General features: G+C 72.0%; 98 protein-coding genes, 1 tRNA gene and 7 pseudogenes (2 of these 106 running past the window's edge). 58 read left to right on the forward strand and 48 right to left on the reverse strand.

From position 1 onward, the window contains the following. On the reverse strand, positions 1-1,143 hold the 5' portion of the coding sequence (glmS, locus tag ACZ64A_RS25890; protein WP_469813506.1) for a glutamine--fructose-6-phosphate transaminase (isomerizing). Its footprint begins 675 nt before the window's first position; only the first 1,143 of its 1,818 coding nucleotides appear in the window; its start codon is at positions 1,141-1,143; its stop codon lies beyond the left edge, outside the window. 13 nt (positions 1,144-1,156) lie between these two features. Then, on the reverse strand, positions 1,157-1,414 hold the full coding sequence (locus ACZ64A_RS25895) for a hypothetical protein (protein ID WP_469813508.1): 258 nt from the start codon (positions 1,412-1,414) through the stop codon (positions 1,157-1,159). Between the two features lie 164 nt (positions 1,415-1,578). On the opposite strand from ACZ64A_RS25895, the gene ACZ64A_RS25900 reads away from it, so the two are divergent. Then, a complete protein-coding gene (locus ACZ64A_RS25900; RefSeq protein ID WP_469813760.1) occupies positions 1,579-3,144 on the forward strand; it encodes a purple acid phosphatase family protein in 1,566 nt (521 codons plus the stop codon). 41 nt (positions 3,145-3,185) lie between these two features. Here ACZ64A_RS25900 and ACZ64A_RS25905 read toward each other — a convergent pair whose 3' ends face one another. Continuing rightward, positions 3,186-4,067: a DUF4429 domain-containing protein gene (locus ACZ64A_RS25905; protein WP_469813511.1), complete on the reverse strand. Its 882-nt coding sequence runs from the start codon at positions 4,065-4,067 to the stop codon at positions 3,186-3,188. Between the two features lie 62 nt (positions 4,068-4,129). On the opposite strand from ACZ64A_RS25905, the gene ACZ64A_RS25910 reads away from it, so the two are divergent. Next, positions 4,130-5,764, forward strand: a complete 1,635-nt coding sequence (locus tag ACZ64A_RS25910; RefSeq protein ID WP_469813512.1) for a beta-N-acetylhexosaminidase — start codon at positions 4,130-4,132, stop codon at positions 5,762-5,764. Positions 5,765-5,828: 64 nt separating this feature from the next. On the opposite strand, the gene ACZ64A_RS25915 is transcribed toward ACZ64A_RS25910, so the two are convergent. The 10 genes from ACZ64A_RS25915 to ACZ64A_RS25960 all read right to left on the reverse strand — a co-directional run bounded on the left by ACZ64A_RS25915 (position 5,829) and on the right by ACZ64A_RS25960 (position 18,676). Next, positions 5,829-7,601: an IucA/IucC family protein gene (locus ACZ64A_RS25915; RefSeq protein WP_469813513.1), complete on the reverse strand. Its 1,773-nt coding sequence runs from the start codon at positions 7,599-7,601 to the stop codon at positions 5,829-5,831. After that, entirely contained in the window at positions 7,598-8,122 is a 525-nt protein-coding gene (locus tag ACZ64A_RS25920) for a GNAT family N-acetyltransferase (protein WP_469813515.1), read from the reverse strand. The genes ACZ64A_RS25915 and ACZ64A_RS25920 overlap by 4 nt, the downstream gene beginning before the upstream one ends. After that, complete coding sequence (locus tag ACZ64A_RS25925) at positions 8,119-9,399, reverse strand: lysine N(6)-hydroxylase/L-ornithine N(5)-oxygenase family protein (RefSeq protein WP_469813517.1); 1,281 nt, start codon at positions 9,397-9,399, stop codon at positions 8,119-8,121. Before ACZ64A_RS25925 ends, ACZ64A_RS25920 begins: the two co-directional genes overlap by 4 nt. Beyond that, complete coding sequence (gene desA, locus ACZ64A_RS25930; protein WP_469813519.1) at positions 9,383-10,825, reverse strand: lysine decarboxylase DesA; 1,443 nt, start codon at positions 10,823-10,825, stop codon at positions 9,383-9,385. The genes ACZ64A_RS25925 and desA overlap by 17 nt, the downstream gene beginning before the upstream one ends. 114 nt (positions 10,826-10,939) lie before the next feature. Then, complete coding sequence (locus ACZ64A_RS25935) at positions 10,940-11,794, reverse strand: siderophore-interacting protein (RefSeq protein WP_469813520.1); 855 nt, start codon at positions 11,792-11,794, stop codon at positions 10,940-10,942. A gap of 69 nt (positions 11,795-11,863) precedes the next feature. Next, positions 11,864-12,913 (reverse strand): ABC transporter substrate-binding protein, encoded by a 1,050-nt coding sequence (locus tag ACZ64A_RS25940; protein WP_469813522.1) that lies wholly within the window; start codon positions 12,911-12,913, stop codon positions 11,864-11,866. Between the two features lie 99 nt (positions 12,914-13,012). Next, on the reverse strand, positions 13,013-14,173 hold the full coding sequence (locus ACZ64A_RS25945) for an acyl-CoA dehydrogenase family protein (protein ID WP_469813523.1): 1,161 nt from the start codon (positions 14,171-14,173) through the stop codon (positions 13,013-13,015). A 5-nt stretch (positions 14,174-14,178) separates the two neighbouring features. Next, positions 14,179-15,120: a hydroxymethylglutaryl-CoA lyase gene (locus tag ACZ64A_RS25950; RefSeq protein ID WP_469813525.1), complete on the reverse strand. Its 942-nt coding sequence runs from the start codon at positions 15,118-15,120 to the stop codon at positions 14,179-14,181. Further along, a complete protein-coding gene (locus ACZ64A_RS25955) occupies positions 15,117-17,048 on the reverse strand; it encodes an acetyl/propionyl/methylcrotonyl-CoA carboxylase subunit alpha (protein WP_469813527.1) in 1,932 nt (643 codons plus the stop codon). The genes ACZ64A_RS25950 and ACZ64A_RS25955 overlap by 4 nt, the downstream gene beginning before the upstream one ends. An 11-nt stretch (positions 17,049-17,059) precedes the next feature. Then, positions 17,060-18,676 carry a carboxyl transferase domain-containing protein gene (locus ACZ64A_RS25960; RefSeq protein ID WP_469813528.1) on the reverse strand — a complete coding sequence of 539 codons (1,617 nt, stop codon included), beginning with the start codon at positions 18,674-18,676 and terminating at the stop codon, positions 17,060-17,062. 95 nt (positions 18,677-18,771) lie between these two features. Between ACZ64A_RS25960 and ACZ64A_RS25965 the strand changes: the two genes are divergently transcribed. Then, positions 18,772-19,368: an SACE_7040 family transcriptional regulator gene (locus ACZ64A_RS25965; RefSeq protein ID WP_469813530.1), complete on the forward strand. Its 597-nt coding sequence runs from the start codon at positions 18,772-18,774 to the stop codon at positions 19,366-19,368. Here ACZ64A_RS25965 and tgmC read toward each other — a convergent pair. Both tgmC and ACZ64A_RS25975 read right to left on the reverse strand, forming a co-directional pair. Then, positions 19,365-20,501 (reverse strand): ATP-grasp peptide maturase system methyltransferase, encoded by a 1,137-nt coding sequence (gene tgmC, locus ACZ64A_RS25970; RefSeq protein WP_469813532.1) that lies wholly within the window; start codon positions 20,499-20,501, stop codon positions 19,365-19,367. The two genes, ACZ64A_RS25965 and tgmC, sit on opposite strands and share 4 nt — an antisense overlap. Continuing rightward, a pseudogene (locus ACZ64A_RS25975) lies at positions 20,498-20,676 on the reverse strand (ATP-grasp ribosomal peptide maturase); the annotation flags it as partial. The gene tgmC and the pseudogene ACZ64A_RS25975, both read right to left, overlap by 4 nt. Positions 20,677-20,971: 295 nt before the next feature. Between ACZ64A_RS25975 and ACZ64A_RS25980 the strand changes: the two are divergent. Beyond that, positions 20,972-21,544: a hypothetical protein gene (locus ACZ64A_RS25980; RefSeq protein WP_469813534.1), complete on the forward strand. Its 573-nt coding sequence runs from the start codon at positions 20,972-20,974 to the stop codon at positions 21,542-21,544. Between the two features lie 15 nt (positions 21,545-21,559). On the opposite strand, the gene ACZ64A_RS25985 is transcribed toward ACZ64A_RS25980, so the two are convergent. Next, positions 21,560-21,985 (reverse strand): DUF3592 domain-containing protein, encoded by a 426-nt coding sequence (locus tag ACZ64A_RS25985; RefSeq protein ID WP_469813536.1) that lies wholly within the window; start codon positions 21,983-21,985, stop codon positions 21,560-21,562. A 153-nt stretch (positions 21,986-22,138) separates the two neighbouring features. Here ACZ64A_RS25985 and ACZ64A_RS25990 point away from each other — a divergent pair, with 153 nt between their 5' ends. From ACZ64A_RS25990 to ACZ64A_RS26000, 3 genes are read left to right on the forward strand one after another with little or no spacing between them, the layout of a single operon-like run. Continuing rightward, positions 22,139-23,296: an acyl-CoA dehydrogenase family protein gene (locus ACZ64A_RS25990; protein ID WP_469813537.1), complete on the forward strand. Its 1,158-nt coding sequence runs from the start codon at positions 22,139-22,141 to the stop codon at positions 23,294-23,296. A gap of 35 nt (positions 23,297-23,331) precedes the next feature. Then, positions 23,332-24,204: an acyl-CoA thioesterase II gene (gene tesB, locus ACZ64A_RS25995; RefSeq protein ID WP_469813539.1), complete on the forward strand. Its 873-nt coding sequence runs from the start codon at positions 23,332-23,334 to the stop codon at positions 24,202-24,204. Positions 24,205-24,230: 26 nt separating this feature from the next. Next, the gene (locus tag ACZ64A_RS26000) at positions 24,231-25,268 is read left to right on the forward strand and encodes a cation diffusion facilitator family transporter (RefSeq protein WP_469813540.1); all 1,038 of its coding nucleotides are present in this window, start codon (positions 24,231-24,233) and stop codon (positions 25,266-25,268) included. Here the strand turns inward: ACZ64A_RS26000 and ACZ64A_RS26005 are convergent. Beyond that, positions 25,207-25,995 (reverse strand): phosphatase, encoded by a 789-nt coding sequence (locus ACZ64A_RS26005; RefSeq protein ID WP_469813541.1) that lies wholly within the window; start codon positions 25,993-25,995, stop codon positions 25,207-25,209. The two genes, ACZ64A_RS26000 and ACZ64A_RS26005, sit on opposite strands and share 62 nt — an antisense overlap. 104 nt (positions 25,996-26,099) lie before the next feature. After that, positions 26,100-27,548: a PucR family transcriptional regulator gene (locus tag ACZ64A_RS26010; protein ID WP_469813543.1), complete on the reverse strand. Its 1,449-nt coding sequence runs from the start codon at positions 27,546-27,548 to the stop codon at positions 26,100-26,102. Between the two features lie 184 nt (positions 27,549-27,732). Between ACZ64A_RS26010 and ACZ64A_RS26015 the strand changes: the two genes are divergently transcribed. The 8 genes from ACZ64A_RS26015 to ACZ64A_RS26050 all read left to right on the forward strand — a co-directional run bounded on the left by ACZ64A_RS26015 (position 27,733) and on the right by ACZ64A_RS26050 (position 39,975). Continuing rightward, positions 27,733-29,193 carry a sodium:solute symporter family protein gene (locus tag ACZ64A_RS26015; RefSeq protein WP_469813545.1) on the forward strand — a complete coding sequence of 487 codons (1,461 nt, stop codon included), beginning with the start codon at positions 27,733-27,735 and terminating at the stop codon, positions 29,191-29,193. A 58-nt stretch (positions 29,194-29,251) separates the two neighbouring features. Then, positions 29,252-30,232 carry an agmatinase gene (speB, locus tag ACZ64A_RS26020; protein WP_363268861.1) on the forward strand — a complete coding sequence of 327 codons (981 nt, stop codon included), beginning with the start codon at positions 29,252-29,254 and terminating at the stop codon, positions 30,230-30,232. Continuing rightward, positions 30,229-31,914 (forward strand): thiamine pyrophosphate-binding protein, encoded by a 1,686-nt coding sequence (locus tag ACZ64A_RS26025; RefSeq protein WP_469813546.1) that lies wholly within the window; start codon positions 30,229-30,231, stop codon positions 31,912-31,914. The genes speB and ACZ64A_RS26025 overlap by 4 nt, the downstream gene beginning before the upstream one ends. A 122-nt stretch (positions 31,915-32,036) precedes the next feature. Beyond that, positions 32,037-32,954, forward strand: a complete 918-nt coding sequence (locus tag ACZ64A_RS26030; protein ID WP_469813548.1) for a serine hydrolase — start codon at positions 32,037-32,039, stop codon at positions 32,952-32,954. 53 nt (positions 32,955-33,007) lie between these two features. Then, on the forward strand, positions 33,008-34,006 hold the full coding sequence (locus ACZ64A_RS26035) for an esterase-like activity of phytase family protein (protein WP_469813550.1): 999 nt from the start codon (positions 33,008-33,010) through the stop codon (positions 34,004-34,006). Between the two features lie 148 nt (positions 34,007-34,154). After that, positions 34,155-37,874 carry an ABC transporter ATP-binding protein gene (locus ACZ64A_RS26040; protein WP_469813552.1) on the forward strand — a complete coding sequence of 1,240 codons (3,720 nt, stop codon included), beginning with the start codon at positions 34,155-34,157 and terminating at the stop codon, positions 37,872-37,874. Positions 37,875-38,079: 205 nt separating this feature from the next. Continuing rightward, complete coding sequence (locus ACZ64A_RS26045) at positions 38,080-38,475, forward strand: hypothetical protein (protein WP_469813554.1); 396 nt, start codon at positions 38,080-38,082, stop codon at positions 38,473-38,475. Positions 38,476-38,562: 87 nt separating this feature from the next. Next, a complete protein-coding gene (locus ACZ64A_RS26050; protein ID WP_469813555.1) occupies positions 38,563-39,975 on the forward strand; it encodes a S28 family serine protease in 1,413 nt (470 codons plus the stop codon). A 1-nt stretch (position 39,976) separates the two neighbouring features. On the opposite strand, the gene ACZ64A_RS26055 is transcribed toward ACZ64A_RS26050, so the two are convergent. The 3 genes from ACZ64A_RS26055 to ACZ64A_RS26065 all read right to left on the reverse strand — a co-directional run bounded on the left by ACZ64A_RS26055 (position 39,977) and on the right by ACZ64A_RS26065 (position 43,621). Then, a complete protein-coding gene (locus tag ACZ64A_RS26055; RefSeq protein ID WP_469813556.1) occupies positions 39,977-40,588 on the reverse strand; it encodes a hypothetical protein in 612 nt (203 codons plus the stop codon). Between the two features lie 115 nt (positions 40,589-40,703). Next, a complete protein-coding gene (locus ACZ64A_RS26060; RefSeq protein WP_469813557.1) occupies positions 40,704-42,542 on the reverse strand; it encodes a glycoside hydrolase family 3 protein in 1,839 nt (612 codons plus the stop codon). A gap of 161 nt (positions 42,543-42,703) precedes the next feature. Further along, the gene (locus ACZ64A_RS26065; protein ID WP_469813559.1) at positions 42,704-43,621 is read right to left on the reverse strand and encodes a LysR family transcriptional regulator; all 918 of its coding nucleotides are present in this window, start codon (positions 43,619-43,621) and stop codon (positions 42,704-42,706) included. Positions 43,622-43,711: 90 nt separating this feature from the next. Between ACZ64A_RS26065 and ACZ64A_RS26070 the strand changes: the two genes are divergently transcribed. Both ACZ64A_RS26070 and ACZ64A_RS26075 read left to right on the forward strand, forming a co-directional pair. Further along, positions 43,712-44,650, forward strand: coding sequence for an EamA family transporter (locus ACZ64A_RS26070; protein WP_469813561.1), 939 nt, complete (start codon positions 43,712-43,714; stop codon positions 44,648-44,650). A 13-nt stretch (positions 44,651-44,663) separates the two neighbouring features. Further along, a complete protein-coding gene (locus ACZ64A_RS26075; RefSeq protein ID WP_469813563.1) occupies positions 44,664-45,308 on the forward strand; it encodes a GNAT family N-acetyltransferase in 645 nt (214 codons plus the stop codon). A gap of 60 nt (positions 45,309-45,368) precedes the next feature. Here ACZ64A_RS26075 and ACZ64A_RS26080 read toward each other — a convergent pair whose 3' ends face one another. Both ACZ64A_RS26080 and ACZ64A_RS26085 read right to left on the reverse strand, forming a co-directional pair. Further along, positions 45,369-46,169, reverse strand: coding sequence for a sugar phosphate isomerase/epimerase family protein (locus tag ACZ64A_RS26080; protein WP_469813565.1), 801 nt, complete (start codon positions 46,167-46,169; stop codon positions 45,369-45,371). A 232-nt stretch (positions 46,170-46,401) separates the two neighbouring features. Next, the gene (locus tag ACZ64A_RS26085; protein ID WP_469813567.1) at positions 46,402-46,998 is read right to left on the reverse strand and encodes a dihydrofolate reductase family protein; all 597 of its coding nucleotides are present in this window, start codon (positions 46,996-46,998) and stop codon (positions 46,402-46,404) included. A gap of 156 nt (positions 46,999-47,154) precedes the next feature. Between ACZ64A_RS26085 and ACZ64A_RS26090 the strand changes: the two genes are divergently transcribed. Then, positions 47,155-47,547: a tautomerase family protein gene (locus ACZ64A_RS26090; protein WP_469813569.1), complete on the forward strand. Its 393-nt coding sequence runs from the start codon at positions 47,155-47,157 to the stop codon at positions 47,545-47,547. Positions 47,548-47,937: 390 nt separating this feature from the next. Here ACZ64A_RS26090 and ACZ64A_RS26095 read toward each other — a convergent pair whose 3' ends face one another. Continuing rightward, complete coding sequence (locus tag ACZ64A_RS26095) at positions 47,938-48,987, reverse strand: LacI family DNA-binding transcriptional regulator (protein WP_469813571.1); 1,050 nt, start codon at positions 48,985-48,987, stop codon at positions 47,938-47,940. Positions 48,988-49,225: 238 nt separating this feature from the next. Here ACZ64A_RS26095 and ACZ64A_RS26100 point away from each other — a divergent pair, with 238 nt between their 5' ends. From ACZ64A_RS26100 to ACZ64A_RS26110, 3 genes are read left to right on the forward strand one after another with little or no spacing between them, the layout of a single operon-like run. Next, positions 49,226-50,377: a Gfo/Idh/MocA family protein gene (locus ACZ64A_RS26100; protein ID WP_469813573.1), complete on the forward strand. Its 1,152-nt coding sequence runs from the start codon at positions 49,226-49,228 to the stop codon at positions 50,375-50,377. Beyond that, on the forward strand, positions 50,374-51,525 hold the full coding sequence (locus tag ACZ64A_RS26105; protein ID WP_469813575.1) for a dihydrodipicolinate synthase family protein: 1,152 nt from the start codon (positions 50,374-50,376) through the stop codon (positions 51,523-51,525). The genes ACZ64A_RS26100 and ACZ64A_RS26105 overlap by 4 nt, the downstream gene beginning before the upstream one ends. Before the next feature lie 32 nt (positions 51,526-51,557). Continuing rightward, positions 51,558-52,358, forward strand: a complete 801-nt coding sequence (locus ACZ64A_RS26110; protein ID WP_469813762.1) for a sugar phosphate isomerase/epimerase family protein — start codon at positions 51,558-51,560, stop codon at positions 52,356-52,358. A 299-nt stretch (positions 52,359-52,657) separates the two neighbouring features. On the opposite strand, the gene ACZ64A_RS26115 is transcribed toward ACZ64A_RS26110, so the two are convergent. Both ACZ64A_RS26115 and ACZ64A_RS26120 read right to left on the reverse strand, forming a co-directional pair. Continuing rightward, positions 52,658-53,560 (reverse strand): ribokinase, encoded by a 903-nt coding sequence (locus tag ACZ64A_RS26115; protein WP_469813764.1) that lies wholly within the window; start codon positions 53,558-53,560, stop codon positions 52,658-52,660. Positions 53,561-53,585: 25 nt separating this feature from the next. Beyond that, positions 53,586-53,813: pseudogene (locus tag ACZ64A_RS26120) on the reverse strand (substrate-binding domain-containing protein); the annotation flags it as partial. 4 nt (positions 53,814-53,817) lie between these two features. On the opposite strand from ACZ64A_RS26120, the gene ACZ64A_RS26125 reads away from it, so the two are divergent. The 4 genes from ACZ64A_RS26125 to ACZ64A_RS26140 all read left to right on the forward strand — a co-directional run bounded on the left by ACZ64A_RS26125 (position 53,818) and on the right by ACZ64A_RS26140 (position 55,519). Beyond that, a complete protein-coding gene (locus tag ACZ64A_RS26125) occupies positions 53,818-54,018 on the forward strand; it encodes a hypothetical protein (RefSeq protein WP_469813577.1) in 201 nt (66 codons plus the stop codon). Between the two features lie 97 nt (positions 54,019-54,115). Beyond that, on the forward strand, positions 54,116-54,568 hold the full coding sequence (locus ACZ64A_RS26130) for a DUF3995 domain-containing protein (protein ID WP_469813579.1): 453 nt from the start codon (positions 54,116-54,118) through the stop codon (positions 54,566-54,568). Beyond that, entirely contained in the window at positions 54,558-55,070 is a 513-nt protein-coding gene (locus ACZ64A_RS26135; protein WP_469813581.1) for an RNA polymerase sigma factor, read from the forward strand. The genes ACZ64A_RS26130 and ACZ64A_RS26135 overlap by 11 nt, the downstream gene beginning before the upstream one ends. Then, complete coding sequence (locus tag ACZ64A_RS26140; RefSeq protein WP_469813583.1) at positions 55,067-55,519, forward strand: hypothetical protein; 453 nt, start codon at positions 55,067-55,069, stop codon at positions 55,517-55,519. The genes ACZ64A_RS26135 and ACZ64A_RS26140 overlap by 4 nt, the downstream gene beginning before the upstream one ends. A 21-nt stretch (positions 55,520-55,540) precedes the next feature. Here the strand turns inward: ACZ64A_RS26140 and ACZ64A_RS26145 are convergent. Both ACZ64A_RS26145 and ACZ64A_RS26150 read right to left on the reverse strand, forming a co-directional pair. Beyond that, a pseudogene (locus ACZ64A_RS26145) lies at positions 55,541-55,840 on the reverse strand (hypothetical protein); the annotation flags it as partial. Between the two features lie 162 nt (positions 55,841-56,002). Then, positions 56,003-56,413, reverse strand: a complete 411-nt coding sequence (locus tag ACZ64A_RS26150; RefSeq protein ID WP_469813585.1) for an ATP-binding protein — start codon at positions 56,411-56,413, stop codon at positions 56,003-56,005. Positions 56,414-56,614: 201 nt separating this feature from the next. Between ACZ64A_RS26150 and ACZ64A_RS26155 the strand changes: the two genes are divergently transcribed. The 4 genes from ACZ64A_RS26155 (at position 56,615) to ACZ64A_RS26170 (ending at position 61,448) form a co-directional block, all read left to right on the forward strand. Beyond that, positions 56,615-57,451, forward strand: coding sequence for a helix-turn-helix domain-containing protein (locus tag ACZ64A_RS26155; protein ID WP_469813587.1), 837 nt, complete (start codon positions 56,615-56,617; stop codon positions 57,449-57,451). A gap of 8 nt (positions 57,452-57,459) precedes the next feature. Beyond that, a complete protein-coding gene (locus ACZ64A_RS26160; protein ID WP_469813589.1) occupies positions 57,460-57,648 on the forward strand; it encodes a DUF397 domain-containing protein in 189 nt (62 codons plus the stop codon). A 39-nt stretch (positions 57,649-57,687) separates the two neighbouring features. Next, positions 57,688-59,979, forward strand: a complete 2,292-nt coding sequence (recD2, locus tag ACZ64A_RS26165) for an SF1B family DNA helicase RecD2 (RefSeq protein ID WP_469813591.1) — start codon at positions 57,688-57,690, stop codon at positions 59,977-59,979. Positions 59,980-60,158: 179 nt separating this feature from the next. Next, complete coding sequence (locus ACZ64A_RS26170; protein ID WP_469813593.1) at positions 60,159-61,448, forward strand: citrate synthase; 1,290 nt, start codon at positions 60,159-60,161, stop codon at positions 61,446-61,448. Positions 61,449-62,084: 636 nt separating this feature from the next. Here the strand turns inward: ACZ64A_RS26170 and ACZ64A_RS26175 are convergent. Both ACZ64A_RS26175 and ACZ64A_RS26180 read right to left on the reverse strand, forming a co-directional pair. Further along, entirely contained in the window at positions 62,085-64,340 is a 2,256-nt protein-coding gene (locus ACZ64A_RS26175) for a heavy metal translocating P-type ATPase (protein WP_469813595.1), read from the reverse strand. Positions 64,341-64,455: 115 nt separating this feature from the next. Next, positions 64,456-64,695, reverse strand: coding sequence for a heavy-metal-associated domain-containing protein (locus tag ACZ64A_RS26180; RefSeq protein WP_469813597.1), 240 nt, complete (start codon positions 64,693-64,695; stop codon positions 64,456-64,458). Positions 64,696-64,861: 166 nt separating this feature from the next. On the opposite strand from ACZ64A_RS26180, the gene ACZ64A_RS26185 reads away from it, so the two are divergent. The 6 genes and pseudogenes from ACZ64A_RS26185 (at position 64,862) to mmsA (ending at position 70,529) form a co-directional block, all read left to right on the forward strand. Continuing rightward, positions 64,862-65,899 carry a zinc-binding dehydrogenase gene (locus ACZ64A_RS26185; protein ID WP_469813599.1) on the forward strand — a complete coding sequence of 346 codons (1,038 nt, stop codon included), beginning with the start codon at positions 64,862-64,864 and terminating at the stop codon, positions 65,897-65,899. A 326-nt stretch (positions 65,900-66,225) separates the two neighbouring features. Continuing rightward, positions 66,226-66,426: a helix-turn-helix transcriptional regulator gene (locus ACZ64A_RS26190; RefSeq protein ID WP_469813601.1), complete on the forward strand. Its 201-nt coding sequence runs from the start codon at positions 66,226-66,228 to the stop codon at positions 66,424-66,426. A gap of 186 nt (positions 66,427-66,612) precedes the next feature. Further along, the gene (gene iolC, locus ACZ64A_RS26195; protein WP_469813603.1) at positions 66,613-67,563 is read left to right on the forward strand and encodes a 5-dehydro-2-deoxygluconokinase; all 951 of its coding nucleotides are present in this window, start codon (positions 66,613-66,615) and stop codon (positions 67,561-67,563) included. A gap of 161 nt (positions 67,564-67,724) precedes the next feature. Next, positions 67,725-68,576, forward strand: coding sequence for a Cgl0159 family (beta/alpha)8-fold protein (locus tag ACZ64A_RS26200; RefSeq protein WP_469813765.1), 852 nt, complete (start codon positions 67,725-67,727; stop codon positions 68,574-68,576). Positions 68,577-68,709: 133 nt separating this feature from the next. Next, a pseudogene (locus ACZ64A_RS26205) lies at positions 68,710-68,799 on the forward strand (5-deoxy-glucuronate isomerase); the annotation flags it as partial. Positions 68,800-69,026: 227 nt separating this feature from the next. Beyond that, on the forward strand, positions 69,027-70,529 hold the full coding sequence (gene mmsA, locus ACZ64A_RS26210; RefSeq protein ID WP_469813605.1) for a CoA-acylating methylmalonate-semialdehyde dehydrogenase: 1,503 nt from the start codon (positions 69,027-69,029) through the stop codon (positions 70,527-70,529). Positions 70,530-70,592: 63 nt separating this feature from the next. Here mmsA and ACZ64A_RS26215 read toward each other — a convergent pair. Continuing rightward, positions 70,593-71,144, reverse strand: a pseudogene (locus tag ACZ64A_RS26215) (SCO4651 family lipoprotein); the annotation flags it as partial. Positions 71,145-71,608: 464 nt separating this feature from the next. On the opposite strand from ACZ64A_RS26215, the gene ACZ64A_RS26220 reads away from it, so the two are divergent. From ACZ64A_RS26220 to ACZ64A_RS26230, 3 genes are all read left to right on the forward strand, one after another. Further along, positions 71,609-73,039, forward strand: coding sequence for an APC family permease (locus ACZ64A_RS26220; protein WP_469813607.1), 1,431 nt, complete (start codon positions 71,609-71,611; stop codon positions 73,037-73,039). Between the two features lie 139 nt (positions 73,040-73,178). After that, positions 73,179-75,833 carry an alpha/beta fold hydrolase gene (locus ACZ64A_RS26225; RefSeq protein WP_469813609.1) on the forward strand — a complete coding sequence of 885 codons (2,655 nt, stop codon included), beginning with the start codon at positions 73,179-73,181 and terminating at the stop codon, positions 75,831-75,833. Beyond that, on the forward strand, positions 75,830-76,693 hold the full coding sequence (locus tag ACZ64A_RS26230; RefSeq protein ID WP_469813610.1) for an ABC transporter permease: 864 nt from the start codon (positions 75,830-75,832) through the stop codon (positions 76,691-76,693). Before ACZ64A_RS26225 ends, ACZ64A_RS26230 begins: the two co-directional genes overlap by 4 nt. A gap of 100 nt (positions 76,694-76,793) precedes the next feature. Here the strand turns inward: ACZ64A_RS26230 and ACZ64A_RS26235 are convergent, their stop codons facing one another. Next, positions 76,794-77,189, reverse strand: coding sequence for a rodlin (locus tag ACZ64A_RS26235; protein ID WP_469813612.1), 396 nt, complete (start codon positions 77,187-77,189; stop codon positions 76,794-76,796). A 259-nt stretch (positions 77,190-77,448) separates the two neighbouring features. After that, positions 77,449-77,847, reverse strand: a complete 399-nt coding sequence (locus ACZ64A_RS26240; RefSeq protein ID WP_469813614.1) for a rodlin — start codon at positions 77,845-77,847, stop codon at positions 77,449-77,451. Positions 77,848-78,102: 255 nt separating this feature from the next. Here ACZ64A_RS26240 and ACZ64A_RS26245 point away from each other — a divergent pair, with 255 nt between their 5' ends. From ACZ64A_RS26245 to ACZ64A_RS26260, 4 genes are all read left to right on the forward strand, one after another. Continuing rightward, the gene (locus ACZ64A_RS26245; RefSeq protein ID WP_469813616.1) at positions 78,103-78,504 is read left to right on the forward strand and encodes a rodlin; all 402 of its coding nucleotides are present in this window, start codon (positions 78,103-78,105) and stop codon (positions 78,502-78,504) included. Between the two features lie 363 nt (positions 78,505-78,867). Continuing rightward, positions 78,868-79,101, forward strand: a complete 234-nt coding sequence (locus tag ACZ64A_RS26250; protein WP_361623061.1) for a chaplin — start codon at positions 78,868-78,870, stop codon at positions 79,099-79,101. Positions 79,102-79,234: 133 nt separating this feature from the next. After that, on the forward strand, positions 79,235-80,209 hold the full coding sequence (locus ACZ64A_RS26255; RefSeq protein ID WP_469813618.1) for a chaplin: 975 nt from the start codon (positions 79,235-79,237) through the stop codon (positions 80,207-80,209). A gap of 201 nt (positions 80,210-80,410) precedes the next feature. After that, complete coding sequence (locus tag ACZ64A_RS26260; protein WP_469813620.1) at positions 80,411-81,790, forward strand: glycoside hydrolase family 26 protein; 1,380 nt, start codon at positions 80,411-80,413, stop codon at positions 81,788-81,790. 21 nt (positions 81,791-81,811) lie between these two features. On the opposite strand, the gene ACZ64A_RS26265 is transcribed toward ACZ64A_RS26260, so the two are convergent. From ACZ64A_RS26265 to ACZ64A_RS26300, 8 genes are read right to left on the reverse strand one after another with little or no spacing between them, the layout of a single operon-like run. Then, positions 81,812-82,912 carry a GNAT family N-acetyltransferase gene (locus ACZ64A_RS26265; RefSeq protein WP_469813621.1) on the reverse strand — a complete coding sequence of 367 codons (1,101 nt, stop codon included), beginning with the start codon at positions 82,910-82,912 and terminating at the stop codon, positions 81,812-81,814. Further along, positions 82,909-83,568: a YveK family protein gene (locus ACZ64A_RS26270; RefSeq protein WP_469813623.1), complete on the reverse strand. Its 660-nt coding sequence runs from the start codon at positions 83,566-83,568 to the stop codon at positions 82,909-82,911. The genes ACZ64A_RS26265 and ACZ64A_RS26270 overlap by 4 nt, the downstream gene beginning before the upstream one ends. Then, the gene (locus ACZ64A_RS26275; protein WP_469813625.1) at positions 83,565-84,788 is read right to left on the reverse strand and encodes a glycosyltransferase; all 1,224 of its coding nucleotides are present in this window, start codon (positions 84,786-84,788) and stop codon (positions 83,565-83,567) included. The genes ACZ64A_RS26270 and ACZ64A_RS26275 overlap by 4 nt, the downstream gene beginning before the upstream one ends. Continuing rightward, positions 84,785-85,618, reverse strand: coding sequence for a polysaccharide deacetylase family protein (locus ACZ64A_RS26280; protein WP_469813627.1), 834 nt, complete (start codon positions 85,616-85,618; stop codon positions 84,785-84,787). Before ACZ64A_RS26280 ends, ACZ64A_RS26275 begins: the two co-directional genes overlap by 4 nt. Next, a complete protein-coding gene (murJ, locus tag ACZ64A_RS26285; RefSeq protein ID WP_469813629.1) occupies positions 85,602-87,323 on the reverse strand; it encodes a murein biosynthesis integral membrane protein MurJ in 1,722 nt (573 codons plus the stop codon). Before murJ ends, ACZ64A_RS26280 begins: the two co-directional genes overlap by 17 nt. Then, positions 87,320-88,702, reverse strand: coding sequence for an O-antigen ligase family protein (locus tag ACZ64A_RS26290; protein WP_469813631.1), 1,383 nt, complete (start codon positions 88,700-88,702; stop codon positions 87,320-87,322). Before ACZ64A_RS26290 ends, murJ begins: the two co-directional genes overlap by 4 nt. 6 nt (positions 88,703-88,708) lie before the next feature. Then, positions 88,709-90,112, reverse strand: a complete 1,404-nt coding sequence (locus ACZ64A_RS26295; RefSeq protein WP_469813633.1) for an exopolysaccharide biosynthesis polyprenyl glycosylphosphotransferase — start codon at positions 90,110-90,112, stop codon at positions 88,709-88,711. Beyond that, entirely contained in the window at positions 90,109-91,284 is a 1,176-nt protein-coding gene (locus ACZ64A_RS26300) for a glycosyltransferase family 4 protein (protein ID WP_469813635.1), read from the reverse strand. The genes ACZ64A_RS26295 and ACZ64A_RS26300 overlap by 4 nt, the downstream gene beginning before the upstream one ends. A gap of 435 nt (positions 91,285-91,719) precedes the next feature. On the opposite strand from ACZ64A_RS26300, the gene ACZ64A_RS26305 reads away from it, so the two are divergent. From ACZ64A_RS26305 to ACZ64A_RS26335, 7 genes are all read left to right on the forward strand, one after another. Next, the gene (locus ACZ64A_RS26305; RefSeq protein ID WP_469813637.1) at positions 91,720-91,959 is read left to right on the forward strand and encodes a chaplin; all 240 of its coding nucleotides are present in this window, start codon (positions 91,720-91,722) and stop codon (positions 91,957-91,959) included. Positions 91,960-92,220: 261 nt separating this feature from the next. Continuing rightward, positions 92,221-92,907 carry a hypothetical protein gene (locus ACZ64A_RS26310; RefSeq protein ID WP_469813639.1) on the forward strand — a complete coding sequence of 229 codons (687 nt, stop codon included), beginning with the start codon at positions 92,221-92,223 and terminating at the stop codon, positions 92,905-92,907. 198 nt (positions 92,908-93,105) lie between these two features. Then, on the forward strand, positions 93,106-93,393 hold the full coding sequence (locus ACZ64A_RS26315) for a hypothetical protein (protein WP_469813641.1): 288 nt from the start codon (positions 93,106-93,108) through the stop codon (positions 93,391-93,393). A 197-nt stretch (positions 93,394-93,590) separates the two neighbouring features. Beyond that, a complete protein-coding gene (locus ACZ64A_RS26320) occupies positions 93,591-94,088 on the forward strand; it encodes a DUF5949 family protein (protein ID WP_469813642.1) in 498 nt (165 codons plus the stop codon). Positions 94,089-94,347: 259 nt separating this feature from the next. Then, complete coding sequence (locus ACZ64A_RS26325; protein ID WP_469813644.1) at positions 94,348-94,857, forward strand: hypothetical protein; 510 nt, start codon at positions 94,348-94,350, stop codon at positions 94,855-94,857. 245 nt (positions 94,858-95,102) lie between these two features. Beyond that, a complete protein-coding gene (locus tag ACZ64A_RS26330) occupies positions 95,103-95,618 on the forward strand; it encodes a tyrosinase cofactor (RefSeq protein ID WP_469813646.1) in 516 nt (171 codons plus the stop codon). Further along, positions 95,602-96,468, forward strand: a complete 867-nt coding sequence (locus tag ACZ64A_RS26335; RefSeq protein WP_469813648.1) for a tyrosinase family protein — start codon at positions 95,602-95,604, stop codon at positions 96,466-96,468. The genes ACZ64A_RS26330 and ACZ64A_RS26335 overlap by 17 nt, the downstream gene beginning before the upstream one ends. Before the next feature lie 92 nt (positions 96,469-96,560). On the opposite strand, the gene ACZ64A_RS26340 is transcribed toward ACZ64A_RS26335, so the two are convergent. From ACZ64A_RS26340 to ACZ64A_RS26350, 3 genes are all read right to left on the reverse strand, one after another. Then, on the reverse strand, positions 96,561-96,848 hold the full coding sequence (locus ACZ64A_RS26340) for a chaplin (RefSeq protein WP_469813649.1): 288 nt from the start codon (positions 96,846-96,848) through the stop codon (positions 96,561-96,563). A 184-nt stretch (positions 96,849-97,032) separates the two neighbouring features. Beyond that, positions 97,033-97,992, reverse strand: coding sequence for a D-2-hydroxyacid dehydrogenase family protein (locus ACZ64A_RS26345; protein WP_469813651.1), 960 nt, complete (start codon positions 97,990-97,992; stop codon positions 97,033-97,035). Positions 97,993-98,052: 60 nt separating this feature from the next. Continuing rightward, positions 98,053-99,075: an alpha/beta fold hydrolase gene (locus ACZ64A_RS26350; RefSeq protein WP_469813652.1), complete on the reverse strand. Its 1,023-nt coding sequence runs from the start codon at positions 99,073-99,075 to the stop codon at positions 98,053-98,055. Between the two features lie 306 nt (positions 99,076-99,381). Here ACZ64A_RS26350 and ACZ64A_RS26355 point away from each other — a divergent pair, with 306 nt between their 5' ends. The 5 genes and pseudogenes from ACZ64A_RS26355 to ACZ64A_RS26375 form a co-directional block, all read left to right on the forward strand. Further along, positions 99,382-100,341 carry a cucumopine synthase-related protein gene (locus ACZ64A_RS26355; RefSeq protein WP_469813654.1) on the forward strand — a complete coding sequence of 320 codons (960 nt, stop codon included), beginning with the start codon at positions 99,382-99,384 and terminating at the stop codon, positions 100,339-100,341. 73 nt (positions 100,342-100,414) lie between these two features. Beyond that, positions 100,415-101,461: an NAD(P)/FAD-dependent oxidoreductase gene (locus ACZ64A_RS26360; protein ID WP_469813656.1), complete on the forward strand. Its 1,047-nt coding sequence runs from the start codon at positions 100,415-100,417 to the stop codon at positions 101,459-101,461. Positions 101,462-101,516: 55 nt separating this feature from the next. Further along, entirely contained in the window at positions 101,517-103,283 is a 1,767-nt protein-coding gene (locus ACZ64A_RS26365; RefSeq protein ID WP_469813658.1) for a carbamoyltransferase family protein, read from the forward strand. Positions 103,284-103,443: 160 nt separating this feature from the next. Continuing rightward, positions 103,444-103,923, forward strand: coding sequence for an SRPBCC family protein (locus ACZ64A_RS26370; protein ID WP_469813660.1), 480 nt, complete (start codon positions 103,444-103,446; stop codon positions 103,921-103,923). Positions 103,924-103,934: 11 nt separating this feature from the next. After that, positions 103,935-104,546 (forward strand): annotated as a pseudogene (locus ACZ64A_RS26375) (histidine phosphatase family protein); the annotation flags it as partial. Between the two features lie 372 nt (positions 104,547-104,918). On the opposite strand, the gene ACZ64A_RS26380 reads toward ACZ64A_RS26375, so the two are convergent. Then, positions 104,919-105,167, reverse strand: coding sequence for a DUF7660 family protein (locus tag ACZ64A_RS26380; protein WP_469813661.1), 249 nt, complete (start codon positions 105,165-105,167; stop codon positions 104,919-104,921). A gap of 52 nt (positions 105,168-105,219) precedes the next feature. Next, positions 105,220-105,633 (reverse strand): annotated as a pseudogene (locus ACZ64A_RS26385) (UTRA domain-containing protein); the annotation flags it as partial. A gap of 471 nt (positions 105,634-106,104) precedes the next feature. Here ACZ64A_RS26385 and ACZ64A_RS26390 point away from each other — a divergent pair. Next, on the forward strand, positions 106,105-108,123 hold the full coding sequence (locus ACZ64A_RS26390) for a hypothetical protein (protein ID WP_469813663.1): 2,019 nt from the start codon (positions 106,105-106,107) through the stop codon (positions 108,121-108,123). A gap of 456 nt (positions 108,124-108,579) precedes the next feature. Beyond that, positions 108,580-109,713, forward strand: a complete 1,134-nt coding sequence (locus ACZ64A_RS26395; RefSeq protein WP_469813665.1) for a tyrosine-type recombinase/integrase — start codon at positions 108,580-108,582, stop codon at positions 109,711-109,713. A 178-nt stretch (positions 109,714-109,891) separates the two neighbouring features. Here ACZ64A_RS26395 and ACZ64A_RS26400 read toward each other — a convergent pair. Continuing rightward, positions 109,892-109,964, reverse strand: a tRNA-Arg gene (locus ACZ64A_RS26400). Positions 109,965-110,279: 315 nt separating this feature from the next. Here ACZ64A_RS26400 and ACZ64A_RS26405 point away from each other — a divergent pair. Then, positions 110,280-111,890: a dynamin family protein gene (locus tag ACZ64A_RS26405; protein WP_469813666.1), complete on the forward strand. Its 1,611-nt coding sequence runs from the start codon at positions 110,280-110,282 to the stop codon at positions 111,888-111,890. Here ACZ64A_RS26405 and ACZ64A_RS26410 read toward each other — a convergent pair. Then, on the reverse strand, positions 111,870-112,109 hold the full coding sequence (locus ACZ64A_RS26410; protein WP_469813668.1) for a hypothetical protein: 240 nt from the start codon (positions 112,107-112,109) through the stop codon (positions 111,870-111,872). The two genes, ACZ64A_RS26405 and ACZ64A_RS26410, sit on opposite strands and share 21 nt — an antisense overlap. Positions 112,110-112,124: 15 nt before the next feature. On the opposite strand from ACZ64A_RS26410, the gene ACZ64A_RS26415 reads away from it, so the two are divergent. After that, positions 112,125-113,893, forward strand: the 5' portion of a protein-coding gene (locus tag ACZ64A_RS26415) for a YfjP family GTPase (protein ID WP_469813670.1). 439 nt of this gene lie beyond the right edge of the window; the window shows 1,769 of its 2,208 coding nt (coding positions 1-1,769); the start codon lies at positions 112,125-112,127; the stop codon falls past the right edge of the window.

The raw sequence follows: 113,893 nt of genomic DNA on the forward strand, positions 1-113,893 counted from the left end.
CGCCGAGCCGACCACGTTCACCACGCCGAGGACGCGGGCGCCCTTTCGCTTGAGCTCCTGGACGGCGGCGAGGACGTCGTAGGTCTCACCGGACTGGGAGACCGCGATGTAGAGGGTGTCGGGGTCCACGACCGCGTTGCGGTAGCGGAACTCGGAGGCCGGCTCGGCGTCGGCGGGGATGCGCGCCAGCTCCTCGATCATCTGGGCGCCGATCATGCCCGCGTGGTACGAGGTGCCGCAGCCGAGGATCTTCACGCGCCGGATGCGGCGCGCCTCGCGGGCGTCCAGGTTGAGGCCGCCGAGGTGCACGGTGGAGAAGCGGTCGTCGATGCGGCCGCGCAGCACGCGGTCCACGGCGTCGGCCTGCTCGTGGATCTCCTTGTGCATGTAGGTGTCGTGGCCGCCCATGTCGTAGGAGGCGGCCTCCCACTCCACGGTGGTGGGCTCGGCCGTGGTGCGGGTGCCCTCGGTGGTGTAGGTGCGGAAGTCGTCGGCCTTGAGGGTGGCCATCTCGCCGTCGTCGAGGGTCACTATCTGCCGCGTGTGGGCGACCAGCGCGGCGATGTCGGAGGCGACGAACATCTCCTTCTCGCCGATGCCGAGGACCACCGGCGAGCCGTTGCGGGCGACGACGATGCGGTCGTTGAAGTCGGCGTGCATCACGGCGATGCCGTAGGTGCCCTCGACCAGGCGCAGCGCGTCGCGGACCTTGTCCTCGAGCTTGCCGGCCTGCGAGCGGGCGATGAGGTGTACGAGGACCTCGGTGTCCGTCTCGGAGAGGAACTCGACGCCGTCGGCCTCCAGCTTGCGGCGCAGGTCGGAGGCGTTGTCGATGATGCCGTTGTGGACGACGGCGACCTTGCCCTCGGCGTCCATGTGCGGGTGGGCGTTGACGTCGGAGGGGGCGCCGTGGGTGGCCCAGCGGGTGTGGGCGATGCCGGTGGTGCCCTTGAAGCGCGCCGGGACCTTGGCCTCAAGGTCGCGCACCCGGCCCTTGGCCTTGACCATCTTCAGGCCGGCCGTCTTCGGCGAGGTGACGACGATGCCCGCGGAGTCGTAGCCGCGGTACTCCAGCCGCTGCAGGCCCTCCAGCAGGAGGGGAGCGACGTCACGCTTGCCGATGTATCCGACGATTCCGCACATGTAAAGGTATTCCTCAGCCGTAGACGATGCGCCGCAGCTGCCGGAGTGACAGCTCCGGGGGCGCCACTGCGCGATACTTCAGGTCCGCCGCGATCCGCTCGAAGATCGCCGTGTTCACCAGGCCCTGGGCCTGGAGCTCCCGGTGGCGGCGACGCACGTAGTCCTCGGTCGTCTCGTCGAAAAACGCGAGCACGTCCTGGATCACCCGCAGCGCCTCGCCCCTGCTCAGGGGCGTGGAGCGCGTCAGGTGATCTACGAGTTCGTCGTGCACCCGATGATCCTGGGGTACCGGCCGCTCTTTCGCAAGAAACCTGCCCGATTTCGGGCAAGCGCCTGTTGGAACTCTCGTGAGCGGCTGTTCGGCGGCTGTCCATCCGGCGTCCCGATTCCCGTTGCCTGAGCAGACGAGTTTCAGACGTCATGGACATACCTCGTATGGGAGTACCGGACCAGCTCGCCGACCGCATGAGCATGGCCGAACAGCACGAGTACCTGCGGTCGAGGTTCTCCCGCCGCACCATGTTCCGCGGCGGCGCCGTCACCCTGGGCGCCGTGGTCGGTGGCGCGTTCGTGACGGGCGCCACCGCCCAGGCCGCGGTACCGGTCCAGCGGACCGCCCCGGCCGCCGAGACCGTCGACGGTGCTCTCGTCGCCCCCTTCGGCCGCCACCTCGCCTACGGCAACGACCCGCGCACCGAGATGACCATCTCCTGGCAGGTCCCGGTCGCCGTGAAGAAGCCGTTCGTACGGATCGGCGCGCACCCCTGGGACCTCTCCCGCAAGATCGAGGCCGAGGTCCGCACCCTGTACACCCCGGCCGGCGTCGGCGCGAGCGGCGACCACACCCAGTACTACCTGCACGCCCAGCTGGCCCACCTGCGCCCGGGCCGCACCTACTACTACGGTGTCGGCCACGAAGGCTTCGACCCGGCGGAGTCCCACCTGCTGGGCACCCTGGGCACCTTCACCACCGCCCCCGCCCACAAGGCGCCGTTCACCTTCACCGCCTTCGGCGACCAGGGCGTCAGCTACCACGCGCTGGCCAACGACGCGCTGATCCTCGGCCAGAACCCGGCCTTCCATCTGCACGCCGGCGACATCGCCTACGGCGACCCGTCCGGCGCGGGCAAGACCACCGACACCGGCTTCGACGCGCGCACCTGGGACCAGTTCCTCTACCAGACCGAGTCGGTCGCCAAGCAGGTCCCGTGGATGGTGTCGTACGGCAACCACGACATGGAGGCCTGGTACTCGCCCAACGGCTACGGCGGCGAAGAGGCCCGCTTCACGCTGCCCGACAACGGGCCGGACACGAAGAACCTGCCGGGCGTGTACTCCTTCGTGTACGGCAACACCGCGATCATCTCGCTCGACCCCAACGACGTCTCCTACGAGATCCCGGCCAACCTCGGCATCTCCGGCGGCACGCAGACCACGTGGTTCGAGGGGCAGCTGAGGAAGTTCCGGGCGGCGAAGGACATCGACTTCGTCATCGTCTTCTTCCACCACTGCGCCTACTGCACCTCCACCGCGCACGCCTCGGAGGGGGGCGTGCGCCAGGAGTGGGTGCCGCTGTTCGAGAAGTACCAGGTCGACCTGGTCATCAACGGCCACAACCACCAGTACGAGCGCACCGACGTGATCAAGGGCGACCAGGTCGCCAAGAAGCTCCCGATCGGCGGCACCGCCTACCCCGAGACCGAGGGCGTCGTGTACGTCACCGCGGGCGCGGCGGGCCGCAGCCTGTACGCGTTCACCGCGCCGGACTCCTACGAGGGCCACGAGCACGAGGTCGACTCGGTCGCCTCCTTCGTCAACCTCAAGGGCGGCAAGCAGAACGAGACCGTCGCCTGGTCCCGGGTGCGCTACCTGAACTACTCCTTCCTGCGGGTGGACGTCGAGCCCGCGCCGAAGGGCCGCTGGACCACGCTGAAGGTCCAGGGCATCGCCGAGACCGGCGACCGGATCGACCACTTCACGGTGGCCCGCCGGGCGAAGTAGCCCCCGGGAGAAGCGCTCGCGCGGGGGCGGCCGGCCCGGCGTCACAGACGCTTCAGGACCGCCTGCTTGGCCAGGGTGAACTCCTCCTGGGTCAGCACCCCCGCGTGGTGCAGCTCGCCCAGCTCCCGCAGCCGCCGCAGCAGGGCGTCGGTGTCGTCCTCGGCGGCTGCGGGCGGCCCGGCCGGCGGCGCCGGCACCGCCCGCGGCCCCTCGTCCCGGGGCGCGGACGGATGCGGCAGCCGCGCCTGCACCGCCGCCGCGACCAGCGCCATCAGCGGGTCCCTCTTGAACCCCCACAGCTCCACCGCGTGCGGGTCGAACTTCGGCGGTGCCTCGGTGGGCGCGCCTCGCACCGTGAAGCGCAGACAGCCGTTCTCCAGGCCCACCGCCGGCTGCCACTCCACGGCCGCGATGTCCGTCAAAGCGAGCGTGCGGGGGCCGGCGGCGGCCTTCACGTCCTCCGTCTTCCAGTTCCACTCCAGACGGACCTGCTCCCCGTCGAAGCTCGCCGTGCCGTCCCCGGCGGACATGGACAGCGGCACCTGCGGGCCCGGCAGCAGATACCCGGTGACGGGAGAGGAGGGGACCTCGTCCAGCAGCAGGGCGCCCCGCACCTCCTCGGTGAAGTACTCGGCGACGCCGTACCGGTCGGACTCCACCACCAGCTGGTAGGGGTCGTGCGGCTCGGTGAGCCGGCCCCCGGTCGCCTGCAGCAGCGGGTCGGCGCCGTCGCGCAGCCGCAGCCTCAGCCGCCCCGCCTTCCTGCCCTGCTCGAACGACACCCCGGCCAACGCCCCCAGAGGTACGACGAGTTCGCCCAGGGTCCTGCGCAGCAGACCGACGGACTTGTCCCGACCCGGCGTCAGCCGCAGGGCGTCGCCGTCGAACGCCCAGGTGCCGTCCTTCTGGATGATTTCCGCCATGCGGGGATTGTTTCACCGGATCCGCGGGACAGTGGTCTCAACCACTTCTGAAGGGAGCGCAGGTGAGACGGCACCACAGCACGACTCCCCGACAGCGGACCACGGCCGGTCGTCCGGCCCGGGTCCTCGGCGCGCTGCTGCTGACGGCGGCGGGCGTCCTCACCCTCGGTGCGACCGCCCCCGGGGCCGTACCGCAGACCCCCGCCGCCCGGGCCACGCCGCTCGGCCAGGTGGTCCCGGCGCCCGCCTCGGTCACCGCGTCCGGCCGGCCGTACCGCATCACGAGCGGCACCGTCCTGCGCGTCGACCGCGATCCCGCGGCCGAGCGGGTCGCCGCCTACCTCGCCGGTGTGCTGCGGCCCTCCACCGGCTACCGCCTGCCCCTCGTCCACGAGGGCACGCACGGCATCGCCCTGCACCTGACCCCCGGCCGGTACGGCGCCGAGGGCTACCGGCTGCGCAGCGGCCCCGGCGGCGTCACCCTCACGGCGGGCACACCCGCCGGCCTCTTCCACGGCGTGCAGACGCTCCGTCAGCTGCTGCCCGCGGCCGTCGAGAAGGGCACCGCGCAGCGCGGGCCGTGGCTGATCGCCGGCGGCACCATCACCGACACCCCGCGCTACGCCTACCGCGGCGCGATGCTCGACGTCTCCCGGCACTTCTTCACCGTCGGCCAGGTCAAGCGGTACATCGACGAACTCGCCCTCTACAAGATCAACAAGCTGCATCTGCACCTCAGCGACGACCAGGGCTGGCGCATCGCCGTCGACTCCTGGCCGCGACTGGCCACCCACGGCGGCTCCACCCAGGTCGGCGGCGGCCCCGGCGGCTTCTACACCAAGGACGACTACCGGGAGATCGTCCGCTACGCCGCCTCCCGCCATCTCGAGGTCGTCCCCGAGATCGACATGCCCGGCCACACCAACGCGGCCCTCGCCTCGTACGCAGAGCTGAACTGCAATGGCACCGCACCCCCGCTGTACACCGGCACCCGAGTCGGCTTCAGCTCCCTGTGCGTGCCCAAGGCCGTCACCTACACCTTCGTCGAGGACGTCGTCCGGGAGCTGGCCGCCCTCACCCCGGGCCGCTACCTCCACATCGGCGGTGACGAGGCGCACTCCACCAGCCACGAGGACTACGTGGCGTTCATGAACCGGATCCAGCCGATCGTGGCCAAGTACGGCAAGACGGTCGTCGGCTGGCACCAGCTCACCGGCGCCACCCCCGCCCCCGGCGCCCTCGCCCAGTACTGGGGCCTGGACTCCACCGCCGCCGCCGAGAAGGCCCAGGTCGTCCAGGCCGCCAGGAACGGCACCGGGCTGATCCTGTCGCCCGCCGACCGCTTCTACCTCGACATGAAGTACGACAGCACGACCAAGCAGGGCGCCACCTGGGCCGGCTACGTCGAGGTGAGGAAGTCCTACGACTGGGACCCCGGCTCCTATCTGCCCGGCGCCCCCGCCGGCGCCGTCAAGGGCGTCGAGGCACCGCTGTGGACGGAGCGCGTCCTCACCTCCGCCGACATCGACTACATGGCCTTCCCGCGCATCGCGGGCGTCGCCGAACTGGGCTGGTCCCCGGCGGCCGCCCACGACTGGGACGCCTACAAGGCCCGCCTGGCCGCCCAGGGCCCCCGCTGGGACGCCCGCGGCATCGGCTACTACAGGTCGCCCCAGGTCCCCTGGCCGGCGAGCTGAACCCCGGCACATCGACGGGCGCCCCGGTGGACCGTGCACCGGGGCGCCCGCCCGTCTCGTGGGATCAGAACCCGGCGATCGGGTTCTCCAGCGTGCCGACCAGCTGCAGCGCCCCGGAGGGATCCGCGAGGTCGACCATCTGCCGGTTGTCGCGCAGCTGGAGCCGGTTCAGACAGGACAGCGCGAACCGCGGCGCGAACATGTCGTACTGCCGGAACCGGCCCTCGAGTTCCGGATGCGCCCGCTGGTACTCGCGAGTGACCTCCGCGACCGTCCGCCAGAAGGCGTCCTCGCCGAGCACCCCCTCGGCGGCGAGCAGCGCGGCCAGGAACCGGAAGAAGCAGTCGAAGACGTCCGTGAAGATGGACAGCAGCTTCTTGTCCTCCGGCACCTCCACGCGGATGCGCGCCACCTCGGGCGGCAGCACCGCGTCCGGGTCCATCACCGCGATCTCCTCGGCGATGTCCTTGTAGACCGCCCGCTGCACCACGCCGTCCCGCAGCACCAGGATCGTGTTCTCGCCGTGCGGCATGAACACCAGGTCGTAGGCGTAGAAGCTGTGCAGCAGCGGCGTGTAGTACGCCCGCAGATAGCGCCGCAGCCACTCGGCGGGCGCCAGGCCCGACCGCTCCACGAGGGCGCCCGCGAAGCTGCGGCCCTCGTGGTCGACGTGCAGCAGCGACGCCATGGTCGCCGGCTGCTCACCCTCCTCCAGGGACGGCACCGGCGACTCCCGCCACAGCGCGGCGAGCATCTTGCGGTACGGCGAGTACCGGTCCGTCGCCCGCTCGTACTCCAGGTGCCGGTAGCCGACGGCCGCCCGCTCCCGGATGATCGACAGGCCCGCCGACTTCAGTACCGGGTCACCCTCGATCAGCTGCGTCAGCCAGTCGTTGATGGCCGGGGTCGCCTCCATGTACGCGGCCGACAGCCCCCGCATGAAACCCATGTTGAGGACCGACAGAGCCGTCTTGACGTAGTGCTTCGCCGGATGCGAGGCGTTGAAGAAGGTCCGTATGGACTGCTGCGCCAGGTACTCGTCGTCGCCCTCGCCCAGGCACACCAGGTGCCGGCGGGCGACCTCGGCGGCGAAGGTGACGCTGAGCTTGTTCCACCACTGCCACGGGTGGACCGGTATCAGCAGATAGTCCGCCGGGTCCAGGCCCTGCCCGCGCAGCACCCCGTGGAACCGCTCGACGGTCTCCTCGCCCAGCTCCCCGCGCACGAAGCTCTCGTACTCGATGCCGGCACCCGCCGTGAACGCCGCCCGGGACCGGTGCGCCGCCAGCCACACCAGCCGGACGGGGCTCGCGGTCTCCGGCGCGTACGACAGGTACTCGTGGACACCGAAGCCGAGTCGCCCGTTGTTGGCGACGAAGCAGGGGTGGCCCTCGGTCATCCCGGTCTCGATGGCCTGGAAGTCGCTCCGGGCCAGCTCGGCGGCGCTCACCCGCGGCTTGGTCAGCTTGAAGCAGGTACCGGACAGGGTGGAGGAGATCTCCTCCAGGTACACCGGCAGGATCTCCTCGCTCAGCCCGAGGGACTCCTTCAGCTCGATGAAGAAGTCCAGCGCCGCGAGCGGCAGTCCGGCCCCGTCGCGGTGCCGGCTGATCGAGGCGGCGTCCACCTCCCAGTGGTCCAGGGCGCGGCGCACCGCGGTGAAGCGGTACCGGGTCTGCCCGTCGTCGCTGCGGACCACGTACTGCCCGGGCGCGGTCTCCTGCGGGGTGATCAGCCGCTCATGCGCGAACTCGGCGAGCGCCTTGCGCAGCAGCAGCCGGTTGGCCTCCTCCCAGCGCTCGGGCGACAGGTGGGCCACGGCGTCGGCGAGGGTCATGCGCGCACCGCCTTCTCGAACTGCTCGCGGGTGCAGAAGCTGAGCAGCGCCCGTTTCTCCGGCTTGTCGATCTCCCGCTCCGGGACGAAGCCCACGGCCGCGTTCAGCGCGTGCACGGCCGTGTTGCGCACGTCCGGCTCCACGACGACGCGCCGCACGTGCGGGTCCTCGAACAGACGGGCCATGATCGCGGTGATCACCGCCCGCGTGAACCCGTGCACGGGCGTGTCGGTCGCCGGCGTCAGGAAGTGCATACCGACGTCACCGGGCCGCGCCTCGTACAGCCCGGCCAGCTCTCGGCGGGCCGGGTCGTACCGCTCCATGAGGAAGACGGGCTCACCGTCCCGCAGCCCGAAGTACGCCTCATGGTGCGCGTCCGCCGCGATCTCCCGGTACGCCCGCTCGACGTCCTGCACTGTCGCGTCCTGCATCATCCAGAAGGCGGCCTTGGGATGCGTGACCCAGGAGTGCACCAGCTCGGCGTCCTTGAGCGGGTCGAGGGGGCGGAAGGCGAAGGTCATACGGCGAACTCCTGGAAGGCGATGGACTTCTCGACCGGGTAGTACTCGCGGCCGAGCAGTTCCCGGATGATGTAGCTGTTGCGGTAGGCGCCCATGCCCAGGTCGGGGCTGGTGACGCTGTGGGTGTGGACGCCGGCGTTCTGCAGGAAGACGCCTCTTCCGGTGACGTCGACGGCGTAGTTGCGGGCCACGTCCAGGCTGCCCTGCGCGTCGTACACCAGCCGGTGGCGGACCGGCTTCAGGAACTCCGGTTCGACGTACCGGTATCCGGTGGCCAGGATCAGTCCGTCGGTGACGATCTCGAAGTCCTTGCCCTGCTCCTCCTGGCGGAAGGTGAGGGTGTACGAGCCGTCCGCGTACGCGGCGTGCGTCAGAGCGGAGTTGGTGAGGAGCCGGGTGGGGACCGGGCCGGCGAGGTTCTTCTGGTACAGCAGGTCGAAGATCTCGTTGATCAGGTCGCCGTCGATGCCCTTGAACAGGCCCTTCTGCTGGGCCACGAGCCGGTAGCGGGTCGCCTCCGGCAGGGCGTGGTAGTAGTCGATGTACTCCGGGCTCGTCATCTCCAGCGTGAGCTTGGTGTACTCCAGCGGGAAGAAGCGCGGGGAACGGGTGACCCAGTTCAGCCGGTAGCCGTGGACGTCGATCTCGCCGAGCAGGTCGTGATAGATCTCGGCGGCGGACTGCCCGCTGCCGACCAGAGTGATCGACTCCTTCTGCTGCAGCGCCGCCTTGTGCTGCACATAGCGCGAGTTGTGCAGGAGGTCGCCGCCCAGGCCCTGGCACGCCTCGGGGAGGTGGGGCGGGGTGCCGGTGCCGAGGACCAGGTGGCGGGCGCGGAACGTCTCCCCGGCGGCGGTCCGCACGGCGTACAGCTCGTCGCTCTCGTCGTACGTCACCTCGGTGACCGTCGTGCCGAAGCGGACGCTGCTCAGCCGGCTCGCGGCCCAGCGGCAGTAGGCGTCGTACTCCACGCGCAGCGGGTAGAAGTTCTCCCGGATGTAGAAGGAGTACAGCCGGCCCTGCTCCTTGAGGTAGTTCAGGAAGGAGTACGGCGAGGTCGGATCGGCCAGGGTGACCAGGTCCGACATGAACGGCGTCTGGAGGTGCGCGCCTTCGAGGAACATCCCGGCGTGCCACTCGAAGTCGGGCTTGGACTCCAGGAAGAGCGCGTCGAGCTCGGCGATCGGTTCGGTCAGGCAGGCCAGGCCGAGGTTGAAGGGCCCGAGCCCGATGCCGACGACGTCGTACGTGCGGCGGGATTCAGCAAGCGCGGTCAAGGGACTCTCCCAGGTACTGCTCGGCGTGGCCGGCGATCAGATCGAGAACGGCGGCGATGTCCCCGGCCGTCGTCTCGGGATTGAGCAGGGTGAACTTCAGGTAGTGGCGGCCCGCGACCTTGGTGCCGGCGACGACGGCGTCACCGGAGGCGAACAGGGCCTTGCGGGCGTGGAGGTTGGCGCGGTCGATCTCGGCCGGGTCGGTGACGGCGGCCGGGACGTAGCGGAAGACCAGGGTGGACAGGGCCGGTTCGACGACCACGTCGTAGCGCGGGTCTGCGGCCAGCAGCCGGAAGCCCTCCTGCGCCAGGTCGCACACCTCGTCGAAGAGCTTCCCCACTCCCTCGGCGCCCATCACACGCAGCGTCAGCCACAGCTTCAGCGCGTCGAAGCGGCGGGTGGTCTGCAGGGACTTGTCCACCTGGTTGGGGATGCGCTCGGCGACCGTGCGGCGCGGGTTGAGGTAGTCGGCGTGGTAGGTGGCGTGCCGCAGGGTGGAGGCGTCGCGCACCAGCACGGCGGAGGAACTCACCGGCTGGAAGAAGGACTTGTGGTAGTCGACGGTGACCGAGTCGGCGCGCTCGATGCCGTTCAGCAGGGCGCGGCGGGTGGGGGAGACCAGCAGGCCGCAGCCGTAGGCGGCGTCGACGTGCATCCAGCTGCCGTACTGGGCGCACAGTTCGGCGATCTCGGGCAGCGGGTCGATGGAGCCGAAGTCGGTGGTGCCGGCGGTGGCGACGACGGCCATCGGCACCAGGCCCTCCTCGCGGCAGCGCTGGAGCTCGCGGGCGAGGGCGACGGTCTGCATCCGCTGGTCGTGGTCGACGGGGAGGGTGACGACCGCGTCGGGCCCGAGGCCGAGGAGCGTGGCGGACTTCTTCACGCTGAAGTGGCCGGCCTCGGAGGCGAAGACACGCAACCGGTCCGGGGAGTCCGTCTTGGCCTCCTCGCGGGCCAGCAGCAGCGCCTGGAGGTTGGACTGGCTGCCGCCGGAGGTGAAGACACCGTCGGCGGCCTGGCCGAGGCCGATGCGGTCGGAGGTCCAGTCGACGATCCGGCGTTCGATGAGGGTGCCGCCGGCCGACTGGTCCCAGGTGTCGAGGGAGGAGTTGACGGCGGACAGGACGGCCTCGCCGAGCACGGCCGGGATGACCACGGGGCAGTTCAGGTGGGCGAGGTAGCGGGGGTGGTGGAAGTAGACGGCGTCACGGAGGTAGACCTCCTCCAGCTCGTCCAGGGCGGCCGTGGTGTCGAGGAGCGGCCGGTCCAGGTCGATGCCCTCGATGCGGGGGGCGAGGTCGTCGGCGGTGACGCCGGTGAACGGACGGTCGGTGGTGGCGAGTTTCGCGGCCACCCGCTCGACTCCTTCGGTCACGGAGCGGCGGTAGTGCTCCGCGGTGAGGTCATTGAGCAGGTGCGAACGCATGTGGGGGTCCTCCGGTGGGGACAGTCCGTGCGGGTGTGAAGCTTAGGTTAGCCTAACCTAAGTTGATCAGGCGGAGGCATGGCTGTGCCGTGACCGCGGTCACCTCAGGGGGAGTTACTCCGCCGCGCGGAGCTGCTCCTCGGTCATCCCCTGCCGCCAGTACCCGACGAACGTCACCCGCCGCCGGTCGACACCCCGCTCGCCGACGAAGTGCCGGCGCAGCGCCTTCACCCGGCCGGACTCACCGGCGAGCCACACGTACGGCCGCGCCGACGCGGGCAGGGCAGCCGAACGTACGGCGTCGACGGTCGTGGGGGACCCGTCGTGCCGTACGAGCCAGGTGATCTCGGCGTCCGCGTCGGTCGCCACGTCCTGGATGTCACCGGGGTGCGGCACCTCCAGCCAGGCGCGCACCGGCGTACCGGCCGGCAGCGACTCCAGGACGGCGGTCGCGGCGGGCACGGCGGTCTCGTCGCCCCACAGCACCACGAGATCGGTGTCCGCGGGCGCACGGAAGCGGATGGCCCGGTTGTCGGCGATCGCCGGCCCGAGCAGCAGCACCCGGTCACCGGCCGCCGCCCGGGCCGCCCAGCGCGAGGCGGGCCCGGCGGGGATGGCCGCGCCGGGCTCGACGCCGTGCAGCACGAAGTCGATGTCGATCTCCGTGGTGCGCCCCCAGGCGTCCTGCCGCAGAGCACGCAGCGTGTACGACCGCATCACGGCCCGCACGTCGTCCGGGAGTTCCCGCCACCCCTGCCACCAGCCGTCCCCCAGCTCCACCGGCACGACCGGCTCCGCCTGCCCCGGATGCGGCAGGAAGAGGGACAGCGACTGGTCACGCCCGAGGGAGTGAAAGGCGTCGAGATCGGGCCCGGCGAAGGACACCCGGACGAGAGACGGCCCGAGCCGCCTCGTCCGCACGACCTGAAGGGAGAAGAAACGGAACGGGGCGGCTACGGCCGTGGTCATGAGGTCTCCTGAATCGACGTCAGGTTGCGGGACGGGGGAGGTGTCCGACGGTCAGGGGCGCGACAGCTGTCAGCCGACCTTCTTGGCCTTCTCCAAGGCCTCCGCCAGCTGCTCCAGCAACGGCGCACACTTGTCGTAGGAGAGAATCGGCTCCGGATTACGGGAGATGACCTGCCCTGCCTTCACCGCGGGCAGCTTCTTCCATGTGGCCTCGGAGATGTCCGCGGGCTGGATCGCCGACGTCCGGTTGTCCATCATGATGATGTCCGCCGGATACTTGTCGACGTTCTCCCAGCTCAGCGACTCGAACCAGCCGCCGCCCTGCTTCTTCGCGCTCTCCGGCGGCTCGACGAAGTTCACGCCGAGGGCCTTGAAGTACTCCAGGTCGATGGAGAGGTTGGTGCCGGAGACGTAGAACAGGTCCTGGCTGGCGGAACCGGCCATCACCTTGATGCCGGGCTTGGCCTTGGCCGCCGCGCGCAGCCGGGCGGCCGCGTCCTCGAACCGCTTCTTCGCCTGCGTGACCTTCGCGGCGTTCACGTCCCCGCCGAGCGACTTCGCCAGCTCCAGCATGCGGGCGAGCGGTTCGGTCAGCTGCCGGTCGTAGACGGAGACGGCGACGCTGGGCGCGCCGACGGCCTCGATCTTCTTCTTCGACTCCTCCGGGACGTACCAGAGGGTGCCGGCGTCGTCGAACATGGTGGAGACGAGCAGGTCCGGCTGGAGCGCGGCGTACTTCTCGATGTTGAACTGGCCCCACTCGTTGCCGAGGACCGTCACCTTGTTCACGTCCAGGCCGCCCGCCTGGACGTCGGGCTTGCCGTCCTTGGTCTTCGTCGGGCCGAAGACGCCCTTCACCTCGACGCCGTAGTCGTGCAGCGCGGCCGCGGCACCGGTGAACGCGACGATGTGCGAGGGCACCCTGTCGGCCTTGGCCGTCTGCCCGCGGTCGTCCTTGAAGCTCCAGGGGCCCGACTTGGCGGCGGCGGTGTCCTGGCCCGCACCCCCGGATGTCGCGTCGCCGTCACCGCAGGCGGCGAGCGCGGCCCCGAGGCCGATGACGCCGCCCGCGGCCAGGATCCCGCGGCGGGTGAGATGGGTGGCACGGGCGTTGGGCATGGGTATGACTGCTTTCGAACGGGGCGGAGCGCCCGCCGGACAGGTTCGAAGGTAGGTTAGCCTAACCTCAGTTTCTGTCCAGGGGGCGCCCCCTCACGCTCAGCCGACCAGCCCCAACTCCCGTGCGATCAGCATCCGCTGGACCTCGCTCGTGCCCTCGCCGATCTCCAGGATCTTCGAGTCGCGCCACATCCGGGCCACCGGATACTCGTTCATGAAGCCGTAGCCGCCGTGCACCTGCGTGGCGTCGCGGGCGTTGTCCACGGCGACGGTGGAGGAGTACAGCTTGGCCATGGCCGCCTCCTTCTTGAACGGCTCACCGGCCACCAGCCGGTAGGCGGCGTCCCGCCACGCCAGACGCGCCGTGTGGGCCTTCATCTCCATGTCGGCGATCTTGAACTGGATGGCCTGGTTGGCGCCGATCGGCTTGCCGAAGGCGTGCCGCTCCTTGGCGTACTTCACCGACTCGTCCACGCAGCCCTGCGCGAGCCCCGTCGCGAGCGCCGCGATGGCGATGCGGCCCTCGTCCAGGATGCGCAGGAACTGCGCGTACCCACGGCCCTCCTCGCCCAGCAGGTTGGCGGCCGGGACCCGGACGTCCTGGAAGGACAGCTCACGGGTGTCGGAGGCGTTCCAGCCGACCTTGGAGTACGGCGTCGCGACGGTGAAGCCCGGGGTGCCGGACGGCACGATGATCGCGGAGATCAGCGGCCGGCCGTCGGGCTTGCGGCCGGTGACGGCGGTGACCGTGACCAGCCCGGTGATGTCCGTGCCGGAGTTGGTGATGAAGCACTTGGTGCCGTTGATCACCCATTCGTTCGTGTCCGCGTCGAGCCGGGCCGTGGTGCGCGTGGCCCCGGCGTCCGAGCCGCCGTCCGGCTCGGTCAGACCGAACGCGCCCAGGATCTCGCCCGAGCACAGCCGGGGCAGCCACTCGCGCTTCTGCTCCTCGGTGCCGAACAGGTGGACCGGCATCGCACCGAGCGACACCCCCGCCTCCAGCGTGATCGCCACGGACGAGTCCACCCGGGCCAGCTCCTCCAGCGCGACGCCGAGCGCGAGATAGTCGCCGCCCATACCGCCGTACTCCTCCGGGAACGGCAGCCCGAACAGACCCATACGACCCATCTCCCGCACGATCTCGTACGGGAACTCGTGCCGCTCGTAGAAGTCGCCGATCTTCGGGGCCACCACGTCGTGCGCGAACTCCTCGACCGTGCGCCGGAGTTCTTCCAGTTCGGGGGAGAGTCGGTAGTCCATGCTGATCACTGGTCCTTGTGGGAGAGGGCGCGGACGGTACGGGAGGGGCTGGGGCGGCCCAGCCGTTCGGCCATCCAGACGCTTGTGGCGACGAGACGGCCGAGGTCGACCCCGGTGTCGATGCCGAGGCCGTGCAGCATCCACACCAGGTCCTCGGTGGCGAGGTTGCCGGTGGCGGACTTGGCGTAGGGGCAGCCGCCCAGGCCGCCCGCGGAGGCGTCGACGGTGGTGACGCCGTGCTGCAGCGCGGCCAGGGTGTTGGCGAGGGCCTGGCCGTAGGTGTCGTGGAAGTGCACGCCCAGCGCCTCGCTGCCGATCCCGGCCCGGCCGAGCGCGGTCAGCAGCGCGGTGACGTGCCCCGGGGTCGCCACCCCGATGGTGTCGCCGAGGCTCAGCTCGTCGCAGCCCAGGTCCAGCAGCGCCCGGCAGACCCGGACGACCTGGTCGACGGGGACCGGGCCCTCCCAGGGGTCGCCGAAGCACATGGACAGATAGCCGCGGACATGGACGCCCTCGGCCTTCGCCCGCGACACCACCGGCGCGAACATCGCGAGGGCCTCGTCCACCGTGCGGTTGAGGTTGGCCTTGGCGAAGGACTCGGTGGCGCTGGCGAAGACGGCGACCCGGCGGGCGCCGAGCGCGAGCGCCCGGTCCAGGCCGCGTTCGTTCGGCACCAGGACCGGCAGGTCCACGGGCAGATCGCGCACGCCCGGGAACAACTGCTCGGCGTCGGCGAGCTGGGGCACCCACTTGGGGTGCACGAAGCTGGTCGCCTCGATCGTGCTCAGGCCCGCCTCGGCGAGGCGGCGGACGAACTCCGCCTTCACCTCGGTCGGCACGGCCGTCTGCTCGTTCTGCAGCCCGTCACGCGCGCCGACCTCGTGGATGCGCACCCGGGCGGGCAGCCCTGCGGCCGGGACGGTCATGGGGAGCCCGTCGGCGGTCATGCGGTCGCCTCCTCGTGCGGCGTGATCACGGCCAGCACCTGGTCCATGGCGACCGTCGTGCCGGGGGTGACGTCCAGTTCGGCGACCGTGCCGGCGTGCGGGGCGGAGATGACGTGCTCCATCTTCATCGCCTCCACCACCAGCAGGCTCTGGCCCGCGGCCACCTCGTCACCGACGGCCACCTTCACCACGGTCACCGTGCCCGGCATCGGCGCGGTCAGCGAGTCGGCGCCCGCGTGCCCGGCGCGGGTCAGGGACGCGGCGACCGGGTCGTGGTCGCGCACGTGCCAGGCGTCGCCGTCGCGGCCCAGCCAGTCGGCGGCGCGGTGGAAGGTGTGCCGGACGCCGTCGAGGGTCACGGTCACCGTGTCGTCGGTGACCGTGTGGGCGCCGCGCGGGGTGTGGTCCACGGGCTCGGTGACCCGCAGCGGGAAGGAGACGGGCCGGGGGGTGCCGCCCATCCGCCAGCCGCTGGGCACGGAGAAGGGATCGACCCAGCCGGTCGGGGCGGGCCGCAGCGCGTCGAGGCGTACGGCCGCCGCCGCCTCGTACACCTCCTCCGGTACGGCGGTGGGGACCAGGTCGTCCACCACCCGCTCCACCAGCCCGGTGTCCAGGTCCCCGGCGACGACCGCCGGGTGGGCCAGCAGCCGGCGCAGGAAGCCCGCGTTGGTCTGCACGCCGAGCGTCACCGTGTCCACGAGGGCGGAGCGCAGCTTCCGGATCGCCGTGGCCCGGTCGGGGCCGTAGGCGATGACCTTGGACAGCATCGGGTCGTACAGGCTGCCGACCTCGGTGCCCTCGCTCAGGCCGGAGTCGGTGCGCAGTCCGTCGCCCTCGGGCTCGCGGAGCTTCAGGACCGTCCCGCCCGAGGGGAGGAAGCCGCGCGCCGGGTCCTCGGCGCAGATGCGGGCCTCGATCGCATGCCCGGTGAGGCGGACGTCGTCCTGCCCGAAACCGAGCTTCTCGCCCGCCGCGACCCGCAGCTGCCACTCGACCAGGTCCAGGCCCGTGATGAGTTCGGTGACCGGGTGCTCGACCTGGAGACGGGTGTTCATCTCCATGAAGTAGTACTGGGAGGGGTCGCCGCCGGGGACGATGAACTCCACCGTGCCCGCGCCGCGGTAGCCGCAGGAGCGGGCCGCCTGCGCGGCCGCCTCGCCCATCGACGCGCGCGTGGCCTCGTCGAGGAGCACGCTCGGCGCCTCCTCGATGATCTTCTGGTGGCGGCGCTGCAGCGAGCACTCGCGCTCGCCGAGGTGCACGACGTTGCCGTGGCCGTCGGCCAGCACCTGGATCTCGATGTGCCGGGGCCGGTCGATCCACCGCTCCACCAGCAGGGTGTCGTCACCGAAGGAGGCGCGGGCCTCACGGCGGGCGGCGGCGATCTCCTCGGCGAGCTTCTCGATGTCCCTGACCAGGCGCATGCCCTTGCCGCCGCCGCCCGCCGACGGCTTGAGCAGCACCGGCATGCCGATCTCGCGGGCCGCGTCGGCCAGCTGCTCGTCACTGAGGCCGCTGCCGCTGGAGCCCGGCACGACCGGCACCCCGGCCGCCTGCACGGTCTCCTTGGCGCGGATCTTGTCGCCCATCAGCGCGATGGCGTCGGCCGGCGGGCCGATGAACACGATCCCGGCCTCCTCGCAGGCACGGGCGAAGGCGGCGTTCTCGGCGAGGAAGCCGTAGCCGGGGTGGACGGCCTGGGCGCCGGTGCGCCGGGCGGCGTCCAGCAGGCTCTCGATGGACAGATAGCTCTCGGTCGCGGGCGGCGGACCGATCCGGACCGCCGTGTCGGCCTCCCGGACGTGGCGGGCGTCCGCGTCGGCGTCGGAGAAGACGGCCACCGAGCGCACCCCCATCGACCGCAGGGTGCGGATGACGCGGACGGCGATCTCGCCCCGGTTGGCCACGAGTACGGTGTCGAACACGAGTCCCCTCCTCACATCCGGAAGACGCCGAACTGGGGGTCACCCAGGGGCGCGTTGGCGCAGGCCGTCAGGGCGAGGCCCAGCACCTGACGGGTGTCCAGCGGGTCGATCACGCCGTCGTCCCACAGGCGGGCGGTGGCGTAGTAGGCGTTGCCCTGGCGCTCGTACTGCGCGCGGATGGGGGCCTTGAAGCCCTCTTCCTCCTCGGGCGCCCAGTCCTCGCCCCGCGCTTCCATCTGGTCCCGCTTGACGGTGGCGAGGACGGAGGCGGCCTGCTCGCCGCCCATCACGGAGATCTTGGCGTTGGGCCACATCCACAGGAAGCGCGGCGAGTAGGCCCGGCCGCACATGGAGTAGTTGCCCGCGCCGTACGACCCGCCGACGACGACGGTCAGCTTCGGCACGCGCGTGCACGCGACGGCGGTGACCATCTTCGCGCCGTGCTTGGCGATGCCGCCGGCCTCGTAGTCCTTGCCGACCATGAAGCCGGAGATGTTCTGCAGGAACACCAGCGGGATGCCGCGCTGGTCGCACAGTTCGATGAAGTGCGCGCCCTTCTGGGCGGACTCGGCGAACAGGATGCCGTTGTTGGCGACGATCCCGACCGGGTGGCCCATGATCCGGGCGAACCCGGTGACCAGGGTCTGCCCGAACTCGGCCTTGAACTCCGCGAACCGCGACCCGTCGACGACACGGGCGATGACCTCGCGGACGTCGTAGGGGGTGCGGGAGTCGACCGGCACGGCGCCGTAGAGGCCGTAGGGGTCGACCTTGGGCTCGGCGGCCGGCTGGACCTCCCAGGGCAGGGAGGTGCGGGCCGGGAGGGTGGCGACGATGTTCCGCACGATCCGCAGGGCGTGCGCGTCGTCCTCCGCGAGGTGGTCGGTGACGCCGGACACGCGGGAGTGGACCTCGCCGCCGCCCAGCTCCTCCGCCGTGACGACCTCGCCGGTCGCGGCCTTCACCAGCGGCGGGCCGCCGAGGAAGATCGTCCCCTGATTGCGCACGATGACGGCCTCGTCGCTCATGGCGGGCACGTAGGCGCCACCCGCCGTGCACGACCCGAGCACGGCCGCGATCTGCGGGATCCCGGCGCCGGACATCCGCGCCTGGTTGTAGAAGATCCGCCCGAAGTGGTCGCGGTCGGGGAAGACCTCGTCCTGCATCGGCAGGAAGGCCCCGCCGGAGTCGACCAGATAGACACAGGGCAGCCGGTTGTCGAGCGCCACCTCCTGCGCCCTGAGGTGCTTCTTCACGGTCATCGGGTAGTACGTGCCGCCCTTGACGGTGGCGTCGTTGGCGACGATCACGCACTCCCGGCCGCTGACCCGGCCGATCCCGGCGATCACGCCGGCCGCCGGGGCCTGCCCGTCGTAGAGCCCGTCGGCGGCCAGCGGCGCCAGCTCCAGGAACGGGGAGCCCGGGTCGAGCAGGGTGTCCACCCGGTCCCGCGGCAGCAGCTTGCCGCGCGCGGTGTGCCGTGCCCGCGCCTTCTCACCCCCGCCCAGGCGGGCGGCGGCCAGCTTGCCGCGCAGCTCCTCGACGAGGGCGCGGTGCGCCTCCTCGTTGGCCTGCCAGGCCTCCGACGCGGGGTCGGCCGCGCTCGTCAGCTCCGGTGCCTCTTGCATCCTTGCGGTCCCCTCACCCAGTGATCACTGTTAATGAGCGTTAACCTTTTCCTTCAGGTTAACGACCGCTAACCAGCCTGTCTAGAATTACTGGCATGGCCACCAGAACCGACGCCCCGACCCGCCGCGACCAGATCCTCAAGGCGGCTGCCCGGCTGTTCGCCGAACGCGGTTTCCACGGCGTCGGCGTGGACGAGATAGGCGCCGCCGTGGGCATCAGCGGCCCCGGCCTCTACCGGCACTTCCCCGGCAAGGACGCGATGCTCGCCGAGCTGCTCGTCGGCATCAGCGGCCGCCTCCTGACCGGCGCGAAGCGCCGCCTGGCGGAGGCGGACGGCGTGGCGCCGAGCGCGGTCCTGGACTCCCTGATCGAGGGCCACATCGACTTCGCCCTGGACGACCGCCCCCTGATCACCCTCCACGACCGCGAACTGGACCGTCTGCGCGACAGCGACCGCAAGCTGGTACGCCAGCTCCAGCGCCAGTACGTCGAGCTGTGGGTGGAGGTCGTACGGAAGGTCTACCCGGCCCTGGCCGAACCGGCGGCCCGCTCGGCGGTCCACTCGGTCTTCGGCCTGCTGAACTCCACCCCCCACCTGGGCCGCGCCGGCACGCTCCCCGGCCGGGGAGTGACGGCGGACCTCCTGCACCGGATGGCCCGGGGGGCGTTCTCGGCGGCGGAGACGTCCTAGCGGACGTCGATCCACCAGCGGTAGCTCTCTCCGTCGGGCGTGCTGTGGAGGGTGAAGCGCTCGAGGCCGGGCGCGCCGGCGTCCCGCCAGCGGTGCAGGTGCTCTTCGGCGGTGTCCCAGAGGGCCTGTGGTCCGCCTTGTCGCACGGTTCGGCGTCGGCCGTCGTCGTGAAGGGCGGCCCACGAGCCGGACGCGACGTCGAGGAGGACGTCCTCGCGACGGCCGTCACGCTCCAGGGCCAGATGCCGCGCGTCCGGTACGGCGGCCTGCACGACGAACCGGGAGGTCCAGTCGTCGAGGACGTCGGCGCCGAGGGAGGTCTCGCGTTCCTTCCCGGCGCTCAGGTCCGGCAGAAGGCCGAGCGGCGGCGGAAGGTGCGGCCGGGCGAGCATGAAGCCGACCTGGCCGCCGAGCAGGGGCCCGGAGGCGGTGCCGTCGCCGTGCACGGTCAGCCGGGCCAGCTCCGAGGCGCCGAGCCAGCCGCCGACAGCGGCGAGGACCAGCCCGCCCGGGCGGGTCTGCTCGATCCAGGCGGACGGGACGGTGCGCACGCCGCACGTGGCGATGATCCGGTCGTAGGGCGCGCCGTCGGCGTAGCCGTCCAGTCCGTCCCCGGTGACGAGCGTCGGGTGGATGCCGAGCCGGGCGAGCGCGATGCGTGCTCTGGCGGCAACGTCCGCGTCGTACTCGATGGAGACGACGTTCTCCTCGCCGAGCCGCTGGGCAAGCAGCGCGGTGGAGTACCCGGTGCCGGTGCCGATCTCCAGTACACGCATGCCGGGTTCGACGTGGAGGTCCTCCAGCATGCGCAGGACGAGGGAGGGCAGGGTGCTGGAGCTGGTCGGCTCGCGCATGATGCGGCCGCGGAGGTCGGCCGGTACGACGGTGCCGGCGATCTGGGTCACGAGCGACTCGTCGGTGTAACAGGCTTCGAGCCAGCCGGGGTCGCCTTCCAGGACGGGCTCCCAGGCGGAGGGCACGGCACCCTGGACTTGCCGGAAGAAGCCGTCGCGGAGGAACTCGTGGCGGGAGACCGCTTCGGCGGCCTTCTGCCACGCCGGCGAACGCAGACTGCCGTCTGAGACCAGCGTGTCGACGAGTTCCTTGAGGAGCAGCCGGGCTCGGTCGGTCATGTCGTCCTCTCCAACAGGTCTGCCAGGCGGTCAGCATGGGCAGGCCGGTCTCCGTCTGGAGCCAGTACCACTGGCCGCTGGGGTTGCATTCCAGGAACCACCATCGGCCGTCCTGGTCCACGCAGAAGTCGAATGCGCCGAAGACCAGCCCGAAGGGGTGCAGGTAGCGGTGCAGAACGGTGAGCCGCCCTCGGGCAAGGGCGGCGGCACAGCGGACACCGTCATGGAAGCCAGGGAGATCGGGTTGCCGGTGGACGTCGTCTGGCCGGACGGAGCGGTTCGGGCCGGCTGACGTCACGGACAGGGTCGGCTTCGCAGGGCGTACCCCGGTGACGCGGCCGTGGGGCGCGCTGGCGTCTCGCAGGGGCGCCGACGCGGTCGGCGGGTGCGGGCAGGGGGCTTCGGAGGCTTTCGCGCAGGTCGGTCCCGTGGTCTCATTCCTCCGTAATGATCAACAGGGGGGAGTGGCGATGGTCGCCATCCGTGGGGGAGTGGTGAGAGCGGGTGTGCGGCGCGGTGTCGTCGTGCTCGCCGTTCTGGGGGCGCTGGCGGTCGCCGCCGGTGGCGACGGGCCCCGGGCCTGGGCGCAGGGGCGGGGGCTCTACGCGGCCGGGAGCGACGAGATCGGCTCCGAGCATGTCCGGGTGGGTGGTGAGTACTGGGTGAGCATGTTCCTGCCGGACAACGTCGGCGCGGAACCGCTCACCGTGCTGCGGGTCCGGTGGCTGCACGTGCCGCAAGGGCTGCGGGTCCTGCGCTACGGCGTGACGACCGGCGACGAGGACGGCATCTGCATGCTCGGCGTCGGCGACGACGCGTCGTTCGAACTGGGGGCGGGCGGTGCCCGGACCCTGAGCGAGCGGCCGGTCCGCGTGCCCGCTCACGGCCGTGCCGACGTCTGCCTGCTGGCCCGGGTGAAGGTGACCGGGGCGCCGCAGGACGGTCTCGACGGCATGCGGGTCTGGTACCGGCAGGGTTCCGTCGTCTATCGGCAGGACTTCGACCAGAAAGCCGTCCTGCGGCTCAGGCCCGAGGACGAATGACCCCCCGCGCTGCCCTCAGAGGGTGACGGCCAGTACGAGCACCACCACGACCGTGCCCGCGGTGAGCGCCGCTCCCAGTGCCGTGAACAGCTTGTCGACCGCCGGCGTGTCCCAGCCCTGGATGATGAACCGGCTGGGCTTCGCCGGGTCGTAGCGGATCACGACCGCGGCGCCCACGCCGAAGCTGGGTCCGACCGCGCCGCGGCCGAAGCGGGAGACGTGGGTGTGCTCGCGGCCGTCCAGGGCCGTCCAGGCCGCCACCGGGTGGTGGTACCGCGCGCCCTCGTCGCTGCGCCGGACGTCGTGGCGGACGATCCGGCCCTGTGCCGTGACGCCCGTGCGGCGCAGGGTTTCCGCGCGGCGCAGGCCGGACACGCCGAAGGCGAGGAAACCCGCGCCGACGGTCAGCGGGATGAGCGAGAAGAGCCATGCGAGGTGCATGCCCTGTGCGACGCCGGGACGGGCGGGGCGGTTGCCGCTGGGCCGGGGCGTGACCAGCGTTACCCCCCACCCTCTCTGGACGCAGTCCCTACTCGCCGGTACCGTTGGTCTGAGCAAGCGCTTAGACAGTCGACGTACGTGGAGGTGGCGGCCGTGCGCCGTACGGTGTTCAACGAGGATCACGAGGCGTTCCGGGAGACCCTCCGCGCCTTCATCGAGGCCGAGGTCGTCCCCGTCTACGACGAGTGGTTCGCCGCCGGCCAGGCCCCGCGCGACTTCTACTACAAGCTCGGTGAGCTGGGCATCTTCGGCATCAGCGTGCCGGAGGAGTTCGGCGGCGCCGGCCTGGACACCCACAAGTTCGAAGCCGTCATGTACGAGGAGACCGCCCGCGCGGGCGTGCAGTTCGGCGGCTCCGGCGTGCACGTCCTGCTCGCCCTGCCGTACATCAAGATGCTCGCCACCGACGAGCAGAAGAAGCGGTTCCTGCCGAAGTTCGTCACCGGCGAGGAGATGTGGGCCATCGCCATGACCGAGCCGGGCACCGGTTCGGACCTGGCCGGCATGAAGTCCACCGCCAAGCTCTCCGAGGACGGCACGCACTACGTCCTCAACGGCGCCAAGACCTTCATCACCGGTGGTGTGCACGCCGACCGTGTGATCGTGTGCGCCCGTACCGCCGCGCCGACCGCCGAGGACCGCCGTCACGGCATCTCCCTGTTCGCCGTCGACACCAAGTCCGAGGGCTACTCCGTCGGCCGCAAGCTGGACAAGCTGGGCCTGAAGACCTCCGACACCGCCGAGCTGGCGTTCGTCGACGTCAAGGTGCCCGTCGAGGACCTGCTCGGCGAGGAGAACAAGGGCTTCTACTACCTCGGCCACAACCTCGCCTCCGAGCGCTGGGGCATCGCCTTCGGCGCCTACGCGCAGGCCAAGGCCGCCGTCCGGTTCGCCAAGCAGTACGTGCAGGAGCGCACCGTCTTCGGCAAGCCCGTCGCGCACTTCCAGAACACCAAGTTCGAGCTGGCCGCCTGCCAGGCCGAGGTGGACGCCGCCGAGGCCGTCGCCGACCGCGCCACCGAGGCGCTGGACGCCGGCGAGCTGACCCCCGCCGAGGCCGCCTCCGCCAAGCTGTTCTGCACCGAGGTCGCCCACCGGGTCATCGACCGCTGCCTCCAGCTGCACGGCGGCTACGGCTACATGAACGAGTACCCGATCGCCCGCCTGTACGCGGACAACCGCGTCAACCGCATCTACGGCGGCACCAGCGAGATCATGAAGACGATCATCGCCAAGGACATGGGTCTGTAGGACACCGGGAATCGCTGGCCGGTACAACTACTGCCATGAGCCAGGCACTCCAGGATCTCCTCGATCTGCTCGACCTCGAGCCGATCGAGGAGAACATCTACCGCGGCCGCTCCCGCTCCGCCGTCGTCCCCCGGGTCTTCGGCGGGCAGGTCGCGGCGCAGGCGCTGGTCGCCGCCGGGCGGACGGTCCCCGCGGACCGGCTCCCCCACTCGCTGCACGCGTACTTCCTGCGCATGGGCGACCCGGGCGCGCCCATCGTCTACGACGTCGAGCGCATCCGCGACGGCCGCTCCTTCACCACCCGGCGCGTGGTCGCGATCCAGCACGGCCGGCCGATCTTCTCCCTGTCCGCCTCCTTCCAGGCGTACGAGGAGGGCCTCGACCACCAGGCGCCGATGCCGCCCGCGCCGGACCCGGCCGCGCTGCCCACCTCGCAGGAGCGGCTGCGCGGCTACGACCACCTCGCACCCGAGGTCGTCGAGCGGTTCCTGGAAGCGCGCGAGGCGATCGACCTCAGGTATGTGGACGAGCCGCCGTACGGCCGCTTCGGCGCGCCGCGCGAGCCGCACTCGCAGGTGTGGTTCCGCACCAACGGCAAGCTCGACGACGACCCCCTGCTGCACGTCGTCCTCGCCACCTACGTCTCCGACATGACCCTGCTCGACTCGGTGCTGCTCGCGCACGGGCGCGGCGGGTGGGCGGTCGGCGACGTGGTCGGCGCCTCGCTGGACCACGCCATGTGGTTCCACCGGCCCTTCCGGGCGGACGAATGGCTGCTGTACGACCAGGAGTCCCCGTCGGCCTCCGGCGGCCGCGGCCTGGGCCAGGCGCGGATCTACACGCAGGACGGGCGGCTGGCCATCTCGGTGATCCAGGAGGGCGTGGTCCGCGTTCCCCGGGAGGACTGACGGCTCCTGCGGGAACACTGAGGGGCATGGCCTCAGCACAGCAGCAGTCGGAAGACGGGCGTCCCGGCGGCGAGTCCACGGTCACCGTGATCGTCGCCGCCCTCGCCAATCTCGGGATCGCCCTGGCGAAGGCGGTCGCCGGGGTGATCAGCGGCTCCAGCGCGATGCTGTCCGAGGCCGCGCACTCGGTCGCCGACACGGTCACCGAGGTACTGCTGCTCACCGCCCTCAAACGCAGTGAGAAACCCGCCGACGAGGACCACCCCCTCGGCTACGGGCCCGAGCGGTACATCTGGGCGCTGCTCGCCGCCGTCGCCACCTTCGTCGGCGGCGCCGTCTTCTCCCTCTACGACGGCGTCCACACCCTCCTCGCGGGCGAGGAACTCGGCGACCCGCTCGTGTCGTACGTCGTCCTCGCCGTGGCCTTCCTGCTGGAGGGCTTCTCGCTGCGCACCGGCGTGCGGCAGGCGCGCGGGGAGGCGGCCCGGCTCGACGTGCCGTTCCGGCACTACCTGCGGCGCACCCCCGACACGGCGGTGAAGGCCGTCGTGCTGGAGGACTCCGCCGCGCTGGTCGGCCTGGTGCTCGCCGCGCTCGGGCTGCTCGGCGGTCAGCTCACCGGCTCGGGCGTGTGGGACGCGCTGGCGTCGCTGTGCATCGGCGTGCTGCTCCTGTACGTCGCCTGGGTGCTGGGCCGCTCCAACGCCGAGCTGCTGATCGGGCGGCCGCTGCCGAGGCCGGTGCGGGAGCGGATCCGGGCGGAGCTGCTGGCGGTGGACGAGATCGAGGCCGTACTCGAACTGACCACCCTGGTGCAGGGGCCGCAGGAGGCCCTGGTGGCGGCGAAGGTCGACTTCCGGGACGTGTCCACGGCCGCGCAGGTCGAGCGGGCCTGCGAGCAGGCCGAACGGCGGCTGCGGGAGCTGTTCCCCGCGATCGGCCGGGTCTACCTGGATCCCACTCCGGGCAGGCCGGCGCCGTCTTCCGAGCCCGGAGCGGGGGTCACGCCAGACCGGCCTGGTCCAGCAGATACGCCGTCATCGGGTCGTAGTGGCGCGGGCTGACCACGTGGTCGTCGAGCGGCACCGTCACCTGCACGGTGCCCTCGGCCTCGGCGAGGAAGAGCGCGGGGTCGTTGCAGTCGGCGTAGCCGACGGAGTCCACGCCGTGCTGTCCGGCGTACCCGGCCCAGCCGTGGTCGGCGACGACCAGGTCCGGCAGCGGGCGGCCCTCGCGCTCCAGGCCGGTGAGGACGGCCCGCATCGGCTCACCCGAGTGGGTGTGCCACAGCGACGCCCCGTGTTCCAGCACCGCCACGTCCGCGAACTGCATGACGTATCCCTCCTCGGTGCTGAGCCCCTCGGGGATGACCACGATCTCGCAGCCCGCCGCACGCAGCGCCGCGGCCGTGGCCCGGTGCACGTCGAGCAGGCCGCCGGGGTGCCCGGTGGCGAACAGCACCCGCTGCCCGCCGTCGGCCGCCTTGCGCAGCCGTCCCGCCAGGCGGTCCAGGGCGTCGACGGTCAGCTCCGGGTCGATGGTGTCCTGGCCGTAGCGGTACTCGGGGTCGTCGTTGACGCCGGCCCGTTCCGCCATCACCGCGAGGACGTCCTGCTCGTCGCTCCAGCGGTCGCCGAGCTCCAGGCCGAGCCAGTAGTGACGGTTGCCGTTCGCCAGCTGCCGGTAGTGGGAGAGGTTGTTCTCGCGGGGGGTGGCGACCTCGCCCGCGATGCGGGTGCGGACGAGGTGGGCGACGAGTTCGGCGCGGCTGGGCGTCCCGGGTATCGGCATGGTCCCCATTGTGAGGCAGATCGCTGTGCGAGCCGATGGCGTACCGGCCGCTGGGACGCGCGTCACGTGCCGGCCGACGGACCGTATGGGTCACCCGGCCGTCCTCACACCTGCTTCAGCGCCAGCCACAGCTCCATGCGGACGTCCGTGTCGTCCAGGTCGGCGTCCAGCAGGGCCGCGCAGCGGGCGATGCGCTGGCGGACGGTGTTGCGGTGCACGGACAGGGCGAGCGCCGTGCGGTCCCAGCTGCCGTGCAGGGACAGCCAGGTGCGCAGCGTCCCGGTGAGCGCGGGAGTGAGCGGGGCGAGCAGCGCTCGGGCGTGCGCGGCGGCCTCCTCGGCGGGCAGCAGGTCGGCCAGCGCCGGCCGGGTGTCGTGCCGGACCAGCGGGGTGCGGCCGGCGCGGGCACGGGCCAGCGCGCGGGCCGCCTGACGGTCGGCGGCCGCCCAGTCGGCGGGGGAGGCGGGCGCGCTCACGCCGATCGTCCAGCCGGGTTGTTCCGGCACCTCGTGTGCGGAGGGCACCAGCAGGCGTACGACGTCGTCGGCCAGGTCGACCAGCGGGGTGCCGAGGGCCGCGCCGAGCGCGGACGCGGCCACCGGGTCCGGGGCCTGGCCGTCGGGCAGGGCGTGCACGACGACGCGGCTGTCCGCGCCGAGCAGGGCGGCCACCTCCTCGGGCGCCGCGCCCAGCAGCAGCCGGACCAGGGCGGAGGAGCGGGCGGCGCCGGTGCCGCTCTGGTGCTCGCCGGTGAGCAGGGTGAGCAGGACGGCGGCGACCGAGGCGATGGTGTGGTCGGCCGGGTCGCGCTGCGGCGCTGCGACGCCGAGCGCGAAGCCCTGGCCGGCGCCGAGGGCGTAGGCGGCGAGATGGACGCCCGCGGCGGTGTCGGTGGCGGTGGTGGTGGAGCGGCGGGTGACCACGCCGGCCAGCTCGGTCAGCGCGCCCATGGCCTCCTCGGGCTGCTCCCGGCCCGCCTCGGCGATCCGGGCACCCTCCGGGCCGTACAGCACGGCGCGCCCGCCCACCCGCTGGGCGAGCTGGCGCAGCACCGACGGCACCGGGTCGGGGCGGGCCGCGGCGGCGGCGAGGGACTGCTGGGCCTCGGTCACCCGGCGCAGCTCGGCGAGGCGGGCCTGTGCCATCAGCTGCCACACCGCCCGGGCGACCCCGGAGAACGTGGTCTGTGGCGGGACCTCCAGCAGCGGCAGCCCCCGCGCCTCGCACGCCTCCACCAGGGCGCGCGGCACGGTGTCGTGCACGGGCGCCACGCCGAAGCCGAGGGCGGCGCCGCCCGCGGCGACGATCCGGGAGACGTAGTCGTCGAAGTAGCCGCCGCTCCCGGCCGCTTCCGGGATGTGCACGCCCGCGGTCAGCAGCAGCTCGCCGCCGAGCAGGTACGGGAAGGGGTCGGCCATCTCGGAGGTATGCGCCCAGCGGATGGCGATACCCGGATCGCGGGGCCCGGCGATCTGCCGCAGGGCCAGGTCCTCACGGGCCAGGAGTGACGTGAGGGGCACCGGTGGTGTGGGGGGTACGGCCTGCTCCGGCATGGTGTGCACTCCCTCCACTCTCCGGTCGTACGAATGGAGGAAACGTACACTTCGCAGTCGCTTTTCGGCCACCTAGTGTCAGTCGGGAACCGGCAGCCGCGGGTACGGGCGGATGTCCCCGCGAACCGCTGCCGACTCTCCCCGCATTTCACGACACGCCACCGAGAACGGTGGAAGGAGACCCATGGCCGTCGACTACACAGTCATCGTCCTGTACTTGGCCGGCATGCTGGCCATGGGCTGGTGGGGCATGCGCCGCGCCAAGTCGAAGAGCGACTTCCTGGTGGCGGGCCGCCGCCTCGGGCCCGCGATGTACTCCGGCACCATGGCGGCCATCGTCCTCGGCGGCGCCTCCACCATCGGCGGTGTGGGCCTCGGCTACCAGTACGGCCTCTCCGGCGCCTGGATGGTCTTCACCATCGGCCTCGGCCTGCTCGCCCTGTCGGTCTTCTTCTCGGCGCGCATCGCCCGGCTGAAGGTCTACACCGTCTCCGAGATGCTCGACCTGCGCTACGGCGGCCGGGCCGGCGTCATCTCCGGCGTGGTCATGTGGGCGTACACCCTGATGCTCGCGGTGACCTCCACCATCGCCTACGCCACGATCTTCGACGTCCTGTTCGACATGAACCGGACCGTCGCGATCATCCTCGGCGGCGCGATCGTCGTCGCCTACTCCACGCTCGGCGGCATGTGGTCGATCACCCTGACGGACATGGTCCAGTTCGTCGTGAAGACCATCGGCGTGCTGCTCCTGCTGCTGCCCATCGCGGTGGTCAAGGCCGGCGGCTTCTCCGAGATGAAGGCCAAGCTGCCGACCTCGTACTTCGACCCGCTGGGCATCGGCGGCGAGACGATCTTCACCTATGTGCTGATCTACACCTTCGGCATGCTGATCGGCCAGGACATCTGGCAGCGCGTGTTCACCGCCCGCAGCGACAAGACCGCCCGCTACGGCGGCACCGTCGCCGGCACCTACTGCCTGGTCTACGCCCTCGCCGGCGCCGTCATCGGCACCGCCGCCAAGGTCATGTACCCCAAGCTGGGCAGCCCCGACGACGCCTTCGCGACCATCGTCAAGGACGAACTCCCGATCGGCGTGCGCGGACTGGTGCTCGCCGCCGCCCTCGCCGCGGTGATGTCCACCTCCTCCGGCGCGCTGATCGCCTGCGCCACCGTCGCCAACAACGACATCTGGTCCCGGCTGCGCGGTGTCGTCAAGCGCGGCGGCGAGGAGCACGACGAGGTCAAGGGCAACCGCGCCTTCATCCTCATCATGGGCGTCGCAGTGATCTGCACGGCCATCGCGCTGAACAACGTCGTCGAGGCGCTGACCGTGGCGTACAACCTGCTCGTCGGCGGTCTGCTGGTGCCGATCCTCGGCGGTCTGCTGTGGAAGCGCGGCACCGTGCAGGGCGCGCTCGCCGCCGTGATCGTCGGCGGTCTCGCCGTCATCGGCCTGATGGCCGGCTACGGCATCCTCGCCAACGAACCCGTCTACTACGGCCTGCTGGCCTCCCTCGCCGCCTACGTCGTCGTCTCCCTGGCGACGAAGCCCACCGACGAGGCGGTCCTGGCCGCCTGGCGCGACCGCCTGGCCGGCCGGGCCCCCGAACCCGTGTCCGAACCGGTCCCGGCTCACCAGTAGAGTCGTCAGGACCAAGCAGTACATACGCGAAGAAGCGTAGGAAAGAAGGCAGTTCACCATGAGCAGCAACGAGACGCCCCGCGGCCCCGTCGACTCGTCCCGCATCCCGCGGTACGCCGGTCCCGCGACCTTCGCCCGGCTGCCCCGCCTCGACGAGGTCGGCCGCGCCGACGTCGCCGTCGTGGGCGTGCCGTTCGACTCCGGCGTCTCGTACCGGCCGGGCGCCCGCTTCGGCGGCAACGCCATCCGCGAGGCGTCCCGGCTGCTGCGCCCCTACAACCCGGCGCAGGACGCCTCCCCGTTCGCCCTCGCGCAGGTGGCCGACGGCGGCGACATCGCGGTGAACCCCTTCAACATCAACGAGGCCGTCGACACCATCGAGGCCGCCGCCGACGACCTCCTCGGCACCGGCGCCCGCCTGATGACCCTCGGCGGCGACCACACCATCGCGCTGCCCCTCCTGAGGAGCGTCGCGAAGAAGCACGGCCCCGTCGCCCTGCTCCACTTCGACGCCCACCTGGACACCTGGGACACCTACTTCGGCGCCGAGTACACCCACGGCACCCCGTTCCGCCGTGCCGTCGAGGAGGGCATCCTCGACACCGAGGCGCTCTCCCACGTCGGCACCCGCGGCCCGCTGTACGGCAAGCAGGACCTCACCGACGACGAGAAGATGGGCTTCGGCATCGTCACCTCCGCCGACGTCTACCGCCGCGGCGCCGACGAGATCGCCGACCAGCTCCGCCAGCGCATCGGCGACCGCCCGCTGTACATCTCCATCGACATCGACTGCCTCGACCCGGCCCACGCCCCCGGCACCGGCACCCCCGAGGCGGGCGGCATGACCTCCCGCGAGCTGCTGGAGATCCTGCGCGGCCTGGCCTCGTGCAACCTGGTCTCCGCGGACGTCGTCGAGGTGGCCCCGGCCTACGACCACGCCGAGATCACCTCGGTCGCGGCCTCCCACACCGCGTACGAACTGACCACCATCATGAGCCGCCAGATCGCGGCCGCCCGCAAGGAGAACGAGGGCAAGTGACCCACGACCACGACCTGGAGCTCCGTCCGACCGCCGCCCAGACGGAGGCCGCACTGAATCCGCCCGCCGGGCGCAACGGCGGAGACCTGGTCGTGGAGACCCTGGCCGGGCTCGGCGCGACGACCGTCTTCGGCCTGCCCGGCCAGCACGCCCTCGGCATGTTCGACGCCCTGCGCCGCTCGGACCTCAGGTACGTCGGCCTGCGCGTGGAGAACAACGCGGGCTTCGCCGCCGACGCCTACGGCCGGATCACCGGCGAGGCGGCCCCGCTGCTGCTGTCGACCGGCCCGGGAGCCCTCACCTCCCTGGCCGCGCTCCAGGAGGCGGCGGCCGCCTCGGCCCCCGTCCTCGCCATCAGCAGCCAGATCCCGACGGCCGGCCTCGGCGGCGGCCGCCACGGCTATCTGCACGAACTGCCCGACCAGGCCGCCTCCTTCCGCGGTGTCGTCAAGTCCGTGCACACCGTCCGCACCCCGTCGCAGATCCCGTCCGCGATCGCCGCGGCCTGGAAGTCGGCGCTGAGCGCCCCGCACGGCCCGGTGTGGGTGGAGATCCCGCAGGACGTGCTGCTCGCCGAGACGCACCTGCCCGTGGTGACGGCGCTGGACGCCACCCCGGACGAACTCCTCCCGCGCCCCGAACTGACCGCCGTGGCCGCCGACCTGCTCTCCCGTGCCGAGCGCCCGGCGATCATCGCGGGCGGCGGAGTGGTCCGCGCGGACGCCTCGGGCAAGCTGCGCGCGCTCGCCGAGACGCTGCGGGCGCCGGTCGTGACGACCTTCGGCGGCAAGGGCGCCTTCCCGTGGGAGCACCCGCTGTCCCTCCAGTCCTGGCTGGAGGACCGGCACACCACCGACCTCCTCGAGGACGCCGACGTCCTGCTGGTCGTCGGCTCGGGGCTCGGCGAACTCTCCTCGAACTACCACACGTTCAAACCCCGCGGCCGGGTGATCCAGATCGAGGCCGACCTCGGCAAGCTGGAGTCCAACCACCCGGCGCTCGGCATCCACGCCGACGCCCGGCTCGCCCTCCAGGCCCTGCTGGAGACGGTCACCGAGCGCCCCGACACCAGCGCGCCCGAGCGCGTACGGGACCTGCTCGCCAAGGTCCGCGAGCGCATCGACGCCCAGGACCTCACCCTGGAACAGCAGGTGCTCGCGTCCGTGCGCCGCGCCCTGCCGGCCGACGCGCCCTCCTTCTGGGACATGACGATCCTCGCCTACTGGGCGTGGTCCGCCTTCGACGCCAAGGCCCCCAACGCCATGCACTCCGCGCAGGGCGCCGGCGGTCTCGGCTACGGCTTCCCGGCCGCCCTCGGCGCGGCGGCGGCCGACCCGACCCGCCCGGTCCTGGCGGTCTCCGGCGACGGCGGCGCGCTGTACTCCATCGCCGAGCTGGCCACGGCCCGCCAGTACGACCTCAACGTCACCTGGCTCATCGTCGACGACGGCGGCTACGGCATCCTGCGCGAGTACATGACCGACGCCTTCGGCCAGGCCACCGCGACCGAGCTGACCCGCCCGGACTACGTGGCGCTGGCGGAGTCCTTCGGGGTGCCCGGCGTGCGCACCTCGCCGGAGAGCCTGGAGGCGGACCTGGCGAAGGCGCTCGCCGCGCCGGGCCCGGCCGTGGTCGTACTGCCCGCCGTCCTGCGCATGTTCGCGCCGACCCACCTGGACTGACGCTCCTCGCCCACCGCTGACGTCCTGTCACCTGCCGCAACCTGACCCCCTGAGTCGCCCCGTTTTCGTCACATCCGTCGATCCGTACAACCATTCGGTCGAACTCGTGCGTCAACAGGGGCATGACTCAGGGGATATCCAGGCGCGCCCGTCTGCTGGCGGCCGCCGTCGGCGCGGGCCTTCTCGTTCCGGGTGTGGTCGCGGCCACACCAGCCGCTGCCGCCGCACCGACCGTCAGCTGTACGTCGGCCAAGGCCGGCCTCGCCGCCAAACTCCAGAAGGACATCACGGGCGCGCTCGCCGGCCGCAAGGGCACCGTCGCGCTCGGCGTCTACGACCGCACGACCAACACGACCTGCACGCTGCGCGCCACCAGCAGCTTCGACTCGGCGAGCACCGTCAAGGTCACCGTCCTCGCCACGCTGCTGTGGGACGCGAAGAAGCACAACCGGTATCTGACCGACCGTGAGAGCTCCCTGGCCAAGGCCATGATCACTCAGTCGGACAACAACGCCACCAGCGCGCTGTGGAAGCAGCTCGGCCTGACGAAGATCAAGGGCTTCCTCGCCGCCGCAGGGATGACGAAGACCACGCCCGGCAGCGGCGGTTACTGGGGTCTGACCCAGATCAACGTCACCGACGAGCAGAAGCTCCTCAAGCTCGTCACCGCGAAGAACAGCGTCCTCAGCGACAACGCCCGCGCCTACATCCTGAAGCTGATGGGGCAGGTCGTCTCCTCGCAGCGCTGGGGCACGCCCGCCGGGGCGCCCTCCTCGGTCGCCGTGCACGTCAAGAACGGCTGGCTGCAGCGGGCCACGCACGGCTGGCGGGTGCACAGCCTCGGCACCTTCAACGGCGCCGGCCACGACTACACCATCACGGTGCTGACGCAGGACAACAGCACCATGAGCTACGGCGTCACCACCATCCAGAACGTCGCCAAGGCCATCCACAAGGACCTGGTGCCGGCCGCCACCGCCCGCTACGCGCCGACCAGCAGGCCGAGCGAGGCGTTCGTCGCGGTCCCGCCGCAGGGCTGACGTCTCATCACGCGGTCTCGCGCCGGTCACCGCACCCGCCTACGGTGACCGGCATGCGCTTCGGCCCCGTACTCGCCGGCCTGGCGGTGGTCGCCTCCCTGACCGCCGCCGGGCCCGCCAACGCCCAGGAAAACCACGCCTGTTCGCCCGCCGTGACCCTGCGGGGCTTCTCCGACGCCCTCGACAAGACGACGTACGACGGCACCTTCACCGGCAACCTCTCCGCGCTCGCCGTCGACCGGGACGGCTCCCTCGCGGCCCTCTCCGACCGCTCCGCCCTCTTCCGCCTGGACGGGCAAACGCTCGCCCCGACGTCCGTCGTGCCGCTCGCCGACGAGAGCGGGGCGCCGCTCGACTCCGAGGGCCTGGCGATCGACCGGGACGGCAGCCGGCTGATCACCTCCGAGACCGAGCCGTCGGTGCGCCGCTACGGCCCCGACGGCCGGATCCTGGAGCGCCTGCCGGTGCCGGACGCGCTGCGGGTCGCCCCGGCCGGCCGCGCGCGGGCCAACGGCACCTTCGAGGGGCTGACCCTGCTGCCGGGCGGCCGCACCCTGCTGGCGTCGATGGAGTATCCGCTCACCGGCGACCCGGCGGACACCGTCCGCTTCCAGACCTGGGAGCGCCGCGCGGGCCGCTTCCGTCTCGCCGCCCAGTACGCCTACCGCACCGATCCGGGCCTCGGCGTCCCCGAGGTGCAGGCGACCGGTGACGGCCGGCTGCTGGTCCTGGAGCGCGGCTTCACCGCCGGTGCCGGCAACACCGTCCGCCTGTACCTGGCCGACCCGCGCCACGCGGCCGACATCAGCGGGTCGGAGCGGCCGGCCGGCGTCCGCCCGATGCGGAAGTCCCTCCTCGCGGACATCGCGGCCTGCCCGTCGCTGGGCGCCACCGCGAAGCAGCCCCAGCCGAACCCGCTGCTCGACAACATCGAGGGGATGGCCGTCACGGACCGTGACCACGGCGCCCTGAGGGTGACGCTGGTGAGTGACGACAACCAGAGCCCCGCCCAGACGACCCGCTTCTACTTCCTGCGGGTACGGATCAGGTGAGCTGCCGGGCCACGGATCAGGTGAGCTGCCGGGCCTGGGCGGCGGGCCCGGACCCCGGGGCCGGCCGCCCGATTGTTGCGCGGGGATGAAATCGCCGTCCGCCGGCGTTGCAGCCTTGCGGTAGAGCAGGACCACTGGGAGGCATGGAGTGACACCGCAACGGGGATGGGCTCGGCGACTGTGGGGATACGCCTGGCGGTATCCCAAGGACGTCCTCCTCGCCCTCGGCTCCTCCCTCGGCGGCATGGCCGTCATGGCCGTCGTCCCGCTGGTCACCAAGGTGATCATCGACGATGTGATCGGCGACCACAGCCGCCGTATGGCCCCGTGGGCCGGCGTGCTGATCGGCGCCGCCCTGCTCGTGTACGTCCTCACCTACATCCGCCGCTATTACGGCGGCCGGCTCGCCCTCGACGTGCAGCACGACCTGCGCACGGAGATGTTCGGCACGATCACCCGGCTGGACGGCCGGCGGCAGGACGAGCTGTCCACCGGGCAGGTCGTCGGCCGGGCCACCAGCGACCTCCAGCTGATCCAGGGCCTGCTGTTCATGCTGCCGATGACCATCGGCAACGTCCTGCTGTTCGTGATCTCCCTGGTCGTCATGGCCTGGCTGTCCCTGCCGCTGACCCTGGTCGCGCTGGCCGTGGCGCCCGCGCTCGGCTACATCGCCCGGCGCAGCCGCACCAAGCTGCACCCCGCCACCTGGTACGCCCAGGCCCAGGCCGCGGCCGTGGCCGGCGTGGTCGACGGCGCGGTCAGCGGCGTCCGCGTGGTCAAGGGCTTCGGGCAGGAGGAGCAGGAGACGAACAAGCTGCGCGAGGTCGGCCGCCGCCTCTTCGCGGGTCGCCTGCGCACGATCCGCCTCAACAGCCGGTACACCCCCGCGCTCCAGGCCGTCCCGGCGCTCGGCCAGGTCGCGATGCTGGCCCTCGGCGGCTGGCTCGCCGTGCGCGGGCACATCACGCTCGGCACCTTCGTCGCGTTCTCCACCTACCTGGCCCAGCTGGTCGGCCCGGTCCGCATGCTCGCCATGGTCCTCACCGTCGGCCAGCAGGCCCGCGCCGGCACCGAGCGCGTCCTGGAGCTCATCGACACCGAGCCGACCCTGAAGGACGGCACCAAGGAGCTGCCCGCCGACGCACCGGCGACCGTCGAGTTCGACGACGTGACCTTCGGGTACGACCACGAGCGCCCGGTCCTCCAAGGGCTCGGCTTCGAGATCGGGCCGGGCGAGACGCTCGCCGTCGTCGGTTCCTCCGGCTCCGGCAAGTCCACCCTCTCCCTGCTCCTGCCGCGCTTCTACGACGTCTCCCACGGCGCCGTCCTGGTCGGCGGCCACGATGTGCGCGAGCTGACGACCGAGTCGCTGCGGGCCGCGATCGGCCTGGTCCCCGAGGACTCCTTCCTCTTCTCCGACACCGTCCGCAACAACATCGCCTACGGCCGCCCCGCCGCGAGCGACGAGGAAATCGAGGCCGCCGCGCGCGCCGCACAGGCGGACCGTTTCATCAAGGAGCTGCCCGACGGTTACGCCACCACGGTCGGCGAGCACGGGCTCACCCTCTCCGGCGGCCAGCGCCAGCGCATCGCGCTCGCCCGCGCCCTGCTCACCGACCCCCGCCTGCTCGTCCTGGACGACGCGACCTCCGCCGTCGACGCCCGTGTGGAGCACGAGATCCACGAGGCGCTGAAGGAGGTCATGCGGGGCCGCACCACCCTGCTGATCGCGCACCGCCGCTCCACCCTGAACCTCGCCGACCGCATCGCCGTCCTCGACGACGGCCGGCTCGCCGACGTCGGCACCCACGACGAGCTCCAGGAACGCTGTGCCCTCTACCGGCGCCTGCTCACCGACCCCGACGAGCTGGGTGGTGTCTCCCCGGGCCATGCGCAGCCCTCCGCGCCCGCCGAGGACACCTCGCTGCGCGAGGAGCTGGACGCCGAGTTCGACGCCGAGCGGGGCATCACGCCCCGGCTGTGGGCGGGCGAGCGTGAACCCCGGGACGCGGCGCTGCACGGTACCCCGGCCACACCGGAGCTGCTGGCCCAGGTCGAGGCGCTGCCCCCGGCCACGGACACCCCCGCCGTGGACGAGGGGGCCGCGGTCCGGCCGGAGGACTCCTACGGCCTGCGCCGCCTGCTGCGCGGTTTCGGGCTGCCGCTGCTGGTCAGCCTCGCCCTGGTCGCCGTGGACGCCGGGGTGGGCCTGCTGCTGCCGGTGCTGATCCGGCACGGCATCGACAGCGGTGTGACGAAGATGGCGCTGGGCGCCGTCTGGTCGGCGTCGCTGCTGGCGCTGCTCGCGGTGGTCGTGCAGTGGGCGGCCCAGGTGGGCGAGACCCGGATGACCGGCCGTACCGGCGAGCGCGTCCTGTACTCCCTGCGCCTGAAGATCTTCTCCCAGCTCCAGCGGCTCGGCCTCGACTACTACGAGCGGGAGCTGACCGGCCGGATCATGACGAGGATGACGACGGACGTCGACGCCCTCTCCACCTTCCTGCAGACGGGGCTGGTCACCGCCTTCGTCTCGGTCGTCACCTTCTTCGGCATCATGGCCGCGCTGCTCGTGATCGACCTCCAGCTCGCGCTGGTCGTCTTCGCCACGCTGCCGCCGCTGATCGTCGGCACGTACTTCTTCCGCAAGGCCAGCGTGAAGGCGTACGAGCTGGCCCGTGAGCGGGTGTCGGTGGTCAACGCCGACCTCCAGGAGTCCGTGTCGGGGCTGCGGATCGTGCAGGCGTTCCGGCGCGAGCGGGACGGCGGGCGGCGGTTCGCCGAGCGCAGCGACAGCTACCGCCAGGCGCGCATCCGCGGCCAGTGGCTGATCTCGGTCTACTTCCCGTTCGTGCAGTTCCTGTCGTCGGTGGCCGCGGCCGCGGTGCTGATCGTCGGCGCGGGCCGGGTGGACGCGGCGACGCTCACCACGGGCGGGCTGGTGGCGTACCTGCTCTACATCGACCTGTTCTTCGCGCCGGTCCAGCAGCTGTCCCAGGTCTTCGACGGCTACCAACAGGCCACGGTGTCGCTGGGCCGCATCCAGGAGCTGCTGCGCGAGCCGACATCCACCAAGGCCGCGCGCGAGCCGCTGGAGGTGCTGTCGCTGCGCGGCGAGATCGCCTTCGAGAACGTCCACTTCGCCTACGGCGACGACGAGGAGGCGCTCGGCGGGGTCGACCTGCGCATCCCCGCCGGGCAGACGGTGGCGTTCGTCGGGGAGACGGGCGCCGGCAAGTCGACCCTGGTGAAGCTGGTGGCGCGGTTCTACGACCCGACCGGGGGCCGGGTGACGGCCGACGGCACGGATCTGCGCGATCTGGACCTCACGTCGTACCGCCACCGGCTGGGCGTGGTGCCGCAGGAGGCGTATCTCTTCCCCGGCACGATCCGTGACGCCATCGCCTACGGCCGTCCCGACGCCACCGACGCGGAGGTGGAGGCGGCGGCCCGCGCGGTCGGCGCACACGACATGATCGCCACGCTGGAGGGCGGCTATCTGCACGAGGTCGCCGAGCGCGGCCGCAATCTGTCCGCCGGGCAGCGGCAGTTGATCGCGCTGGCCCGCGCCGAGCTGGTCGACCCGGACATCCTGCTGCTGGACGAGGCGACGGCCGCGCTGGACCTCGCGACCGAGGCACAGGTCAACCAGGCCACGGACCGCCTCGCGGGCCGCCGCACCACGCTGGTCGTCGCCCACCGCCTGACCACCGCCGCCCGCGCGGACCGGGTGGTCGTCATGGACCACGGCCGCGTCGCGGAGGACGGCACCCACGAGGAACTCCTCACCCGCGACGGCCACTACGCCCGCCTGTGGCGCACCTTCATCGGCGAGTCCGAACCGGAGGAACCGGTCGGCGCCACCCGCTGACCACCATGCAGCGAAAGGTGCGCAGTTCCCCGCGCCCCGAAAGGGGGGCGGGGAACCGCGCGCCCAGCCACGGCGAACCCGCGGACGAACGCGGACAACCCGGCCCGCGCGTCGTCTCTCTGACGGTCGTGCAACCATCCGACATACGTGCTGCGTCCGTACACTCGTACGCTTCGTGTCGCGCGGGACGTAGGGAGGGACGACTGTGGACTGGGCTGGGATACGGCGGCGGACGGCGGTCGGGCTGGGTGTGCTGACCGCGGCCGGGCTCTTCGCGGTGGCCACGCCCGGCGCTGCCGAGGCCGCGGCGGGGCCCACGCAGTGCGGCGGGCACAGGGTGGCGACACTGCCCTTCGCCACCGGCAGCGTGCAGGTCTACCGCAACGACGGCTACGTCTGCGCCATCACCCTGCCCCGGCGCCCCGGCCCCCGCCAGGTCATGTCGGTCGGCGTCCAGGCCCGCGGCGGGCGGCCCGTCGTGGACCAGGGCCGGTTCGTCCAGCGGGCCGGACCGGTCACCGTGCACGCCGGTCACCGCTGCGTCCGCGTCACCGGCTCGGTGGGCAGCGGAACGGTCAACTCCGGTTGGATTCTGTGCTGAACGGTTTTCTCTTTCTTTAACTCCCCCTGGTGGAAACGATGTTGCTCCGATAGCTTCCGGCGCACATCTGTCTCACAGGGAGGGTGCATGCGCAAGGCACTCAGATGGCTGCTGGCGTTCACCGTGCTCATAGGCACGCTGAGCGCGGCGGGCGCGGCCACCGCCGCCGACGCCACCGGCAGCCAGGACATCAAGGACCGGCTGCTCTCCATACCGGGCATGAGCCTGATCCAGGAGAAGCCGTACGCCGGCTACCGCTACTTCGTCCTGAATTACACCCAGCCGGTCGACCACCGCCACCCCTCGGCCGGCACGTTCCAGCAGCGCATCACCGTGCTGCACAAGGACGTCAGCCGCCCGACCGTCTTCTACACCAGCGGCTACAACGTCTCCACGACCCCGTCGCGCCGCGAGCCCACCCAGATCGTGGACGGCAACCAGGTCTCCCTGGAGTACCGCTTCTTCACCCCGTCCCGCCCCGCCCCCGCCGACTGGTCCAAGCTCGACATCTGGCAGGCGGCCAGCGACCAGCACCGCGTCTTCGAGGCCCTGAAGCCGGTCTACTCCAAGAACTGGCTCGCCACGGGCGGCTCCAAGGGCGGCATGACCGCCACCTACTACGAGCGCTTCTACCCGCGGGACATGGACGGCGTGGTCGCCTACGTCGCCCCCAACGACGTGGTGAACAACGAGGACTCGGCCTACGACCGCTTCTTCGCCTCCGTCGGCACGAAGGAGTGCCGCGACAAGCTGAACGCGGTGCAGCGCGAGGCGCTGGTGCGCCGCGAGCCGCTGGAGCGCAAGTACACCGCGTACGCCGCCGACAACGGCTACACCTTCACCACCATCGGCTCCCTGGACCGCGCCTACGAGGCCGTCGTCCTCGACTACGTGTGGGGCTTCTGGCAGTACAGCCTGCTCGCCGACTGCGACAAGATCCCGGCGAACGCCGCCACGGCGAGCGACGACGAGATCTGGAACTCCGTCGACGAGATCTCCGGCTTCTCCGCCTACACCGACCAGGGCCTTCAGACGTACACGCCGTACTACTACCAGGCGGGCACCCAGCTCGGCGCGCCCACCATCCACTTCCCGCACATCGAGAAGCAGTACATCCGCTACGGCTACCAGCCGCCGCGCAACTTCGTCCCGCGCGAGATCCCGATGCGCTTCGAGCCCTGGGCCATGCGCGACGTCGACACCTGGGTGCGGCACAACGCCCGCCACATGCTCTTCGTGTACGGCCAGAACGACCCCTGGGGCAGTGAGCGCTTCCGCGTCGACAAGGGCGCCAAGGACTCCTACGTCTTCACCGCGCCCGGCCTGAACCACGGTGCCAACGTGGCCGGTCTGGTGCCCGCGCAGAAGGAACTGGCCACCGCCCGCATCCTCCAGTGGGCCGGCGTCCAGCAGAACACCGCGCAGGCCAGGCCGCTGGCGAAGTTCGACAGCCGCCTCGACGTGCGTGACCCCGAGCGCGAGCCGGCGCTGCGCCCGTAGCTCACATCCGGCGGGCGCAGCCGATCGGCTGCCGGCCGCCGAGGCGCACGTACAGGGCCGTGGCCGCCGGGCACAGCGACCGGGCGGCCACGGCCCGCACCACCCGGTACTGCGGTGCGCGGCGGCCGCTGCCGTCGCAGGCCGTCTCACGCACCTGGCCGTCCCCCGAGCCGTAGACGCAGTCGCCGACGATGGTGCGCGGCCCGCCCCCGCCGCCCGGGTCGCCCGGATGCGGCGGCTGGAGGTTGCGCATGCAGGCGTACCCCTGCGGGATCATCCCGTCGCCGTCCTCGTCGGACACGGGCCGCTGTTCGCTGATGTGCAGCACGAAGTCGGTGGTCGGCGGGCAGGGCGGACCGCCGTCCGCCGCCCCGTCGTAGCGCGCCACGACCCGCGCGGCGGCCCGTTCCCCCGTGCAGGGCACCTCGGTGGCGTGCGTCGTGGAGAACGAGCTGCACTCGCCGGCGGCCAGGAACCGGGCCCCGTAGCCGACGGCCGACCCGGCGGGCACCGGCGGCCGCCCGTCCCCTCCGCTGCCTCCGGACGGCTGCCGGCACCCGGCCAGCACCGCCGCCAGCAGCGCGCACACCGCCACGGACCGGCTCCCGCGCATCCCGCCCCCCCTGGCACTCCCCGCGTCCAGCGTGACCCGTGGCCGGGGCGCACGCCAGACGCGCGGGGAGGTCCGGGCCGATCGCACGGGGGTGCGCCGGGGGCGGACCGCAGCGTCAGTACGCCAGGCCGTGCCCGATGGGATACAGCACCTGCGCCGGATCGTCCGCCCGCATCACCGGCACCGGCAGCTTCCCGCGCGGAGCGATGCGCCCGGCGATCACCCGGGCCGCGGCCCGCAGTTCGACGTCGGTCCACGAGTAGGACGCCAAGTAGGCCCGCACCTCGGGCAGCTGGGCCACGTCGTAGGGGTTGCGCACCGCGACGGCCACCACCGGCCTGCCCGTGGCGAGGAGCCGCCGCACCAGTGTGCGCTGGCTGCTGCCCGCGGTGACGTTGTACGTCCCGACGACGACCGCGTCCGCGTCGGCCGCCGCGGCGACGGCCCGGTCGATCGTCGCCGTGGACGGTGCCGTACCGGTGGACAGGGCGGTCGCGGTGAAGCCCAGCTCGGTCAGGGCGGCGGCGAGGACCCCGGTGGGCGGCCCGGTGGTTCCCGACGGCGAGGCCGGGTCGGCGCCGACGACGAGCAGCTTCTTGTGCTCACGCCGGTCCAGCGGCAGCAGCGCGCCCTCGTTGACCAGCAGCGTCGTCGTCCGCTCCGCGATCCGGTCGGCCGCCGCCAGGTGCGCGGGCGTGCCCACCGTCCGCTCCACACCGGCGTGGCTGACGTACGGCGCCTCGAACAGCCCGAGGCGCGCTTTGAGCCGCAGGATGCGCAGGATCGACTGATCGAGCCGTTCCTCGGTCAGTTCCCCGGTGCGGACGGCGGTGAGCACCGCGTTCCACGCCACGTCCAGGTCGGGCGGGTTGAGCAGCTGGTCGACGCCCGCCTTCAGGGCGAGCACCGGCACCCGGTCGTCGCCGTACTTGCTGCGCACGCCCTCCATGCCGAGCGAGTCGGTGACCACGACCCCGTCGTAACCCAGCTCCTCGCGCAGGATGCCGGTGAGGATCGGGCGGGACAGGGTCGCGGGGTCGCCGGAGGGGTCCAGCGCCGGGAACTGGATGTGCGCGGTCATGATCGAGTCGATGCCGGCCCTGATCGCCGCCCGGAACGGCACCGCGTCCAGCGTCTCCCACTGCTCGCGGCTGTGGGTGATGACCGGGAAGCCGTAGTGGCTGTCGACGGCGGTGTCGCCGTGCCCGGGGAAGTGCTTGGCGGTCGCCGCGACCCCCGCGTGCCGGTACCCGGTGACCTCGGCGGCGACCAGTCCCGCGACCGCGTCCGCGTCGGCGCCGAAGGAGCGCACGCCGATGACCGGGTTGGCCGGGTTGACGTTCACGTCGGCGACGGGGGAGTAGTCCTGCCGGATGCCGATCGCGCGCAGTTCGGCGCCGGAGATCCGGCCGAGGGCGCGCGCGTCGGAGCGGGAGCCTCCGGCGCCGATCGCCATGGCGCCGGGAAAGAGCGTGGCGGGCTTGCCGACGCGGCAGACGATGCCGTGCTCCTGGTCGGTCGAGATGAGCAGCGGCAGCCCGCGCGGCAGCGTCAGGGACGCCTGCTGGATGCCGTTGGACAGGTCGGCGATCTGCTGCGGGTCGCGGGTGTTGTGCGCCCACACGAAGTAGATGATGCCGCCGACCCGGTACTTCTCGATCAGCTCGGCGGCCGTGCGGACCCCGATCTCCTTGAGGTTGGCGTCGATGTCCGCCTGGTCGGGTGCGGTGGCCGAGTGGCCGTAGACCCGCATGACGAAGAGCTGGCCGACCTTCTCCTCCAGGGACATCCGGGAGATCAGGGCGCGCAGCTTCCGGTCGTTCTGCGGGGCGGCGGTGGCCGTCGCGGCGGGGCCTACGGCGAGGGCGGCGGTCAGCGCGGCCGTCGCGGCGAGGACCGTGCGTCTGGCGGGTCGTGCGGTGTTTCCCGTGCTGTCCGTGCTGGCGTGGTGCACGTGCGCTCCTTCCGGAGGGGGAACCGCTGAAGGAAACTTCCGAGAGGCCACCAATATCCGGGAAGTTTCTGCCAGTCAAGACAGTGCGCACGGGCCGCACTTGCGCGGGCGGGGGCCGCCGTCCGCGCCCTGGCGTCCCTGGCCGCAGCCGCCCGCGCCGCTCAACTCGCCGGACGGACCGACACCGTCGGCCAGTGCTCCTGCAGCGTGCGCACGGTCTCCGCGATCGACGGCCGCCCGGTGGCCCCGGCGCGCCACAGGGCGTACAGCCGCCGCACCGGCAGTGGATCGAGCGGCACCTCCACCACGCCCTCGGGCAGCGGGCCGCGCCCCAGCCGCGGGATCAGCGCGATGCCCAGCCCGGCGGCGACGAGCGCGACCAGCGTGGGGTTCTCCTCGGCCTGGTGGACGATCTCCGGCTCGTGACCGGCGCCCCGCAGGGTGCGCACCAGCCAGTCGTGGCAGACCCGGCCCGGCGGCTGGCAGATCCACCGCTGCCCGCCCAGCTCCGCGCGCCGCACCCCCGCCCGCCCGGCGAACGGATGGTCCGCCGGCACGAGCAGATCGCACAGGTCGTCCCCGATCACCGCCTGCTCCACGCCCGCCGGTGCGGGCAGCGGAGCGATGTCCCAGTCGTGCGCCACGGCGAGGTCGACCGCGCCCCGGGCGACCAGGTCCACCGACAGATGCGGATCGACCTCGCTGAGCCGGGCGTCCAGCCCCGGGTGCCGGGCCGCCAGGTCGGCCAGGACACCGGGCAGCAGCCCCCGCGCGGCCGACGCGAACGCGGCGATCGTCAGCCGCCCCGCCGGCACGCCGCGCCGCTCCTCCAGTTCGGTCTCGGCGCGCTCCACGATCGTCAGCAACTCCCGTGCCGCCCCGGCCAGATGCAGCGCCTCGGCGGTGAGCCGCACCCCCCGCCCGTCCCGCTCCAGCAGCGCCGCCCCGGTCTCCCGCTCCAGCTTGCCGATCTGCTGCGACACGGCCGACGGCGTGTACCCGAGCGCGGAGGCGGCCGCGGCGACACTGCCGTGGACATGGACGGCGTACAGAGCGCGCAACCGGTGCAGGTCCAGCACGGCCCCTCCTTCGGTCGTAAGTGCTGCTTCATCCAACCGTGCAGGAAACATCGCTGGTGCTAAAGGGTTCTGGACGGTGATCCTCGACGCATGCGACCTGCACATGTGACCCTCGCCGTCCTCGTCGCGGCCGTCTGGGGCGTGAACTTCACCGTCATCGAGATCGGCCTCGGCCACTTCCCTCCGCTGCTCTTCTCCGCCCTGCGTTTCCTGGTGGCGGCGCTGCCCGCCGTCTTCCTCGTCGGCCGCCCGAAGGTGGCGTGGCGATGGATCCTCGCGATCGGTCTGGTCCTCGGCGTGGCGAAGTTCGGGCTGCTGTTCGTCGGCATGGACGCGGGCATGCCGGCCGGCCTGTCCTCCCTCGTCCTGCAGATCCAGGCGGTGTTCACGGCCCTGATCGCCACCGCCGTGCTCGGCGAACGGCTCACCGGCGTACGGCTGCTGGGCATGCTGGTGGCGCTCTTGGGTATCGCGGTGGCGGCCGTCGACGAGGGCGCCTCGGGACCCCTCGGCGCGTTCGCCCTGGTCGTCGCGGCGGCCGCCTGCTGGGGCCTGTCCAACGTCCTCACCCGCAAGGCCGCCCCGCCCGACGCCCTGAACTTCATGGTCTGGGTGAGCACGGTCCCCGTCCTGCCCCTCCTCGCGCTCTCCCTCCTCCTGGAGGGCCCCACCCGCGACTACGACGCCCTGCGCGCCCTCGACTGGCAGGGCGCCGGCACGCTCGTCTACGTCGCCTGGGTCACCACCGTCTTCGGCTTCGGCGCCTGGGGCTGGCTGCTGCGCCGCCACCCGGCGTCCACGGTCGCCCCGTTCTCCCTGCTGGTCCCGGTCTTCGGCATGACGTCCGCGGCCCTGTTCCTGGGCGAACCGGTGAGCCCCCTGCGCTGGTGCGCCGCGGCGCTGCTGGTGGGCGGGGTCGCGCTCACGTCCCTGGCGCCGGCGCGGCGGCTCACCCCCGGCTATTTCGGTCGACGGCCGCAGCCGACTGCGGAAGACTCTGCGCTCGTCGGCAGCGCAGCACGCGAGTGAGAGGTGGCACGGGGTGGGCTTCACGCTGAAGGGCCCGGTTCTTCAGGGCGCGCTGGTGCGCCTGGAGCCGCTGGAGCACCGGCACGCCGCCGGTCTCGCGGCGGCGGCGGAGGAGAACCGGGACACGTACTCCTTCACCTGGGTGCCGCGCTCCGACGAGGTGCAGGCGTACGTCGACGCCCAGTTGGCCCGTGCGGCGGCCGGAACGCTGGCCCCCTACGCCCAGGTTTCCCGGGCGACCGGACGCGTCGTCGGGACCACGTCGTACTGGGACCCGCGCAGCTGGCGGTCCGAGGACCGGCTCGACGCGATCGAGATCGGCTTCACCTGGCTCGCGGCCTCCGCCCAGGGCACGGGCGTCAACGCCGAGGCCAAGCTGCTGCTGCTCCGCCACGCCTTCGAGGAGTGGGACGTCTCCCGCGTCGACCTCAAGACCGACGCCCGCAACGCCCGCTCCCGCGCCGCCATCGAAGCGATCGGCGCCCGCTTCGAGGGCGTCCTGCGCAACTGGTCCCGCTCCTGGGCCCCGGGCGAGGAGAACGAACTGCGCGACTCGGCGATCTTCTCGATCACGGCAGCGGAGTGGCCGGCCTCCCGCACCCGGCTGGAACAGCGCGTCGCCCGCCGCACGCAGGGCCGTACGGCGCCCGCGAGCTGAGCCGGAGCCCGCTCCCGGCCCGAGCCGAGGGCACGGCGTCCCGCCGGTCGGGCTCGTCGCTCAGGCCGACTCGTTCAGCAGCCGGCTCAGATGCTCGCGGCCCGCGTCCAGCAGCTCCGGCAGCGGCGCCGCCGACTCGTACCAGCGCTTCTCGTACTCCCAGCACAGCCAGCCGTCCCAGCCGTGCCGGGAGAGCTCCTCCACCACCTCGGCCAGCGGCAGCACCCCCGCGCCCAGCGCCAGCGGGGTCGTGTCGTCGGCGGAGGCGATGTCCTTGACCTGGACGTAGCCGAGGTGCGGGGCGAGCGCGGCGTACGTCTGCGCCGGCTGCTCGCCGCCCAGCCAGGTGTGCATCACGTCCCACAGCGCGCCGACGCTGCCGTGCCCGACGGGCCCGAGGAGTCTGATCACGTCCGCCCCGGTGCGATGCGAGTCGTGGGTCTCCACCAGCAGCCGCACACCGAGCGCGGAGGCGTCCTCGGCGGCCGTGCCGAGCCGCCGCGCGGCCGTCGCGTCGGCCTCCTCGCGCGACGGTGCGTCGCCGCCGCCGGGGAAGACGCGCACGAAGGGCGCGCCGAGGTCACGGGCCAGCTCCAGCAGGCCGCGGATCTCCTCGAGTACGGGCCCGTCGTCGCCCGGCGCGGCCACGCGCGCGTACCCCGCGACGCCGAGCAGCTCGACACCGGCCGCCTTGAACGCGGCGGCCACGTCGGCCCGCTCGGCCGGGGAGAGCCCCGGATGCACCGGCTCCTCGGGATGCGCGCGCAGCTCCACGCCGTGATAGCCGTGCGCGCCGGCCAGGCTCAGCACGTCGGGCAGGGGCAGACCGGGAACGCCGAGGGTGGAGAACGCCAGCTTCATGCTCAGGACCCTACTCGCAGCCCGCCGCTTCAAACGTTTCCCGCGGCTAGGGCCTGTCGTTTGGATCATCCCGGCGTCGCGTGGTCTGGCACGCACATCTGCCGCGTTGTCGTCGGTTGCCAACGCTCCGCGTTGGCGCCCTCCTCCGCCTTGCAGCTGCACGCACCAGACCCCGCTCGGGTCGGCCGAGATGCACCGCAGCTCACGGCCGGCCTGATCCAAACGACAGGCCCTAGTCCTGTGCCACGGCCCGGTAGACGCACACCTCGGCCCCGGTCTTCGCGGTCACCGTCGAGACCAGCTGGAACGGCCGCCGCACGCCGTCCGCCGGGAAGATCGACATGCCGCCGCCGAGCAGCACCGGCATCCGCATGAGCATCAGCTCGTCGAGCATCCCCTCGGCCAGCAGCGAGCGCACCAGGCGCGGGCTGCCCGCGATCAGCAGATCGCCCCCCGGGGTGGCCCGCAGGTCCTCGATCCGGTCCATGGCCTCACCGGCCCGGATCAGCCGCATGTTGTCCCAGGGCAGGTCGGACGCCTCGAGGGTGCCGGAGACCAGATAGGTGCGGACCGAGTTCATCCGGTCGGCGAAGATCTCCCCGGCCCGCTCCGGCCACAGGGTGGCCATGGCCTGCCAGGTCCGCTCCCCGCACAGCAGCGCGTCCGCCTTGGCGAGCGCCCCCTCGAACGCGCCGCCGACGACCTCCGGATCGACGTACGGCAGCGACCAGCCGGAGTGCGCGAAGTCGAGGTCGGTCTCGTCCTCCGGCTCGCCGGGCGCCTGCACGACACCGTCGAGACTGATGAACTCGCTGGCCACGGTACGCATAGAACTCATTCCTGCCGGTGCGGTGCCCGCCGCCCAGTATCGGGGCGTCATGCCCCTAGGTGGCCCATTCCCGCCCGCCGAAACGCGGAAGCCGTCACCCACCCGACTGTACCTACTAGTATGTACGAACCTGTCAGCCCGATCCCGGGAGCCCGCATGCCACTGGTCCGCATCGACACCCTGGGTCCGGACACGGCCCGCCTGCACGCGCTCGGCGACGCGGTGCACCAGGCGCTCATGGACGCCCTGGGCATCCCGCCCGAGGACCGCTTCCAGATCCTGACCGCCCACGACGGCACGACCAGCACCCTGCGTCACGGCGCCCACCTCGGCATCCCGCACGACGACGGCGTCGTCCTCATCGCCGTGACCCTGCGCGCCGGCCGCCCGACCGCGCAGAAACAGAACCTCTACCGCCGCATCGCCGAACTGGCCGAGGCCCACGCGGGCGTCGACCCGCGCAACGTGGTGGTCACCCTGTACGAGAACACCTCCCCGGACTGGTCCTTCGGCCACGGAGAGGCCCAGTACGTCACCCCCACGCCGTAACCGTCACCCCCGGTCCCGGCCCCCACGCCCACCCCCCGACGCCCCGGCGCAACAGGCGCCCAGGGGCGCGGGGAACGGCGCGCCCAACCACGACGAAACCCGCACGGGCCGCCGCAGGCGAATAGGGGCGCGGGGAACGGCGCGCCCAGCCACGACGACACCCGCACCCGGCACACGACCCGGCGCCACAGGCGCCCAGGGGCGCGGGGAACTGCGCGACCAGCCACGACCCACCCGCACCCGAACGACACCCCAAGCGCCGCAGGCCCCCGCACCCGAACGAGACTCCAAGCGCCGCAGGCCCCCGCACCCGAACGACACCCCAAGCGCCGCAGGCCAAGCACCCGAACGACACCCCAAGCGCCGCAGGCCCCCGCCCCCCCCACAACCTCAGCCCGCCGCAGGCACCCCGCAAGACCCCCGCACCATCAGCTCTCCCCGCACCGTCGCGATCCCCCCGGGCGGCGCCTCCTCCCGCCCCATCGCGATGCGCCCCGCCCGTGCCCCCGCCTCCGCCAGCGGCAACCGCACCGTCGTCAGCGACGGCACCGCGTCGACGCTGAACGGCAGGTCGTCGAACCCGGCGACGGACACATCCTCCGGGATGCGCAGCCCCGACTCCCGCAGCGCGGCACACGCCCCGAGCGCGACGGAGTCGTTCGCGGCGACGACAGCCGTCAGCGACGGATCCCGCCGCAGCAGCTCCAGCGTGGCCTCGTAGCCGGACTGCCGGTCGTAGCGCCCGTACACGGTCCAGCCGGGCCGCTCCTCGACGCCGGCCGCGGCCAGCGCCTCGCGGTGCCCCTCCAGCCGGTGCCGGGTGGTGGTGCGCTCCTCGGGCCCGGCGATGTACCCGAGCCGCCGGTGGCCGAGCCCGATGAGGTGCTCGGTGAGCCGCCGCGCGCCGCCCCGGTTGTCGAAGGTCAGCGCGACGGCGCCCGCGTCCGGCGCCGGCGGCCGCCCGCACAGCACGACCTTCGTCCCGGCCTCGGCCAGCCTGCGCAGCTTCGCCGTCATGGCCGCCTGGTGCGCCGCGTCCTCGATGGCCCCGCCGGTCAGCACCACGGCCGCGGCCCGCTGCCGCTGGAGCAGTGTGAGGTAGGTCAGCTCGCGCTCCGGTGAGCCGCCGGTGTTGCACACGACCGCGAGTCTCTCGCCGCCCGCGCGCCCGCCCGGCCCGCCGATCTCGCCCTGGATGGCGCTCGCCATGATCCCGAAGAAGGGGTCGGCGATGTCGTTCACCAGGATGCCGACCAGGTCGGACGTGGCCGCGGCCAGCGAGCTCGCGGGACCGTTCAGGACGTAGTCCAGCTCGTCCACGGCCTTGAGCACCCGCTCCCGGGTGGAGGCCGCCACCGGGTAGTTGCCGTTCAGTACGCGCGACACCGTCGCGGGGGAGACCTGCGCGCGGGCCGCCACGTCCGCCAGGGTCACCGTCATCTCGTCCTCCGGTCGCGCATCTCGTCGTACGCCCTCGTACACACCCGGGCACACGGCCACGGTTCCGAGCAGACCTTAAGGCCACCCGGCGCGGGTGTTCGCCCCCTCGAACAACTCGCCCGGTCCGCAGCCTTGTACAGACCCCCGCCCAGCGGCTAGCTTTTCACGATAGAAAGCGCTTGCTACACGGCTTGCAGGGCCGATCTACCGGGCGCCCCGCGCCCACGAAGGGACTGACGTGACACGCAAGACGGTGCGCATCGCCATGAACGGCGTGACCGGGCGCATGGGGTACCGCCAGCACCTGGTCCGCTCGATCCTGGCCATCCGCGACCAGGGCGGGCTCGACCTCGGCGACGGCACCGTGCTGTGGCCCGAGCCGGTCCTGCTCGGCCGCCGCGAACACGCCCTGAAGGCCCTTGCCGAAAGGCACGGCCTGGACCACTGGTCGACGGACCTGGACGCCGTACTGGCGGACGACACGATCGACGTCTATTTCGACGCCCAGGTCACCTCCGCCCGCGAGGAGGCCCTCAGGAAGGCCATCGCGGCCGGCAAGCACGTCTACACCGAGAAGCCCACCGCGACCGGCCTCGCGGGCGCCCTGGAACTCGCCCGCCTCGCCCGCGAGAAGGGGATCAGGCACGGCGTCGTGCAGGACAAGATCTTCCTGCCGGGCCTGCTGAAGCTGAAGCGGCTGATCGACGGCGGCTTCTTCGGCCGCATCCTGTCCGTGCGCGGAGAGTTCGGCTACTGGGTCTTCGAGGGCGACTGGCAGGAGGCCCAGCGCCCGTCGTGGAACTACCGCGCCGAGGACGGCGGCGGCATCGTCGTCGACATGTTCCCGCACTGGGAGTACGTCCTGCACGAGCTGTTCGGCCGCGTGACCTCCGTCCAGGCCCTCACCGCCACCCACGTCCCGCAGCGCTGGGACGAGAACGGCAAGCCCTACGACGCCACCGCCGACGACGCCGCCTACGGCATCTTCGAACTCGACGGCGGCGCGATCGCCCAGATCAACTCCTCCTGGGCGGTCCGCGTCCACCGCGACGAACTGGTGGAGTTCCAGGTCGACGGCACCGAGGGCTCCGCCGTCGCGGGCCTGCGCAACTGCCGCGTCCAGCACCGCTCCGCCACCCCGAAGCCGGTGTGGAACCCGGACATCCCCGCGACCGAGGTCTTCCGCGACCAGTGGCAGGAGGTCCCGGACAACCAGGAGTTCGACAACGGCTTCAAGGCCCAGTGGGAGCTGTTCCTCAAGCACGTCCACGCCGGTGCCGACTACCACTGGGACCTGCTCGCCGGCGCCCGCGGCGTGCAGCTCGCCGAGCTGGGCCTGAAGTCCTCGGCCGAGGGCCGCCGTATCGAGGTTCCGGAGATCGCGCTGTGACCGTCCGACTGCCCGACGCACAAGGGGCCCTGCGCACGTACGAGCCGCGCACCGAACCCCTCCGCGTCACCCCCGGCACCCCCCTCGCCTCCCGCACGGTCTTCTCGGCGGCGCACGTCGTCGCCGACCCGTTCGCCGACGTCACCCCCGACTCCCCGGCCGCCGTCGACTGGGACGCCACCCTCGCCTTCCGCCGCCACCTGTGGTCCCACGGGCTCGGTGTCGCCGAGGCCATGGACACCGCCCAGCGCGGCATGGGCCTGGACTGGGCGGGCGCGGCCGAACTGATCCGCCGCTCCGCCGCCGAGGCGAAGGCGGTCGGCGGCCGGATCGCCTGCGGAGTCGGCACCGACCAGATCACCGGCGGCTCGCTCGCCGCGATCCGGGCCGCCTACGAGGAGCAGCTCGCCGTCGTCGAGGAGGCGGGCGCGCAGGCGATCCTGATGGCCTCCCGGGCGCTGGCGGCGACCGCGCGGGGCCCCGAGGACTACCTCGAGGTGTACGGCCACCTGCTGCGCCAGTGTGCCGAGCCGGTGATCCTGCACTGGCTGGGCCCGATGTTCGACCCGGCGCTCCAGGGTTACTGGGGTGCGGCGGACCTGGACGCGGCCACCGGCGTGTTCCTGGAGGTCATCGCCGCCCACCCGGACAAGGTCGACGGCATCAAGGTGTCGTTGCTCGACGCCCGGCGCGAGGTGGACCTGCGCCGCCGCCTGCCGCAGGGCGTGCGCTGCTACACCGGGGACGACTTCCACTACCCGGAGCTGATCGCCGGCGACGCCCAGGGCTTCAGCCACGCGCTGCTCGGCGTCTTCGACCCGCTGGGCCCGCTCGCGGCCGAGGCGGTCCGTGTCCTGGACACCGGCGACACGGCAGGCTTCCGCGCCCTGCTCGATCCGACGGTCGAGCTGTCCCGCCACCTGTTCCAGGCCCCGACGCGCTACTACAAGACCGGCGTGGTCTTCCTCGCCTGGCTGGCCGGCCACCAGGAGCACTTCGCCATGGTCGGCGGCCTGCAGTCGGCACGCTCCCTGCCGCACTTCGCCCGCGCCTACGAACTCGCCGACAGTCTCGGCCTGTTCCCCGACCCCAAGCTGGCCGAGGAGCGGATGAAGACTCTGCTGAGTGTGTACGGAGTGGACCAGTGACCGGCGACCTGACCCGTTTCTCCGTCAACCAGATGACGGTCAAGCAGCTGTCGCTGCCCGAACTCGCCGCGGCCTGCGGTGAGCTGGGCGTCGACAAGGTCGGCCTGTGGCGCGAGCCGGTCCGGGCGTACGGCCTGGAGGCGACCGCGAAGCTGGTCCGGGACGCGGGACTGAGCGTCACGACCCTGTGCCGCGGCGGCTTCCTGACGGCCACGGACCCGGCCGGACGCGCCCACGCCCTGGAGGACAACCGGCGCGCGGTCGAGGAGGCGGCCACCCTCGGCACGGACGTCCTGGTCCTGGTCTCCGGCGGCCTCCCGGCCGGTTCGAAGGACCTGCGCGGCGCCCGCGAGCGCATCGCCGACGCGCTCGCCGAACTGGGCCCGTACGCCGAGAAGCACGGCGTGAAGCTGGCGATCGAGCCGCTGCACCCGATGTTCGCCTCCGACCGCTGTGTGGTCTCCACCCTCGCGCAGGCGCTGGACCTCGCGGAGCGCTTCCCCGCCCACCAGGTGGGGGTGGCCGTGGACACGTACCACATCTGGTGGGACGACCGGGCGCCCGCGCAGATCGCCCGGGCCGGGGCGGGCGGCCGCATCCACACCTTCCAGCTCGCCGACTGGATCACCCCGCTGCCCGAGGGTGTCCTCAACGGCCGCGGTCAGATCGGTGACGGCGCGGTCGACATGCGCGAGTGGACGGCGTACGTGGAGGCGGCCGGGTACACCGGACCCATCGAAGTCGAGCTGTTCAACGAGGAGTTGTGGACGCGGGACGGGCGGGAGGTGCTGGCGGAGACCGCGGCACGGTTCCTCGCGCACGTGACCGGCTGACGGCCCGGAAAAAATATTCGCGGAAGCGGTACAACCGTTTCCGCACCTCGCCGGTCGTACTGGGCGTCGGAGCTTCTGGGGGAGGGAACCCGGGGGGGATTCAAGGGGCTCCGACGGGGGGAAAGCCGAGGGGCCCGGTCGACGGACCGGGCCCCTCGAAGACGTTCCGGGTCCCGAAGCCGACCCCGGACCACCCGCTTACGGGCCCGGCCCGCGCTCGAGGAACACCCCGCACCGCGGCAGCACATGTGCCTACGGCCGTGCCCCGGCCGGATGGCGGTCGAGGATGCCCGACTGCCTCACAGCGCGGCCACCTCGTCCGCCGTCGGATACGACTCCTGAGCGCCCCGCCGGGTCACGGCCGCCGCCCCGACCCGTGCCGCGTACGCCGCCGCGTCGGCCAGGGACGCGCCCGTGCCCAGCTTCCACGCCAGCGCCGCCGTGAACGCGTCCCCGGCGCCGGTGGTGTCCACGGCGTCCACCTGCACCGACGGCACCCGGGTCAGGCCCCGCGCCGAGGCGACCAGCGCCCCCTCGCCGCCCAGCGTGATCACCACCGAGCGCGGCCCCTTCGCGAGCAGGACCCGCGCCCAGTCCTCCGGCGCGTCGCCGATCGCGGCCTCGCCGAGGATCACCTTCGCCTCGTGCTCGTTGACGATCAGCGGGTCGCAGGCGTCCAGCACCTCCCGCGGCAACGGCCGCGGCGGCGACGGGTTCAGCACGAACCGGCTGTCCTCCGCCAGCGACCGCACCGCCGCCACGACCGACTCCAGCGGGATCTCCAGCTGCGCCGACACCACCCGGGACGCCTGGAAAAGGCTGCTCGCGGCCCGCACGTCCGCCGCGGTGAGCCGGCCGTTGGCGCCCGGCGACACCACGATGCTGTTGTCCCCGGACGGATCGACCGTGATCAGCGCGACCCCGGTCGGCGCCCCGCCGACGAGCACACCCACCGTGTCCACCCCGGCCGCCCGCTGCGAGTCCAGCAGCAGCCGGCCGTACGCGTCGTCACCGACCCGTGCCAGCAGCGCCGTACGGGCCCCGAGCCGGGCCGCCGCGACCGCCTGATTGGCGCCCTTGCCGCCCGGGTGGACGACCAGGTCCGAACCGAGGACGGTCTCCCCGGCCGCCGGCCGCCGCTCCACGCCGACCACCAGATCCGCGTTGGCCGAGCCCACGACCAGCAGGTCGTAGTCGTACATCATGTGACCCCAATTCCCGCTGCCGGCCGCTGAAGCCGGCCACGTCGTCCTTCGTGACCATCTTCACCGGCACCTTCACCGTCCGGGAGGCGCCCTTGCCGCGCAGCGCCTGCACCGCGTTGTCCACGGCGATTGTGCCGAGCCGGGCCGGCTGCCGCGCCATGGACGCGTACAGCGTGCCCGCCCCGACCGCGGTGAGCCCGTCCGGCGTGCCGTCGAACCCGACGGCCCGCACCGGCTTCCCGGCCCTGGAGACCGTGCTGATCCGCGACCGCACGAGCACCGGCGGCACGGCCCTCGGCCGGCTCACCAAGGACGAGATCGCGTCGTCCCCGTGCCAGATGTACTACGGAGGCCCCTGCACGGCCTGCGGCGTCACCAGCACCCGCTGGGTCAAGGTCACCAAGAACGGCATCACGGGCTACGTCGTCGGCACCTGCGTGCTCCAGCCCGCGTAGGGCACAGCGCGGAACAATGTCCGGGGCCGGTGGAACCTTTCGCGTGGACGGCTCCTCTGGAGGGCGACGGATCACCGAAGTCGCCCCAGGAGGAACCATGCCCCACCGGCCCGGCACCCCCGCCCCGGCCCGCGCCGCCGTGCTCGTCAGCTCGGTGCTCGCCGCGGACGCCCTGCTCCACCTGTACTGGACGACCGGCGCCACCTGGCCCGCGGCCGACGACAGCAGCCTGTCCCAGGCGGTACTCGGCACGGACGTCCCCTTCACACCGCCGGTCCTCCTGCCTCTCGTAGCGGTCCTCCTGACCGGCGCCACCTGCGTGTTCGCCCACGTGCGCAGCCCCCGCCACCCGGTCCTGCGGCTCGCCGCCCTGGCCGTGGCGGCGGGTCTGTCACTGCGCGCCTTCGCCGGGATCTACTGGCTGTTCGCCAAGGAGACCGGCACCGCGTTCTACTGGCTCAACCTCGCGCTCTACACCCCGCTGTGCGCCGTGCTCGCCGTCGCCGCGCTGCGGGTGGCGCGATGGAAGGACGAGGCCCGTGCCCGTTGAGCAACCCGGCGACCGCACGGCCCGCCTGGTGCGCGCGGCGCAACGCGGCGACACCCTCGCCATGGCGGAACTCCTGGACCTGCTGGCCCCGTACGTGGGCCGGATCTGCGCTCCCATCGCGCTGGACCAGCGGGCGGACGCGGCCCAGGAGGCTCTGACGGCCGTCTTCAAGTCACTGCGCACCCTGAAGGACCCGGCCGCCCTGCACGGCTGGGTCCGTGCCATCGCGGTGCGCGAGGCGGTCCGCACCGCGCGACGGGCGGCCCGCACCGTGCCGGTCGACCTGAGCACGCTCCCGGCCCGCGGCGACCCGCAGCTCTCCGCCGACATCAGGGACGTCCTCGACCGGCTCTCGCCCGAACACCGCGCGGTGCTGATGCTGCGTGACGTCGAGGGCCTCGACGAGCGCACCGCCGCCGCTCTGCTCGGCGTGCGCACGGGCACCGTCAAATCGCGGCTCCACCGGGCGCGCGACACCTTCCGGAAGGCGTGGACGTCATGAACGAGTTCTGGCCCACCACCGATGTCGACCCCGTGCGCCGCCTGAACGCCCTGGCCGCCGGCGTGCGCGGCGCGCATGTCACCGAGGCGTACGTCGACGCGCCCTTCGAGCGGGTCTGGTCCCTGCTCGGCGATCTGGAGGGCGGGTTCGGGCAGGTGGTGACCGACATGGAGCGGCTGCGGGTGGTCCACCGGCAGGGCGAGCGCGTCGAGGCGCTGGCCCGCAGCAGGTTCGGCCTGCGGGCCCGGCTGCGGGGGGTGCACCGCCCGGGCTGGTGCTGGCTGCAGAGCCGCTTCCTGCTGATCGGCGTGGCGGCGGCACCACAGGGCGCGGGCACGAGGGTCGCCTTCACCGGCGGCGTCCGCGTACCGACCCGCGCGGCCCTGATCCCCCTGGGGGTACACCGGGAGGGGGCGCGCAACGTGACCCGCCTGACGACGCTGCTGTGAACGAGCCCGGCGCCCGCCTGCTCACTCCCCCCGGAACAACTCCGCGGCATCCGTGGCATGCACGGCACGCTGGGCCCAGACCTCCAACTGGTCGAGATCGGTGCAGGCGCTCACACGCTCCCGGACGGAGTCGGGCACCTCGATGCCCCGCCATTCAAGGATGCGGAGGGTCATCTCCTGCCGGTCCTGAATCCGCCCCTCCTCACGCACCTGCTCCGCCAGCGGGTGTCGCCAGAAGTACTGGATCGCCGTCATCAGGTCCCTCCACATCTGCTTCGCCTGGGGATCGGCCAGGCATGAGTCGACGAACTGCACGAAGACACACGTTCAGCGCGGCGATCTCCCGGGGTTCGGGGAACGGCGGTGTAGCACCCGCTGTAAGGCCCGGGTCAGCAGGGCCGGGTCCTTCTGGAAGATCCGGTGCAGCGCCTCATGCGACGAGCCGACCATCAGCTCTCCTTTCGGTACGACGTGGTCAACGAGCTAGGCGGCTGCCAGTTCGCACCAGACGTACTTGCCGCGGTCCCCGAAGCGGGCCGACGGCTGCCAGCCCCACACGTCGGCGCAGGCCGTGATCAGTCCCAGGCCCCGGCCCTCCTCCCGCTCCAGCGCCTGGTCCCACGGCCGTGGCGGCTCGGGCGGCGCCGGGTCCGCGTCCCACGCCCCGATCCACACCGCCCCCTCCGGCGTGCGGCGCACCCTGAGCGCGGCCGGCCCCTTGGTGTGCCGTACGGCGTTGGACACCAGCTCCGTGGCGAGCAGCTCCGCGGTGTCGACCAGGCCGATCAGCCCGTGCAGGGTCAGGATCAGACGCAGGGTCCGGCGGCATACGGTCACGGCTCTGACGTCGTTGGGGATGTAGAGCGTGTAGTCCCAGGTCTCGTTCTCGGGCATGCGGAAGCAACTCCGTTCACTGGCGGGGGATTTCACGCACGGTGGCATCGCCGCGGGCGTCCTGGCCGGACGGCGCGGTGCACTTCCGCTGCGTGTGCGGTACGTCACCGACGGTAGGGCTAACGATTTAAACAATGCAAGCCGATCGCGTAACCTGACACCCGAACGAGTCGCGCCCATGGGTGCGTTGGGAGGCCAGAGATGCCGCTGAGGAACGAGCCGACGGCACGTCAGCTGCGGCTTGCCGTAGAGCTGCGCAAGCTTCGCGATGCGGCCGGTCTCACTTCACGTGAAGCGGCTGGCCTGCTTGGGGTGACTCCTCCGGTCATCAGCCAGATCGAATCGGGTATCGCGGGCGTGAGTGAGAAGAGGTTGCGCCGCCTCGCAACTCACTATGCCTGCACGGACGAGGATTTCGTCGACGCCCTGGTGGCCATGGCGACCGACCGGACGCGCGGTTGGTGGGAGGAGTACCGGCGCCGACTTCCCACGTCGTTCCTGGACCTCGCGGAGCTGGAGCATCACGCCAGGTTCCTGCGAGAAGTGGCGATCCTCTACGTGCCGGGCCTGTTGCAGACCGAGGACTACGCTCGGGCGGTCTTCGCCTCAAGGGTGCCGGAGCTCACCCAGGAAGAACTGGAGCTCCGCGTGCGTCACCGGATGCAGCGCCAACAGGTCACCGTCCCGTACGAGTTGTTGATCCATGAGGCGGCCCTGCGCATCCGGGTCAGCGACCGCGCCGCCTCCAGAGCGCAACTCGCCAAGATCCTTGAGCTCTCCGGGACGGGCCACATCAGCGTGCGCGTCATCCCGTTCGACCTCGACGGCTTCGCCCGCGCGGGCAGCACCATGACGTACGTGGGTGGCCCCGTGCAGAAGCTGGACACCGTCGTCCGAGACGTTCCTCATGGCTCCGCCTTCATCGATTCAGAAGCACAGCTCGGCGCATTTCGAACGCGCTTCCGTAAGGTGGAGGCCGCGTCGCTCGATCCTGAGCGGTCGCGCGACTTCATCAACCGGCTGGCGAAGGAGCTGTGAGGAAACCCATGGACAACTGGCGGAAGTCGTCCTATTCGGGCCCGGACGATGGCAACGCCTGCGTCGAGATAGCCACCACCCCCACCCACACCGCCGTCCGTGACTCCAAGGACCCCACCCGCGCCGTCCTCACCTTCCCCGCCCCCGCCTTCGACGCCTTCCTCGGGGCGTTGAAGGAGTCGAACCCCCGCGTCTGAGCCGGGCCCGGTGTCATACCCCACCGGTACCGTCGGATCATGGCTCAGCAGGAGGGGACCGGCGACCGCGGCGCGCAGGCGCGGCGGCTCGCCACCGTCGAAGGCGTGCTGGAGCGCATCACGTACGCCAACGAGGACAACGGCTACACCGTCGCCCGGGTGGACACCGGCAGAGGCGCCGGCGATCTGCTCACCGTCGTCGGCGCGCTGCTCGGTGCCGAGGTGGGGGAGTCCCTGCGGATGGAGGGCCGCTGGGGGGCGCATCCGCAGTACGGCAAGCAGTTCCACGTCGAGAACTACACGACGGTCCTGCCCGCCACCGTCCAGGGCATCCGGCGTTATCTGGGGTCCGGGCTGGTCAAGGGCATCGGACCGGTCTTCGCCGACCGCATCACGCAGCACTTCGGGACGGACACGCTGCGGGTCATCGAGGAGGAGCCCAAGCGGCTGATCGAGGTGCCGGGGCTCGGACCGAAGCGGACCAGGAAGATCGCCGACGCCTGGGAGGAGCAGAAGGCGATCAAGGAGGTCATGCTGTTCCTCCAGACCGTGGAGGTGTCCACCTCCATCGCCGTGCGGATCTACAAGAAGTACGGCGACGCGTCGATCCAGGTGGTCAAGGAGCAGCCCTACCGGCTCGCCGCCGACGTCTGGGGCATCGGTTTTCTCACCGCCGACAAGATCGCCCAGTCCGTGGGCATCCCGCACGACAGCCCGGAGCGGGTGAAGGCGGGCCTGCAGTACGCCCTGTCGCAGTCCGCCGACCAGGGGCACTGCTATCTGCCGGAGGAGAAGCTCATCTCCGACGCGGTGAAGCTGCTCGGCGTCGACACCGGGCTCGTCATCGAGTGCCTGGCCGAGCTGGCCCGGCCGGCCGAGGACGGCGAGGAACCCGGCGTCGTACGGGAGAAGGTGCCGGGCGTGGACGGCGACGAGCCCGTCACCGCCGTCTACCTCGTCCCCTTCCACCGCGCCGAACTCTCCCTGTCCGCCCAGCTGCTGAGGCTCCTGCGCACCGACGAGGACCGGATGCCCGGCTTCCGCACGGTCGAGTGGGACAAGGCCCTGCGCTGGCTGAAAACCCGTACCGGGGTCGATCTCGCACCCGAGCAGGAGGCCGCCGTCCGGCTGGCGCTGACCGAGAAGGTCGCGGTCCTCACGGGTGGCCCCGGCTGCGGCAAGTCCTTCACGGTCCGCTCGATCGTGGAGCTGGCCCGCGCCAAGCGGGCCAAGGTGGTGCTCGCCGCGCCCACCGGGCGTGCCGCCAAGCGCCTGGCCGAGCTGACCGGCGCCGAGGCGTCCACCGTGCACCGGCTGCTGGAGCTGAAGCCCGGCGGGGACGCCGCCTACGACCGGGACCGGCCCCTGGACGCCGACCTCGTGGTCGTCGACGAGGCGTCCATGCTGGACCTGCTGCTCGCCAACAAGCTGGTCAAGGCCGTCCCGCCGGGCGCCCACCTCCTGTTCGTCGGGGACGTCGACCAGTTGCCGAGCGTCGGCGCGGGCGAGGTGCTGCGGGACCTGCTCGCCGACGGCAGCCCGGTTCCCGCCGTCCGTCTGACCCGGGTCTTCCGCCAGGCCCAGCAGTCCGGCGTCGTCACCAACGCGCACCGCATCAATGCCGGGCAGCACCCGCTCACCGACGGGCTGAAGGACTTCTTCCTCTTCGTCGAGGAGGACACCGAGGAGGCCGGGCGGCTCACCGTCGACGTCGCGGCCCGTCGGATTCCGGCCAAGTTCGGGCTCGACCCGCGGCGGGACGTGCAGGTGCTGGCGCCGATGCACCGGGGGCCCGCGGGGGCCGGCGCGCTCAACGGGCTGCTCCAGCAGGCCGTCACCCCCGGCCGGCCCGATCTGCCGGAGAAGCGGTTCGGCGGCCGCGTCTTCCGTGTCGGCGACAAGGTCACCCAGATCCGCAACAATTACGAGAAGGGGGAGAACGGTGTCTTCAACGGCACCGTGGGCGTGGTCACCTCGCTCGATCCGGTCGACCAGCGCCTGACGGTGCTGACCGACGAGGACGAGGAGGTGCCGTACGACTTCGACGAACTGGACGAGCTGGCGCACGCCTACGCCGTGACCATCCACCGCTCGCAGGGCAGCGAGTATCCGGCCGTGGTGATCCCGGTCACCACCGGCGCCTGGATGATGCTGCAGCGGAATTTGCTGTACACGGCCGTGACCCGGGCCAAGCAGCTGGTGGTGCTCGTCGGTTCACGCAAGGCGATCGGTCAGGCGGTCCGGACGGTGTCCGCGGGACGGCGGTGCACGGCCCTGGACTTCCGCCTCAGGGGCGCCCTCGCAAAAAATGATCGATCAAACGAGTCGTGAAGGTCACAGAGCACTTCCAGATGGGCAGGGAAGGGGGCAGGATGTGCAAGTTGGCGGCACTGAGTGCCGTCGATAAGCCCAATGGTCGACCCCGAGTGCACTCTCCTGAGCCAAATGGGGGATGGTAGAGACAGTCAGGGCAACCTCGAAGATGAGGCACAACGTCGGTGAGGGAAGACGTGAGCGACAACTCTGTAGTACTGCGGTACGACGGCAACGAGTACACCTACCCGGTGGTCGACAGCACCGTCGGCGACAAGGGCTTCGACATCGGGAAGCTGCGCGCCCAGACCGGTCTGGTGACCCTGGACAGCGGGTACGGCAACACCGCCGCCTATAAATCGGCCATCACCTATCTCGACGGTGAGGCCGGCATCCTCCGGTACCGCGGTTACCCCATCGAGCAGCTGGCTGAGCGCTCCACCTTCCTGGAGGTCGCCTACCTGCTGATCAACGGCGAGCTGCCGACCGTCGACCAGCTCACCGCGTTCCAGGACGAGATCACGCGGCACACCCTGCTGCACGAGGACGTCAAGAACTTCTACAAGGGCTTCCCCCGCGACGCCCACCCGATGGCCATGCTGTCGTCGGTCGTCTCCGCGCTGTCCACCTTCTACCAGGACAGCCACAACCCGTTCGACGAGAAGCAGCGCGACCTCTCCACCATCCGCCTGCTCGCGAAGCTGCCGACGATCGCGGCCTACGCGTACAAGAAGTCGATCGGTCACCCCTTCGTCTACCCGCGCAACGACCTCGGGTACGTCGAGAACTTCCTGCGCATGACCTTCTCGGTCCCGGCCCAGGAGTACGAGCTCGACCCGGTCGTCGTCTCCGCGCTGGACAAGCTGCTGATCCTGCACGCGGACCACGAGCAGAACTGTTCGACCTCCACGGTCCGCCTGGTGGGCTCCTCGCAGGCGAACATGTTCGCCTCGATCTCCGCCGGCATCAACGCCCTGTGGGGCCCGCTGCACGGCGGTGCCAACCAGTCCGTCCTGGAGATGCTCGAGGGCATCCGTGACTCCGGCGGCGACGTCGACACCTTCATCCGCAAGGTGAAGAACAAGGAGGACGGCGTCCGCCTGATGGGCTTCGGCCACCGGGTCTACAAGAACTTCGACCCGCGCGCGAAGATCATCAAGGCCGCCGCGCACGACGTGCTGTCCGCCCTCGGCAAGTCCGACGAGCTGCTGGACATCGCGCTCAAGCTCGAGGAGCACGCGCTCTCCGACGACTACTTCGTCTCGCGCAGCCTCTACCCGAACGTCGACTTCTACACCGGCCTGATCTACCGGGCCATGGGCTTCCCGACCGAGATGTTCACGGTCCTCTTCGCCCTCGGCCGCCTCCCGGGCTGGATCGCCCAGTGGCACGAGATGATCAAGGAGCCCGGCTCCCGCATCGGCCGCCCCCGCCAGATCTACACGGGCATCGTGGAGCGGGACTTCGTCCCCGTCGAGGAGCGCTGAGCCGTACCTCACGGTCCGCACAGATCCGTGACGCACGCCGGTGCTGTGCCCCGTATCCGCTGACGCGGGTGCGGGGCACACCCGTGTGCGGGCAAGCAGAAGGCGCCCCGGTGCGTCAGTCCCCCCACGGGCCGACGACCAGGGCGCCTTCCCGTGTCCCGGAGCGGATTCCCCCCACGGGATCCGGCCGGGCGCTTGTGAGAACAGCGCCTGAATCGCTGTGATGAGCACGGCGAGCGAACCCGCCGTACTCCAGTGATGTGTGCCGGGACGGCACACGCTGGGAGGGCCGCTCAAAGCTTCCCGGTGTACGCGTCCCGGCAACGCAGCTCTGGAGAAGTCCCCCAAGACGACTCCAGATGTCGTTCGGCGCCCCCCAAGACGCTTCCCGACATCGCCAACTTAGACCTTCGAACCCCTTCGATGGTTACCTTCACATCACTGTGATCTGTGTCTCTTGCATATGTCCTTTAAATGCGCAAGAGCCCCGATATGACGATCGGAGCCCCCGCGTAAGGAAGATGCGCGAGGCTTGTGAAGAGCTTATGTGAGGTGCGCGCCGGACTCCAGAGGGGTTCGGTCCCTGAGCCGTGACGAACACATCACGGACGGTTCATGGGGCAGCTCACGGACCGGTCAGCGAAACGCCCGCAGGCGCAGGCTGTTCGTCACCACGAACACGGACGAGAACGCCATCGCCGCCCCCGCGATCATCGGGTTGAGCAGCCCCGCGGCGGCCAGTGGCAGCGCGGCCACGTTGTAGCCGAAGGCCCACACCAGATTGCCCTTGATCGTGGACAGTGTCCGCCGGGACAGCCGGATCGCGTCCGCGGCCACCCGCAGATCCCCGCGTACCAGCGTCAGGTCGCTCGCCTCGATCGCCGCGTCCGTGCCCGTCCCCATGGCCAGTCCCAGATCGGCCGTGGCGAGCGCCGCCGCGTCGTTGACGCCGTCGCCGACCATGGCGACCGTCCGCCCCTCGCCCTGCAGCCGCCGTACGACGTCCACCTTCTCCTCGGGCAGCACCTCGGCGTACACCTGCGCGGGGTCGATGCCGACGCTCTTCGCCACCGCCTCGGCGACCGTCCGGTTGTCCCCGGTCAGCAGCACCGGCGTCAGCCCGAGCCCGCGCAGCCGGGCCACGGCCTCCGCGCTGGTCTCCTTCACCGCGTCCGCCACCGCGAGCACCCCGCGCGCCGCTCCGTCCCAGCCGACGACGACCGCCGTACGACCGCCGCGCTCGGCCTCCTCCCGCATCCGGGCCAGCTCCGGCGGCAGCGCGTCGAACAGGCGCCCCACGGCCACCTCGCGCCCGTCCACGCGCCCGCGTACGCCCCGCCCGGGCACGTTCGTGAAGTCCTCGACCCCCGGCAGCGCACCGGCCCGCTCCTCGGCGCCGGCCGCGATCGCGCGGGCCACCGGGTGCTCCGAGGCGTGCTCCAGGGCGCCCGCGAGCCGCAGCACCTCCTTCTCGTCGGCGCCGTCGGCGACGTACACCTCCTGAAGGGTCATGCGGCCGGTGGTCACCGTGCCCGTCTTGTCCAGGACGACGGTGTCCACGCGGCGGGTCGACTCCAGCACCTCGGGGCCCTTGATGAGGATGCCGAGCTGCGCGCCGCGCCCGGTGCCCACCATCAGCGCGGTCGGCGTGGCCAGGCCCAGCGCGCACGGGCAGGCGATGATCAGTACGGCCACGGCCGCCGTGAACGCGGCCGTCGCGTCCCCGGTCGTCCCCAGCCAGACGCCGCAGGTGGCGGCTGCGATCAGCAGGACGACGGGCACGAAGATCCCGGCGACGCGGTCGGCGAGCCGCTGCACCTCCGCCTTCCCGCTCTGCGCGTCCTCGACCAGCTTCGCCATCCGGGCCAGCTGCGTGTCCGCCCCGACCCGGGTGGCCTCGACGACCAGCCGGCCCCCGGCGTTGACCGTCGCCCCGGTGACCGCGTCCCCGGCGCCCACGTCGACCGGCACCGACTCGCCGGTCAGCATGGAGGCGTCGACGGCGGAGACGCCCTCCACGACCCTGCCGTCGGTGGCGATCTTCTCGCCCGGCCGGACCACGAACCGGTCCCCGACGGCGAGCCGGGACACCGGGACGCGCACCTCGCGCCCGTCGCGCAGGACGGCCACGTCCTTGGCGCCCAGCTCCATCAGCGCCCGCAGCGCGGCACCGGCGCGGCGCTTGGAACGGGCCTCCAGATACCGGCCCAGCAGGATGAACGCGGTGACCCCCGCGGCGACCTCCAGATACAGCGTGGAGGAGGCGTCGCCGCGCACGGGCGTCAGGTCGAACCCGTGCCGCATGCCGGGCATCCCCGCGTCCCCGAGGAACAGCGCCCACAGCGACCAGCCGAAGGCGGCCGCCGTACCGACCGAGACCAGGGTGTCCATGGTGGCCGCGCCGTGCCGCAGATTGGTCCACGCGGCCTTGTGGAAGGGCCACGCGCCCCAGACGACCACGGGTGCGGCGAGCGTCAGCGACAGCCACTGCCAGTTGTCGAACTGCAGCGACGGCACCATCGCCAGCAGCACGACGGGCGCGGCGAGCAGGGCGGAGACGACGAGCCGCTGCCGCAGCGCGGTCAGTTCGGGGTCCTGCTGCGCCGCGCTGTCGTCCGGCTGCTCGGGCGGCGGCGCCGGTTCCTCGGCGGTGTACCCCGTCTTCTCCACCGTGGCGATCAGATCGGCGACCCGGACGCCGGCGGGGTAGGCGACCTTGGCCTTCTCCGTCGCGAAGTTCACCGTGGCGGAGACGCCCTCCATCCGGTTGAGCTTCTTCTCGACGCGGGCGGCGCAGGAGGCACACGTCATCCCGCCGATGAGCAGCTCGACCTCGGACGTCTCGGCCGGGGCGGTGGCGGCGCCTATGGGTGCCGGTGCGGTGCTGGGCATGCACGTACTCCTGGGAAACGGACCGGGCCGTACGGATCCAGTATCGGCTGGTCGGTACGGCCCGGGTCGGGACGGTTGCGCGAAGGAGCGCGGCCGCGGTGCGCGACGGCGCGGCTCAGGCCTGGCCGACCAGCTCGTAACCGGCCTCGTCGACGGCGGCGCGCACGGCCTCCTCGTCCAGCGGGGCGGCGGAGACGACGGTGACCTCGCCGGCCGCGGCGACGGCCTTGACCGAGGTGACGCCGGGGATCTCGGAGATCTCGGCGGAGACGGAGCCCTCGCAGTGTCCGCAGCTCATGCCGCTCACCTTGTAGACGGTGGTGACGGAACCGGGGGTGTCGGTGTGGGCGGTCATGTCGTTACTCCTCATCGAGGCGTGTGGGGTCGGTGGGGGCCGCGCGGGCCGCCACTTCCCTCAGACTATACCCCTAGGGGGTATGACGCCATCTCCGGGTGGCCCTCGGCGCGTCGGCGGCCGCCGGATACCGTGCGGGACGACGGCCGGGGGTGAGGGAGGACGTATGCGCGCGGTGGTGTTCGAGCGGTTCGGTGAGCGGGCCGAGGTCCGGCGGGTTCCGGACCCGGCTCCCGCCGAGCACGGCGTCGTGGTCCGGGTGGCGGCCACCGGGCTGTGCCGCAGCGACTGGCACGGCTGGCAGGGCCACGACCCCGACATCACCCTCCCGCACGTCCCCGGCCACGAACTGGCCGGGGTGGTGGAGGCCGTGGGCGCCCGGGTGACCGGCTGGCGCCCCGGCGACCGGGTCACCGTGCCCTTCGTCTGCGCCTGCGGCGGCTGCGCCGCCTGCGCGGCCGGCGACCAGCAGGTGTGCGAGCTCCAGACCCAGCCCGGCTTCACCCACTGGGGGTCGTTCGCCGAGTACGTCGCCCTCGACCACGCCGACGTGAACCTCGTCGCCGTACCCGAGGAGACGACGTTCGCGACGGCCGCCTCCCTCGGCTGCCGGTTCGCCACGGCGTTCCGCGCGGTGGTGCAGCAGGGCCGGGTCGCGGCGGGGGAGTGGGTCGCGGTGCACGGCTGCGGGGGCGTGGGCCTGTCCGCGGTGATGATCGCCGCCGCCGCGGGTGCCCGGGTGATCGCGGTCGACGTCTCCCCCCGGGCCCTGGAACTGGCCCGCTCCTTCGGCGCGGCGGAGTGCGTGGACGCGGCCGGCGCCGCCGACACCGCGGCCGCGGTGCGGGACCTCACCGGCGGCGGCGCCCACCTCTCCCTGGACGCCCTCGGCGCACCCGCCACCTGCGCCGCCTCCGTGAACTCCCTGCGCCGCCGCGGCCGTCACGTCCAGGTCGGCCTGCTGCCCTCGGCCGACGGCACCACGCCCGTGCCCATGGCCCGCGCCATCGCCCTGGAGCTGGAACTGCTCGGCAGCCACGGCATGGCCGCGCACGCCTACCCGGCGATGCTGGAACTGGTCCGCTCCGGCGCCCTGCGCCCCGACCTGCTGGTCACCTCCACGATCCCGCTGGCGGACGCGCCGGCCGCACTGGCGGCGATGGGAACGGCGGCGGGCGCGGGCGTGACGGTCATCGAGCCGTGAGGCTCATCGAACCGTGAGGCTCACCGAGTCGTGACGCTCATCGAGTTGTGACGCTCATCGAGTCGTGAGGCACGCGCGCTGAGCGCAAGGCGCCGCGCCCTGGCGCCGGTGTGTGCCTTTGCTGCACTCGTGTCACAAACGCCCCGCTCCTGTCACACATGTCGCGCCTACGTGGGCGGTGCGTCACACCCGTTCGACAGCCCCTGCCCGCTCGCCGTCCGCCTCGTTCACCGAGCAGAACGCTTGGTGATCGCCAGCGCAGCGCCCGGCTCCCCCGACGGCCGCCCCACGGCCGCCGCCGTGGCGCGCGCAGGGAGGTGCACGACATGACCGACCGCAGGCTCTGGTCGTACAAGGAGATCGCGGCGCACATCAATGTGCAGCCGGACACGGTCCGTTCCTACCGCAAGCACGGGCTGCTGCCACCGCCGGACCGGGTGGAGGGCGGCAAGCCCTACTGGTACGCCGACACCGTCCGCGCCTGGGTGGCCTCGCGCCCCCGCAACCGCGGCCGTCTCCAGGGCTGACGCGCTCAGCCACGCCCGCGGGCCGTCACAGTGGCCCGCGGGCACCCGTCGGACAGAAACTCGTCCGAATGTCCGGACAAAACATTGACAGGGCTTCGCGTACAGGACTAGAAAACCGGGAAGAGCCGGGAGAAGCCGGAACGGCCGGCAGCGCGCCGGGACCTGCCGGGTGACGAAGGGAAGCCGATGGCGTACGACCTGATCACCATGGGCCGGATCGGCGTGGACCTGTATCCGTTGCAGACCGGGGTCCCGCTGTCCGAGGTGACCACCTTCGGGAAGTTCCTCGGCGGCTCCGCCACCAATGTCGCCGTGGCCGCCGCCCGCCTCGGCCGCCGTACCGCCGTGATCACCCGCACCGGCGACGACCCGTTCGGCACCTACCTGCACGAGGCGCTGCGCGGCTTCGGCGTCGACGACCGCTGGGTGACGCCCGTACCCGGGCTGCCCACGCCGGTCACCTTCTGCGAGGTCTTCCCGCCGGACGACTTCCCCCTCTACTTCTACCGCCGACCCAAGGCCCCGGACCTGGAGATCGACCCCCACCAGCTCGATCTGGCCGCGATCCGGGAGGCGAGCGTCTTCTGGGTCACCGGCACCGGACTGAGCGAGGAGCCCAGCCGCACGGCCACCCTGAGCGCCCTCGCCCACCGCGCCAGGGCCGGCCACACGGTCTTCGACCTGGACTGGCGCCCCATGTTCTGGGCCGACCCGGACGCCGCCCGCCCCTTCTACGCCGAGGCCCTGCGCCACGCCACCGTCGCCGTCGGCAACCTGGACGAGGTGGAGGTCGCCACCGGCCACCGCGACCCGTACGCCGCGGCCCGCGCGCTGCTCGCGGCCGGGCCCGAGCTGGCCGTCGTCAAACAGGGACCCAAGGGCGTCCTCGCCGTCCACCGCGACGGCGACACCGCCGAGGTCCCGCCGCTGCCGGTGAGCGTGCTGAACGGCCTCGGCGCCGGCGACGCCTTCGGCGGCTCCCTCTGCCACGGGCTGCTCGCCGGCTGGGACCTGGAGACCACCATGCGCCATGCCAACGCCGCCGGTGCCATCGTCGCCTCCCGCCTTGAGTGCTCCTCCGCGATGCCGACGCCCGCCGAGGTGGAGGCAGCCCTGGACGCGGGGGCGGTCCGGTGAGAGCGGGCAGGGTCGGCGGGGCCGACCACACCGTGCCGTACGAGGACGGCGGCGGGTCCGGGCCCGCGAGCCGCGGCGGCCGCGGCCACGCCCACGGCGGACCCACCGTCGAGGTCGACGTCGCCGAACTCGTCCGCGTCCGCAGCCATCACCCCGAGGCGATCGCCGAGGCCGCCGCCCGCCGTGCGCGCCGGCCGCTGCTCGCCGAGACCGGGCGGCTGATGATCGTCGCCGCCGACCACCCGGCACGCGGCGCCCTCGGTGTCGGCGGCCGGGACCTGGCGATGGCCGACCGGGCCGACCTGCTGCGCCGGCTGTGCGTGGCGCTCGCCCGGCCCGGCGTCGACGGCGTCCTCGCCACCGCCGACGTCCTGGAGGACCTGCTGCTCCTCGGCGCCCTGGACGGCAAGGTCGTCATGGGCTCGATGAACCGCGGGGGACTGGCCGGCGCCCGCTTCGAGCTGGACGACCGCTTCACCGGCCACCGCCCCGAGGACATCGAGCGGCTCGGCTTCGACGCCGGCAAGCTGCTGCTGCGTATCGACTACGACGACCCCGGCTCGCTCGCCACGCTGGAGGCCGCCGCCCGTGCCGTCGACGCGATGGCCGCCCGCCGGCTGCCGGTCTTCGTCGAGCCGTTCATCAGCCGCCGTGGCGCCGACGGCCGGCTGCGCAACGACCTGTCCGCCGAGGCCGTGATCCGGTCGATCGCGATCGCCTCGGGCCTGGGCGGCAGTTCGGCCTACACCTGGCTGAAGGTGCCGGTCACCGACGACCCCGACGACATGCCCGCGGTGATGGCCGCCTCGACGCTGCCCGCCGTGCTGCTCGGCGGTGACGTCGGCGACGGCGACGACGACCGGGCCGCCGCGTTCGAGAAGTGGCACGGCGCGCTGCGGCTGCCCACCGTGCGCGGCCTGATGGTCGGCCGTTCCCTGCTGTACCCACCGGACGGCGACGTGGCCTGCGCGGTCGACGCGGCCGTCGCCCTGCTGCCGGGGCGACTGCCGTGATGCCCCCTGTCGTGACTGCCGGACGACTGCCGTGACGACGAATGCCGTGATGACGATTCCCTGCCCCGCGCCCCACGCTGCTTGTACGGTGCAGTCAGCGCCCGGTACCGCGGGTAGGGGAATCCCACCGAACGCCTCCGGCGCGGGAGGCCGCTTCGCCCTGGCAGGAGCGAAGTGCGAGCGACGACTCCCCGCCCGCTACGGCCCCGCGCCGGAGGTCCCCCACGGCCCTTCCCCCTCGCTCCGAACCCTCCTCATCCGTCCGCTTCCGCCCCGGTGTCCATTCCGACGCCCAAACGGCAGACAGAGTGTCGGGCGCGCTGCCCGCCCCGGCCTGCTGGGATGTACATGTGCCGCGATCGCGACCCGACCGTCGGCTCTCCCGGCACACGAGCACTACCCACGGCACGTCTCGACCCGACGCCGCCATCTGCGAAGGAGTAACTGGGCATGACGAAGATCGTCAACCACTGGATCGGCGGCAAGACCGCCGAGGGCACGTCGGGCACCTACGGTCCGGTCACCGACCCGGCGACCGGCGAGGTCACCACCAAGGTCGCCTTCGCGTCGGTGGAGGAGGTGGACGCGGCCGTCGCGGCGGCCCAGGACGCCTATCTCACCTGGGGCCAGTCGTCGCTGGCCCAGCGCACGACGGTCATGTTCCGCTTCCGTGCGCTGCTGGACGCCCACCGCGACGAGATCGCCGCGCTGATCACCGCCGAGCACGGCAAGGTGCACTCCGACGCGCTCGGTGAGGTGGCCCGCGGCCTGGAGATCGTCGACCTGGCGTGCGGGATCAACGTCCAGCTCAAGGGCGAGCTGTCCACGCAGGTCGCCACCCGCGTGGACGTCCACTCGATCCGGCAGCCGCTGGGCGTGGTCGCGGGCATCACGCCGTTCAACTTCCCGGCGATGGTCCCGATGTGGATGTTCCCGATCGCCATCGCCTGCGGCAACACCTTCGTGCTGAAGCCGAGCGAGAAGGACCCGTCGGCGTCGATGCGCATCGCCGAGCTGCTCGCGGAGGCCGGGCTGCCGGACGGCGTGTTCAACGTCGTGCACGGTGACAAGGTGGCCGTGGACCGGCTGCTGGAGCACCCGGACGTCAAGGCGGTGTCCTTCGTCGGCTCCACTCCGATCGCCCGCTACATCCACACCACCGCCGCCGCCAACGGCAAGCGGGTGCAGGCCCTCGGCGGCGCCAAGAACCACATGCTGGTCCTGCCCGACGCCGACCTCGACGCGGCCGCCGACGCGGCCGTCTCCGCCGCCTACGGCTCCGCCGGCGAGCGCTGCATGGCCATCTCCGCGGTCGTCGCGGTGGGCGCGATCGGCGACACGCTGGTGGAGAAGATCCGCGAGCGCGCCGAGAAGATCAAGATCGGTCCCGGCAACGACCCGGCGTCCGAGATGGGCCCGCTGATCACCAAGGCCCACCGCGACAAGGTCGCCTCCTACGTCGAGGGCGCCGCCGCCGAGGGCTGCGAGGTCGTCCTGGACGGCACCGGCTACACCGTCGAGGGCTTCGAGGACGGCCACTGGATCGGCCTGTCGCTGCTGGACAAGGTGCCGACCAGCGCCAAGGCCTACCAGGACGAGATCTTCGGCCCCGTCCTGTGCGTGCTGCGCGCGGACACCTACGAGGAGGGCGTGGCCCTCATCAACGCCTCGCCGTTCGGCAACGGCACCGCGATCTTCACCCGGGACGGCGGCGCGGCCCGCCGCTTCCAGCTGGAGATCGAGGCCGGCATGGTCGGCGTGAACGTGCCGATCCCGGTCCCGGTGGGCTACCACTCCTTCGGCGGCTGGAAGGACTCCCTCTTCGGCGACCACCACATCTACGGCAACGACGGCACGCACTTCTACACCCGCGGCAAGGTCGTCACGACCCGCTGGCCCGACCCGGCCGACGCCCCGGCGGGCGTGGACCTGGGCTTCCCGCGCAACCACTGACAGCCCCGCGTGACACCGGTGCCCCGCGCCTCCCGAGGGGAGGGGCGGGGCACCGGCGCGCGGTCAGTGGTGCTGCTGCCGCGCCTTGATGGCCTCGGTGAGGTCCCCGGTCTGCGCGGCGGGCGGCGCCGCGACGGTCGCCGTGGCGCCGAACTTCTCGAAGTCCATCGTGATCGACGCCCTGCCGAGCTGCTGCTTCACGCGCACCGGCAGGTCCTTGTCGCTGACCCAGACGTCCATGGTGATGGCGTCCACGCCGCCGGTCATGGAGCTGAAGAGGGTGTCGTCGCTGCCATAGGCCTGCCGGTACTTGCCCATGTGCGCCCGGTCGATGACGGCCTTGTAGTGGTGGGCGCGCTGCCCGTCGACGGTCTCGGTGCCGAGGTCGTCGACGTCGTTCGCGTACTTCAGGCCTCTCATGGAGGCCGAGGGGCTGCCGCCGCCGCTGCCGTTCATCGCCTGGGCGCCCTTGTCGCCGAAGAGCGCCGACGCGTCGATCTTCATCCACTCCTTGCCCTTGAGCGGGCCGGAGGGCTGCGGGTCGATGTCGTAGTAGTAGGCGCCGCCCGCGAAGATCATGCGGGTCTTGGGGGCGGCGTGCAGCTGCCGCATCCGGGCGGACTCGGTCGGCCGTTGCCGAGGTCGGTGGTTTCAACTGTGTCCGCCGACCCTATCCGGCCCCTCTGACACCGCCGACCTCGTCCCGCGCCCTCGGGGGACCTCCGGGGACGTCCGGATACCGGACGCGCTGACATTTTTTTGACACGTTCGCTTCGGTTCTCGTTTACCCCGGACGAAACGGGTGACGAAGGGGTGGCGGCTAGATGACCTTGGAAAGCAAGGTCACCTCACAAAGAGTCTTGCTGGTACCGCCAATAGGGCGTCACGGCCTGGGAAAGCGATGTCACGCAAGGTCTTCCGCAAGTGCGGAATCCGAAGGTAATCGGCCATTGACGTGACGGTTTTCGTCGGGGTTCCATTCAGCGCCGGGAGTGGATGACAACAGACGCAGACGATCCGCCGGAGGCGATAGCGCTCCCGCCCCCACCGCAGTCACACGAGTCGATCGGAACCGCCGCATGACCGACACGCTCCGTTCAGTCGAGAACGCCGTCCTAGAGGCTGCCTCAGAGGCCCCCAAGAAGCTCAAGCGCTCGATCGGAGTGGTCGGCGGCACCCTGCTGACCCTGTCCTGCGTCACACCCGCGTCCACGCTCTTCGTGATCGTGCCCGACCTGTTCTCCAGCCTCGGCACCGCGACCGCGCTGTGTCTCGCCATCGGTGCCCTGCTCTGCATCCCGATCGCCTTCTGTTACTCCGAGCTCGGCACCCTCATCCCCAGCGCGGGCGGCGAGTACGCGATCGTCTCCACCCTGGCCGGACGGCTCGCCGGCTGGCTGGCCTTCGTGATGTCGCTCCTCGTCGTGATGATCGTCCCTCCGGTCATCGCGATGGGCACCGCCGACTACCTCGCCCCGATCGTCCACCTCGACCCGTCCATGACGGGCGCCGGCGTCATGATCGCGGCCACCCTGGCCGGCCTGCTCGACCTGCGGGCCAACGCCTGGATCACCGGCATCTTCCTGGTGCTGGAGGTCGTCGCCGCCGGAGTCGTCGCCCTCCTCGGCTTCGCCCACTCCCAGCGCGGCGCGGGCAGCCTCGTCAGCTCGCTGCAGGTGGCCGGCGAACACGCCCACGTCAGCCCCGTCACCGGCATGATGGTCCTCTCCGGGCTCGCCATCGCGCTCTTCGCCACCCAGGGCTTCTCCACCGCCATCTACCTCTCCGAGGAGCTGGAGAACCCCCGCCGCAACGTCGCCCGTACCGTCCTCGCGACGCTGGCCATCTCCAGCGTGGTCATCCTGGTGCCGGTCGTGGCGATCACCCTGGGCGCCGACGACCTGAAGACCCTGAGCGGCGGCGACATCAGCAGCATGGTCATCGCCTGGTCCAACTCCGCCGTCGGCACCTTCGTCAGCCTGTGCGTCGCCCTCGCCATCATCAACGCGGGCATCGTCATGGTCATCCAGAACTCCCGTGTGCTGTTCGCGTCCGCCCGCGACAAGGCGTGGCCGTCGCCCGTCAACAACGCCCTGTCCAAGCTCGGCCGGTTCGGCTCCCCCTGGGTCGCCACCCTCGTCGTCGGCGTCCCCGGCGCCTTCCTCTGCTTCGTCAACCTGGACACGCTCTACGGCGTCACCGGCGTCGCCGTCACCGGCCTGTACCTGCTGGTCGCCATCGCCTCGTTGCTCTGCCGCCGCGGCGCCCACGCCGGCCGCTCCGCCTGGCGCATGCGGCTGTGGCCGGCCATGCCGATCCTGCTCATCGCCGTGCTGCTGTACATCCTGGTCGAGCAGGAGCCCTCGTACCTGCTGTGGACCGGCGGCATCACCGCCGTCGCCACCCTCTACTGGGCCCTGTACTTGCGCCCGCGCCGCGACACCCGCTGGCTGGTGTCGATCCCGGAGGACGCCGAAGAGGCGGCGGTCGCGGCGGACGCGGCTGCCTGACCCCACCCGGCCCGCACCGAACGAGGAGGCGGCGTACCGCGACCTCGGTACGCCGCCTCCTCGCGTACTCCCGCGGGAGGGCGCCGCCCTCGGCCCCTGGGCTGCCGCCGTTGTCAGCGGCGCACCGTACCGTTGACGCATGGATCTTCGCGGGCGCATCCCGAAGGGTGTGCGAGGGCTGCTGCACGGACCCCGACGGCTGCTGGCCGCCGGGGCCGCCCTCGTCGTGCTCGCCGGAGCCGGCACCTGGACGGCCGTCGCCTCCGACACCCCGGCCCCGGTGCACCGCACCGACCAGGTGCTCGCCGTCGACGGCGAACACCTGGACACCTCCTGGTTCACCGCCGGAGCCCCGGGCCGCCGCCCCGCCGTCCTGCTGGGGCACGGCTTCGGCGGCAGCAAGGACGACGTACGGCAGCAGGCCGAGAACCTCGCCCGCGACGGCTACGCGGTGCTGACCTGGTCGGCACGCGGCTTCGGCAGGTCGAGCGGAAAGATCGGGCTGAACGACCCGCGCGGCGAGATCGCCGACGTCCGGGCGCTCGTCGACTGGCTGGCCCGGCAGCCGCAGGTGCGCCTCGACAAGCCCGGCGACCCGCGCGTCGGCGTCGCCGGCGCCTCCTACAGCGGGGCCACCGCCCTCCTCGCCGCCGGGTACGACCGGCGGGTCGACGCCATCGCCCCGGCGATCACCTACTGGAACCTCGCCGACGCCCTGTTCCCTGGCGGCGTGTTCAAGAAGCTCTGGACGGGTGTCTTCTTCTCCACCGGCGGCGGCTGCGCGAAGTTCGAACCCGAGCTATGCCGGATGTACCAGCGGGTCGCCGAGACGGGACGGCCGGACGCAGCGGCACGGCGGCTGCTCGAAGAGCGCTCCCCCTCCGCCGTCGCCGGCCGCATCAAGGTGCCCACCCTGCTGGTGCAGGGGCAGAGCGACTCCCTCTTCCCGCTCGGCCAGGCCGACGCCGCCGCGCGCGCGATCCGGGCGAACGGCGCCCCCGTCGACGTCGACTGGATCGCGGGCGGCCACGACGGCGGCGACCTCGAGCCGGGCCGCGTCCAGAGCCGGGTGACCGACTGGTTCGACCGCTACCTCAAGGGCGAGCGCAGCGCCGCCACCGGGCCCGCCTTCCGCGTCACCCGCACCGGAGGCGTCGACTCCACCGACGGCACCGCCCAGCTGCGCGGAGCGAGCGGCGACACCTACCCGGGCCTGCGCGGCAGCCCGCGCGCCATCCCGCTGACCGGAGGCACCCAGCGCGTCGACAACCCGGCCGGCGCCTCCCCGCCCGCCGTCTCCGCCCTGCCCGGCCTCGGCGGCGGCACGGGCCTCGGACAGCTCTCCTCCCTCGGCCTCGGCGTCTCCCTCGACTTCCCCGGCCAGTACGCCGCCTTCACCTCGGCCCCGCTGACCCGCGACCTCACCGTCACCGGATCCCCGACGGCCACCGTGCACATCACCTCCACCAGCGACGACACCGTGCTCTTCGGCAAGGTCTACGACGTCGGACCCGGCGCCGCCCGCCCCGTGCTGCCCGCCCAGCTCGTCGCCCCCGTCCGCGTGGAGGGCGCCCGGCGCGGCAAGGACGTCACCCTCACGCTCCCGGCGATCGACCACGAGGTGCAGCGCGGTCACCGGCTGCGCCTGGTCCTCGCCTCCACCGACCTCGGCTACGCCTCCCCGGCCGCCCCGGCGACGTACACCGTCTCCCTGAAGGGCGCCCTGAGCGTGCCCACCGCGCCCGGTGTGACGACCGCCGCCGCGCCGCTGCCGTCCTGGGTGTGGTGGCTGCCCCTCGCGGGCGCCGTCGCGGCCCTCGCCCTGCTGCTCACCGCCCGCCGCCCCACCTCGGCCCCGGAGCCCGATCCCGCCCTGGCCGACGTGCCGCTGCAGATCACCCAACTGAGCAAGAAGTACGCCCGCGGCCAGAGCTACAGCGTGCGCGAGCTGTCCTTCCGGGTGGACAAGGGCCAGGTGCTCGGCCTGCTCGGGCCGAACGGCGCAGGGAAGACCACCACGCTGCGCATGCTGATGGGTCTGATCCGGCCCGACGGCGGGGAGATCCGGGTCTTCGGGCACGCGATCCGGCCCGGCGCGCCGGTGCTGTCCCGGGTCGGCGCGTTCGTGGAGGGCGCCGGCTTCCTGCCGCACCTGTCGGGCCGGGAGAACCTGGAGCTGTACTGGCGGGCCACCGGCCGCCCGCCCGGCGACGCCCACCTCGACGAGGCCCTGGAGATCGCCGGCCTGGGCAGCGCCCTCGACCGGGCCGTGCGCACCTACTCCCAGGGCATGCGCCAGCGCCTGGCCATCGCCCAGGCCATGCTCGGCCTGCCGGACCTGCTCATCCTGGACGAGCCGACCAACGGTCTCGACCCGCCGCAGATCCGCGAGATGCGCGAGGTGATGATCCGCTATGCGGCCGCCGGCCGCACGGTGATCGTCTCCAGCCATCTGCTGGCGGAGGTCGAGCAGTCCTGCACGCACCTGGTGGTCATGGACCGCGGCCGGCTCGTGCAGGCCGGCGAGGTCGCCGCGATCACCGGCTCCGGCGACACCCTGCTCGTCGGCACCGCCGCCCCTGTGCAGGGCGTGCTCGTGGAGAAGGTCGCCGCGCTGCCCGGCGTCGCCTCCGCGGTCCGCGCGGAGACCGGACTGCTGGTGAGACTCGGCGCGGACGGCACCGCGCAGGCCCTCGTCGCCGAGCTGGTCCGGCTCGACGTCCCCGTGACGTCCGTCGGCCCGCACCGCCGCCTGGAGGACGCCTTCCTCACGCTGATCGGAGGTTCCGCATGAGCACGCTGACCGAGCGGGGCGCCACGGCCTCCGGCTACCGTCCCGGCCGCACCCTGCCCCTGCGCGTGGAGCTGGTCCGCCAGCTGCGGCGGCGCCGCACGCTCGTCATGGGCGCGATCCTCGCCCTGTTGCCGTTCGTGCTGGTCGTCGCCTTCGCCATCGGAGGCGACCCGAGCGGCCGCAACGGCCGGGTGACGCTGATGGACACGGCCACCGCGTCCGGCGCCAACTTCGCCGCCGTCAACCTGTTCGTCTCGGCGGGCTTCCTGCTGGTCGTCCCGGTCGCCCTGTTCTGCGGGGACACCGTGGCCTCGGAGGCGAGCTGGTCCTCGCTGCGCTATCTGCTGGCCGCGCCCGTGCCCCGCGCGCGGCTGCTGACCTCGAAGCTGCTCGTCGGGCTCGGCCTCAGCCTCGCCGCGATGGTGCTGCTGCCGCTCGTCGCGCTCGCCGTCGGCACCGCCGTCTACGGCTGGGGACCGCTGCAACTCCCCACCGGCGGCGCCCTCGACGCCGGCACGGCGGCGCAGCGGCTCGCGGTGGTCGTGGCCTACGTCTTCGTCTCCCAGCTGGTCACCGCGGGCCTCGCGTTCTGGCTGTCGACGCGGACCGATGCCCCGCTCGGCGCGGTCGGCGGCGCGGTCGGGCTGACCATCGTCGGCAACGTCCTCGACGCCGTCACCGCCCTCGGTCACTGGCGTGACTTCCTGCCGGCGCACTGGCAGTTCGCCTGGGCCGACGCCGTCCAGCCCCGCCCGGAGTGGTCCGGCATGATCCAGGGCAGCGCCGTGTCGGTGACGTACGCGCTGGTGCTGTTCGCGCTGGCCTACCGGGGCTTCGCCCGCAAGGACATCGTCAGCTGACCCTGCCGGTGGCGCTCACGTGCAGCGTCCGGACAAGACGAACGGCGGGCCACCGGGGGAAACCCGGTGACCCGCCGTCTCGCGGAGGCGATGCGTCGGATCAGCCGTTCTCGGCGAGCACCGAGATGTCGTCGAGGACGTGCGACAGAGCGTCGTCGCCCTTCGCCTGCGTGGAGTTCTCGGCGCACTGCTGGTACTGCGGCGAGGACAGGACCGGGATGTCCTGGACGCCGACGTTGACCAGGGCGAGGATGTTCTGGACGTCGGCCTTGGCCGGCAGGCCGATGCAGGGCTTGTTCAGCGAGCCCTGGACCAGCGAGAGCTGCGGGCTCTGGTCACCGAACGTGGCCGAGTTGCCGAACTCCGACTTGGCGCCGTTGCCGCTGGCGGACCAGGTGCCGTCGCCGTCACCGTGGGCGAGGGCCTGGGGAGCGGTCGCCGCCGTCACACCGGCGAGCGTCGCGGTGAGAGCCGCGGTGGCCCACAGCTTCTTCATGTTCTTTTCCCTTCGAAAAAGCGGACTCCAGGGGAGGAGCTGCATGATCGTCAACGTTCGGGAGGCCGCCCGGGTTGCGGCTTGTGCCCCGATTGGAGTAACGCACTCCGGCGTGGCTCACGCGCCTCACCGGTGAACCCGGCGAGCAACCTCCGGTACGACGAAGAAGCGAGCCGCCGGGGGGAACGGCGGCTCGCTGAGGGCCGGCGGGGCCGGCCCAGGACTCGACGGGGCGAGCCCGATGCCCGGGAGGGACCCGTCAGCCGTTCGAGGCGAGGACCGCGAGGTCGTCGAGGACGTGCGACAGCGAGTCGTCACCCTTGGCCTGCGTGGAGTTCTCCACGCACTGCTGGTACTGCGGCGAGGACAGGATCGGGATGTCCTGGACGCCGACGTTGACCAGGGCGAGGATGTTCTGGACGTCGGCCTTGGCCGGCAGGCCGATGCAGGGCTTGTTGAAGGAGCCCTGGATCAGCGCGAGCTGCGGGCTCATGTTCCCGTAGGTGGCCGAGTTGCCGAACGACTGCGTAGCGCCGTTGCCGCTGGCGGACCAGGTGCCGTTGCCGTCGCCGTGCGCGAAAGCCTGGGGCGCGACGGCAGCGGAGGCGCCGACGACGGAGGCGGCGACCGCGGCGGAAGCCAGTACCTTCTTGATCACTTGCTTGTCCCTTCTGAAGAAACCCCGTCACCGGAGCGTCCTGGTCAACTCCCCATGGCGGGCTAGGTTCCTGCCATTCACTCCGATGGCCCACAGTGCGGAACCGGCTCGGCGACCCGTTCCGCGCGCATTTCCGTGAATGCCGCGCCGCCGAACGCGCCGATCGGGTGAAGACCCGCAACCATTCCCCTTCCGCCGGGTTGATGCGGGGGCAGGAACACGCGTCTTGGCCAGGTGCCAGGAAAGGAAAGCGAAATGCTGAAGAAGGCAATGGCCGCGGTGGCGGTCGCCGCGTCGGTCGCCGGTGTCACGGCTGCGGCAGCCCCCCAGGCGCTTGCCACCGGCGACGGCAACTCCACGTGGTCCGCGAGCGGTAACGGCGCCCACGAGTCGTTCGGCAACTCGGTCACCAAGGGCAAGATGAGCCCGCAGGCGACCCTGGTCCAGGGCTCCGTCAACAAGCTCTGCGTCGGCCTGCCGGCCAAGGCGGACGTCCAGAACATCGCCGCGATCATCGCCAACGTCGGTGTCCAGGACATCCCGGTCCTGTCCGCCCCGCAGTTCCAGGAGTGCGCCGAGAACTCCACCCAGGCCAAGGGCGACGACCCGGCGTCCCACATCCTGGACGACATCTCGGTCCTCGCCGCGAACGGCTGACCCACGCCGTCCACCTCGCGCCGCGGCCGTCCGCACTCCTCACGCGGGCGGCCGCGGCGCGGTCCGCGCGGCCGTGTCGGCCCGGGACATTTCCCTTTTTCCGCCGTGGCGGCGCGGCGTTCTCCTTCTTCTTCCCGACCGTGCTGCGGTCCGGCAAACGGGTTCACACAAGATGCCCGTGTGTTCATCTGACAAGGCGTTCGAGTGAATTACCCGGCGACACACGTTCCGTCGGTTCAGCGAATGTCTATCTCTCGTTCTGCAGCCTGCAGGTCATGGTGCGAGCCGTTCCGACTGCGCTCGCTCGGTTCTGCCCGAAAGGGCCGGCCGACACGGTGCATGACCGCAGAGAAGGGAAATTCCATGAAGAAGTGTGCCGCTGTCGTCGCCGGCCTGGTCCTGGCTCTCGGCGCTGCCGCCCCCGCGTTCGCCGACGGCGGCGCGTCGGCCGAGGGTGCCGCCGTCAACTCCCCGGGCTTCCTGTCCGGCAACGTCGTCCAGGTGCCGATCAACCTGCAGGCCAATGTCTGCGGCAACAGCATCAACGTGATCGGTCTGCTCAACCCGGCGTTCGGCAACGTCTGCGTCAACGACTGACGCTCAGGACATCTCAGCCGCTCGGCTGTGACAAGGCCGGCCTTGGACCACGGCTTCACTGTGCCAAGGCCGGCCTTTTCCTACCTCTCCCAGCAGGAAGACCACGAGATTGCGACAGAGCCTGAGCAGGGGAATGGTCGCTGCCGCCGCCGCGACGAGCATTCTGTCCCTGTACGGAAGTCCCGCCCTCGCCGACGCGGATGCGGCCGGCGTGGCCCACTACTCGCCGGGCGCCCTGTCCGGCAACAGCGTCCAAGTCCCGGTCGAGGTGCCGCTGAACGCCTGCGGCAACTCCATCGACGTCATCGCCGCTCTCGACCCGGCGTTCGGCAACTCCTGCGCCAACGCCGCGCGCTCCCACGCGCCGCGCGCCCACACCAGGTCGTCCGACGACGACGGTCACGGCGACGACTTCCCCGGCGCCGGTGTGCACGTCCCGGGCGGCGTCCATGTCCCGGACATCCCGGGCGTGGGCCACGGGCACTCGTCCGGCGGCGGGCACGACGAGACCTCCGGCGGGGGTTACGGCGACACCCCGGGCGGCGGGCACGACGACACCCCCGGCGGAGGGTACGGCGACACCCCGGGCGGTGGACACGGTGACCACTCCGGCGGGGGCTACGGCGACACCCCCGGTGGCGGATACGGCGACCACTCGTCACCGCCGCACACCACGCCGCCCCCGTACACGAGCCCGCCGGTGACGACGCCGCCTCCCACGACGAGGCCGCCGCACACCTCGCCCCCGCCGCACACCTCACCGCCCCCGCACACGAGCCCGCCGGTGACGACGCCGCCTCCCACGACGAAGCCACCACACACCTCGCCCCCGCCGCACACCTCACCGCCCCCCACCACGAGGCCGCCGCACACGTCGCCTCCGCCGCACACCACGCCCCCGCACACCACCCCTCCGCCGCACACGACCCCGCCGTACAGCACTCCGCCCGGCGGGGAGCACGGTGGGCACGGGCACCACGGGCATCACCACCCGAGCCTGCCCGAGACCGGTAGCGCCGCCATGCTGGCCGCGTCCGGAGTCAGCGCCGCGCTGATCGCCGGCGGCGTGATCCTGTACCGACGGGGCCGTTCCGCGTCTCATCGATGACCCCTTCGGCCTTCGGCCCCGCACCTCCCCGGTGCGGGGCCTTCTCGTGCCCGGGCCCCGCCCGTCACCTGTGCGGGGGAGTGCCTCACCCGGACGCGGCGGCACGGTGGCAGATCGTCCTCTCGTATGACTGAGTGTCAGTAACTCACGGCGTGTCAGCCGGCTCCGGCCGACGGCGCGGGAGCGGAGAGAGGAGCAGGCATGGCCCCACAGCAGCGACGCGCACGGTGCCGGCGGACGGCGGTCCTCGCGGCCGTGGTCGCCGCGTCGGCGGCCCTGGCCCCGGTCCCCGGCTTCGCCGCCGGCCCCGTCCGGCCCGGCGACCCGCCCGCTCCCGCTCCGGTCACCGCGGCGTCACCGGCCGCCCCCGCCCCGGCGCCGTCCTCGGCGGCCCCGCCCGCCACGACGACGCCCCCCGCACCGCCCGCCACGACGGTGACCGCTCCGGCCCCGCCCGGCGCGTCGAAGAGCCCCGAACCGGTCGTCCCCGCCTTCGGCGCCTACCTCGACTACGGGCCGCTCGGGGTGGCCCGGATGGCCGCGCTCAGCCAGTGGCTGGGCGGTGCCGAGATCCGCGTCGGCCACACCTATCTGCCGGGCGACCGCTGGCGGAACATCGAGGGGCCGCCCGGCTTCCTCGACGTCTGGGCGGACTGGCGGCGCCAGAAGGCCGACCGGATGCTCGTCCTCAACGTGCCCATGCTGGAGCGCAACGAGGAGGGCGTCCCCGACGCCGAGGTCCGCCGGATGCTCCGGCAGGGCGCCGCCGGGCAGTACGACCACCACTTCCGCAGGCTCGCCGAGCGGCTGGTGGAGCTCCAGGTGCCCGACACGGTGATCGTGCTCGGCTGGGAGATGAACGGCATCACCTACACGCACCGCTGCGGCCCCGACCCCCAGGCGTGGAAGGCGTACTGGCAGCGGATCGTCACCGCCATGCGGTCGGTGCCGGGGCAGCGGTTCCGCTTCGACTTCACCCCGAGCCGCGGCCGGGACGCGGTGCCCTGGACCGAGTGCTACCCCGGTGACGACACGGTCGACATCGTCGGCATGGACGCCTACGACCAGCCGTCCGGGATGCCCTTCGCCGAGCAGGTGCGCGAACCCTACGGCCTGCAGGCGCACGCCGACTTCGCCAAGGCCCACCACAAGGCGATCTCGTTCCCGGAGTGGGGCCTGTTCCGCAACGGCGACAACCCGGAGTACATGCGCGGCATGCTCGCCTGGATGGCCGAGCACAAGCCGGTGTACAACACGCTGACCGACTACTGCCCGCACGGCGTCTGGCAGTGCTCCGGCAACCCGCGCGCCGCCCAGGTCTACCGGTCCGTGCTGTCCGGCCAGGGCCACCCGGCCACCCCGCAGCCGACCGAGCCCACCACCCCGGTCACGCCGGTCACACCGCCCACCGTGCCCACCGCGCCGTCCACACCGGTCACCCCCGAGCCCCCGACGACGCCGAAGCCGTCCAAGAGCTGTTCGCCGCTGGACCTGGGCGACTGGGTGGAGTACTGGCTCGGCGGGAAGCTGTGCATCAAGGTCGACTGGTTCACCCGCCACCGCCAGGGGGCGCCCCGCTAGGGTGTCCCGTCGATCAGGCCGTCACCCGCGGCGCCGCAGCAGCTCCTTGGCGCGGCGCCGCGCTGTCGCCTCGCCGAGCGCCGCCGCGAGCAGCGGCGCCGTACGCCGGCGGGCCAGCAGCAGCCGCTGGTTGACGACCGGTTCGGGACGCCAGTGCCGCTTGTACGGCTCGTCGCCGCGCAGCAGGCTCAGCGTGCCGGGCGCGCGGGCGTGTCCGGCGCAGGCGTCCAGCAGCATCACGGCCACGTCGGCCTTGCGCTCGCGCAGGGCGGGATGGGCGCCGTACAGGTAGCCGCCCGTCAGGTGCGGCGAGCGCAGGGTCAGGTCGACGGCCACCACCTCCTCGTCCAGCAGGAACTCGGTGACCACGGCGTCGCCCGAGCGCACCATCGCCCCCGCAGCGCGCGCCAGATGGTCGCGGAACCGCGGCAGCAGGTGCTCGCCGGTCACCCCGCGGTCCTGCCACTGCAAGCGGTGCAGCCGAAGCAGGCACTCCACCGCCTCCGGCACCCGGTCCGCGTCCACGCTCCGGCGCCGCACGCCGAGCGCGTCGAGCCTGCGCAGCTTGGCCCGCACCCGCTGCTGCGCCTTCGCCGAGGGCAGCCGCGCGACCAGGTCGCCGAGCGGGACGGCGGGCAGCTCCAGGCACAGGGAGTCCGCCACCCGCCGCCGGGGGCCGGGCCAGCGGTCGTGGACGGCCTGCGCCGCGCCGCCGGGCCGCACCTCGCGCAGGTCGATCAGCGCGGTGCGGGCGGCGTCGGCGAGCAACCCGGTCAGGGCGGTGAGCGCGGCGTCGGCGTGTGCGTCGTCCACCAGTACGTCGCCGTAGTCGGAGATCGCCCCGCCCAGCGGCACCAGCGCGGGCAGCGGCCGGTGCACGGCGGTCAGCGGGGCCGCGGCGACCAGATCGGCGCCGTGCCGCACCAGCAGCAGCCGCAGCCGGCCCGGACGGCCGTACGACAGCCACCAGGAGTGCAGCCAGGGGTGGGTCTGGAACGGGGTCGCGGTGGAGCAGCGCCGGTGCAGCCGGGTCCAGGCCGGCCCGAGGGCGGCGAAGGCGGCCTCGTCGGTGACGACCTCGGTGGCGTACCGCGGCGGTGCCTGTGCGGGTGCCAGGGTCACAGCGTGCCCTGCGCTTCGGCGGCCAGGGCCGGGCCCGGCACGGACGCGGGGCGCGCACCGGCGGCGCCCTCGCCCTCGCGGCGCGGGCGGACCAGCAGCGCGAGGCCGCCGAGCAGTCCGCCCGCACTCGTCCCCACCAGCGTGGTGAGCGCGGCGGAGGCCGAGGACGGCTCGGACGGCTTCAGGGCGCGGGCGAACTGGCGGAGTTCGACATGGGTGGTGCCCTTGTTGTCGTCGGCGTGCCGGGTCAGGGCGCGGGCGACGGCGTTGGCCATGTCGGCGGCCAGGGCGGGCCGGGAGGAGGTGGCGGTGACGGAGACCATCGGGGCGTCCGGTGAGGTCGCCGTCTGCACGCTGCCGCGCAGCTCCGCCGCCGGCACGCCGGCCGCGCCCTGGGCGTCGCCGAGCACCGCGAGCTGGGTGGCGACCCGGCCGTAGGCCTGCGCGAAGCCGAGCGCGGACGCCGGGTCGGCCTTGTCGGTGGGGACGGCCACGACATAGGCGGTCGCCGTGTACTGAGCGGGTGTCAGCACGCCGTACGCCCCGCCGGCCAGGGCGCCGGTCAGCGCGCCGGCCGCGAGCAGCGCCCACGGCGGCAGCGCCCGGGCCCGGGCGAGAAGGGGACGGCGGTGGGCGCGGGCGGGGGTGTCGGTCATGACATGCCGGCTTTCTGCGCGGGTGCGGTGCGTGACGGGGTGGAGGTGGCGGTGAGGGCGGCCGTGTACACGTCCATGAGCCGGGCGGCGCTGCGGCCGATGGCGTAGTGGCGGGCGGCCTGCGGGACGGTGTGCCGCACGGGTCCGCGGGCGCGGACCTCGGCGATGGCCGCGGCGAACTCCGCGGAGCCGCCCGTGACCTTGCGGGCGCCCGCCGCGGTGTGCGGGGGCAGGTCCTCCAGGGCCGGGCAGGAGGCGTACAGCACGGGCAAGCCCGAGGCGAGGCCCTCGACGACGGCCAGGCCGAACGCCTCCTCCGCGGACGGTGAGACCAGGACGTCCATCGCGCTGGCCAGCGACGGCAGGTCCGGGCCGGGGCCGCCGTCGGGCAGGGCGGGCCGTTCGCCGGTGAACAGCACCCGGTCGGCGACTCCGGCCTGCCGCGCGGCGCGGCGCAGCGACGGCTCCTGCGGGCCGCCGCCCACCAGCAGCAGCCGGCAGTCGCCGGGCAGGCGGGCGAACGCGCGGATCAGGACGTCGAAGCGTTTGCCGGGGGCGAGCCGCCCGATGCCGCCGACGACGTAGGCGTTCTCCGGCAGGCCCAGGTACCGGCGGGTGTCCAGCCGGCGCAGCGGGTCGAAGCGGAAGCGCTCCACGTCGATGCCGTTGGGGACGACCGCGACGCGGGCGGCGGGCACACCCCACCGGTCGAGCCGTGCGGCGACCGTCGGGGAGACGGCGACGGTCGCCGCCCCGAGGCGCTCACCGGCCAGGTACAGCGCGCGTACCCCGGCGGACAGCGGGCGGCCCTCCATCTGGGTGTCGCCGAGGGAGTGCTCGGTGGCGACGACCGCCCGCACCCCGGCCAGACGCGCGGCGATCCGGCCGTACAGGCAGGCCCGGTACAGATGGGTGTGCACGAGGTCGTAGCCGCCCGCGCGGATCACCTTCACCAGGCGGGGCAGCGCGGCCAGGTCGCGGTTGCCGGCCATGGCGAGGTCGATGACCCGCACCCCGTCGGCGACCAGGCCCGCGGCGACCGGGCCGGGGTTGGTCAAGGTGACGACGTCGCACGCGACGGGCAGGTGCCGCAGCAGCAGCCGCAGTTGCTGCTCGGCGCCACCGACCCCGAGACCGGTGATGACGTGCAGGACCTTCAGGTGCGCGGCCTGCACGTGCCCGGCCTGCACGTGCGGGGCTTTCCTGTGCGGGGCCTTCATCGTGCTCCTTCCCGGCGCGAGGCCGGCGCGCTCGTCGTACCCGGCGCATCCGGCTTGCTCGGCTGACTCGGCTGGCTCGGCGCGAGCGGCCGGCGGCGCAGCCGGTGCAGCCGGTGTTTGAGGAACAGCCGTACGGCGGTGTCGCGCTGGTCGACGTGGACACGGGGCAGCGCGTGCGGACCGGTCAGCGCGCCGGGGTCGATGGCGCAGGCGTAGCTGTATCCGGCGCTGCGTACGGCGGCCACCGCACGGTCGTCGACGGCGCCGTAGGGATAGCAGAAGCCGCGCACCTCCCGGCCGGTGACCTCGATGAGCAGGGCGCGGCTCGCGGCGGTCTCGGCGCGCAGCGTCGCCTCGTCGGCACGGGTCAGGTCGACGTGGGTGAGACCGTGCGAGCCGATCTCGACGCCGGCCGCCGCCGCCCGCCGCACCCCGTCGGCGGTCAGCAGCGGCTTGCGCGGGCCGAGCGGGTCCCAGGCGTTGTCACCGCCGAGCCGGCCGGGCAGCACGAACAGGGTGGCGCCGAAGCCGAAGTGGCGCAGCAGCGGCAGGGCGTGGTCGACGAAGTCGGCGTACCCGTCGTCGAAGGTGAGCCCGACCAGGCCGCGCCCGGTCCCGCGGGCGCGGGCGGCGAGCAGGTCGGCCAGGGACACCCCGCGCAGCCCGTGCCGGCGCAGCCACCGGAACTGCGCGGCGAGCCGGTCGGGGGTGACCGTGATGCGGTAGGGGTCGTCGCGGCTGTCGTCCACCGAGTGGTACATCGCCACCCACGGGAAGCGGCCCGGTCCGACGCGGACGCCCCGGGTGGAGTGCTCAACGGGTGCGGCCATGCGTGATCCTCCGTGTGACGGTTCGTACGGAGCGGAGTGCGGGGGCGCAGCCCTCGGCGCCCAGCGCGAGACAGAGCAGGGCGAACACACAGGTGACGGTGGCCCCGCCCACGGCCAGACCCGCCACCGCCGACTCCGGGCGGCTCGCCGCGAACGCCCCGGCCGCCGTAGCCGCCACCGCCGCCGTGAGCGGCCGGATCAGCTCGCGCAGCACGCGCGGCACGCGGACCGGGACGCCGAGCGCACCGGCCCGCGCCAGCAGCAGCGCGGCGGTCACGGTGATGCCGCAGGCGTTGGCCGCGGCGATGCCCCGCACCCCCCAGGGGCCCACGGTCGCCGCACCCAGCCAGCAGGTCACGGCGATTCCCGCGGCCATCGCGGCGACCGGGTACCAGGTGGCGCGGCCCGCCGAGAAGTACGCGCGCACCAGCACGCCGACCAGGGTCTGGCCGAGCAGCCCGAGCGCGTACACCCGCATCACACCGGCCGTCGCAGCGGTGTCCCGGGCGGTGAACGCGCCGCGCTGGAAGAGGAGTCCGACGATCTGCGGGGCGCAGGCCCAGGCGACCGCGGTGCCGAGCAGGACCAGGCAGGTGGCCAGCGCCAGGTCCCGTTCCACCCGGCCGCGGGCCCGCTCGGTGTCGCCGTCGGCCAGGGCGCGGGCCACCACCGGGAAGGTGACCGTGCACAGCATCACCGACAGCGTCATCGGGATCTGCGCCACCTTCTGCGCGTAGTTCAGGTGCGAGATCGCCCCGGCCGGGAGGGCGGAGCCGAGGTAGCGCTCGATCAGCACCTGTGACTGCCGGCACAGCGCGAACAGCAGCACACTGCCGAGCAGCGCCAGCGCCACCGGCTGCGCCCCGGCCTCCTGCCCGACGGCCCCCTGCACAGCCCTGTGCCGCCGCAACTGCCGAACCAGCGAAGGAAGTTGTACGACGACCATCAGGCAGCCGCCGACCGCGACACCGGCCGCGGCCGCCCGCACCCCGAACCGGCCGCCGAGCAGCGGCATCACCGTGATGATGCCCGCGTTGTAGGCCACGTAGATCGCCGCCGGGGCGGTGAAGCGGCGGTGCGCCCGCAGCAGGGCGCTGCAGTACCCGGCGAGCCCGAAGCTGAGCACGCAGGTCGCCGTGAGCCGGGTGCAGTCCGCGGCGAGCGCGGGGTCGGGCAGACCGGGGGCGAGTACCTGTACGACGTAGGGCGCGGTGGCGATCAGCAGCGCGCCGGTCGCGGTGAAGGCGAGCGCGAGGCGGGGCAGGGTGGCGGCGAGCAGCGCGCGCACCGGATCGCCGGGCGCGCCCCGCGCCCGACGCGCCAGGGCCCGGCTGAACGCAGGCACCAGAGCGAACGCCAGTCCGTCCTCGATGAGCAGCGTCGCCGCGAACTCCGGCACCGTCCAGGCGACGAGGAACGCGTCCGTGCCGCTCCCGGCGCCGAACAGCCGCGCCAGCGCCTGGTCGCGCACCAGCCCGAGCAGCGCCCCGGCGACGGAGAGCGCGGCGGTGACGAGCGCGGCGCGGGCCAGGAAACGCGAGGAGACGGGGGTGAGGTGGTCGCCGGAGGAGTCGTGGGGCGCCGTCGCGGGCGGGGGCAGGGGAAGGGCCGCGGACACGGGTGGGTGCGCGTCGCCGGCCGGGACCGGGGGACCGGCCGGAACCGGCGGACCGGTGCGAGGGGTGCCGGGAGGGGTCACCGTCATCGCGGGACCCCCTCCCCGCGGGCGGTCCCCGTCCGGCCCGTGGCCTCTCCGCGGCCGGTGGCCTCTCCCCGGCCGGCGGTCTGCCCTCGGCCGGCGGTCTCCGCCAGTGCCCACCACGCCGTCAGGCCCAGGCACACCGCGGTCAGGACCGTCGAGGGGCCGCCGATGTCGGCGTACGCGAAGTCGACGAGCTGCCACAGCAGCAGCCCGCAGGCGACCAGCGCGCAGTCGAGGGCGGGGTTTGCGTGCCGGCGGGTGCGCAGCAGCCCGCGCACGGCGCACACCAGCAGCGCCAGCCAGCCGCCGGCCAGGGCGAGCAGACCGAGCAGGCCTTGTTCGCTCAGCACCAGCAGGTACATGTTGTGCGGGGACAGCAGCGGCTGCCGGCGGAAGGCGGCGCCCGCGCCCTCGGTGTCGCTGCCGGAGGACAGGGCGAGGGAGGCGTGCGCGTCCCGGTGCTCCGGGAAGCCCTTCAACCCGACGCCGGTCAGCGGCTGTTCGCGCCACATGTCCACGGCGGCCGCCCACAGGGTGTACCGGTCGGTCACCGACTGGTCCGGCGCGTCGGTGACCCGTGTGATGCTGCTGATCCGCTCCTGGAGCATCACCGAGCCGACGCCGAGCCCGCCCACCAGGACCACGCCCGCAGCCACCACGGCCGCCGCGACCTTCAGCGCCCGCCGCACCCCGGCCAGCACCAGCTGTACGGCGCAGGTCACGGCGGTCGCGATCCACGCGCCCCGGCTGAAGGACACCGCGAGCGGCAGCAGCAGGGCCACGGCGCACACACCGGCGGCCGTCCGGCGTCGTACGTCCGCGTGGCCGAGCGCCAGGCCGACGGCGGTCACCAGGCCCAGGGAGACCACGGTGGCCATGCCCATCACGTCCTGCGGGCCGAACGTGCCGACGGCGCGGACGTCCTCGCCCTGGTAGGAGGCGCCGGTGGCGGTGAGGTACTGGTGCACGCCCACCGCCCCCTGCCACAGCGCGAGCCCGACCAGCGCCCAGGCGAGCAGCCGCGCGTCGCGCCGGTCCCGGACCAGCAGCAGGACCGCCGCCGGGACCAGGACGAAGACCTGGAGGTAGCGGCCGAGACCGGAGATCCCGGCACCGGCCGAGGCCGCGTGCAGCGCCGCGAGCGACACCCCGGCCACCGGCATCCCGAGCACCACCGCCGCCGTACGGGACAGGGGGCGGCGCCGCTGCCGCAGCAGCCGTACGACGCACACCAGGACCACCAGCGCGGACACCGCGTCGGCGGGGCCCGCGCCGCCCTCGGCGTCCGGGTTCTGCGGCAGGGCGAGCAGGGCGAGCACGGCCACCACCGCCCACACCGGTGACATCGGCGGGCGCAGCGGCTGCGGCAGGGCGATGCTCATGGGGGGTCAGCTCCCGCTCGGGCGCAGCAGCGCGGCCGCGGTGCGCAGCAGGATGCACACGTCCTGCCACAGCGACCAGTTGTCGATGTAGGCGTTGTCGAAGCGGGCCCGGTCCTCGATGGAGGTGTCACCGCGCAGCCCGTTGATCTGGGCGAGCCCGGTCAGGCCGGCCGGCATGCGGTGACGGGCGGCGTAGCCGGGGTGGGTCTGGCTGAACCGGGCGACGAAGTACGGGCGTTCGGGGCGCGGACCGACGAGGCTCATGTCGCCGCGGAAGACGTTCCACAGCTGCGGCAGCTCGTCGAGGGAGGTGCGGCGCAGCACGCGGCAGAAGGGGCTCATCTGCCTGTCGTCGGCCACGCTCCAGCGGGTGGCGGCCTCGTGCGCGTCGGCGGGCCGGTGGGTGCGGAACTTCAGCAGCGTGAAGGGCCGCCCGTCCTTGCCGATCCGCTCCTGCCGGAACAGCACGCCCGGCCCGCCGGTGATCCTCAGCACGGCCGCGCACACCAGCAGCACCGGACCGGCCGGCACCAGCAGCGCCCCGGCCACGGCGAGGTCCAGCAGCCGCTTGCCCGGGCTCCGCCTCGGGGCGCCCAGCTGAAGCCGGCGGCAGGCGAACCCGGCGAGCTGCTCCCGGGAGGCGTACGACGGGCAGTCCGCGTCGAGTTCCCACACCGTGCAGCCCGACTCGGCGAGCGCCCGCAGCAGCGGCCCCTGCGGGGAGCGCAGCGCCGGGTGGACGGCGAGGACGTCCCGTACGCCGTGCCGGAGCAGTGCCCGCCGTACCTCCTCGCCGGTGGTGAGCACGGGCAGGCCCTCGGTGCCCTCGGGGTGCTCGGCGACCACGCCCACCGGGCGCACCCCGCAGCGCGGGTGACGCAGCACCGCGGCGGCCACCCGCTGCGCGGCCGGGGCGGGGCCGACGACCAGGGCGGGGCGGGGACGGCGCAGCAGTGCGGCGCGGCGCCGCCCGTGCACGGTGGCGCGGGCGGCGCAGGCGGCCACCGACTGCGCGGCCACGCCGAGCAGCAGGACGCGGGCGGGCAGCGCGTGCTCCGGACGCAGCGCGGCGACGGCGGCGGCGAGTGCCAGCCAGCCGACCGCGATCCGGGCGCAGACGGCGGGCAGTTCGTCCAGCACCCCGGTCACCGGCCGGGAGCGTTGCGGGCGCAGCAGCAGCGTCACCGCGAGGAGGGCGGTGGCGGCGAGCGGGTGGTGGGGCGTCCCGGCGAGGGCGAGCGCGCCGGTCAGCGCGGCGAGCGCGTCGGCGGCGAGCAGCGGCAGCGGCGAGGCGGGCCGCGCGGGCGGCCGGCGCAGCGGGAACCGGAAGCCGTCGGCGGGCCGCGGCCTGACCGCGAGGGGCGCGTACGGCTGCGCGCCGGGCGGGGGAACGGTGCTTTCCGCGGTCACGAGTGGATGGACTCCCTGCACTCGGAGGGCACGACGCGGGATGCGGGCCGGCCGCCGAGCAGCGCGCGGTAGACGTCCGCGATCGCCTCGGCGGTGTGCCGCACGTCGTGCGTGGACAGGACGTGACGGCGTCCCAGCCGGCCGAGCGACGCGCGCAGCGACGCGTCGCGCAGCAGCGCGGTGACGGCGCCGGCCAGCGCCGCCGGGTCCGCGGGGGGCACCAGGCCGGGTCCGGCGAGGGCGGCCGGCAGGCTCTCGCGGGCGCCGTCCACGTCGGTGACCACCACCGGCCGTTCGCAGGCCATGGCCTCCAGCGGGGCCAGCGCCATGCCCTCCCAGCGCGAGGGCAGCACCACCAGGTCGGCGGCCCGGTACCAGGGCAGGGGGTCGGCGACGGCACCCGGGAACAGCACGGACCGCGGGGCGCGGGCGCCCAAGGACGCCTGCTCGGGTCCGTCGCCGACCAACGCCAGCCGGGCGTCGGGAAGTTCGCGGACGACGGCGTCCCATGCGTCGAGCAGGACGTCCTGCCCCTTCTGCCGGCACAGCCGTCCCACGCACACCACGAGCGGGCCCGCCGTCTGCTCCTGCGGCAGCAGGGCGGCCCGTGCGGGGCCGGCGCCGCCCGGTTGGAAGCGGTCGGTGTCGATGCCGTTGGGCACGACGGACCAGCGCCCGCGCACCCCGGCGCGCTCACCCCGCGCACGCTCCGCCTCGCTCACGCACACCACCCGGGAGGCCCAGCGCGCCCCCCATCGCTCCCAGGCCAGCGAGAGCGCGCCCACCGGCCCGCCGACCGCCTCGAAGGACCAGGCGTGCGGCTGGAACACCGTCGGGATCCGCCCGCGCACGGCCAGCCGCCCGGCGAGCCCGGCCTTCGCGCTGTGCAGGTGCACCACGTCCGGGTCCGCGTCCGCCGTCAGCCGGGCGAGGCGCCGCACCTCGGGGCCGAGGCCGGGGCCGGGCGAGCGGGTCGCGGGCCAGGGCCGCACCTGTGCGCCCAGCGCGCGCAAGGCGGCGGCGAGGGGGCCCTCGGGACAGGCCACCGCCACGTCGAGACCGGCGCCGAGCTGGGCGCGCGCCAGGTCACTCACGACCTGGGCGACCCCGCCGTCCACGGGCTGCGTGACATGCAGGACCCGGGCCCGAGGGGCGGTGGCTTGCTGGTGCATGGCGCGGTTTCCTCGCTCACGGATGGTCCTCGTCACGGGCGGGAACGCGTTGGCTGCCGGTCGTCGGCGGCGACGAAGAGCGCGTCGGCCCCCGCCGCGTCCCGCTGGGAAACGAGCCGGCGGGCCGGCTGGTCACCACCGCGCCGCAACCCCTTGGCCAGATCGAACGCATGGGCGGTCCTGTTCGCACAGGTGGTCGGAGGGCTCACCCGCCGGAGGTCTCCTGTCGGGGGCCTCGGCCGGTGCCTCGGAGGTCCGCAACTCTAGTTGCCAACCGGACTAATCCGGTGAAATGCGGCATGTGTGTCGGAACCGTGAAGCCGGGGGGCGGGCGCATCACTCCTTTGGCGGCACAACTCCCGGCGGCGTCAGGCGTTGACACAGCGCCGGGCAATCGCCCGGGTGTTTTGTTTCAACCCCAAGGAGCACCTCTCCATGTCGCGTATCGCGAAGGGCCTGGTCCTGACCTCCGCCGCCGTCGCGGCCGTCGCCGGCGGTGCCGGTGTGGCCGCCGCCGACGCCGGCGCGGGTGCCGCCGCTCACGGTTCGCCCGGCGTCATCTCGGGCAACGTCGTCCAGGTTCCGATCCACATCCCGATCAACGTCTGCGGCAACACCGTCGACATCATCGGCCTGCTGAACCCGGCCTTCGGCAACACCTGCGTCAACGACTGACGTCGTTCGCACCCCGACCGGCCGCCCTTCCGCGAGGAGGGCGGCCGGTCCGCGTTGTGGGGTCCGTTGCGTGTCCCCCGAACGGGGGGACGGGGCAGGCCGTGCGCGTCACGGCTCGGCCCGGCCGTCCGGGCGTCTCACCAGGGCGGACGGCGGCGCTGCGGCGAACGGGTGGTCACCGTGCGGATTCGATCGGTTGCGCGACGCAGTGGCCGCTCGCACGGTGGGAGCACGACCCTTCGCACATCGAAAGGAACCCCCATGCGTGGTCTGTCCGTCCGGCGTGTCGCGTCCACCGCACTCTGCGCCGCCCTCGCCCTCGGCATCGCCGCCCCTTCCGCCCTGGCGGCCGACACCGCCCCCGAGGGCCACCGTGCGGCGTCCCGGGCGCCCGCCCCCGACGCGGACGGCGTGCTCGACCAGGTGGCGGGCCTGGGCGACCTCGGCGCGCTGCTCAAGCCGGTCACCGACCTCCTCGGCAACCTCCTCGGCAACGGCACCGGCCAGCTCGGCGCCGACGACGCGGCCGACCTCACCGGCACCGTCCAGGACGTCCTCGCCGAGGTGCAGGCGGACCTGCCGTCGGCGACGAACGTCTCCTCCACGGTCACCACCACCCCGGGCACCACCACCCCGAGCACCGCCGCCACGCCGAGCACGCCGGCCACCGCGGCCACCCCCGCGACGACCACGTCCGGGCACACGGACGCCGCGCTCGCCGACCTGCAGAAGGCCGTCGACGCCCTGGTCAAGGCCACCGGCTCGGCGGACAACGCCCAGATGGGCCCCGCCACGAACGGCCTCGTGACCGGCGTGGTCAACCTGGTCAACGCCACGCTGACGGACAGCGGTCTGTCCACGTCCGGTCTCACCGGGCTGACCGACGTGCCGGCGGCCACGACCCTGCCGGCGCCCCTCCCGGCGACGCCCGCGCCGTCGGCGTCGTGAGTGACGGGACGACCGGCGGCCCTCCGGGGATCTCATAGGACGTTGAGAAACGCCGATGAGACACCCCCTTCCTTCGGGTGGCATTCCGGGTGCGCAGCAGAAAGTCACTGCGCACCCGGTTTCCGCGTCCCGCGCGAGTCGTTGGGCACGACGTCAGAATTCCCTGAGGCGACCTGAGTTGCCGAAGAGAGGAACACGATGAAGTCCCTGAAGGCTGCAGCGGTCGTCGCCGGGTCGATGGTCCTCGCGGGCGCCGCCGCCCCCGCGTTCGCCTACAACAACTCCGACCTCACGCCGACCAGCCTCAACGGCGCGCTGAACACCCTGGCCAAGGGTGACGTCGGTCTCGCGGACGCCATGCCGCTCAAGCACCAGTCGGACGCGCTGGACACCGAGAACAAGGACTCCGCGCTCAGCGCGCTGAACGGCGCCACCGCCACCGTGAACAAGAGCGGTCTGCTGGGCGGCCTGCCGCTGGGCGGCTGAGCCTGCGCCGGAGCCGAGGGCCGGTCCCGCCGTGCCGGGTGCGAACGCACCCGCCCGCACGCGGAACCGGCCCTCGGTCGTGTCCGCGAGGCGCTGTTCGAGGCGCGTCCCTCGATCGTGTGGAGCACCCCCCGGCCGTCGTCCGGTCGGGTGAGCGCGGGCCGGGCGGCGGCAGAACCCGCCGATATGGTCGCGCGGTGACCTCAACCTCAAGCGAAGCCCCGTTCCGCGCCGCCGACCTGGGCACCCTCGTGATGATGCCCTGGAGCGGCGAGGCCCCCGACGGCGCCGACATGCCCTACCTCCTCGTCTACTCCCTCGGCGACACCGCCGACGGACCCGAGGGGACGGCCGCAGCGGTGGAGCGGCTGCTGCGCGACAAGGGCCTGCCCGTCGGCGGCGACCTCGTCGACGGCAACACCCGGCCCAGCCTGCCGGTCACCCTGCTCGTCGAGTCCGGCGCCGCCGTCGTCACCCTGCACCCGCTCGTCGCGCAGTGCGCCCCGCCGCCGGAGTGGCTCGCCGCGGCCGCCGAGCGCGGTTACGCCTACCTGGTGTTCACCACGCGCGCATGGCCCGAGGCCGAACCCGGCAAGAGCGTCGAGCCGGAGGCCCTGGCGGAGTTCGCCGGCGCCGAGGAGACCCTGCGGGCCGCCGCGCACCTCGTGCTGCCGGTCCGCAGCGTGCGCCGCTGACCCCCGCACACCCTCCGGCACCGGTGGGACAGACGGGTGAGCAGACAACGATCCCGTCCTACTACTGCGGCAGCCGGGCGAATTGTGCACTGCCGGCGAATCCCGGCTCGTTGAGCGGTACGCACGCCCGGGGCCTGTCGTTTGGATCAGGCCGGCTGTGAGGTGCGGTGCGTCTCGGCCGACCCCAGACCCCGCGACGCCGGAATGATCCAGACGACAGGCCCTGGCCCCCGAACTCGTGAAAGGGCCCGTACCCGACATGAAGCCGACCACCCGAGGAACCCTCGCCGCCGTGCTCACCTGTGTGGCCGCCGCGGCCGGCGCAGCCCCCGCCGCCGCGGTGAACGCGATCCCCGTCCCCGTGCCGCTGAAGGGCGCGGAGAAGGCCCTGCACATGGAGCTGCCCGAGGTCGGCGGCGAGGTGCCGCTGCCGAAGCCCGGCACGCCCGAGGGCCCGCGGTTCGTCGAGGGCCGCCTGCTGCCCGAGCGGGTGCTCCCGCCGCTGCCGCTCACGGCCGGACTGCCCGGTGCGGGCCTGCGCGCGCCGCTGCCGCACCTGCTCGGTGACGACTTCGACCACCTCGGCCTCCAGGCGCCCTCCTCCGACCTGCGCACGCTCGGCCCGGGCCTGGACCTGGACGCCCCGCTCACCGCGCCCCACCCCGGCAGGGCCGGCCTTCCGCAGGCGAAGCTGCCGGAGGTGGGGGTGATCGCTCCGGTGCTGCAGACGGTGCCGCAGGCCGCCCTGGGGCTGGGCTCCGGACTGTAGCGGGCAGGGCGGGACCGGGGCGCCGCGGCCCCGGTCGCTGCCGCGCGGTGTGGCTCGCCGGGCCCGGGTGGAGACGTTCCGCCCGGGCCCGCCGCCGTGTCGTACGCGTGCCGTATGGGCCGGATGGGCGCCGAGCGGTGACCCGGGCGGGTGCCGGGCGGTTAGCGGTGTCGACACAGCGGAGCGAGCTGTCGGCGGCCGGCAGGCCCCGTCGCCGGCGGCCCGGAGCGGACGAGGAGCACAGCATGGTCGTGAGCATCGGCCAGGTGGCGGCGGACGGCGAGGGTGTGGCGGTGCCGGCCAGACCGGGGCCCGCGCACGGCACCCGGCGGGAGGTGCTGCGCGGACTGCTCGTGCCGGCGGTGGCGCTGGCGTTCACCCCGGCACTGGCCGCCTGGCCGCGGCACTCGGCGGACGGCGGCGAGGACACCGCGTTCGACGAGACCTACCGGGGCCGCCGCATCCAGGGCGTGAAGCTCGCCGGTGCGCGCACCTTCGGCACCGGTCAGTGGCAGGTCACCGTCGACGGACGCCCGCTGCACCTGATGCGCCGGGCCGACGGCACCTGGCTGAGCATGGTCGACCACTACCGGTCGTACCCCACGCCGCTGGAGGCGACCCGGGCCGCGGTCGACGCCCTCGGCCCCGACCAGCAGCTGCGCGCGACCCCGCTCGATCACGGAGGTCAGGGCGGGTCCGGGGGCCACGGGGAGCACGCGGGGCGGGACCACATGGGGGGAGACCATGGCGTACACGCGTAAGGACGTCAGCACGTTGACCGCCGCCGAGAAGCGGCGGTTCGTCCGCGCGCTGCTGGAACTCAAACGGCGCGGCGAGTACGACGACTACGTGCGGATGCACATCGAGTACTACACCTCCGACGGCGAGGACGGCCTGCGGACGGCGCACATGGCACCGTCCTTCCTGCCCTGGCACCGCAAGTTCGTGCTGGAGCTGGAACGGGCGCTGCGCCGGATCGACGACTCGGTGACCGTGCCGTACTGGGACTGGACGCGCCAGCGCGGCACCCGGTCCCTGCCGTGGACCGACGACCTGCTCGGCGGCAACGGGCGCAGCGGGGACCAGCAGGTGACGACCGGGCCGTTCGCCTACCGCGAGGGCAACTGGACGATCAAGGAGAACGTCACCGACGGCCGGTTCCTCACCCGGGACCTCGGCCGGGCCCGCGACCCGCTGGAACTGCCGACGCGCACCGAGCTGGAGGCGGCGCTGGACGACCCGGTGTACGACGTCTCGCCGTGGGACTCCACGGTCACCCGGGGGTTCCGCAACAAGCTGGAGGGCTGGGGCACCGGCCGCGGCAGCGCGTCCTGGCACACCCACAACCGGGTGCACCGCTGGGTGGGCGGGGTGATGCTGGGCGGCGCGTCCGTCAACGACCCGGTCTTCTGGCTGCACCACGCCTTCATCGACCTGCAGTGGACGCGCTGGCAGCAACGCCACCGCGGCGCGGCCTACCAGCCGGAGAGGCCGCCGGCCCGGGGCACCGCGCAGTACCGCAGGGTCGTGGCCCGGTACGAGAAGCTGCCTCCGTGGGACGTCACACCGGACTCGCTGCAGGACGTCAGCCGGATCTACCGGTACGTCTGAGGCGCGCGGCCACGGGGAGAGCCCCGGCGCTCGAGGTGCCGGGGCTCTCGGGGAGTTCCGCGGAACTCGGGGGGAAGGCGGGTGCGGCGGCGTCAGTTGCCGTAGCCGCCGCCCTTGCCGTCGTCGTGGCCGCCGTGGTCGCTGACGTTGGCGCAGGTGTTGCCGAACGCCGGGTTGAGCAGGGCGATGATGTTGACGGTGTTCCCGCACAGGTTGATCGGGACGTGGACCGGCACCTGGACGGCGTTGCCCGAGACGACACCCGGCGAGTCGATCGCGGCGGCACCGGCCCCCGCGTCCGCCACGGCCAGACCGGCTCCGCTGAGCACCAGGGCACCCGTGCCGAGGGTGGCGGCGGCCGCCTTCGCGATGCGAGACATCACATCTCCTTCTGAATCGGTGAGCGCGGCGGCGGATCGTCCGCCGCACTGCCCGTTCAACGCGGCTGCTGACGCGGGGTCACGGCGTATCCGCCCGCGTCACCCTTTTTGAACAGGGAGTTCCGGCGGACGGCGGCACGGCAGGCGGGAAGTGCGGGGCGGGGACGGGGGGCGGCGGGCGCCGTCACGGCAGAAGGCGTACCGGGGAGCCGTCCAGATAGGCCGCGATGTTCTCCACGGCCTGGCCGTAGTACGTGCGGTAGTTGGCCCGGGAGACGTAGCCCAGGTGGGGGGTGGCGAGCAGGCGGGGAGCCGTGCGCATCGGATGGCCGGGCGGGAGCGGCTCGACGTCGAAGACATCGACACCGGCGCCGGCGATACGGCCCTCACGCAGGGCGGCGAGCAGCGCGTCCTGGTCGACGAGGGCCGAGCGGGAGGTGTTGATCAGGTAGGCGGACGGCTTGAGCAGGGCGAGTTCGGCGGCGCCGAGCAAACCCCGGGTGCGTTCGCTCAGCGCGAGGTGGACGGAGACGAAGTCGCTGCCGGCGAGCAGCTCCTCCTTGGAGGCGGCGCGTTCGACACCGACCTCGTCGGCGCGTTCCCGGGTGAGGTTCTGGCTCCAGGCGCTGACCCGCATCCCGAACGCCAGCCCGACCTGGGCGACACGGCTGCCGATCTTGCCGAGGCCGAGCAGGCCGAGCCGGCTGCCGTGCAGATCGGCGCCGACGGTGGACTGCCAGGGGCCGCCGGAACGCAGGGCGGCGCTCTCCTCGACGATGCCGCGGGCGAGGCCGAGGAGCAGCGCCCAGGTCAGTTCGACGGGCGGGGTGGAGGAGCTGGCCGTGCCGCACACGGTGACGCCCTGCGCGGCGGCCGCGGCGTAGTCGATGACGCTGTTGCGCATCCCGGAGGCGATCAGCAGCCGCAGCCTGGGCAGGCGGGTGAGGAGGGAGGCCGGGAAGGGGACGCGCTCGCGCAGGGTGACGACGATCTCGAAGTCGGCGAGGGCGGCGGCGAGATCGTCCTCGTCCGTGAAGTGCGTGTCGAACGGGACGACCTCGACCCGGTCCGCGACCGGTGACCAGTCGGCCAGGCCGGTGGCCACGTTCTGGAAGTCGTCGAGCACGGCGCAGCGCAGGAGCACGGTTCTTTTCCGATCATGGTGTCGGCGTCATGGCGTGCTCATGCTAATGAGGGGCGCTGGTCAGCGGTCCCGGACCGGCCCGGGGAGGGAGGCCAGCCACGTGAGGAGGATCTCGTTGATCTCCTCGGGGCGTTCCTGCTGGATCCAGTGGCCGCAGCCGTCGAGGAGGTGGGAGGAGACCAGTCCGGGCAGCGTGACCGCGTAGGCGTCGATCGCGTCGGCCAGCCAGGTGGTGGAGGCGTCCAGGGTGCCGCCGGCGAACAGCGAGGGCTGGGTGAGGGGAGCGCCGTGGAGGGCGGCGAGATCCTCCCAGTCGCGGTCCATGGCCCGGTAGCGGTTGAGGGCTCCGGTGAGACCGGTCCGCTCGAACTCGGCAGCGTAGAAGTCGAGATCCCGCTCGGTGAGCCACCCGGGCAGCCGTCCGGTGGGGAAACGGTCGCGCAGGGTGCCGCCCTCGGCGACGAAGTGCGGGTCCGGGGCGCCGGCCGGGGGCAGGGTGTCGCCGGACAGGGCGGCGTAGAAACCCGCGAGCCAGCCGCGCACGTCCGGCTCGATCTCGGCCTCGGCGCGGCCGGGCTGCTGAAAGTAGGAGACGTAGAACTCCTCCTTGCCGCCCATCGCGGCGAAGACGTCACGCGGGCGCGGGCCGCCGGGCGGGGTGTACGGCACGCTCAGCATGCCCACCGCGCGGAACACCCCGGGGTGCAGCAGAGCGCTGTGCGCGGCGATGGCGGCGCCCCAGTCGTGGCCGACGACCACGGCGGACTCCTCGCCCAGGGCACGCACCACGGCGACGTTGTCCTCGACGAGCTCGACCATCCGGTACGCGCGCGGGTCGTCCGGCTTGGAGGACCGCCCGTACCCGCGCACGTCGACGGCGACGGCCCGGTACCCGGCGCCGGCGAGCGCGGGCAACTGACGCCGCCACGAGTACCAGGACTCCGGGAACCCGTGGACCAGCAGCACCAGCGGGCCGGCGCCCTGCTCGACGAGATGGATGCGGCCGGCGGGGGAGGGGACGGTGTGGTGGGTGGCGGGGGAGGGGACGGTGCGGTGGGTGGCGGGCGAGGGCGGCTGGGCCATGGTCTCCTCCGGGGGTGCTGGGGTGACACTCGGGCGGGCTGCTTCACCGCCGATCATCCGGGGGCCGGGGCGCGGAGACGAGCGCATTTGCCGGTCCGGCAAACCCGTCGGGAAGGGGCCGGGTACAGCCCTGCGCGGGGGGCCGTGAAGCCGCCGTACACCCAACCGTTCGAGCGATGGTTCTTGTAGGAACGCACGAACCTCCCCTCTCAAGCCGCTCTCGTTTCATGGTTTCAACGCCTGTCTGAAACAGGCCTGTTGACGATGTACTCCTCGGACAAGCCGAACAAACGAACGGGGAAAACCTTGTCCGAGAAGCTGCCCGGACGTCAGATCGAGATCTCCTGGCCCGACCTCGGCATCACGGTCACCGCCGACCTTGACGACCGCAACCCGGCACTCGCCGACGCCCTGTGGAACTCGCTGCCCTACCAGAGCCTCCAGGGCCACGCCCTCATCGCGGGGGAGCACCTCTATCACGTGGCGCCGATACCCACCCTGCTCCACACCCCCCACTCCACCCGCATCCCGGACCGGCGCGAAGCGCCCAACGGCACCGTGTTCTGCTCCGGTCTGCAGCACCTGGGCATCAAGTACGGCACCCTGACCGAGCCGATGCCCGCCACGCCCGTCGGCCAGATCCGCGAGGCGGACATGCCCGGCCTGCTGGAAGCCGGCGCCGCGATCTGGGACGCCGTCTACTCCACGAAGAAGCAGATCCACGCCGAGGTCCGCCGCGCGGGCGAGCCGGGCGGCCACCGCATCCCGATGCTCCACGCCACCAACCCGACCGCCGACCAGCTGATCGCCGACATCCTCGCCGAGACCGAGAAGATCTGGCTCGAGCCCCCGGCCGAGCTGGACGGCCTCCACCAGGGCATCATCCCCTCCCGGGCCGGCAACTTCGGGACCGTCCTGCCCACCCTGCTGTTCGTCAACGGCGAGACCCGGCCCCTGGGGTACGCGGCCTACGGCGGACTCGTCCGCGCCGCGGTCCAGGACATGCCCATGGACTCCCTCGTCCACATGACCCGCCTCCTCGTCGGCGTCCCCGCCGAATTCCTGGGCTACTGCGGCCTGGAGAAGCTGTGGGCGTTCACCCAGCGCTTCCTCGACGTCCTCGACGACCTCGACCGCGCCGACTTCTACGCCGTCACCAGCCAGATGGCGCTCTACATCAACTGCCTCGGCGGCTGGAACCTCCAGCTGTACCCGTGGGAGACCGGCGACCACCTGCGCCAGCAGGACGTCACGGCAGGCGCGTAGCGATGCCCGGAGCGCGGTCCGCTCCGGTACCCCGTCGCACCGCCTGAACCCACACCAGAGGAGAAGCAAGACCTTGAGCGCTCTTCCTGCCCGCGCTGACGCCGTCGTCATCGGCGGGGGAGTGATCGGAACTTCCGCCGCCCACCACCTCGCCGAAGCCGGCGTGGACACCGTGCTGCTGGAACGCGGCAACCTCGGCGGCGGGGCGTCCGCCCACACCGCGGGCATGGTCCGCACCTACTTCCCCGGCAACCCCGACACCGGGCGCCGGGCCGTGCGCAGCCTGAACGCCTATCACCGGTTCGCGCGCGACACCGGGGTCCCGCTCGGTCTGAAGCGGCTCGGGTTCATGGTGCTGTTCACCGACGAAGCGCAGATCGCCGACTACGAGGCCGACCGCCCGGCTCAGCAGGACGCCGGCGTCGAGGTCGGGCTGATCGGCGCCCGCGAGGCCTGCGAGCTGAACCCGCTGATCGCCGAGCGGGCCGTCCTGGCCGCAGCCTGGGCTCCGGAGGCGTACCACGTCGACGGCCTCGACATCGTCCGCGGCTACGCCGCCGCCGCCCGCAACCACGGTGCCCGTCTGCTCACCCACACACCGGTCACCGGCATCGACGACGACAACACCGTCCACACCCCGCGGGGCAGCATCAAGGCGGACAGCGTCGTGTGCACGGCCGGGCCCTGGTCCGGTGAAGTGGCCTCCCTGGCATCGGTGGAGCTGCCGCTGACGCCCCACGCGATGGAGATGCTGCTCACCGACGTCCCGCCCGCCGCGCAGCGCGAGATGCCCATGACGATGCACGCCGGCTCCGGCCTGCGGATCCGCTCATGGAAGGACCGCATCCTCCTCGCCATGGGCGCGCCCAAGGCCGGCGAGGCACGGGAAGCCTGGCTCGGCCGCATCTCCGGCCACCTCGGCACCCTGTTCCCCGCCCTGGACGGCATCGGACTGCATCGCGCGTGGACGGGCGACTTCGACGCGAGCCCCGGCAACACCGCCTTCATCGGCGAACACCCCACCCGCCGCTTCCTGTACGCGGCCGGATTCACCGGCGCCGGCCTGTGCCAGGCACCCGCGGCCGGAGAAAAGCTCCGCGATCTGCTGATCGCCAAGTAGCCCCATAACCGGAAAGAATGCCGTGATTGTTCTTGGATGTAATGGTTTCAGTCGGGTGTCGGAGTTCTTCTCCGAACGCTTCGGTGCGACCGGCATCAACAAGCATTACCTCTTGGGTCACGACGCCGCCGCCGCACTCCTGATGAACGGCCGCCTGGTCGCGGCGGTGGAGGAGGAACGCCTCAACCGGGAGAAGAAGACCACCGACTTCCCCGCGAAGGCGATCGCCTGGTGCCTGGAGGAAGCCGGGATCACCTTCGACGACGTCGATCTGTTCGCCTTCCCGTGGAACTGGTCCACCCAGGTTCTGAACGAGATCCTGGACGGCATCCGCACCTCGCCGCTGCCGCAGCCCGCGAAGACGAACCTCATGGCCGACATGGCCGACCTGTTCGACGAGATCGTCAGCCCCGAAGCGATCCTCGCGGACTTCGAGGCCCGCACCGGACACCGTCCCGACCCGGCCAAGGTCCGCTTCGTCCCGCACCACCTGGCCCACGCCACGACCGGCTACTACCTCGCCGGCATGAAGGACTCCGCGTTCCTCGTCAGCGACGGCCGCGCCGAACGCTTCTCGACCCTGACCGGCGAGATCCGCGACGGCCGGATCACCGTCTTCGAGGACTCCGTCACCGGGTCCGAGTACTCGATGGGCACCCTGTTCTCGGCCATCACCCGCTTCCTCGGCTTCGTCCCCAACAACGACGAGTACAAGGTGATGGGTCTGGCCGGGTACACCGACCCGCCCACCCCCAACCCGTTCGTCGACCGGCTTCTGCGGCTGCACGACGACGGCCGCTACAGCTTCACCAAGCCCCTGCAGACCGACGACCCGCACAGCCACGACGCCCTGTTCGAGGAGTACTTCGGGCCCTTCGAGGACACCCTCGCCTACCAGGCCAACGTCGCAGCCGCCGCGCAGCAGATGCTGAACGTCGCGACCGCCCACCAGGTCCGCCACCTGGAGAAGAAGACCGACCTCGACCGGCTGCTGTTCGAAGGCGGCGTCGCCCTGAACTGCCTGAACAACACCCCGCTGTTCGAAGGCTCGCGCTTCACGGACATGCAGGTCAGCTTCGGCGCCTCCGACACCGGCATCACCATCGGAGCGGTGGCCCACGCCTGGCTCAACCACCCCGACACCGGCCCCGCGAGCATCCTGGCGGCCGCCGCCCCCGTCACCCCCTACCTCGGCCCCGCCTACGACGACGCCGCGATCGAGGAGGCCCTCGAAGCGTTCGGCGACCGGATCGTCGTATCGCGGCTGGACGACGACGAGGTCGTCGAGCAGGTGGCGAAACTGCTGACCGAGAAGGTCGTCGTCGGCTGGTTCGAAGGCCGCATCGAGCACGGGCCACGCGCGCTGGGGCACCGCAGCATCCTCGCCAACCCCGGCTTCCCCGACATCAAGGACATCATCAACACCCGGGTCAAGCACCGCGAACCCTTCCGCCCGTTCGCTCCCCTCGTCCTCGAGGAGCAGGCGCCGGAGGTCTTCGACATGGGGCGCAAGACCAGCTCCCCGCACATGACGTTCGTCTTCCCGGTCCGCGAGGCGTACCGGGACCGCATCCCCGGCGCCGTGCACGTGGACGGCACCTCTCGCATCCAGACCCTGACGGACGAGGGCACCCCCCGACTGACGGCGCTGCTGCGGAGGTTCACCGCGCTGACGGGCACGCCCTGCCTGATCAACACGTCGTTCAACGTCGCCGGCGAACCCATCGTCTGCACCCCCACCGACGCCCTGAACTGCTTCCTGGGCACGGAGATCGACTACCTGGTCCTCGGAAACCACCTGGTCGCCAAGAACGCGTCGTAGCGGCCTGGAGTCCTGGCGAGCTGGCGTCCTGGCGCCCTGATGTCCTGGCGTCCTGGGAGCCCTCGAAGGCCTGGAAGTCCCGAAGCCCTGAAGCCCTGGGGCTGACCGCCCTGGGGCTGACCGCCCTGAAGTCCTGAAGCCCTAGAAGAAAGAGCAGCTCGTGCCGATCCAGCGCAAGCACACCATGTACCACTCCACCATCCTCGACGCCGACCCGGACACCGTATGGGCGACCATCCGCGACGCCATGCAGATCCTGGAGATCGTCTCCCCCGGCGACCTGGACGTCCACCGGGACGTCAGCTGGGTGGAGGGAGGCTCGGTCGAAACCGTCCCCGCACGGTACGACTTCAAGCTCACGCTCAGCGGCAAGGTCGTCCAGCAGGAGATCGCCGCCCGCGACGAGATCAACAGGACCCAGTCCTACCGGGCCGTCGCCCCCACCAGCGGTGTCGCCAGCTACGAGGCGACCATCCGGGTGTTCCCCATCACCAACGACCCGGCCCGCAGCTTCTTCGACTGGTCGCGGATCCTGGAGATCGCCGAGGACGCCGACCTGAACGTGGTCGAGGGCATCATCGAGATCATGGAGAAGCAGACCGACTGCGTACGGGACCACTTCGCGCAGACCGCGAAGTGAGGGACGTGACGACGCTCGTCCTGCTGCGGCACGGCGAAACCCTGCTCACCCCCGAGCGGCGGCTCTCCGGCAGCGGAGGATCCAACCCGGGACTCTCACCTGCCGGACGCCGCCAGGCCGGGGCGGCGGCGGACGCCCTCGCCCGCCGCGGCGGCATCGAGGCGGTCGTCACATCACCGTTGCGGCGCTGCCGGGAGACGGCCCAGCCGATCGCCGCGCGCCTCGGCCTGAACGCCCAGGTCGACCGGGACCTGCGGGAAGCGGACTTCGGCGCCTGGGAGGGCCTGACCTTCGGCGAAGTCCGCGAACGCTACCCGGACGACCTGAGCGCATGGCTCGCCTCGCCCGAGGCTCCCCCCTCGGGCGCGGACGAGACCATGCAGCAGGTCATCCGCAGGGTCGCCGCCGTACGAGACGGTCTGCTGGCCCGGTACGCCGGCGCCACGGTCCTGGTGGTCTCCCACGTCGTCCCCGTCCGCACCCTGCTCCGCCTCGCCCTCCAGGCCCCACCGCACAGCCTGTTCCGCATGGAGGTCGCGGCAGCGTCCCTGTCGACGGTCACCTACGCGGAGGACGGCACCGCGACGGTCCAGACCCTGAACGACACCCACCACTTGCACTGACCCGCCTCGCCCGGGGGCCCGGCACACCTGCACGAGGTGCGCGCCGGCCCCTCAGGCGTACGGACGCTCCCCGGGTATGTCGTCGTGGGGGGCGCCGAGGGAATCTCCAACCTCATGTGCCCATGTGCCCACGTGCCAGTGACGTGGCGATGAAGCAGCCGCTGCGCGGGCAGAACCACTCGGCTCGGCCCGCTTCCTGCTGACAGACCTGTCACCACCCCAAGGCGACACCCACGACCGCACGTCGTACCAGTTGATGTCGGTCGCCAGCCGTACGGGCGGAAGCCGGACCCCGAGAAACGGTGGGGCGTGTCGCACGCGCGCCGAGCGCGTCATCGTCTGGACTTCGACACGCATTCGACCCGGCTCTGACTACTCGTACACTGTCGCTGCTTGCAGAGCTCGCGCGAAGAACGTCCAGTCACCGTCAGACGGCAACTCGCGGCCGGTGTTGCGGTACCAGCCGTCCGCGTCGTCGACCCAGGCGGCGAGGGCTTCCAAGAAGCTCGGAACGTCCGCGTTCTCCCATGAGCCTCCGTCCTCGGCGTGACTGCAACGCAGGGAACGAACGAAGGCTGCCAGGTCTTCTCTGCTGTCGACGCGGTCAGGCGGAGTCGTCATACTGCGGACCCTACTTGGCACGCCAAGTTGAAGGCCTCCTGCCTGGGCGGAGTTAGCGGTTGATCGGGATCTCGTAGACGATCTCGCAGTGAGCGGCGGGCACCACGATGTCCGCTGTCTCCACGGGCCGTCCCTCGTCGCCGTAGTACGTCCGCCTGATGTGCGTGACGAGTGCAGACTTCTGAACGCCCAGAAGCGAGGCCTCCTCGGCGGTCGCCTGCCGAGGCTCCGGCTGCTCCACGGCGTGGCTGACGGTGATGCCGATAGCGGCCATGCGGTTCACGACACCCGTCCCGGCGTGCGGCCCTCCCTCGGGGAGGACGACGAGTGTGCCGGCGGTGAGGTCGTACGGCTCCCAACTGGTCGACAGTTGCAGCGGCCTACCGTCGGCCAGGAACTCGTACGTCGTGCGGACGCAAAGGTCGCCCTCCGCGATGCCGAGCCGTGCCGCGATGTCCGCCGGCGCCGAGCTCATGATCGTGCCCGGACCGGGCACGACGACTGCGTCCACACTCAGACGCTCGAAGCCTACGGACATGGCCTCTACGCGGTGCTATACGAGGAACTGGCCGCCGGCATCTCCGGGCTTGGGGAAGCTGTGCGCTGCAAGGACGCACATGGGCCCTCAACGCGCAGATACCCCACGCTTGACGTAGCGTTGGGTATACGAATGCGCTAAGGGAATCCGCACAGACCGCCAGTGTCAGCAGCGATGTCTCCCTGAGTCGCGCTTCGCCGCAAGCACGTAATGCGGGTGATCAGCATGTCGCCAAGCAATCCAAGTGACTTCGTCGCAGTAACCGGTGATCCAACTCTCGACTGGGGCATAATGCTGCCTGATCACCGATGCCCAACAATGGAAGAGCGGCTTAATTCTGCGGCTACCACCCACTGGCACTGGGGCGGCGCTCTAGGTCTCTGCGAGCTAGTGCGACTCGTGGCATCAGACCCCGACCAAGTACGCGGCCAAGATTGGCCGAAACCGGCGGACCCCTCTGGGGCTGACCCTAGATTCCATCATTCGTACAACATTCTGCAATTCCTGCCATTGCCGGACGAAAGAAGCGGGAAGAGTAAAACTCAAGAAGAAAGGAAAGTGCGAGTTAGAGAGTTTCTGGGGTTCCATATTCAGAGCAAACTTGAGCCCCTAAAGCAACCCAGCGTCAAGGCCGGGCAATCCTTGGCCCTCCTGCTTATAGACGATGCGGGATTTGGTTTCGGCGATAACGAAGAACTTTGCAAGAGCACCAGTGATTTGGCAAGAAGGGGAGACCCCTGGATACTTGTAAAACTTGGGACTCGGGCACTAGAAGGCAGGAGTAAGCTCTGGCGAGACCTCAGTAACTCACCTGACGTTCGCGACCACATCATCCCTATCGTCACGGCTCCGGGCCTACGGGAAATAGGCGCCGCTGTAAGCAGAGGGCTCTCGTGGGAACGCGCAGCCCAAGATGTGCTGGCGGAGCTCGAACTTGGCGAGCGGGATGAAAAATCCGCCCTTAGCGGTCTTGCCAAATATAGGCGGCTAGTGGTGTCATTTGGCCCATCAGGCGCCCTCCTCGTTGATCGCGCATCCAGGCAGACACGGCATCAACTTATTTTCCATAGGGAACTGACGGAAGCTACGTGGGGCGAACGTGACCACGGCAGTATGTTCGGTTACACGCAAGTGCTAACAGCCGCAATTGCAGGCTCACTGTTGAAACGAATAGGGAATAAGCGCTCCGTCTCGGCGACCCTCGCTGAGGGAATAAGAAATGGCCTGATTGCCATGCGTACTGTGTACGATCTCGGGTTCGAGTCTGATTCAGGATTCGACGAACTTGAAGGTCGGCGGCGCCCCGGAGAGATCCATTTCCCACGAGTTTGCATGACGGGAGGACCCAACTCAGAGAAGCACCTCGGAGAGTTGGAAGACACCCAGGTGCCAGAGCCTAGGCTCGGCTCCGAGGTGCCCACGTGGTCAAGTCTCGCATCCTTCGCAGCGAAATCTCCAGAAAGTTTGGAAGACAAAGCCGTTCAAGTGGCGATCCAAGGGTGTGGGCGGCTAAAAGGTGTGCCGATCGCACACTTTCATGACCTCATAACGGCCGATTGGCATGAAATAGAGGGTCTGCGTGTAGTGCAGAACCTGATAGCGGAATATATAAGCAATCCAGAAAAGAAGAAGCCACGATCGATTGCCGTATTCGGCAGGCCCGGAGATGGGAAATCTTTCGCGGTGCGAGAGGTGGTGACATCGCTTTACCCTGACCGCGACAAAGGGCTGATGTTCAATCTCTCACAGTTCCAATCTGTCGCCGACCTGGCTAGCGCACTGCACCAAGTGAGAGACAGGGGACTCCAAGGAGAGGCGCCGCTTGTCTTCTGGGACGAATTTGACTCCAATTGTCGAGAAACTCCCTTGGGGTGGCTGCCGTACTTCCTGTCTCCAATGCAAGATGGAACATTTCAGCAAGGCGAGATAGTGCACCCTATAGGGCGCGCAATATTTGTATTTGCTGGAGGTACTTGTCATCGATACGATCAGTTCATCAAGATGGCAAAAGGGGCCGGAGGCAATTCGAAGGCGACCGACTTCGCAAGCCGATTGCAGGGATACCTGGACGTTGCGGGTCCCAATCCTGGCAAAAATCGAAATAAGAACAAAGCTGCCTGGATGATCCATCGCGCTCTCCTTCTGAACCATTTCCTCACTGATGCAGGAATAGGTAAGAAAGAGGGGAAACTCGATATCGACGAGGGTGTGGTAAAGGCCTTCCTTCAGGTTGATAAGTATTTCCACGGCGCACGATCCATGCAAACAGTGGTCGATATTAGTCGACTGTACAAGGGTGGAAGGTTTGGTCGGGCCAGCTTGCCGCACGCGAGTCTTCTCAACTTGCATGTCAACGCGGACGAATTTCTGAATATTGTTCGAGAGGTTCCGCTCGATAGGCCGAATTTCGACGTTTGACGTGAGCGTACAAGACCGTAAGTCGGTGACTGTTCGGCTTAAAAGCTTCGTTCCTGTCGTAGGAGGCGCTGTCCAGATAGGTCGGTGGAGCGGCTTTGGGCTCGCGCCGAATTGGCTGCCTAAAGCCGTGGAGCCGACCGCCCTAGCCACAGAGGGTTTCTCCCCATGACGTGCCCGTAGCCGCCGAGCGCGCCGCCAGGCGCGGCCAGCCGGGGCGAAGACAGGAGGCAGGCCGCGCCGCAGAGGCGGCGCGCGCCCGCGCTGTGCGCGGGCCTTGATGAAGTAGAGAAAGTCTTATCCCGTCGTCGGCCTGGAGTTCTCGTCGGTGCTCGCCCCTCAGGTTCAAAGAAGGGGTGACAGTGGCACGCCTGCCCTGCGGTCCTCCCGTCCGATCTCGTGGCCCCTTCCAGGGAGGGCGACATCCGAGCCGTTGCCATCGCGACTCGGCTACGTCCCTTGCGTGCCGATCCCCAGGAACTCGGCGGCAACAGTCGCAAGAGCCTCGCCAAGACCCTGACCGCGACCACCATCGCGCTGTTGCGGGCCCAGCCCACCGCGTTCGCCCCCGTGGCTGTACGCACCGCTCTGCGTGAGTGGGCCTTCAACACGAACCGACGCCCGCAGGCACCCCGAAACGTCGTGGACATCCTCCGCTGGGTCGAACGGAACTCCCTGCCCGTATCGGCCTGGGAGGACCCGGAGAAGGTCGACGAGGTCTTGCGCGCTATCGACACCCGCCTCGACGGCAAGCAGGCGGCGGCCTGGTCCCGGAAGCGCAACCGCCGGATCCTCAACGTCGCCATGAAGTATGCGATCCGGCGACGCATCCTCCGGACCAACCCCCTGCCCAAGGGCAAGGAGCCGACGGCCGTCGCCAAGACCACGAACGCCGTCGACAAGCGGTCCCTGCTGAATCCCGAGCAGGCGGCGGCCATCCTCGACTGGATACGGCGCCGGCCCCGGGGCGGCAAGAGGCTCCACGCCTTCTTTGCCACCCTGTACTACTGCGGGCCCAGGCCCGAGGAAGCCGTGGCCATGCGCGTCGAGGACGTCACGCTGCCCGAGCCCGACGCCGACGACCAGTGGTGCGAGCTGCTGATCCACACCGCGACCCCTGAGGTCGGGAAGCAGTGGACCGACACCGGGCAGATCCACGAGCAACGCGACCTGAAAGGCCGGGCTGAGGGCGAGACGCGTACCGTGCCGGGGCACCCGGCCCTGACTCGGATCCTGCGGCAGCACATCGAGGACGAACAGCTCCAGTCGGGTGATCTGCTCTTCCAGGGTGAGTCCGGGGGCATCCTCGCCGGGTCCGTCATCCGTCGGGCGTGGCGCAGCGCGCGGAAGTCCGTACTGCCCCCGCACGTCTACGAGTCGCCCACCGGGCGCCGCGTGTACGACAACCGCAACACGCGGCTGACGAAATGGCTCAACGACGGGATACCGCCCGCCCAGGTCGCTGAGTGGGCCGGGAACAGCGTGGCTGTGCTCCTCGCCACTTACGCCCGATGCGTGGACGGGCAGCTGCCGGACCTCAAGCGGCGGCTCGAAGCCGCGGGCGGCCTGCCGGAGCCGCCTGGCGCCGGCTGAGTCCTGACCCAAAAACTTCGACACGTATTCGACAGAGCCACCCGCGAAAACCCGGTGACAGCCGTACAGCCCCGGACCCTGCCCTTGATCATCGAGAGGCCGTCTGGGGCTTCGCTGCGCCCGCTCGCACCCACTCTGGCCAGCAAAAAGCCCTCCCCAGGGGGAGGGCGGAGACATGCGCCCCCGGCAGGACTCGAACCTGCGGCCAAGCGCTTAGAAGGCGCCTGCTCTATCCACTGAGCTACGGGGGCCTGGTGTGGCCTCGGTCGTGGGGGCGGGCGGGCCGCACCCTGACGTTGCCGGGGACAAGGATAGGGCTCCCGGTTCCCTCACCCTGTCGCTTCGCCTCCGTGGCTCGGTGTGGAGGTTCGGTGAAGCGGTCCCGATAATCGCAGGCAGGTGCGAATCGTGCAGCGCTTTTGGCGTCTGGCGGGCCGGGTGTTGTGCACTCGTTATGCCTGCGCTGTGCTCATGTCCCGGTCATCCCTTCCGTCCCTTGTGTTCTATCGGCGCGCAGACATGCCTATATGCTTCAGAATTCCCTCAAAATTGGGCATTCTTCGCATGTGGTGACCTTGGACGTACGGCCTCAGCTGCTCGACGCACTCTCCGCCCTGCGCGACCGTGTCGCCGCCGCACGCTTTCCGCTGCCTCTGGCGGGAGCCCCACGCGCGCGTGCCAACCGCGACGAACTGCTCGCGCAGCTCGACGACTACCTGGTGCCCCGCCTGCGGCGGCCCGACGCGCCGCTGCTGGCCGTCGTGGGCGGTTCCACCGGCGCGGGCAAGTCGACGCTCGTCAACTCCCTGGTGGGCAGACGCGTCAGTGAGGCGGGTGTACTGCGGCCGACGACCCGGACGCCGGTGCTGGTCTGTCACCCGGACGACCATCACTGGTTCAGCGGGACACGGATCCTGCCCGGCCTCGCCCGGGTGTGGGTGCCCCATCAGGAACCCGGCGAAGAGGAACTGTTCCTCCCCGGGGACAACCCCACGCGCGTGCTGCGCATCGAGACCGCCGACAACCTGCCGCCCGGCCTCGCCCTGCTCGACGCCCCCGACATCGACTCCCTCGTCGCCGACAACCGTGTCCTGGCCGCCGAGCTGATCTGCGCCGCCGACATCTGGGTCATGGTCACCACCGCCGCCCGCTACGCCGACGCCGTGCCCTGGCACCTGCTGCGCACCGCCAAGGAGTACGACGCCACCCTGGTGACCGTCCTCGACCGGGTGCCCCACCAGGTCGTCTCCGAGGTCTCCCGGCAGTACGGCGCCCTCCTCACCAAGGCCGGCCTCGGCGACGTGCCCCGCTTCACCGTGCCCGAACTCCCGGAGTCCGCCTGGGGCGCGGGGCTGCTCCCGGCCAGCGCCGTCGCCTCGCTGCGCACCTGGCTGGTGCACCAGACGCAGGATCCCGCCGCCCGCCGGCACGCCATGGCCCGTACCGTCCACGGCGTCCTCGACTCCCTCAAGTCCCGGATGCCCGAACTGGCGAGCGCCGCCGCCCAGCAGTACGCCGCCGCCCTGCGGCTGACCGCCGCCGTCGACGGCGCCTACGACAGCGAGCACGCGCGCGTGCGCAGCAGGCTGCAGGCCGGTGCCGTCCTCGCCGGCGACGCGCTCAAGCGCTGGCGGGCCTTCCCGCTCGACTGCACTCCCGGGGAACTGCTCGACGCCCTTGTGGAGAGCCTCGCCACGCTGCTGCTATGCGCCGTGACCGCCGCCGACGAACGCATCGACGAGGCCTGGCGCCGGGAACCGGGCGCGGACGCCCCCGGCCTCGCCGACCGCGACGCCGGCCTGGAGAGCGCCGAGCACCGCATCGGACTCGCGGTACGGCGCTGGCGGCGCGAGCTCGAGGAGTACGCCGAGGAAGAGGTCCGCGAGATCGAACGCGGCACCGCGCCCGATCCGGAGGCGCTCGCCGCGCTCGTCGCCACCGCGCTGCTCGGCGGCCGCCGGGCGCGCTCCGCCGGTGAGGGCCTGGCCGAACGGATCGGTGCCCACGGCGCGCTGCGGCTGCGCGACCGGGGCGGGCGGCTGCTCACCGAGCACGTCGACCGGGTGCTGCACGCCGAACGCGAGCGCCGGCTGGCGCCTCTGGACGAACTCGACGTCCACCCCGAGCCGCAGGCCGAACTCATCGCCGCGCTGTCCCTACTGCAGAAGGAGAGGTGACCGGTGGCCGCCGTCACTGACCAGGACCACACCGAGCACACCGATCACCTCGGTCGTTCCGCTCACCTGGAACACGTGGAACACAGGGAACACGTGGAACACAGGGAACACGCGGAGCACATGGATCGCAGTGATCACGTTCGTCCTGGCGATCACCTTGATCGTGTTGATCACGTCGATGATCGGGACCAGCTGAATCAACCGGAGCACCCGGATCACTCAGTGGAGAAGGCCGTGGACGACGACGAACGCCGGGAGGGGGACGCCTCCGCCGTCACGGGCGCCGGGCCGGATCCCGCCGGGAACGAGAAAACGGTGGACGGCGGGCCCCGGGCCGGCTCCTCGGACGAGGCTGCGGCAGACGTTGCTGCCGGTGCCGTGGTGACGCAGGGGAGCACGGAGGACGGCGCCCGCGTTTCCGACGGCGACCCCGGGGACGCCAAGGCCCAGGCCTCCTCCTCCGGTGCCGTCGGCGGCTACGCGCGCGTGCCCGGGGGGCGCACCGAGCCCGACGGTACCCCCGGGGACCGTACGCAACCGGGCCGCGCACCTCACGGCCGTACGCAGATCGACGGCACCCCCGGCGGCCGTACGACGGCCGATCGCGTTAAGGGCGAGCGGCCCGCGAACGACCGTAGGGAATCCGATCGCGTGAAGGGCGATCGGCCCTCCGAGGACCGGGCGACGGCCGAGCCGGTCTCCGACGACCGCGGCCAGGCCGGTGCCGCCGGTCAGGACGACGCCGTCGGGGTCTGGGACGACGGGCTCATCGCCCGGCGGGTCACCGAGACCACCGCCGCCGAGCAGACGCCGTTGGAGCCGCGGGCCCCCGGGCCGCTGAGCGTCGCGCCCATGGCGTACGACGGGCCGTTGCGCTCCCGGCTGGACGCGCTGCGCGAGCTCGTCGGGCTCTCCCGCACCCGCCTGGACAACCGCACCCTCGCCGAGGCCGGCCGGGTCCTGGACGAGGCGTCCGCGCGGCGCCGGTTGTCCGGGCAGCACACCGTCGTCGCCCTCGCGGGCGCCACCGGCAGCGGCAAGTCGCAGCTGTTCAACGCGCTCGCCGGAGTGCCCATCTCGGAGACGGGGGTACGGCGGCCCACCACCGCCGCGCCCATCGCGTGCAGCTGGAGCGACGGCGCCGTCGGCCTGATCGAACGGCTCGGCATCCCGCCCCGGCTGCGCCGCCGCCCGCTGCAGAACGCCGACTCCGAGCAGCAGCTGCGCGGGCTCATCCTGGTCGACCTGCCCGACCACGACTCCGCGGCGGTGCAGCACCGCGAGCAGGTGGACCGCATCCTGAAGCTGGTCGACGCCGTCATCTGGGTCGTCGACCCGGAGAAGTACGCCGACGCGATGCTGCACGAGCGCTATCTGCGGCCCATGGCGGGGCACGCGGAGGTGATGTTCGTCGTGCTCAACCAGATCGACCGGTTGCCCGGCGAGGCCACCGATCTGGTCCTGGACGATCTGCGGCGGCTGCTGGACGAGGACGGCATCGCTCTCGGGGAGTTCGGCGAACCCGGCGCGACCGTGCTGGCGCTGTCCGCGCTCACCGGCGACGGCGTGGGCGATCTGCGGGAGGCGCTCGGGCAGTTCGTCGCCGAGCGGGGGGCCGCGGCCCGCCGTATCGCCGCCGATGTCGACGCGGCCGCGGTCGGACTGCGGCCGGTGTACGCCACGCGCCGGCGGCCGGGGCTGGCCGAGGAGGCGCGCGAGGAGTTCTCCGCGCAGCTCGCGGACGCGGTGGGCGCCACGGCGGCCGGCGAGGCGGCCGAGCGGGCTTGGTTGCGCAACGCCAACCGGGCCTGCGGCACGCCGTGGCTGCGGCTGTGGCGCTGGTACCAGGACCGCCGCGAACCCGCGACGGGCCGGCTGCCGCTGCGCTCCCAGCCCGACGAGGAGGCCACGGCGCGGCAGCGGGTCGAGCACGCCGTGCGCACGGTGGCCGACCAGGCCTCGGCCGGGCTGCCCGCGCCCTGGGCGCAGGCGGTGCGGGAGGC

The organism is Streptomyces sp. NPDC104814 (assembly GCF_055583185.1).

Bases quoted from the DNA above. Each gene is read 5' to 3' on its own strand.
- ACZ64A_RS25900 (WP_469813760.1), top strand. From the start codon at position 1,579: ATGGGAGTACCGGACCAGCTCGCCGACCGCATGAGCATGGCCGAACAG.
- ACZ64A_RS25905 (WP_469813511.1), bottom strand. From the start codon at position 4,067: ATGGCGGAAATCATCCAGAAGGACGGCACCTGGGCGTTCGACGGCGAC.
- ACZ64A_RS25915 (WP_469813513.1), bottom strand. From the start codon at position 7,601: ATGACCCTCGCCGACGCCGTGGCCCACCTGTCGCCCGAGCGCTGGGAG.
- ACZ64A_RS25920 (WP_469813515.1), bottom strand. From the start codon at position 8,122: ATGACCTTCGCCTTCCGCCCCCTCGACCCGCTCAAGGACGCCGAGCTG.
- desA (WP_469813519.1), bottom strand. From the start codon at position 10,825: ATGCGTTCGCACCTGCTCAATGACCTCACCGCGGAGCACTACCGCCGC.
- ACZ64A_RS25935 (WP_469813520.1), bottom strand. From the start codon at position 11,794: ATGACCACGGCCGTAGCCGCCCCGTTCCGTTTCTTCTCCCTTCAGGTC.
- ACZ64A_RS25940 (WP_469813522.1), bottom strand. From the start codon at position 12,913: ATGCCCAACGCCCGTGCCACCCATCTCACCCGCCGCGGGATCCTGGCC.
- ACZ64A_RS25945 (WP_469813523.1), bottom strand. From the start codon at position 14,173: ATGGACTACCGACTCTCCCCCGAACTGGAAGAACTCCGGCGCACGGTC.
- ACZ64A_RS25950 (WP_469813525.1), bottom strand. From the start codon at position 15,120: ATGACCGCCGACGGGCTCCCCATGACCGTCCCGGCCGCAGGGCTGCCC.
- ACZ64A_RS25960 (WP_469813528.1), bottom strand. From the start codon at position 18,676: ATGCAAGAGGCACCGGAGCTGACGAGCGCGGCCGACCCCGCGTCGGAG.
- ACZ64A_RS25965 (WP_469813530.1), top strand. From the start codon at position 18,772: ATGGCCACCAGAACCGACGCCCCGACCCGCCGCGACCAGATCCTCAAG.
- tgmC (WP_469813532.1), bottom strand. From the start codon at position 20,501: ATGACCGACCGAGCCCGGCTGCTCCTCAAGGAACTCGTCGACACGCTG.
- ACZ64A_RS25980 (WP_469813534.1), top strand. From the start codon at position 20,972: ATGGTCGCCATCCGTGGGGGAGTGGTGAGAGCGGGTGTGCGGCGCGGT.
- ACZ64A_RS25985 (WP_469813536.1), bottom strand. From the start codon at position 21,985: ATGCACCTCGCATGGCTCTTCTCGCTCATCCCGCTGACCGTCGGCGCG.
- tesB (WP_469813539.1), top strand. From the start codon at position 23,332: ATGAGCCAGGCACTCCAGGATCTCCTCGATCTGCTCGACCTCGAGCCG.
- ACZ64A_RS26000 (WP_469813540.1), top strand. From the start codon at position 24,231: ATGGCCTCAGCACAGCAGCAGTCGGAAGACGGGCGTCCCGGCGGCGAG.
- ACZ64A_RS26005 (WP_469813541.1), bottom strand. From the start codon at position 25,995: ATGCCGATACCCGGGACGCCCAGCCGCGCCGAACTCGTCGCCCACCTC.
- ACZ64A_RS26010 (WP_469813543.1), bottom strand. From the start codon at position 27,548: ATGCCGGAGCAGGCCGTACCCCCCACACCACCGGTGCCCCTCACGTCA.
- ACZ64A_RS26015 (WP_469813545.1), top strand. From the start codon at position 27,733: ATGGCCGTCGACTACACAGTCATCGTCCTGTACTTGGCCGGCATGCTG.
- speB (WP_363268861.1), top strand. From the start codon at position 29,252: ATGAGCAGCAACGAGACGCCCCGCGGCCCCGTCGACTCGTCCCGCATC.
- ACZ64A_RS26030 (WP_469813548.1), top strand. From the start codon at position 32,037: ATGACTCAGGGGATATCCAGGCGCGCCCGTCTGCTGGCGGCCGCCGTC.
- ACZ64A_RS26035 (WP_469813550.1), top strand. From the start codon at position 33,008: ATGCGCTTCGGCCCCGTACTCGCCGGCCTGGCGGTGGTCGCCTCCCTG.
- ACZ64A_RS26050 (WP_469813555.1), top strand. From the start codon at position 38,563: ATGCGCAAGGCACTCAGATGGCTGCTGGCGTTCACCGTGCTCATAGGC.
- ACZ64A_RS26055 (WP_469813556.1), bottom strand. From the start codon at position 40,588: ATGCGCGGGAGCCGGTCCGTGGCGGTGTGCGCGCTGCTGGCGGCGGTG.
- ACZ64A_RS26070 (WP_469813561.1), top strand. From the start codon at position 43,712: ATGCGACCTGCACATGTGACCCTCGCCGTCCTCGTCGCGGCCGTCTGG.
- ACZ64A_RS26080 (WP_469813565.1), bottom strand. From the start codon at position 46,169: ATGAAGCTGGCGTTCTCCACCCTCGGCGTTCCCGGTCTGCCCCTGCCC.
- ACZ64A_RS26085 (WP_469813567.1), bottom strand. From the start codon at position 46,998: ATGCGTACCGTGGCCAGCGAGTTCATCAGTCTCGACGGTGTCGTGCAG.
- ACZ64A_RS26090 (WP_469813569.1), top strand. From the start codon at position 47,155: ATGCCACTGGTCCGCATCGACACCCTGGGTCCGGACACGGCCCGCCTG.
- ACZ64A_RS26095 (WP_469813571.1), bottom strand. From the start codon at position 48,987: ATGACGGTGACCCTGGCGGACGTGGCGGCCCGCGCGCAGGTCTCCCCC.
- ACZ64A_RS26110 (WP_469813762.1), top strand. From the start codon at position 51,558: ATGACGGTCAAGCAGCTGTCGCTGCCCGAACTCGCCGCGGCCTGCGGT.
- ACZ64A_RS26115 (WP_469813764.1), bottom strand. From the start codon at position 53,560: ATGTACGACTACGACCTGCTGGTCGTGGGCTCGGCCAACGCGGATCTG.
- ACZ64A_RS26130 (WP_469813579.1), top strand. From the start codon at position 54,116: ATGCCCCACCGGCCCGGCACCCCCGCCCCGGCCCGCGCCGCCGTGCTC.
- ACZ64A_RS26140 (WP_469813583.1), top strand. From the start codon at position 55,067: ATGAACGAGTTCTGGCCCACCACCGATGTCGACCCCGTGCGCCGCCTG.
- ACZ64A_RS26150 (WP_469813585.1), bottom strand. From the start codon at position 56,413: ATGCCCGAGAACGAGACCTGGGACTACACGCTCTACATCCCCAACGAC.
- ACZ64A_RS26155 (WP_469813587.1), top strand. From the start codon at position 56,615: ATGCCGCTGAGGAACGAGCCGACGGCACGTCAGCTGCGGCTTGCCGTA.
- ACZ64A_RS26160 (WP_469813589.1), top strand. From the start codon at position 57,460: ATGGACAACTGGCGGAAGTCGTCCTATTCGGGCCCGGACGATGGCAAC.
- recD2 (WP_469813591.1), top strand. From the start codon at position 57,688: ATGGCTCAGCAGGAGGGGACCGGCGACCGCGGCGCGCAGGCGCGGCGG.
- ACZ64A_RS26175 (WP_469813595.1), bottom strand. From the start codon at position 64,340: ATGCCCAGCACCGCACCGGCACCCATAGGCGCCGCCACCGCCCCGGCC.
- ACZ64A_RS26180 (WP_469813597.1), bottom strand. From the start codon at position 64,695: ATGACCGCCCACACCGACACCCCCGGTTCCGTCACCACCGTCTACAAG.
- ACZ64A_RS26185 (WP_469813599.1), top strand. From the start codon at position 64,862: ATGCGCGCGGTGGTGTTCGAGCGGTTCGGTGAGCGGGCCGAGGTCCGG.
- ACZ64A_RS26190 (WP_469813601.1), top strand. From the start codon at position 66,226: ATGACCGACCGCAGGCTCTGGTCGTACAAGGAGATCGCGGCGCACATC.
- iolC (WP_469813603.1), top strand. From the start codon at position 66,613: ATGGCGTACGACCTGATCACCATGGGCCGGATCGGCGTGGACCTGTAT.
- mmsA (WP_469813605.1), top strand. From the start codon at position 69,027: ATGACGAAGATCGTCAACCACTGGATCGGCGGCAAGACCGCCGAGGGC.
- ACZ64A_RS26220 (WP_469813607.1), top strand. From the start codon at position 71,609: ATGACCGACACGCTCCGTTCAGTCGAGAACGCCGTCCTAGAGGCTGCC.
- ACZ64A_RS26225 (WP_469813609.1), top strand. From the start codon at position 73,179: ATGGATCTTCGCGGGCGCATCCCGAAGGGTGTGCGAGGGCTGCTGCAC.
- ACZ64A_RS26230 (WP_469813610.1), top strand. From the start codon at position 75,830: ATGAGCACGCTGACCGAGCGGGGCGCCACGGCCTCCGGCTACCGTCCC.
- ACZ64A_RS26235 (WP_469813612.1), bottom strand. From the start codon at position 77,189: ATGAAGAAGCTGTGGGCCACCGCGGCTCTCACCGCGACGCTCGCCGGT.
- ACZ64A_RS26245 (WP_469813616.1), top strand. From the start codon at position 78,103: ATGCTGAAGAAGGCAATGGCCGCGGTGGCGGTCGCCGCGTCGGTCGCC.
- ACZ64A_RS26250 (WP_361623061.1), top strand. From the start codon at position 78,868: ATGAAGAAGTGTGCCGCTGTCGTCGCCGGCCTGGTCCTGGCTCTCGGC.
- ACZ64A_RS26255 (WP_469813618.1), top strand. From the start codon at position 79,235: ATGGTCGCTGCCGCCGCCGCGACGAGCATTCTGTCCCTGTACGGAAGT.
- ACZ64A_RS26260 (WP_469813620.1), top strand. From the start codon at position 80,411: ATGGCCCCACAGCAGCGACGCGCACGGTGCCGGCGGACGGCGGTCCTC.
- ACZ64A_RS26270 (WP_469813623.1), bottom strand. From the start codon at position 83,568: ATGACCGACACCCCCGCCCGCGCCCACCGCCGTCCCCTTCTCGCCCGG.
- ACZ64A_RS26275 (WP_469813625.1), bottom strand. From the start codon at position 84,788: ATGAAGGCCCCGCACAGGAAAGCCCCGCACGTGCAGGCCGGGCACGTG.
- ACZ64A_RS26280 (WP_469813627.1), bottom strand. From the start codon at position 85,618: ATGGCCGCACCCGTTGAGCACTCCACCCGGGGCGTCCGCGTCGGACCG.
- murJ (WP_469813629.1), bottom strand. From the start codon at position 87,323: ATGACGGTGACCCCTCCCGGCACCCCTCGCACCGGTCCGCCGGTTCCG.
- ACZ64A_RS26290 (WP_469813631.1), bottom strand. From the start codon at position 88,702: ATGAGCATCGCCCTGCCGCAGCCGCTGCGCCCGCCGATGTCACCGGTG.
- ACZ64A_RS26300 (WP_469813635.1), bottom strand. From the start codon at position 91,284: ATGCACCAGCAAGCCACCGCCCCTCGGGCCCGGGTCCTGCATGTCACG.
- ACZ64A_RS26305 (WP_469813637.1), top strand. From the start codon at position 91,720: ATGTCGCGTATCGCGAAGGGCCTGGTCCTGACCTCCGCCGCCGTCGCG.
- ACZ64A_RS26310 (WP_469813639.1), top strand. From the start codon at position 92,221: ATGCGTGGTCTGTCCGTCCGGCGTGTCGCGTCCACCGCACTCTGCGCC.
- ACZ64A_RS26315 (WP_469813641.1), top strand. From the start codon at position 93,106: ATGAAGTCCCTGAAGGCTGCAGCGGTCGTCGCCGGGTCGATGGTCCTC.
- ACZ64A_RS26325 (WP_469813644.1), top strand. From the start codon at position 94,348: ATGAAGCCGACCACCCGAGGAACCCTCGCCGCCGTGCTCACCTGTGTG.
- ACZ64A_RS26330 (WP_469813646.1), top strand. From the start codon at position 95,103: ATGGTCGTGAGCATCGGCCAGGTGGCGGCGGACGGCGAGGGTGTGGCG.
- ACZ64A_RS26335 (WP_469813648.1), top strand. From the start codon at position 95,602: ATGGCGTACACGCGTAAGGACGTCAGCACGTTGACCGCCGCCGAGAAG.
- ACZ64A_RS26340 (WP_469813649.1), bottom strand. From the start codon at position 96,848: ATGTCTCGCATCGCGAAGGCGGCCGCCGCCACCCTCGGCACGGGTGCC.
- ACZ64A_RS26350 (WP_469813652.1), bottom strand. From the start codon at position 99,075: ATGGCCCAGCCGCCCTCGCCCGCCACCCACCGCACCGTCCCCTCCCCC.
- ACZ64A_RS26380 (WP_469813661.1), bottom strand. From the start codon at position 105,167: ATGACGACTCCGCCTGACCGCGTCGACAGCAGAGAAGACCTGGCAGCC.